Source organism: Aeromonas sp. ASNIH7, from assembly GCF_002903485.1.
Classification (GTDB): Bacteria; Pseudomonadota; Gammaproteobacteria; order Enterobacterales; family Aeromonadaceae; genus Aeromonas; species Aeromonas caviae.
The window spans coordinates 3324244-3436989 of sequence record NZ_CP026226.1 but is presented as its reverse complement, the minus strand read 5'-3'; the positions used below and the strand labels follow the sequence as shown (position 1 = coordinate 3436989).

General features: G+C 59.9%; 113 protein-coding genes, 8 tRNA genes and 2 pseudogenes (3 of these 123 running past the window's edge). 67 read left to right on the top strand and 56 right to left on the bottom strand.

Annotated elements, in window-relative coordinates:
* Positions 1-18: the beginning of an RNA-binding domain-containing protein gene (locus C2U47_RS16275; protein ID WP_103261719.1), read on the bottom strand. 1155 nt of this gene lie to the left of the window's left edge; 18 of the gene's 1173 nt are visible here — the first part of the coding sequence; it begins with the start codon at positions 16-18; its stop codon lies off the left edge, out of view.
* Positions 1-2642, bottom strand: the 5' portion of a protein-coding gene (locus C2U47_RS16270) for a TrlF family AAA-like ATPase (protein ID WP_103261718.1). Its footprint begins 1 nt before the window's first position; 2642 of the gene's 2643 nt are visible here — the first part of the coding sequence; it begins with the start codon at positions 2640-2642; only part of the stop codon is in view: it crosses the left edge, with 2 bases visible at positions 1-2. Before C2U47_RS16270 ends, C2U47_RS16275 begins: the two co-directional genes overlap by 19 nt.
* Positions 2639-5611 (bottom strand): type I restriction endonuclease subunit R, encoded by a 2973-nt coding sequence (locus C2U47_RS16265; RefSeq protein ID WP_103261717.1) that lies wholly within the window; start codon positions 5609-5611, stop codon positions 2639-2641. Before C2U47_RS16265 ends, C2U47_RS16270 begins: the two co-directional genes overlap by 4 nt.
* A gap of 66 nt (positions 5612-5677) precedes the next feature.
* Positions 5678-5887: a helix-turn-helix domain-containing protein gene (locus C2U47_RS16260; protein ID WP_103261716.1), complete on the bottom strand. Its 210-nt coding sequence runs from the start codon at positions 5885-5887 to the stop codon at positions 5678-5680.
* Between the two features lie 984 nt (positions 5888-6871).
* Between C2U47_RS16260 and C2U47_RS16255 the strand changes: the two genes are divergently transcribed.
* The 8 genes from C2U47_RS16255 to C2U47_RS16220 all read left to right on the top strand — a co-directional run bounded on the left by C2U47_RS16255 (position 6872) and on the right by C2U47_RS16220 (position 16186).
* Positions 6872-7480 carry a TetR/AcrR family transcriptional regulator gene (locus C2U47_RS16255; RefSeq protein WP_053012022.1) on the top strand — a complete coding sequence of 203 codons (609 nt, stop codon included), beginning with the start codon at positions 6872-6874 and terminating at the stop codon, positions 7478-7480.
* Entirely contained in the window at positions 7477-8628 is a 1152-nt protein-coding gene (locus tag C2U47_RS16250) for an efflux RND transporter periplasmic adaptor subunit (RefSeq protein ID WP_053012023.1), read from the top strand. Before C2U47_RS16255 ends, C2U47_RS16250 begins: the two co-directional genes overlap by 4 nt.
* The gene (locus C2U47_RS16245; protein WP_053012024.1) at positions 8625-9830 is read left to right on the top strand and encodes an ABC transporter permease; all 1206 of its coding nucleotides are present in this window, start codon (positions 8625-8627) and stop codon (positions 9828-9830) included. The genes C2U47_RS16250 and C2U47_RS16245 overlap by 4 nt, the downstream gene beginning before the upstream one ends.
* A 1-nt stretch (position 9831) precedes the next feature.
* Positions 9832-10542, top strand: coding sequence for an ABC transporter ATP-binding protein (locus C2U47_RS16240; protein WP_053012025.1), 711 nt, complete (start codon positions 9832-9834; stop codon positions 10540-10542).
* Positions 10543-10570: 28 nt separating this feature from the next.
* Complete coding sequence (locus C2U47_RS16235; RefSeq protein WP_053012026.1) at positions 10571-11044, top strand: cytochrome c; 474 nt, start codon at positions 10571-10573, stop codon at positions 11042-11044.
* Positions 11031-12518, top strand: coding sequence for an efflux transporter outer membrane subunit (locus tag C2U47_RS16230; RefSeq protein WP_053012027.1), 1488 nt, complete (start codon positions 11031-11033; stop codon positions 12516-12518). Before C2U47_RS16235 ends, C2U47_RS16230 begins: the two co-directional genes overlap by 14 nt.
* 176 nt (positions 12519-12694) lie before the next feature.
* Complete coding sequence (locus C2U47_RS16225) at positions 12695-13255, top strand: recombinase family protein (protein WP_001161490.1); 561 nt, start codon at positions 12695-12697, stop codon at positions 13253-13255.
* Between the two features lie 3 nt (positions 13256-13258).
* A complete protein-coding gene (locus C2U47_RS16220) occupies positions 13259-16186 on the top strand; it encodes a Tn3-like element TnAs1 family transposase (RefSeq protein ID WP_060415506.1) in 2928 nt (975 codons plus the stop codon).
* Here C2U47_RS16220 and C2U47_RS16215 read toward each other — a convergent pair.
* Positions 16167-17441, bottom strand: coding sequence for an IS4-like element ISApu2 family transposase (locus C2U47_RS16215; RefSeq protein ID WP_011191341.1), 1275 nt, complete (start codon positions 17439-17441; stop codon positions 16167-16169). The two genes, C2U47_RS16220 and C2U47_RS16215, sit on opposite strands and share 20 nt — an antisense overlap.
* 156 nt (positions 17442-17597) lie before the next feature.
* Here C2U47_RS16215 and C2U47_RS16210 point away from each other — a divergent pair, with 156 nt between their 5' ends.
* From C2U47_RS16210 to C2U47_RS16175, 8 genes are all read left to right on the top strand, one after another.
* Positions 17598-17969 carry a hypothetical protein gene (locus tag C2U47_RS16210; protein WP_004099020.1) on the top strand — a complete coding sequence of 124 codons (372 nt, stop codon included), beginning with the start codon at positions 17598-17600 and terminating at the stop codon, positions 17967-17969.
* Positions 17970-18286: 317 nt separating this feature from the next.
* Positions 18287-19555, top strand: a complete 1269-nt coding sequence (locus C2U47_RS16205; RefSeq protein ID WP_011191342.1) for an IS4-like element ISApu1 family transposase — start codon at positions 18287-18289, stop codon at positions 19553-19555.
* A 609-nt stretch (positions 19556-20164) separates the two neighbouring features.
* Complete coding sequence (locus C2U47_RS16200) at positions 20165-21175, top strand: zinc-binding alcohol dehydrogenase family protein (RefSeq protein WP_011191343.1); 1011 nt, start codon at positions 20165-20167, stop codon at positions 21173-21175.
* Between the two features lie 73 nt (positions 21176-21248).
* Positions 21249-21680: a GlcG/HbpS family heme-binding protein gene (locus C2U47_RS16195; RefSeq protein ID WP_004357630.1), complete on the top strand. Its 432-nt coding sequence runs from the start codon at positions 21249-21251 to the stop codon at positions 21678-21680.
* A 62-nt stretch (positions 21681-21742) separates the two neighbouring features.
* On the top strand, positions 21743-22033 hold the full coding sequence (locus C2U47_RS16190) for a DUF1330 domain-containing protein (protein WP_011191344.1): 291 nt from the start codon (positions 21743-21745) through the stop codon (positions 22031-22033).
* A gap of 151 nt (positions 22034-22184) precedes the next feature.
* Positions 22185-22655 carry a TlpA family protein disulfide reductase gene (locus tag C2U47_RS16185; protein WP_011191345.1) on the top strand — a complete coding sequence of 157 codons (471 nt, stop codon included), beginning with the start codon at positions 22185-22187 and terminating at the stop codon, positions 22653-22655.
* Positions 22656-22658: 3 nt separating this feature from the next.
* Positions 22659-23171: a DM13 domain-containing protein gene (locus C2U47_RS16180; RefSeq protein WP_004357637.1), complete on the top strand. Its 513-nt coding sequence runs from the start codon at positions 22659-22661 to the stop codon at positions 23169-23171.
* Entirely contained in the window at positions 23159-24430 is a 1272-nt protein-coding gene (locus C2U47_RS16175) for an MFS transporter (protein ID WP_004357638.1), read from the top strand. Before C2U47_RS16180 ends, C2U47_RS16175 begins: the two co-directional genes overlap by 13 nt.
* A gap of 30 nt (positions 24431-24460) precedes the next feature.
* On the opposite strand, the gene C2U47_RS16170 is transcribed toward C2U47_RS16175, so the two are convergent.
* The 8 genes from C2U47_RS16170 to C2U47_RS16135 form a co-directional block, all read right to left on the bottom strand.
* On the bottom strand, positions 24461-24889 hold the full coding sequence (locus tag C2U47_RS16170; RefSeq protein ID WP_018429625.1) for a RidA family protein: 429 nt from the start codon (positions 24887-24889) through the stop codon (positions 24461-24463).
* Between the two features lie 79 nt (positions 24890-24968).
* Entirely contained in the window at positions 24969-25418 is a 450-nt protein-coding gene (locus C2U47_RS16165) for a hypothetical protein (protein WP_004099042.1), read from the bottom strand.
* A gap of 87 nt (positions 25419-25505) precedes the next feature.
* Positions 25506-26078 carry a hypothetical protein gene (locus C2U47_RS16160; RefSeq protein ID WP_004099040.1) on the bottom strand — a complete coding sequence of 191 codons (573 nt, stop codon included), beginning with the start codon at positions 26076-26078 and terminating at the stop codon, positions 25506-25508.
* A gap of 91 nt (positions 26079-26169) precedes the next feature.
* A complete protein-coding gene (locus C2U47_RS16155; RefSeq protein WP_011191347.1) occupies positions 26170-27138 on the bottom strand; it encodes a magnesium and cobalt transport protein CorA in 969 nt (322 codons plus the stop codon).
* Positions 27135-27839, bottom strand: coding sequence for a glutathione S-transferase N-terminal domain-containing protein (locus C2U47_RS16150; protein ID WP_004099038.1), 705 nt, complete (start codon positions 27837-27839; stop codon positions 27135-27137). Before C2U47_RS16150 ends, C2U47_RS16155 begins: the two co-directional genes overlap by 4 nt.
* A gap of 132 nt (positions 27840-27971) precedes the next feature.
* Positions 27972-28511: a peptide-methionine (S)-S-oxide reductase MsrA gene (gene msrA, locus C2U47_RS16145; protein WP_004099036.1), complete on the bottom strand. Its 540-nt coding sequence runs from the start codon at positions 28509-28511 to the stop codon at positions 27972-27974.
* Between the two features lies 1 nt (position 28512).
* Entirely contained in the window at positions 28513-28956 is a 444-nt protein-coding gene (gene msrB, locus C2U47_RS16140) for a peptide-methionine (R)-S-oxide reductase MsrB (protein ID WP_004099035.1), read from the bottom strand.
* Between the two features lie 146 nt (positions 28957-29102).
* A complete protein-coding gene (locus tag C2U47_RS16135; RefSeq protein ID WP_011191349.1) occupies positions 29103-29978 on the bottom strand; it encodes a LysR family transcriptional regulator in 876 nt (291 codons plus the stop codon).
* A gap of 228 nt (positions 29979-30206) precedes the next feature.
* On the opposite strand from C2U47_RS16135, the gene C2U47_RS16130 reads away from it, so the two are divergent.
* Genes C2U47_RS16130 through C2U47_RS16120 form a run of 3 tightly spaced genes read left to right on the top strand, consistent with a single transcriptional unit; the run spans position 30207 to position 33060 of the window.
* Positions 30207-31439 (top strand): bifunctional alpha/beta hydrolase/OsmC family protein, encoded by a 1233-nt coding sequence (locus C2U47_RS16130; protein ID WP_004357650.1) that lies wholly within the window; start codon positions 30207-30209, stop codon positions 31437-31439.
* Positions 31346-32035 carry a peptide-methionine (S)-S-oxide reductase MsrA gene (msrA, locus tag C2U47_RS16125; protein WP_425267728.1) on the top strand — a complete coding sequence of 230 codons (690 nt, stop codon included), beginning with the start codon at positions 31346-31348 and terminating at the stop codon, positions 32033-32035. Before C2U47_RS16130 ends, msrA (C2U47_RS16125) begins: the two co-directional genes overlap by 94 nt.
* Complete coding sequence (locus C2U47_RS16120; RefSeq protein ID WP_004357654.1) at positions 32035-33060, top strand: zinc-binding alcohol dehydrogenase family protein; 1026 nt, start codon at positions 32035-32037, stop codon at positions 33058-33060. Before msrA (C2U47_RS16125) ends, C2U47_RS16120 begins: the two co-directional genes overlap by 1 nt.
* Positions 33061-33456: 396 nt before the next feature.
* Here the strand turns inward: C2U47_RS16120 and C2U47_RS16115 are convergent, their stop codons facing one another.
* Together C2U47_RS16115 and C2U47_RS16105 are read right to left on the bottom strand one after the other, a co-directional pair.
* Complete coding sequence (locus tag C2U47_RS16115; RefSeq protein ID WP_004099028.1) at positions 33457-33951, bottom strand: MarR family winged helix-turn-helix transcriptional regulator; 495 nt, start codon at positions 33949-33951, stop codon at positions 33457-33459.
* Between the two features lie 557 nt (positions 33952-34508).
* Positions 34509-34997 carry a YkgB family protein gene (locus C2U47_RS16105; RefSeq protein WP_004099027.1) on the bottom strand — a complete coding sequence of 163 codons (489 nt, stop codon included), beginning with the start codon at positions 34995-34997 and terminating at the stop codon, positions 34509-34511.
* Between the two features lie 599 nt (positions 34998-35596).
* Here C2U47_RS16105 and C2U47_RS23790 point away from each other — a divergent pair.
* The 10 genes from C2U47_RS23790 (at position 35597) to C2U47_RS16050 (ending at position 40687) form a co-directional block, all read left to right on the top strand.
* Positions 35597-36025, top strand: a complete 429-nt coding sequence (locus tag C2U47_RS23790) for a type II toxin-antitoxin system YafQ family toxin (protein ID WP_021140470.1) — start codon at positions 35597-35599, stop codon at positions 36023-36025.
* Positions 36026-36151: 126 nt separating this feature from the next.
* On the top strand, positions 36152-36727 hold the full coding sequence (locus C2U47_RS16090; RefSeq protein ID WP_001173919.1) for a recombinase family protein: 576 nt from the start codon (positions 36152-36154) through the stop codon (positions 36725-36727).
* Positions 36728-36885: 158 nt separating this feature from the next.
* On the top strand, positions 36886-37152 hold the full coding sequence (locus C2U47_RS16085; RefSeq protein WP_016487057.1) for a nucleotidyltransferase family protein: 267 nt from the start codon (positions 36886-36888) through the stop codon (positions 37150-37152).
* Entirely contained in the window at positions 37149-37535 is a 387-nt protein-coding gene (locus C2U47_RS16080) for a HepT-like ribonuclease domain-containing protein (RefSeq protein ID WP_003100872.1), read from the top strand. Before C2U47_RS16085 ends, C2U47_RS16080 begins: the two co-directional genes overlap by 4 nt.
* A 236-nt stretch (positions 37536-37771) precedes the next feature.
* Positions 37772-38128, top strand: a complete 357-nt coding sequence (locus C2U47_RS16075) for a cupin domain-containing protein (RefSeq protein ID WP_003465043.1) — start codon at positions 37772-37774, stop codon at positions 38126-38128.
* A 254-nt stretch (positions 38129-38382) separates the two neighbouring features.
* Positions 38383-38709, top strand: coding sequence for a hypothetical protein (locus C2U47_RS16070; protein WP_003100858.1), 327 nt, complete (start codon positions 38383-38385; stop codon positions 38707-38709).
* Positions 38706-39206, top strand: coding sequence for a hypothetical protein (locus C2U47_RS16065; protein ID WP_003100856.1), 501 nt, complete (start codon positions 38706-38708; stop codon positions 39204-39206). The genes C2U47_RS16070 and C2U47_RS16065 overlap by 4 nt, the downstream gene beginning before the upstream one ends.
* Positions 39203-39574 (top strand): hypothetical protein, encoded by a 372-nt coding sequence (locus C2U47_RS16060; protein ID WP_003100853.1) that lies wholly within the window; start codon positions 39203-39205, stop codon positions 39572-39574. The genes C2U47_RS16065 and C2U47_RS16060 overlap by 4 nt, the downstream gene beginning before the upstream one ends.
* Positions 39568-40125, top strand: a complete 558-nt coding sequence (locus C2U47_RS16055) for a recombinase family protein (RefSeq protein WP_003100847.1) — start codon at positions 39568-39570, stop codon at positions 40123-40125. The genes C2U47_RS16060 and C2U47_RS16055 overlap by 7 nt, the downstream gene beginning before the upstream one ends.
* A 121-nt stretch (positions 40126-40246) precedes the next feature.
* On the top strand, positions 40247-40687 hold the full coding sequence (locus tag C2U47_RS16050) for a hypothetical protein (RefSeq protein WP_103261715.1): 441 nt from the start codon (positions 40247-40249) through the stop codon (positions 40685-40687).
* 25 nt (positions 40688-40712) lie between these two features.
* On the opposite strand, the gene C2U47_RS16045 is transcribed toward C2U47_RS16050, so the two are convergent.
* From C2U47_RS16045 to C2U47_RS16030, 4 genes are read right to left on the bottom strand one after another with little or no spacing between them, the layout of a single operon-like run.
* Complete coding sequence (locus C2U47_RS16045; protein WP_103261714.1) at positions 40713-40997, bottom strand: hypothetical protein; 285 nt, start codon at positions 40995-40997, stop codon at positions 40713-40715.
* Complete coding sequence (locus tag C2U47_RS16040) at positions 40984-41463, bottom strand: putative molybdenum carrier protein (protein WP_199766815.1); 480 nt, start codon at positions 41461-41463, stop codon at positions 40984-40986. Before C2U47_RS16040 ends, C2U47_RS16045 begins: the two co-directional genes overlap by 14 nt.
* Before the next feature lie 34 nt (positions 41464-41497).
* Positions 41498-42142, bottom strand: a complete 645-nt coding sequence (locus C2U47_RS16035) for a hypothetical protein (RefSeq protein ID WP_103261712.1) — start codon at positions 42140-42142, stop codon at positions 41498-41500.
* Positions 42143-42161: 19 nt separating this feature from the next.
* Positions 42162-42662, bottom strand: a complete 501-nt coding sequence (locus tag C2U47_RS16030) for a hypothetical protein (RefSeq protein WP_199766814.1) — start codon at positions 42660-42662, stop codon at positions 42162-42164.
* Positions 42663-43070: 408 nt separating this feature from the next.
* Between C2U47_RS16030 and C2U47_RS16025 the strand changes: the two genes are divergently transcribed.
* On the top strand, positions 43071-43301 hold the full coding sequence (locus tag C2U47_RS16025) for a helix-turn-helix domain-containing protein (protein WP_077095972.1): 231 nt from the start codon (positions 43071-43073) through the stop codon (positions 43299-43301).
* Between the two features lie 460 nt (positions 43302-43761).
* Here C2U47_RS16025 and C2U47_RS16020 read toward each other — a convergent pair whose 3' ends face one another.
* Positions 43762-44607, bottom strand: coding sequence for a replication protein RepA (locus tag C2U47_RS16020; protein WP_199766813.1), 846 nt, complete (start codon positions 44605-44607; stop codon positions 43762-43764).
* A gap of 199 nt (positions 44608-44806) precedes the next feature.
* On the bottom strand, positions 44807-45019 hold the full coding sequence (locus C2U47_RS16015; protein ID WP_103261710.1) for a helix-turn-helix transcriptional regulator: 213 nt from the start codon (positions 45017-45019) through the stop codon (positions 44807-44809).
* A gap of 223 nt (positions 45020-45242) precedes the next feature.
* Here C2U47_RS16015 and C2U47_RS16010 point away from each other — a divergent pair, with 223 nt between their 5' ends.
* The 12 genes from C2U47_RS16010 (at position 45243) to C2U47_RS15945 (ending at position 51097) form a co-directional block, all read left to right on the top strand.
* Entirely contained in the window at positions 45243-45971 is a 729-nt protein-coding gene (locus C2U47_RS16010) for a hypothetical protein (protein WP_233735821.1), read from the top strand.
* 83 nt (positions 45972-46054) lie between these two features.
* A complete protein-coding gene (locus C2U47_RS16005) occupies positions 46055-47329 on the top strand; it encodes an IS4-like element ISApu2 family transposase (RefSeq protein ID WP_011191341.1) in 1275 nt (424 codons plus the stop codon).
* A gap of 32 nt (positions 47330-47361) precedes the next feature.
* Positions 47362-47745 (top strand): DUF3289 family protein, encoded by a 384-nt coding sequence (locus C2U47_RS16000; RefSeq protein WP_233735820.1) that lies wholly within the window; start codon positions 47362-47364, stop codon positions 47743-47745.
* Between the two features lie 717 nt (positions 47746-48462).
* The gene (locus C2U47_RS15985) at positions 48463-49884 is read left to right on the top strand and encodes an IS66-like element ISKpn15 family transposase (protein ID WP_032495448.1); all 1422 of its coding nucleotides are present in this window, start codon (positions 48463-48465) and stop codon (positions 49882-49884) included.
* 377 nt (positions 49885-50261) lie between these two features.
* A tRNA-Met gene (locus tag C2U47_RS15980) sits at positions 50262-50338 on the top strand.
* 8 nt (positions 50339-50346) lie between these two features.
* Positions 50347-50421 (top strand) — tRNA-Gln (locus C2U47_RS15975).
* 42 nt (positions 50422-50463) lie between these two features.
* Positions 50464-50538 (top strand) — tRNA-Gln (locus tag C2U47_RS15970).
* 42 nt (positions 50539-50580) lie between these two features.
* A tRNA-Gln gene (locus C2U47_RS15965) sits at positions 50581-50655 on the top strand.
* A 39-nt stretch (positions 50656-50694) separates the two neighbouring features.
* Positions 50695-50771: transfer RNA gene (locus C2U47_RS15960), tRNA-Met, on the top strand.
* Between the two features lie 46 nt (positions 50772-50817).
* Positions 50818-50892 (top strand) — tRNA-Gln (locus C2U47_RS15955).
* 36 nt (positions 50893-50928) lie between these two features.
* A tRNA-Met gene (locus C2U47_RS15950) sits at positions 50929-51005 on the top strand.
* Positions 51006-51013: 8 nt separating this feature from the next.
* Positions 51014-51097: transfer RNA gene (locus C2U47_RS15945), tRNA-Leu, on the top strand.
* Between the two features lie 244 nt (positions 51098-51341).
* On the opposite strand, the gene C2U47_RS15940 is transcribed toward C2U47_RS15945, so the two are convergent.
* Positions 51342-53174: an SLC13 family permease gene (locus C2U47_RS15940; RefSeq protein WP_029314126.1), complete on the bottom strand. Its 1833-nt coding sequence runs from the start codon at positions 53172-53174 to the stop codon at positions 51342-51344.
* Positions 53175-53444: 270 nt separating this feature from the next.
* On the opposite strand from C2U47_RS15940, the gene yqfB reads away from it, so the two are divergent.
* The 3 genes from yqfB (at position 53445) to C2U47_RS15925 (ending at position 55233) form a co-directional block, all read left to right on the top strand.
* A complete protein-coding gene (gene yqfB, locus C2U47_RS15935) occupies positions 53445-53777 on the top strand; it encodes a N(4)-acetylcytidine aminohydrolase (protein ID WP_010673841.1) in 333 nt (110 codons plus the stop codon).
* 87 nt (positions 53778-53864) lie between these two features.
* Positions 53865-54785 carry an alpha/beta hydrolase gene (locus C2U47_RS15930; RefSeq protein ID WP_010673840.1) on the top strand — a complete coding sequence of 307 codons (921 nt, stop codon included), beginning with the start codon at positions 53865-53867 and terminating at the stop codon, positions 54783-54785.
* A gap of 61 nt (positions 54786-54846) precedes the next feature.
* Positions 54847-55233, top strand: coding sequence for a DUF1622 domain-containing protein (locus tag C2U47_RS15925; protein ID WP_010673839.1), 387 nt, complete (start codon positions 54847-54849; stop codon positions 55231-55233).
* Positions 55234-55337: 104 nt separating this feature from the next.
* Here the strand turns inward: C2U47_RS15925 and C2U47_RS15920 are convergent.
* Positions 55338-56701: pseudogene (locus C2U47_RS15920) on the bottom strand (MDR family MFS transporter).
* 163 nt (positions 56702-56864) lie between these two features.
* Between C2U47_RS15920 and C2U47_RS15915 the strand changes: the two are divergent.
* Positions 56865-57491 (top strand): HAD family hydrolase, encoded by a 627-nt coding sequence (locus C2U47_RS15915; RefSeq protein ID WP_010673838.1) that lies wholly within the window; start codon positions 56865-56867, stop codon positions 57489-57491.
* A gap of 39 nt (positions 57492-57530) precedes the next feature.
* Here the strand turns inward: C2U47_RS15915 and C2U47_RS15910 are convergent, their stop codons facing one another.
* The 19 genes from C2U47_RS15910 to tapM all read right to left on the bottom strand — a co-directional run bounded on the left by C2U47_RS15910 (position 57531) and on the right by tapM (position 76038).
* Positions 57531-57782 (bottom strand): hypothetical protein, encoded by a 252-nt coding sequence (locus tag C2U47_RS15910; protein WP_010673837.1) that lies wholly within the window; start codon positions 57780-57782, stop codon positions 57531-57533.
* A gap of 180 nt (positions 57783-57962) precedes the next feature.
* On the bottom strand, positions 57963-58760 hold the full coding sequence (locus C2U47_RS15905) for a DUF1338 domain-containing protein (RefSeq protein WP_010673836.1): 798 nt from the start codon (positions 58758-58760) through the stop codon (positions 57963-57965).
* Between the two features lie 69 nt (positions 58761-58829).
* Positions 58830-60299, bottom strand: a complete 1470-nt coding sequence (gene astD / locus C2U47_RS15900) for a succinylglutamate-semialdehyde dehydrogenase (RefSeq protein ID WP_010673835.1) — start codon at positions 60297-60299, stop codon at positions 58830-58832.
* Between the two features lie 67 nt (positions 60300-60366).
* A complete protein-coding gene (gene astA, locus C2U47_RS15895; RefSeq protein WP_010673834.1) occupies positions 60367-61386 on the bottom strand; it encodes an arginine N-succinyltransferase in 1020 nt (339 codons plus the stop codon).
* A 75-nt stretch (positions 61387-61461) separates the two neighbouring features.
* Complete coding sequence (locus tag C2U47_RS15890) at positions 61462-62679, bottom strand: aspartate aminotransferase family protein (RefSeq protein ID WP_010673833.1); 1218 nt, start codon at positions 62677-62679, stop codon at positions 61462-61464.
* A gap of 277 nt (positions 62680-62956) precedes the next feature.
* The gene (locus tag C2U47_RS15885; RefSeq protein ID WP_010673832.1) at positions 62957-63538 is read right to left on the bottom strand and encodes an aminodeoxychorismate synthase component II; all 582 of its coding nucleotides are present in this window, start codon (positions 63536-63538) and stop codon (positions 62957-62959) included.
* A 321-nt stretch (positions 63539-63859) separates the two neighbouring features.
* Positions 63860-64075: a hypothetical protein gene (locus tag C2U47_RS15880; RefSeq protein ID WP_010673831.1), complete on the bottom strand. Its 216-nt coding sequence runs from the start codon at positions 64073-64075 to the stop codon at positions 63860-63862.
* A 119-nt stretch (positions 64076-64194) separates the two neighbouring features.
* The gene (gene trpS / locus C2U47_RS15875; RefSeq protein ID WP_010673830.1) at positions 64195-65199 is read right to left on the bottom strand and encodes a tryptophan--tRNA ligase; all 1005 of its coding nucleotides are present in this window, start codon (positions 65197-65199) and stop codon (positions 64195-64197) included.
* Positions 65200-65238: 39 nt separating this feature from the next.
* Entirely contained in the window at positions 65239-65904 is a 666-nt protein-coding gene (locus tag C2U47_RS15870; RefSeq protein WP_010673829.1) for a phosphoglycolate phosphatase, read from the bottom strand.
* A complete protein-coding gene (rpe, locus tag C2U47_RS15865) occupies positions 65891-66565 on the bottom strand; it encodes a ribulose-phosphate 3-epimerase (RefSeq protein WP_010673828.1) in 675 nt (224 codons plus the stop codon). Before rpe ends, C2U47_RS15870 begins: the two co-directional genes overlap by 14 nt.
* A 190-nt stretch (positions 66566-66755) precedes the next feature.
* Positions 66756-67628: a Dam family site-specific DNA-(adenine-N6)-methyltransferase gene (locus tag C2U47_RS15860; protein WP_029314124.1), complete on the bottom strand. Its 873-nt coding sequence runs from the start codon at positions 67626-67628 to the stop codon at positions 66756-66758.
* Between the two features lie 70 nt (positions 67629-67698).
* Positions 67699-69255: an SPOR domain-containing protein gene (locus C2U47_RS15855; RefSeq protein WP_041201489.1), complete on the bottom strand. Its 1557-nt coding sequence runs from the start codon at positions 69253-69255 to the stop codon at positions 67699-67701.
* Positions 69245-70327: a 3-dehydroquinate synthase gene (gene aroB, locus C2U47_RS15850; protein ID WP_010673825.1), complete on the bottom strand. Its 1083-nt coding sequence runs from the start codon at positions 70325-70327 to the stop codon at positions 69245-69247. Before aroB ends, C2U47_RS15855 begins: the two co-directional genes overlap by 11 nt.
* Positions 70328-70344: 17 nt before the next feature.
* Positions 70345-70863, bottom strand: a complete 519-nt coding sequence (gene aroK / locus C2U47_RS15845; RefSeq protein WP_010673824.1) for a shikimate kinase AroK — start codon at positions 70861-70863, stop codon at positions 70345-70347.
* Between the two features lie 191 nt (positions 70864-71054).
* The gene (locus C2U47_RS15840) at positions 71055-73280 is read right to left on the bottom strand and encodes a type IV pilus secretin PilQ (protein WP_029314121.1); all 2226 of its coding nucleotides are present in this window, start codon (positions 73278-73280) and stop codon (positions 71055-71057) included.
* Positions 73281-73296: 16 nt separating this feature from the next.
* Positions 73297-73824: a pilus assembly protein PilP gene (locus tag C2U47_RS15835; protein ID WP_029314119.1), complete on the bottom strand. Its 528-nt coding sequence runs from the start codon at positions 73822-73824 to the stop codon at positions 73297-73299.
* Between the two features lie 2 nt (positions 73825-73826).
* On the bottom strand, positions 73827-74423 hold the full coding sequence (tapO, locus tag C2U47_RS15830; RefSeq protein WP_010673821.1) for a PilO family type IV pilus biogenesis protein TapO: 597 nt from the start codon (positions 74421-74423) through the stop codon (positions 73827-73829).
* A complete protein-coding gene (gene tapN, locus C2U47_RS15825) occupies positions 74420-74989 on the bottom strand; it encodes a PilN family type IV pilus biogenesis protein TapN (RefSeq protein ID WP_010673820.1) in 570 nt (189 codons plus the stop codon). Before tapN ends, tapO begins: the two co-directional genes overlap by 4 nt.
* The gene (gene tapM / locus C2U47_RS15820; protein ID WP_029314117.1) at positions 74977-76038 is read right to left on the bottom strand and encodes a PilM family type IVa pilus assembly protein TapM; all 1062 of its coding nucleotides are present in this window, start codon (positions 76036-76038) and stop codon (positions 74977-74979) included. The genes tapN and tapM overlap by 13 nt, the downstream gene beginning before the upstream one ends.
* 298 nt (positions 76039-76336) lie before the next feature.
* On the opposite strand from tapM, the gene C2U47_RS15815 reads away from it, so the two are divergent.
* On the top strand, positions 76337-78826 hold the full coding sequence (locus tag C2U47_RS15815; RefSeq protein WP_010673818.1) for a penicillin-binding protein 1A: 2490 nt from the start codon (positions 76337-76339) through the stop codon (positions 78824-78826).
* 70 nt (positions 78827-78896) lie between these two features.
* Here the strand turns inward: C2U47_RS15815 and oxyR are convergent, their stop codons facing one another.
* The 3 genes from oxyR to C2U47_RS15800 all read right to left on the bottom strand — a co-directional run bounded on the left by oxyR (position 78897) and on the right by C2U47_RS15800 (position 81499).
* Entirely contained in the window at positions 78897-79793 is an 897-nt protein-coding gene (oxyR, locus tag C2U47_RS15810) for a DNA-binding transcriptional regulator OxyR (RefSeq protein WP_010673817.1), read from the bottom strand.
* Between the two features lie 129 nt (positions 79794-79922).
* Positions 79923-80567 carry a DsbA family protein gene (locus C2U47_RS15805; RefSeq protein ID WP_010673816.1) on the bottom strand — a complete coding sequence of 215 codons (645 nt, stop codon included), beginning with the start codon at positions 80565-80567 and terminating at the stop codon, positions 79923-79925.
* 74 nt (positions 80568-80641) lie between these two features.
* Complete coding sequence (locus C2U47_RS15800; RefSeq protein ID WP_010673815.1) at positions 80642-81499, bottom strand: Vmh family MBL fold metallo-hydrolase; 858 nt, start codon at positions 81497-81499, stop codon at positions 80642-80644.
* Positions 81500-81619: 120 nt separating this feature from the next.
* Here C2U47_RS15800 and C2U47_RS15795 point away from each other — a divergent pair, with 120 nt between their 5' ends.
* Entirely contained in the window at positions 81620-82534 is a 915-nt protein-coding gene (locus C2U47_RS15795) for a LysR family transcriptional regulator (RefSeq protein WP_029314115.1), read from the top strand.
* Positions 82535-82594: 60 nt separating this feature from the next.
* Here C2U47_RS15795 and C2U47_RS15790 read toward each other — a convergent pair whose 3' ends face one another.
* On the bottom strand, positions 82595-83377 hold the full coding sequence (locus C2U47_RS15790; RefSeq protein WP_010673813.1) for a BPSS1780 family membrane protein: 783 nt from the start codon (positions 83375-83377) through the stop codon (positions 82595-82597).
* A 40-nt stretch (positions 83378-83417) separates the two neighbouring features.
* Positions 83418-83738 (bottom strand): hypothetical protein, encoded by a 321-nt coding sequence (locus C2U47_RS15785; RefSeq protein WP_010673812.1) that lies wholly within the window; start codon positions 83736-83738, stop codon positions 83418-83420.
* Positions 83739-83875: 137 nt separating this feature from the next.
* On the opposite strand from C2U47_RS15785, the pseudogene C2U47_RS15780 reads away from it, so the two are divergent.
* Positions 83876-84702: pseudogene (locus tag C2U47_RS15780) on the top strand (peptidoglycan DD-metalloendopeptidase family protein).
* 79 nt (positions 84703-84781) lie between these two features.
* On the opposite strand, the gene C2U47_RS15775 reads toward C2U47_RS15780, so the two are convergent.
* The gene (locus C2U47_RS15775) at positions 84782-86116 is read right to left on the bottom strand and encodes an MATE family efflux transporter (RefSeq protein WP_010673810.1); all 1335 of its coding nucleotides are present in this window, start codon (positions 86114-86116) and stop codon (positions 84782-84784) included.
* 153 nt (positions 86117-86269) lie between these two features.
* Between C2U47_RS15775 and mscM the strand changes: the two genes are divergently transcribed.
* The 7 genes from mscM (at position 86270) to frdD (ending at position 96198) form a co-directional block, all read left to right on the top strand.
* Positions 86270-89545 carry a miniconductance mechanosensitive channel MscM gene (gene mscM / locus C2U47_RS15770; RefSeq protein WP_010673809.1) on the top strand — a complete coding sequence of 1092 codons (3276 nt, stop codon included), beginning with the start codon at positions 86270-86272 and terminating at the stop codon, positions 89543-89545.
* Positions 89546-89574: 29 nt separating this feature from the next.
* Positions 89575-90252, top strand: coding sequence for a glycerophosphodiester phosphodiesterase (locus C2U47_RS15765; RefSeq protein WP_010673808.1), 678 nt, complete (start codon positions 89575-89577; stop codon positions 90250-90252).
* Between the two features lie 156 nt (positions 90253-90408).
* Positions 90409-92286 (top strand): methyl-accepting chemotaxis protein, encoded by a 1878-nt coding sequence (locus C2U47_RS15760; protein WP_010673807.1) that lies wholly within the window; start codon positions 90409-90411, stop codon positions 92284-92286.
* Between the two features lie 516 nt (positions 92287-92802).
* The gene (gene frdA, locus C2U47_RS15755; RefSeq protein ID WP_010673806.1) at positions 92803-94587 is read left to right on the top strand and encodes a fumarate reductase (quinol) flavoprotein subunit; all 1785 of its coding nucleotides are present in this window, start codon (positions 92803-92805) and stop codon (positions 94585-94587) included.
* Entirely contained in the window at positions 94580-95314 is a 735-nt protein-coding gene (locus tag C2U47_RS15750; protein ID WP_010673805.1) for a succinate dehydrogenase/fumarate reductase iron-sulfur subunit, read from the top strand. The genes frdA and C2U47_RS15750 overlap by 8 nt, the downstream gene beginning before the upstream one ends.
* Before the next feature lie 16 nt (positions 95315-95330).
* Positions 95331-95729 (top strand): hypothetical protein, encoded by a 399-nt coding sequence (locus tag C2U47_RS15745; protein ID WP_010673804.1) that lies wholly within the window; start codon positions 95331-95333, stop codon positions 95727-95729.
* 112 nt (positions 95730-95841) lie between these two features.
* Complete coding sequence (frdD, locus tag C2U47_RS15740; RefSeq protein ID WP_010673803.1) at positions 95842-96198, top strand: fumarate reductase subunit FrdD; 357 nt, start codon at positions 95842-95844, stop codon at positions 96196-96198.
* 146 nt (positions 96199-96344) lie between these two features.
* On the opposite strand, the gene C2U47_RS15735 is transcribed toward frdD, so the two are convergent.
* Positions 96345-97043, bottom strand: coding sequence for a DAPG hydrolase family protein (locus tag C2U47_RS15735; RefSeq protein ID WP_010673802.1), 699 nt, complete (start codon positions 97041-97043; stop codon positions 96345-96347).
* Positions 97044-97136: 93 nt separating this feature from the next.
* On the opposite strand from C2U47_RS15735, the gene C2U47_RS15730 reads away from it, so the two are divergent.
* The gene (locus tag C2U47_RS15730; RefSeq protein ID WP_010673801.1) at positions 97137-97778 is read left to right on the top strand and encodes a TetR/AcrR family transcriptional regulator; all 642 of its coding nucleotides are present in this window, start codon (positions 97137-97139) and stop codon (positions 97776-97778) included.
* A 10-nt stretch (positions 97779-97788) separates the two neighbouring features.
* On the opposite strand, the gene C2U47_RS15725 is transcribed toward C2U47_RS15730, so the two are convergent.
* Positions 97789-99009, bottom strand: a complete 1221-nt coding sequence (locus C2U47_RS15725; RefSeq protein WP_010673800.1) for a winged helix-turn-helix domain-containing protein — start codon at positions 99007-99009, stop codon at positions 97789-97791.
* A 74-nt stretch (positions 99010-99083) separates the two neighbouring features.
* Positions 99084-99725, bottom strand: coding sequence for a class I SAM-dependent methyltransferase (locus C2U47_RS15720; protein WP_010673799.1), 642 nt, complete (start codon positions 99723-99725; stop codon positions 99084-99086).
* Positions 99726-99912: 187 nt separating this feature from the next.
* Here C2U47_RS15720 and C2U47_RS15715 point away from each other — a divergent pair, with 187 nt between their 5' ends.
* From C2U47_RS15715 to C2U47_RS15685, 7 genes are all read left to right on the top strand, one after another.
* Positions 99913-100578 (top strand): thermostable hemolysin, encoded by a 666-nt coding sequence (locus C2U47_RS15715; protein WP_010673798.1) that lies wholly within the window; start codon positions 99913-99915, stop codon positions 100576-100578.
* Positions 100575-102056 carry an AMP-binding protein gene (locus C2U47_RS15710; RefSeq protein WP_010673797.1) on the top strand — a complete coding sequence of 494 codons (1482 nt, stop codon included), beginning with the start codon at positions 100575-100577 and terminating at the stop codon, positions 102054-102056. The genes C2U47_RS15715 and C2U47_RS15710 overlap by 4 nt, the downstream gene beginning before the upstream one ends.
* Complete coding sequence (locus C2U47_RS15705; RefSeq protein ID WP_010673796.1) at positions 102053-102709, top strand: TenA family transcriptional regulator; 657 nt, start codon at positions 102053-102055, stop codon at positions 102707-102709. Before C2U47_RS15710 ends, C2U47_RS15705 begins: the two co-directional genes overlap by 4 nt.
* On the top strand, positions 102706-103554 hold the full coding sequence (locus C2U47_RS15700; RefSeq protein WP_010673795.1) for an SDR family oxidoreductase: 849 nt from the start codon (positions 102706-102708) through the stop codon (positions 103552-103554). The genes C2U47_RS15705 and C2U47_RS15700 overlap by 4 nt, the downstream gene beginning before the upstream one ends.
* Before the next feature lies 1 nt (position 103555).
* Positions 103556-104203 (top strand): tetratricopeptide repeat protein, encoded by a 648-nt coding sequence (locus tag C2U47_RS15695; protein WP_010673794.1) that lies wholly within the window; start codon positions 103556-103558, stop codon positions 104201-104203.
* A gap of 81 nt (positions 104204-104284) precedes the next feature.
* Positions 104285-104977 (top strand): response regulator, encoded by a 693-nt coding sequence (locus tag C2U47_RS15690; protein WP_041215642.1) that lies wholly within the window; start codon positions 104285-104287, stop codon positions 104975-104977.
* Entirely contained in the window at positions 104974-106413 is a 1440-nt protein-coding gene (locus C2U47_RS15685) for an ATP-binding protein (protein ID WP_103261708.1), read from the top strand. The genes C2U47_RS15690 and C2U47_RS15685 overlap by 4 nt, the downstream gene beginning before the upstream one ends.
* Positions 106414-106480: 67 nt before the next feature.
* Here the strand turns inward: C2U47_RS15685 and rloA3 are convergent, their stop codons facing one another.
* Positions 106481-106975, bottom strand: a complete 495-nt coding sequence (gene rloA3, locus C2U47_RS15680) for a retropepsin-like aspartic peptidase RloA3 (protein ID WP_010673791.1) — start codon at positions 106973-106975, stop codon at positions 106481-106483.
* Between the two features lie 376 nt (positions 106976-107351).
* On the opposite strand from rloA3, the gene C2U47_RS15675 reads away from it, so the two are divergent.
* The 3 genes from C2U47_RS15675 to efp all read left to right on the top strand — a co-directional run bounded on the left by C2U47_RS15675 (position 107352) and on the right by efp (position 110299).
* On the top strand, positions 107352-108395 hold the full coding sequence (locus C2U47_RS15675) for a GMP reductase (RefSeq protein ID WP_010673790.1): 1044 nt from the start codon (positions 107352-107354) through the stop codon (positions 108393-108395).
* A 95-nt stretch (positions 108396-108490) separates the two neighbouring features.
* Complete coding sequence (gene earP, locus C2U47_RS15670) at positions 108491-109687, top strand: elongation factor P maturation arginine rhamnosyltransferase EarP (RefSeq protein WP_010673789.1); 1197 nt, start codon at positions 108491-108493, stop codon at positions 109685-109687.
* 45 nt (positions 109688-109732) lie between these two features.
* Positions 109733-110299: an elongation factor P gene (gene efp / locus C2U47_RS15665; RefSeq protein ID WP_010673788.1), complete on the top strand. Its 567-nt coding sequence runs from the start codon at positions 109733-109735 to the stop codon at positions 110297-110299.
* A gap of 94 nt (positions 110300-110393) precedes the next feature.
* On the opposite strand, the gene C2U47_RS15660 is transcribed toward efp, so the two are convergent.
* The 4 genes in view from C2U47_RS15660 to C2U47_RS15645 are tightly spaced (at most 21 nt apart) and all read right to left on the bottom strand, a layout consistent with a single transcriptional unit that may run on beyond the window.
* A complete protein-coding gene (locus C2U47_RS15660; RefSeq protein WP_010673787.1) occupies positions 110394-111065 on the bottom strand; it encodes a methionine ABC transporter permease in 672 nt (223 codons plus the stop codon).
* Complete coding sequence (locus tag C2U47_RS15655) at positions 111050-111844, bottom strand: methionine ABC transporter ATP-binding protein (protein WP_010673786.1); 795 nt, start codon at positions 111842-111844, stop codon at positions 111050-111052. The genes C2U47_RS15660 and C2U47_RS15655 overlap by 16 nt, the downstream gene beginning before the upstream one ends.
* On the bottom strand, positions 111841-112653 hold the full coding sequence (locus C2U47_RS15650) for a MetQ/NlpA family ABC transporter substrate-binding protein (protein WP_010673785.1): 813 nt from the start codon (positions 112651-112653) through the stop codon (positions 111841-111843). The genes C2U47_RS15655 and C2U47_RS15650 overlap by 4 nt, the downstream gene beginning before the upstream one ends.
* Before the next feature lie 21 nt (positions 112654-112674).
* A protein-coding gene (locus tag C2U47_RS15645) for an isopenicillin N synthase family dioxygenase (RefSeq protein ID WP_010673784.1) crosses the window boundary here: on the bottom strand, positions 112675-112746 show its 3' portion. 969 nt of this gene lie beyond the right edge of the window; only the last 72 of its 1041 coding nucleotides appear in the window; the start codon falls outside the window, past its right edge; the stop codon is at positions 112675-112677.

The window sequence follows — 112746 nt, the reverse complement described above, 5'->3', positions numbered from 1 at the left end:
CAGCTCTGTGACTTCCATAGGTTGTAAACCTCTTTGCGTCGGTTGAAGGCTTCCTGGCCTCCTTCCATGATGTTAATGATGGCGTCCTGCACCGGGCGAGCGTCGATGCTGCCGCTTTGTACGGCGACTTGCTCGTCTTGATAGAGGCAGGCGTGCACTTGCTCCGCATCACCCAGCACCGGAAAGTTGGCGTTGTGGGTGGCGAAGATAAATTGGGCATGAGGCTTCATCTCGCGCAGTAACTTGATCACGTCGTCGTAGATAGTCTGATTGTCCAGATCATCTTCCGGCTGATCAATGATGATCACATCGTTCTGGCGCTGGCTGAGCACGTACAGCAGCAGCGCGGAAGCACGCTGCCCGAGCGAGTGGTGCTTGAGCTCCTTGCCGCGATAGCGGATGACAAATCGGTTGGGCACCTGCCAGGTGACAAACTCGGTCAAGTTCTGCATGAAGGTCTTTTCGAAAACCTCCGGTGTACTGCCCGCTTTTTTCAAGGCGTTTGGTAAATCACGCAGCAGGCCCCCGAAATCGGCGTAATCCTCCATAACAGCACGCAAGGTGGTTTCGCGGATATTACTGCCCTTGAAGAGCTGCTGCATAACGCTGATGGCAGCTTCCTTGTCGCCCTTGAAGTCTGCTTCGATCTGCAAGGCGGTGTGGCCAGCATTCACGCGGTCCAGTTCAGCCTTGATGGCGTTGAATTCGCGCAGCCACAGCCCGTTGAGCTTGTCGAGCTCGGTAAACAGCGCATCGCGGATGCTACTTTGCTGGGTTTCTTGCTTTGCCAGCGCCTCCAGCATTTGCTCCGCCTTGGTTTTGCGCTGCTGCTGGGTCAAGAAGTCATCCGGCTGGATAGCCGTCATGCCGGTCTGCTTGAGTTCCTGAGCCAGTTGGCGCTCGACCTGGGCAAACTCTTCCTGAAGATTCAGGCGCGCGCCGTCGAACTCGCCTTGTTTGGCTTGAAGCCGGGCGGAAATGGCGCGAGCATCCTGCACAATTTTCTTGAGCTGATCGATCTTGGCAACGAGGTTGGCAAATTCGGCGTAATAAGCCGTGAAAAAGTCGGGGTTCTGCTTGGAGACGTAGCTCGTGGCGTTACGCAGATCGTCCTCGTGTTCGGCAATCAATTGCCCGAGGGCGAGCACGAAGCTGTCTGCCCGCTCCTTCATACGGGTCAGCGCAGTAGCATCCTGCTGGAAGCCAAGGCGCTTTTGCAGTTTGTCGGCAACCCCGAACTCTTCAAACTTCTTCAGCCGGAAGTTGGCATCGGTGAGCTGGGACTCGTAATCGTGCCTGAGGTCGGCGGTATTGCTGAGCTTGATCCAGCGGCTTGCTGCATCGCGCACATGCTGGCGTTGAGTTTCGATTTCGTCTCGCAGTGCGCGGAGCTTTTCTCCCACCAACTTTTCCACCAGATCGGTCTCAAAACCTTCACCGGTGCTGGAAAGGTCTTTCTGCCCGAAGTAGATCGGGCGGCGCAACACGGTTTCTCGGATCGACACACCGGGCTGCAACTTGCCGTCCAAGTAGACGTTCGGGGCTTCGCGGTAGATGCGGGAGATGGTGAATTCTTGTCCGTATACGTCGCATGCCGTCAGTGTCACCTTGCCACCGCTGCCAAGAGTGTGGCGGATCAGTTCATCCTTGTATCTGGTGTCCTGCGACTTCTCGCCACGAGGGATGTCGAGGGCGTAGCGTACTGCCTCAAGAACGGATGACTTGCCGCTGCCGCGGATGCCAATCAGAGAGTTCAACTCGGGAGAGAAATGCAGCGTCTGCCCATCAAGGATGCCACCGTCGAAATGAATATTGCGGATGTACGATGCCTGATGCTTGGGTGGCTCAATGACGACCCGGCCAGCAGGATCGCTCAAGGCGAACTTGGCCGCATCAAAGGACAGCTCACCCAACTTGAGATAGCAGGCTTTACCTTGACCAATATCCGCTATGCATTTGGCGTCACAACCTTCGAGTTCTGCGGGGTACCAGTCACCTAGATGCTGCTGCACTTTAGTTCGGCAGGGTTTATTTTTCTCTTGCTGCTTGTCGTAGGTTCGTACCTTCTGGAAGCCAAGGGTGCGCCGACGAAAGAATTCGTTTTGACCCAGTTCAGCGAGACGCCCTCCATCCAGCTCGACCCAAAGCCCACTCGGCGCTTCGACATGGGCAAAAACAAGGAAAAAGTCGCGGTGGTAACTCTCAAGCTTCTTGATGGTTTCCAGCAACGGCAGCGAAGATCGACCATTTTCTTGCTCATACTGGGCAGGGACTTTCCCCTCAAATACAACGCCCAAGAAGGGATTGATATGGTCATGACCATCAGCTAACCAATCGTCGGAAAAGACAACCAGAGTATGAATGCCATTGGCCCCATCATTAACTGACAGCTCGACGCCAGGCAGCAGCGCGATACCTTTTTTGAGGGCTGTTTTGCGTAGCGCCTTGAACTCTCCGAAGTCAAACTTGTTGTGATTGGTGATGACGCCCAGACGGATGCCCGCTTTCTCCAGCGCGTCCACATAACTGCTGTTGTAGAAATCATCATCACCTGTGTATTTGAACTCACGGTCCGCACGGGTGTGTAAATGAAAGTCCGCTCGAACCCACTGTGCCCCTTGTGCAAAAACGGTTTCCATCATCGCCCCTCCTCATAGACAGCCAAGCCCGCAATCTCTCGGCCTTGGGCGAGTTTGAGCAGCAATGGTGTCAATTCCTCCATTAGCGCCAACTCCTTTATACGTCGAACCTTCCAGTTAAGCCCGAGCGGCTCTAGAAAATCAGTGAGTTTTTCTCCGTCGAAGATACGGCGACGCAGGATGTCATCGACAAAGAGTTGCAAGGCTTCAGGTGCAAGTTCGTGGCGACTGGCTATCTCGGCGAGTTCCCGTGTTTTTTTCTCTGCTTTGAAGCGATCAAATCCACTACGAATTTGCTTTTCGTCCAATGCTTCATTGACCGGCAAGCCCCGGATATACTCGGCAATGTCATCGCGATCGTCGATGAACTTTGCATCAGACTGGATCAGGCCAATCAGCTGCTCGCGATTCATGGTAAGTTTGCCGGGTTTCTGCTGCGTCAGTTTCGAAATGAGGCCCATGATGTAGTCGTAGTCGATCACGCTTGAAGCAAAGAGCACGAACTCGAAATCAAGCTGCTGCACTTCGGGCGCAGCCTGATCACGATCCTGTTGTTCCTTCAGCCGTTTGGCAGTTTCCAGATACACCCCTTTAAACCCTTGTAGCTGATCAGGCGGCACAATTTCAGTGATCTGAGTCTTCTGTTCATCGGACAAATCGGTGTACTGATCGAGCTGAGTCTTTAGACGCTGTACTTCCTTGAACAGATTGACAAACTGCGCCCGCGCAACATCCCCCTTCAGGTTAACCACCTCTTCCGGTGTATTAGCTACCCCTTGTGACTGCATGAAGTTGGCCAGTTTCTGGGTAGCGATCTGCAGGTTGTCGATGACCTTAGGTGCTGGATCTACCAGCCATATTTCACGAGGATTATCGATATTTTCGCCAGAAAAAAGCGCAATCGCCTCTTCAACGGGCTTTTGTTGCTGGCGGAAATCGAGGATATTGCCATAAGGCTTGCTGTCGTTCAGTACACGGTTGGTGCGTGAAAACGCCTGGATTAAGCCGTGATACTTAAGGTTCTTGTCCACATACAGAGTATTAAGGTACTTGGAGTCAAAACCGGTAAGTAGCATATCCACCACGATGGTAATGTCTATTTTTTGCGTTGCGGAAAGGTCGGTATTGGGATACTGCTGATCCTTGATGCGCTTTTGCACGTCCTGATAGTAAAGATCAAACTCGCTAATGCGATGGTTCGTCCCAAAGCGAGCGTTGTAGTCAGCAACGATGCGGATGAGTGCCGCCTTTTTGCCTTCAGGGTCTTGCTGGTTGTCTTCCTTCTCTTGTGGCAGGTCTTCCTGAATTTGCTGAACATCCTTGTTGCCCTCGGCGGGCGGGGAGAATACGCAGGCGACATTCAGTGGGCGGAATTCTGGATCTTGCTCTTCTTTTTGCCTTTGAATGACGGCAAAAAGCTCGAAGTATTCAATGGCATCATTAATGCTGGCGGTAGCCAGCACCGCATTGAATTTGCGACTATTGGTCGCAGCATCATGCTTTGCGAGAATGGTTTCGATAACTTTAGCTTTGGCTACACCTTCGCCTGGTTTTGGTGGATTTTTGCCTTCCGGTTTGAAGTAGTCCACATGGAAACGCAGGACATTGCGATCCTCAATGGCATGGGTGATGGTGTATGGGTGTAAACAACGCTGGAACAGGTCATCAGTAGTTCGATAGCTGGCCTGCTGGCCTTCGATTTGCTGATAGCTGGAGTTTTTCTCGAAGATAGGAGTACCGGTAAAGCCAAAAAGCTGTGCGTTGGGGAAGAACTCCTTGATCGCTTTGTGGTTATCGCCAAATTGCGAACGGTGGCATTCATCAAAGATAAACACCATGCGCTGATTGCGTAACGGCTCCAACCGCTCCTTGTAATTACGCTTGTTGGCTCCATCCAGCGCAAGACCCAATTTTTGAATGGTAGTGACAATCACCTTATCGGCGTAGTCATCCGAAAGTAGGCGTCGCACCAGGGTTTCAGTGTTGGTATTTTCTTCGACACAGCCCTCTTGGAAGCGGTTGAATTCCTCGCGGGTCTGGCGATCCAGATCTTTGCGATCTACCACGAACAGGCATTTATCAATATCTGGGTTGTCCTTGAGCAGGGTGGAAGCCTTGAAGGAAGTCAGAGTCTTCCCCGAGCCTGTGGTGTGCCAGATATAGCCGTTGCCGCAGTTCTGATGGATAGACTCAACAATAGCTTTGACGGCATAGATTTGGTACGGGCGCATCATCAACAACTTCTGCTCGCTGGCCACCAGTACCATGTAGCGGCTGATCATCTGGCCTAAGGTGCACTTTGCTAGAAACTTCTCAGCAAAACTCTCAAGAAGAGTGATCTTTTTGTTGTCTTCACTAGCGAACTGATAAATTGGTAAAAAGCGCTCATCAGTGTTGAAATTGAAGTGCCGTGGGTTGTTGTTGGCAAAGTACCATGTATCACGCCGGTTACTGACGATAAAGAGCTGAAGGAAGCACAACAGCGTCTTGCTATAACCATTACCAGGATCGGTCTTGTAATCAATAATCTGCTGCATGGCCCGGCGTGGGCTGACTGCCAAGGTCTTCAGCTCGATTTGCACTACTGGCACGCCATTGATAAGCAACAGCACGTCGTAGCGATGATGGCTGTTATCGGTGTTCACTCGCAACTGGTTGACAACTTCGAAGTCGTTCTTGCACCAGTCCCGAATGTTCACCAATGTGTAGTTCAATGGCGTGCCATCGTCACGTTCAAAGCTGTTGATGTTGCGAAGTAGCAGGGCGGCATTGTAGACATCGGGCGTGATGATGCTGTCGAGCAAGCGATTGAATTCACTGTCGGTCAAATGAACGCGATTTAGCGCCTCGAACTTAGCTCGGAAGTTGGCCTCGAGAGCAGCCCTATCGCGGATGTCGGACCGATAGGTGTACTTGAGGTCACCGAGCTTGGCCAGCAGATCGGATTCGATTTGTTGTTCTGATGTCATCATGAATCTTGCCTCAAAAGCCCAAACGATTTGCTAATGTCATTGCATCTGCAGAAAAAGTATCTTCCTTCATGCGTGCAGGCTGCCTGACTCACCACCATCTTCATCAGCGCCGCCAGCGCGAACCCAGTCATCCACTTCAGAAAGTTGGAACTTCCACAGTCTTCCTACGCGATGCGCAGGCAATCCCTTGCGCTCTCGCCAGCGATAAACAGTGTCTTTGGCGACACCAAGATGCTGGGCGACAAGTTCAGCGGTAACCCATGGTTCTGTTGTCATATCGGTGTCACTCGAAATTGATACACAAAAGTCGTTTTAAGTCGTTTTAAGTCTATCATTTGAAGGCAGAAGAAGCATCCAAATCGCTATGTTGCTCCCCTGATGGGAGAAAGTGTGACAACAGTTAGCACAATGCCACACTGCTGCCACAATGCAGCCAACCTGTAACCACATTATCACCACCATCCTTGCCACAATCCCAACACTCTATGACCACAAACCTGCCACACTGTTACCACCGTTGTACCACAGTGTTCACACAGTAGATGCCGTACTAATTTGATCGCATTGACAAATTTTCTGGTCACAAATAGCCCATTCCCCGTTACTCCCTACTCTGGGCGCATGATAGGCAATAACAATCAAACGGGTTGGAATGTACGTAATCAGAAACGAGTTTTTTGGTATCTCACTTTGCGCCCGAACAACAACAGTCGCGGGATGAACGTACCGCGACTAACGGAAAGCACGTGCGCTTCTGTAGGGAGTAACGGAGCATGTGACCAGTGCACGGCTATTGCGATCAGTGTGAATCCGGTTGGAAACTGTGGTGATTGAGATCAGCACCTCGTTGTCCACTAATTTTGGCGGCATGGCCGCACTGTATTCCGAATGCAGTCAAGCGCACTGGAAACAATCCAGGCATTTGTGAATATGAACACATCAAAAAACACCCATATGAGTACAATAAACAGCCTCATTGTGTTATTCCATTTATAAACAATGAGTTAATGCGGTTTTTGCATCATAAATTCAATTTTCTATCGGGATAACTGAAGACATGGATATGAAGTTGACACCCTTCCTTTTGGCTTGTATCGGTATCACTGGTCTAACTGGTTGGGGGCGTCTCAGAAAACGGAAAATAAAGCACGTTAAGCCCATTGCAGACGCTAGATATTGACGAGTACGTCGGGTTTTCTCTTGTTTGAGTTGCTTCTTGTGCTAAGATAGTAATCAATTACTATCTTACAAGGAGTGCTCGTGGACATCCATCCAAAGCATCTGCCGGCCGATGAACGTCGTGCCGTAACTGTCGAGTCCGTCGTGGCGCTTGCCGGTTCACAAAACCCAAGCGAGATAACCACTGCGGCTATCGCTAAACACATGAACTTGACCCAGGGTGCGCTGTTTCGGCACTTCCCGAACAAGGAAGCCATTTGGCAGGCGGTCATGGAGTGGGTAGCAGAGCGCTTATTAGCCAGAATCGATCGATCCGCACAAGGAATCGAGTCGCCCTTGGCAGCCATGGAGGCGATGTTCATGAGTCATATCGAATTCGTTGCTGAGCACCCAGGCGTGCCAAGAATGATGTTTGGTGAGCTTCAGCGTGCCGAATCGACACCGGCCAAGCGCATGGTGCAAACCTTGATTCAGCGCTACGGCGAACGTTTGGATCGTCTCATCGAGAAAGGCAAGGCCAGCGGCGAGTTGTCTCCCTCGCTTGACAACGAGGCGGCGGCAACGCTGTTCATTGGCACGATCCAGGGCTTGGTCATGCAATCGCTGTTGGCGGGTGATGTGGGACGTATGCACCGCGATGCGCCGCGCGTCTTTGCAATTTATCGGCGTGGCATAAGGAGTGCGCAATGAAAAAGTTACCCTTGCAAGGCCGCACTCTGGCGCTGCTTGCCGTCATCATTCCTTTGCTGGTGCTTTTTATTTATGTCGGTCTGCGATCAGGGCCGCTCGCCCCGGTCGCTGTGACGGTGGCAAGCGTGGAATCACGGGCTATCACACCGGCGCTGTTCGGCATCGGCACGGTGGAGGCGCGCTACACCTACAAGATCGGGCCGACGTTTGCCGGGCGCGTCAAACGCCTGGAGGTGCATGTAGGCGACCAGGTCAAGGCCGGACAGGTGCTCGGCGAGATGGAGCCGGTCGACCTCGATGATCGGGTGCGCTCACAGGAGTCGGCATTCAAGCGTGCGGAAGCGGCTTTGCGCGAGGCAGAAGCCCGGCAAGCCTACGCGCAAACCCAGGCGCGCCGCTACGAGCAATTGTTTGCGGTGCGCTCGACCAGCGAGGAAATCGTCACCACCAAGCGGCAGGAACTGCAGATCGCCGATGCCGCCTTATCTGCTGCTCGGGAAGATATTGTCCGGGCACGCTCCGACCGCGAAGGACTCGTGGCGCAGCGGAGCAATCTGCGCCTGATCGCGCCGGTCGACGGTGTAGTCGCCGTGCGCGATGCCGATCCCGGCACGACCATCGTCGCGGGCCAGGCCGTGGTGGAAGTGATCGACCCCAAGAGTTTGTGGATCAATGTGCGCTTCGACCAGATCAGCGCATCGGGGCTGGCTGGGGGGCTGCCGACCCGTATCGTCCTGCGTTCGCGCAGCGGCCAGACGTTGAAAGGTCGCGTGCTGCGCGTGGAACCCAAGGCCGATGCGGTCACCGAGGAAATGATTGCCAAGGTGACATTCGATAGCCAACCAGAAACTTTGCCACCTGTGGGTGAACTGGCCGAAGTCACGGTTGATTTGCCGGCCCTCCAGGCCGCTCCACTGATCCCCAACGCAGCCGTCCAGCGCATGGGCGACAAAATCGGTGTCTGGCAAGTCGTCGATGGTGATCTGCGTTTCTCCCCGGTCAAACTCGGTGCTTCCGACCTCAATGGTTACGTGCAGGTGCGCGAAGGGCTCAAGAATCGCGACCAGGTTGTGACCTATAGCGAAAAGGCACTGACGCCGCGCAGCCGTATCCATGTGGTCGACCACATCCCAGGAGTGTCACGATGATCAGCCTGGCCGGCCGCGACATTCTCCATGCCTGGGGAAAGTTCGTCTTCACTGGCATCGGTCTGGGTCTGCTGATCGGCGTCACCCTGGTCATGGCCGGGGTGTACCGGGGCATGGTGGACGACGGCAAAGCGCTGCTCGACAACAGTGGCGCCGACCTTTGGGTGGTGCAAAAGGACACGCTGGGTCCTTATGCGGAGTCGTCCAGCCTCAACGATGACGCGTATCGCGCCATCCTCGCCATGCCGGGCGTCGCCCAGGCAGCGAACGTGACCTACCTGACCATGCAGGTACGCAAGGGCGAGAGCGACGTACGCAGCATGGTGGTCGGCATCGCGCCCGGCGAGTTGGGGGCCACAACTGGATGGCCTCCTTATCTCGTCGCTGGACGCCAGATCACACGCGGTCACTACGAGGCGGTGGCCGACATCGCCACCGGCTTCAAACTGGGAGATCGCCTTGCCATTCGCCGCAATCATTACACCGTGGTGGGACTGACACGGCGCATGGTGTCGTCCAGCGGCGACCCGATGGTATTCATTCCGCTCAAGGATGCCCAGGAGGCCCAGTTCCTCAAGGACAACGATGCCATCTGGCAAAGCCGGCGTCGCACCGAAGCCAACCCGGCCTTCAATCAGCCCGGCGTTCCGGGTTTGCTGGATGCCGTGATTGCTTCACAGAGCAGCAACGCGTTCGTCAATGCCGTGCTGGTTACGCTAAAACCCGGCCATGCGCCGGACGAGGTGGCCGAATCCATCCAGCGCTGGAAGCGTTTGACGGTCTACACCCGGGCACAGATGGAAGACATCCTCGTCGGCAAGCTGATCGCCACCTCGGCCAAGCAGATCGGCATGTTCCTGGTGATTCTGGCCATCGTTAGCGCGGCCATCGTTGCCTTCATCATCTATTCGCTGACGATGGACAAAATCCGTGAGATCGCAGTGTTGAAGCTCATCGGCACACGCAACCGAACCATCGCCGCGATGATCATGCAGCAGGCGCTCGCCCTGGGCGTGATTGGCTTCGTGGTCGGCAAGATCACAGCCACCTTTTCAGCACCGGCTTTTCCAAAATATGTCCTGCTCACGCCAATGGATTCGGTCGCCGGTTTTTTTGCCGTGCTCGTGATCTGCGTTCTAGCTAGCCTCGTCGCCATTCGCATGGCACTCAAGGTCGATCCGGCCGAAGCCATTGGAGGTTGAGATGAGTGGCAAAGGGATCCACATCGAAAGTTTAAGCAAGCGGTATGGCGATGGTGACACCGCTGTCTTTGCCTTGAGAGACGTGAATATGCATGTTGCGCCTGGTGAAGTGGTGGGACTGATCGGCCCTTCCGGGTCCGGCAAGAGCACGCTGCTCAAGTGTCTGGGTGCGGTGATCGAACCGACCGCCGGTCGCATGACGCTGGGCGATGAAGTGATCTACGACGATGGCTGGAAAGTCCGCGACTTGCGCGCCTTGCGGCGCGACAAGATCGGTTTCGTTTTCCAAGCACCATACCTGATTCCGTTTCTCGATGTCACCGACAACGTGGCGCTGCTGCCGATGCTTGCAGGCGTCGCGAATGGAGAGTCGCGCGCGAAGGCACTGGAACTACTCACGGCGCTTGATGTGCAACACCGGGCTCGCGCAATGCCCTCGCAACTCTCCGGTGGCGAGCAGCAACGGGTTGCCATCGCGCGCGGATTGGTCAATCGTCCGCCGGTGATCCTGGCCGATGAACCCACTGCGCCGCTGGATTCCGAGCGCGCCATGGCTGTGGTCCGCATCCTCAACGACATGGCCCGCAAGTTCGAGACCGCCATCATCGTCGTCACCCATGACGAAAAAATTATCCCGACCTTCAAGCGTATCTACCACATTCGCGACGGCGTGACCCATGAGGAAGCTGGCGAAGGGCGGGAGTTCGAATGAGAGAACGATTGAATTACAGGAGAATTTCATGACCCACCGCAAACACAGCCACGCATTTGGAACTATTACCCTGACCGTTACGGCCTGCCTGCTTTTATGGGGTTTTCAGTTGCCAGCTTGGGCTGGTGACGCTACCCAGGCTGAACCACTGGCGCTACGCAAGATCATGCAGGAACTCGGGCGCAACATGCAGGCTATTACCGGTGCGATTTCGCAGGAGGAATGGGTTAAGGTCGTTCAGCTCGCCCCAAAAGTTGCGGCACACCCCGAGCCACCGCTTACTGAAAAAATGCGCATCCTTGCTTACCTCGGCGCTGATGCGACCAAGTTCAGAAACTTTGACGCGCAGACTCACGAGGCGGCGCTGGCCATGAAGCTGGCTGCTGCGAGCAGCGACGGCAAGGCGGTGATCCAATCATTCGCCCACGTGCAGGAAAGCTGCTTGGGCTGCCACCAAGCTTTCCGTAAACCTTTCGTGGAGCATTTTTATGGAGCACGCTAAAACATGCCAGCGCCCCATCAGCCTCGAAAGACGGCTTGCGGCAACTTACCTGGTAGCTGGTCTGATCACCGCCGGTCTGGCCGGCTGCGCCGCTGGCCCTGATTTTAAGCGTCCCACCGCACCCGATGTGGCTCGCTACACTGCAATACCAGTGGCTGATAGAACCGCGTCCGCTCCCACGCAGTTCGGCGAAACACAACGTCTAGTCGAAGGGCTTCCGATCGAAACGCAATGGTGGCAAAGCTTGGGTTCATCCGCACTCGACGGACTGATAAACGAAGCTTTCCATGTCAGCCCGACGCTGGCGAGCATCAGCGCCAATTTGCGACAGGCGCAGGAGCTTCTTGCCGCACAGGCGGGCTCGACGCAATATCCACAGGTAGATGTCGCACTGGGATCTCAGCGCCAGCAAATGAGTCCCAGTAGCCAAGGGTTGAGCGGAGACGCACGTCAATTCAGCCTCTACAACGCCAGCGTTGGCGTGCATTACAACCTCGATCTGGCTGGCGGCAACCGGCGCGCACTCGAAGCCTTGGCTGCTCGCGCCGACTACCGTCGCTTCGAACTGAATGCTGCGCGCCTGGCCCTTGCCGGCAACATGGCAACCGCTGCCATTACCCGAGCACGCCTCGCCGCGCAACTAGAAGCCACTACTGCCATTTTGCGCGTGCAGGATGAGCAACTGCGCCTAGCCCATGAACGCGTGCGTATCGGTCAGGCCTCACCTGATGAAGCGTTGAGCCTACAAGCTCAGGCGGAGCAAACGCGGGCAGAACTGCCTGCGCTGCGTAAACAACTGCAACAAACCGAACATCTACTGGCGGTGCTAGCCGGTCGTGCCCCAGGCACGGGTGGCATCCCGGCCTTCACTCTGGCCGATTTCACTCTGCCCGTCGAAATGCCGCTCGTCGTGCCCTCAGAACTGGTGCGCCGCCGACCGGATATCCAGGCGTCAGAGGCGCTGTTGCATGCGGCCAATGCAGACTATGGTGTGGCTGTCGCCAAGCTCTACCCACAGATCAACTTGAGCGCCAACCTTGGCTCTCAAGCGCTGACCACCGGTGCCCTGTTCGGTGGTGGTTCGGCAGTGTGGGGCCTGGTTGCGCAGCTCACCCAGCCTCTTTTTAATCCAGGGCTACCCGCTGAAAAAAGAGCGGCGCTCGCCGCTTTTGATGCCGCCGCAGCCAATTACCAGAGCGTCGTATTGGAGTCTTTGCGTAACGTCGCCGACACCCTGCGCGCGGTGGAAAGCGATGCACAAACTTTGACTGCTCTCGCTGCCGCTGATATGGCTGCACAGGCCTCTTTGCAGTCGGTCGAGCGGCAATACCGGCTGGGCGCGGCCAGCTACCTGCAACTGCTCATCGCGCAGCAACAGGCACAGTCAATCCGGATCAATATGGTTGCGGCCCAGGCACAACGCCTAGTCGATAGTGTTGCTTTATATCAGGCCCTGGGAGGTGGTGTCAGTTAAGGCTATACCCTAACTTGATGTCAGGCAGGGCCGCGCCGCTTCGTCAGAATAGAGTCTGCTTTCCCATTTTTTGACACATGCCCGCGAAGGTTATAGATTTCAGCCTGACAGAAATGGGCTTTGAGGCACAACGGAACAGAAAGTGCACTTAAGCCGCCTTCAACCAAGGAGACATCGTGCAGGGGCACCGCATCGGCTACGTCCGGGTCAGCAGCTTTGACCAGAACCCGGAACGCCAGCTGGAACAAACCCAGGTGAGCAAGGTGTTCACCGACAAGGCATCGGGCAAGGACACCCAGCGCCCCCAGCTCGAAGCGCTGCTGAGCTTCGTCCGCGAAGGCGATACAGTGGTGGTGCACAGCATGGATCGGCTGGCCCGCAACCTCGATGACCTGCGTCGCTTGGTACAGAAGCTGACTCAGCGCGGCGTGCGCATCGAGTTCCTGAAGGAGGGCCTGGTGTTCACTGGCGAGGACTCGCCGATGGCCAACCTGATGCTGTCGGTGATGGGGGCCTTCGCTGAGTTCGAGCGCGCCCTGATCCGCGAGCGGCAGCGTGAGGGCATCGCCTTGGCCAAGCAGCGTGGCGCGTACCGGGGCCGCAAGAAAGCCCTGTCCGATGAGCAGGCTGCTACCCTGCGGCAGCGAGCGACGGCCGGCGAGCCCAAGGCGCAGCTTGCCCGCGAGTTCAACATCAGCCGGGAAACCCTCTACCAGTACCTCCGCACGGACGACTGACACATGCCGCGTCGCTTGATCCTCTCGGCCACGGAGCGGGACACCCTGCTTGCGCTGCCGGAAAGCCAGGATGACCTGATCCGCTACTACACCTTCAACGACTCCGACCTGTCGCTGATCCGCCAGCGACGCGGCGACGCCAACCGCCTCGGCTTCGCCGTGCAGCTCTGCCTGCTGCGCTACCCCGGTTACGCGCTGGGAACCGACAGCGAGCTGCCCGAGCCGGTCATCCTGTGGGTGGCGAAGCAAGTCCAGGCCGAGCCGGCGAGCTGGGCAAAGTACGGCGAGCGCGACGTGACCCGTCGCGAGCATGCCCAGGAACTGCGCACCTACCTGCAACTGGCCCCGTTCGGCCTGTCCGACTTCCGCGCCCTGGTGCGCGAGCTAACCGAGCTGGCCCAGCAGACCGACAAAGGCTTGCTGCTGGCCGGTCAGGCCCTGGAGAGCCTACGGCAGAAACGACGCATCCTGCCGGCGCTGAGCGTGATTGACCGGGCCTGCTCGGAAGCCATTGCGCGAGCCAATCGGCGGGTCTACCGCGCCCTGGTCGAACCACTCACGGACTCGCATCGGGCCAAGCTGGACGAGCTGTTGAAGCTCAAGGCCGGCAGCAGCATCACCTGGTTGACCTGGCTGCGCCAGGCACCGCTGAAACCCAACTCTCGGCACATGCTGGAACACATCGAGCGGCTGAAGACATTTCAGTTGGTGGACTTGCCCGAAGGCCTGGGCCGGCACATCCACCAGAACCGCCTGCTCAAGCTGGCCCGCGAGGGTGGGCAGATGACGCCCAAAGACCTCGGTAAGTTCGAGCCGCAGCGCCGCTACGCGACCCTGGCCGCCGTGGTGCTGGAGAGCACCGCGACCGTGATCGATGAGCTGGTCGATCTGCATGACCGCATCCTGGTCAAGCTGTTCAGCGGCGCGAAGCACAAGCATCAGCAGCAGTTCCAGAAGCAGGGCAAGGCGATCAACGACAAGGTGCGCCTGTACTCCAGGATCGGCCAGGCGCTGCTGGAAGCGAAGGAAAGCGGCAGCGACCCCTATGCCGCCATCGAGGCGGTGATTCCCTGGGACGAGTTCACCGAGAGCGTCAGCGAGGCCGAGCTGCTGGCCCGGCCGGAAGGCTTCGACCACCTGCACCTGGTCGGCGAGAACTTCGCCACCCTGCGCCGTTACACGCCGGCCTTGCTGGAGGTGCTGGAACTGCGCGCCGCGCCGGCCGCGCAAGGCGTGCTGGCAGCCGTGCAGACCCTGCGTGAGATGAACGCCGACAACCTGCGCAAGGTGCCGGCCGATGCACCCACGGCCTTCATCAAGCCGCGCTGGAAGCCGCTGGTGATCACCCCGGAAGGCCTCGACCGGAAATTCTACGAAATCTGCGCCCTGTCCGAGCTGAAGAACGCCCTGCGCTCCGGCGACATCTGGGTCAAGGGCTCGCGGCAGTTCCGCGACTTCGACGACTACCTGCTGCCGGCCGAGAAGTTCGCCGCACTCAAGCGCGAGCAGGCCCTGCCCCTGGCGATCAACCCGAACAGCGACCAGTACCTGGAAGAGCGTTTGCAGCTGCTGGACGAGCAGTTGGCCACCGTCACCCGCCTGGCCAAGGACAACGAGCTGCCCGATGCCATCCTCACCGAGTCAGGGCTGAAAATCACCCCGCTGGATGCGGCGGTGCCGGATCGGGCGCAGGCGCTGATCGACCAAACCAGCCAGTTACTGCCGCGCATCAAGATCACCGAACTGCTGATGGACGTGGACGACTGGACGGGCTTCAGCCGCCACTTCACCCACTTGAAGGACGGGGCCGAGGCCAAAGACAGGACGTTGCTGCTGTCCGCAATCCTCGGTGATGCGATCAACCTCGGGCTGACCAAGATGGCCGAGTCGAGCCCCGGCCTGACCTACGCCAAGCTGTCCTGGCTGCAAGCCTGGCACATCCGCGACGAAACCTATTCGGCGGCCTTGGCCGAGCTGGTCAACCACCAGTATCGCCACGCCTTTGCCGCCCACTGGGGCGACGGCACGACCTCATCCTCCGATGGCCAGCGCTTCCGCGCGGGTGGCCGGGGCGAGAGCACCGGGCACGTCAACCCGAAGTACGGTAGCGAGCCGGGACGGCTGTTCTATACCCATATCTCCGACCAGTACGCGCCGTTCAGCACCCGCGTGGTGAATGTCGGCGTCCGCGATTCCACCTATGTGCTCGACGGCCTGCTGTACCACGAGTCCGACCTGCGGATCGAGGAGCACTACACCGACACGGCCGGCTTCACCGATCACGTCTTTGCCCTGATGCACCTGCTAGGCTTCCGCTTCGCGCCGCGCATCCGCGACCTCGGCGAAACCAAGCTGTACGTGCCGCAGGGCGTGCAAGCCTACCCGACGTTGCGCCCGCTGATCGGCGGCACCCTGAACATCAAGCACGTGCGTGCCCACTGGGACGACATCCTGCGCCTGGCCAGCTCGATCAAGCAGGGCACCGTCACCGCCTCGCTGATGCTGCGCAAGCTCGGCAGCTACCCGCGCCAGAACGGACTGGCCGTGGCCCTGCGCGAGCTGGGCCGGATCGAGCGTACGCTGTTCATCCTGGACTGGCTGCAAAGTGTTGAACTGCGCCGCCGCGTGCATGCCGGCCTGAACAAAGGTGAGGCGCGCAACTCGCTGGCCAGGGCGGTGTTCTTCAACCGCCTTGGGGAAATCAGGGATCGGAGCTTCGAGCAGCAGCGCTACCGGGCCAGCGGCCTCAACCTGGTGACGGCGGCTATCGTGCTGTGGAACACGGTGTACCTGGAACGCGCCACCCAGGGGTTGGTCGAGGCCGGCAAGCCGGTGGACGGCGAGCTGCTGCAATTCCTGTCGCCGCTGGGCTGGGAGCACATCAACCTAACCGGCGATCATGTACAGAACCTTAAGCGGCAAGCGAATTAATAATACCGTCTAACGTGTTGTTTTGCTTGGATTTTCTCTGCCTACTCTTTTTGCCGTTTTTGGATAAATACACCATTGCCCACTCCAACTTCTCTGTTATTTCCTGCCACGCACCATGGATGATGCTCGCCAATATCGGCATTAACCAAAGCGCGCTGTTTTTGGCAATCTTCAACATCGATAACTCCGCGCTGCCAATCAGCGTCAGCGCCAGCCGACGTTTGACCAGCAAGGCCAGCAAACTAGCCCAGATCAAGCCTTCCGCTATCGCTTTTTGTCGTGTCGCGAACGCCTTCAACCGGTTATGTGATTTCAGCTCTTTGAACAACAGTTCGATCTGCCAACGGCAACGATACAATGCCATCACCTTCTCGGCTGGCCATCGCTCACGCGGAAGATTGGTCATCCATATACAGAACCGTTTTTCCTCTGCAAACCAACGTCTTATGAGTCGATATTTATACTTTCCCGAACTCACATCCAGATCCAGAACCTCGGCTCTGCAGCTTCTCCGATCGATATCCTTGAGCTTTTTTCCGAGTAACTTGGGCATTTCCCTGCCGTCCTGTCGGTAAGCTGCCTGTACTTTGGGATTGAGATTTTGACTCCCTCTGACCAGATAGCTTCCTTTGGCTTTGGTCACATCAGCAAAGTACTCGCGGCTGATGTAACCGGCATCCGCCAATAACAGTTTGTTATTTAACGAATTTGCGGCCGGAAGATGCTTGCGCTCCGATTCGGTATCCGCCGTGATACTCATCGATATCGGCGACTGGTCCAGCAAGGACATGGTCATATGACACTCTACCGCAGCGGGGCTGTGCTTATTGAATCGGCCCGGGAAATGTTCTGCCAATTGCGGATGTAACGCGAATGACGACCCGTCCTGCAGCAGTACCTGCTCAAAGCCTGCCAGTCCGTGGGCGTCCGGTAGACACTCCTTGAGGCGTAAGGCGATGGCTCGTTCAACCAGTGCGCGCATGAACAAGGGAAAACCCTGCTTGCGTAACTGGTTGTGAAAGGGTTTATACGCTATTTGGTCAGTATCATGGAGCTGCAACGCATTGAAATGGCGATGCAAACCAGCAATACCATCCACCTTGTCGCAACCAAGCCCTGAGAGCAGAGCCGGGAGTAGTCTCGCAGGCTGGATATCCCGGAGTCGCTGACAAAAACCGGTAAATTTACCGATCCGGTTGAGTTCAGAAGAGCTAAGAAGTTGCTTGAGGTACTGGGTTGCATTGATAATAGTCATGGCTTCGGGCGTGTCGGTTTTTTTTTGCGATTAAATCAGATCACAAACGAAGCCTTTTTTCTATCTATTTCAATTGGTTGTAGCTAAAGATCCTGTACATGACAGGTCACTGCAGCGGCCAAACTGTTGCCACATCTCAGTTCAGGAGGAAACGCAATGACTCAGGAAAGGATCCAGACCCGCTACCCACTCGGCGGCCCCTTCGCCACCCAGGCTGAGCTGGAGCAGGCCATCACCCAGGCCATAACGACCCACAGACAAGATTTCTTCCCTCTGCTGGAACGGCTGGTGGACGTGGGGGACACCCGGGTCAACCTCAGTCAGGAGAACCCGCTGCGGGTGCTCAGCATCGAACTCGCTGACGGCCGTGAAGGAGTGGCCCATATCAACTACGAGTCCAACTTCGCCGAGAGCTGCCTGATTATCAACGAATACGACCAGCACCAGACCAGCCTGGCCTTTCGCCTCGACGGGGATGCACTTATCTTCGACGTCGAACTGCCGATCGCGTGGAATTTCAATAACTGAAGATTCAGCGGTGTAATGCCGCCTGGTTGCTACACCCGGTCAGCCAGCTCCCCTCACCCTAACCCTCTCCCAAAGGGAGAGGGGATCAGCCCGTGCCAACCTCCAGCCGTGGTAGTCACTCCATACTCTGCTGTTATTTCAGGCGCCTGTAATCTTCCCCATATGGCTGTCATCTGAATAGCAATATCCAGCATATAGCCACCATAACCCTCACTCATGTACAGGATCTTTAGCGGCAACCAATTGAAATAGATATAAAAAAGGCTTCGTTTGTGATCTGATTTTATCGCCAAACAAAATCAACACGCGCGAAGCCTATGACTATTATCAACGCTAATTACTATCTGGAGCAACTCTTGGCTCCCGCCGCACTCGAGCGCATTGCTCGGCTCTGCAAGTTTTGTCTGCGTCAGCGTGCCATTACCCCAGCCATGCTCGTACCTGCACTGCTGCGGGCCATGGGAGGCGACCAGGTCAATGACATTGCCGGTTTACACCGCCATTTCAATGCCTTGCAACTGGTAAACACCCATCAGGTTTCTTACAAACCGTTTCACAATCAGCTGCGCAAAGAGAGCTTTGCCCTGTTTATGAAAGCCCTGGTCGAGCGGGCCATCGCCTTGCGTATCGACCATCAACTCAAAGCAGCCTCCCTCGGCGCGTTCAAGCAGGTGTTACTGCACGATGGCACCTCCTTTGCGGTGCATCGGCGCCTTGCTGCTGATTTTCCCGGCCGGTTCAAGACCATCAGTCCGGCAGCTATCGAGTGCCATATGACCATGTCACTGTCGGAGCAGAGCCCGTTGTGCATGAGTGTGTCTGCCGATACCGCAGGGGAACGGCAATTTCTGCCTGAAGCCCACACGCTGACCAACTGCCTGCTGCTGGCTGACGCAGGTTACATTGACAGGGCTTGGTTTGAGCAGGTGAACGACGCTGGCGGATTTTATCTGGTGCGCGGCACGAAAAGCCTGAACCCCAAGATAATCCAAGCCTGGCGCGGTGATGGACGGGAAGTACCCAAGCTGGCGGGACTATCTCTGAGAGAGGCCGGACGGCGACGCTGTCGGGCCGAGGTACTGGATATGGTGGTGAAGTCCGGCCAGGTCGAGTACCGGTTGATCCGGCGCTGGTTTGCTGAGGAAAAGCGGTTCTGTCTGTGGATGACGAACCTACCGCGAGCAGCATGGTCAGCAGAGCAGGTGATGAGCCTGTATCGCTGCCGTTGGCAGGTGGAGTTGTTATTTAAAGAGTGGAAATCGCACAACCGGCTCAAGGGGTTTGTGACGGGCGAGAAAGCGATTGCCGAGGGGTTGGTGTGGACGAGCCTGCTGTCGCTGGTGATGAAGAGACGGGTCGCGCAGAGTGTGATGAGTGGGGCGCTATCGATGCTGAAAGCGTCGAAGAACAGTGCGACGTGGTGGCTACCGCTATTGGAAGCAGTGGCCCATAGGGCGCTGACAGAAATAAGGGAAAGATTGGAATGGGCTGCCGATTATTTGGCCAAGAACGCCTGCCGAACCAAGCAGAGAAAGTCGATACAGAACAGGACCTTGGAAGGCGTTTTAAATGGACTCGCCGCTTAAGGTCCTGTACATGAACCGGCGATTACGTCTGGCGGCAGAGCCGCAGACTGGAAGACGGGAAGTTTCGGCCCTTACGGATGCCCGGAAAACCTTAGCGTACGATTTTTTCCGAATTCTGCGGGCTCCCCTATTAGCGTAGAGAAAAGTGTTGGACCATTTTGAGTCGTGGTTATGCGTGAAGACTATAGCGTCAGTCCAGTATGATTTCCCAATACCCTGTAGCTATAGTTTCGATAGCTTCGAATCGGCATTGCAGGCGTATCCCCGTCAGCGGATTTCGAGCGGACGCCGTCGCTTGCCAACGTTGGTGTGAGACCGGCGGGCGAGATCGCCCCTGCCAACGCGACCGCTGAGAGGTCGACTCCTCAACCGCTTGGGCGCTTATCGCCTCCATCCGGATGCTCACCCGCCGAACAGCAATAAACCGCTATTTTCGATAAACTTCTGAATCCGGCTCCGAGGTATGGAAACTATGTCGTACCGCTATTGGATATGTTGCGCGCATACCTTCATAGTCTGACACGCGAAATCTTTAAATCCTGAGTATATTTCGGAAGAAATTTCGATCTGATCGATAAGACTTCAGGATACAGCAAGCTGGAGACACCGATGAAAGCCGTTGGTTACAAGGTTCCGGGACCCATCGCCGAGGACGCCTCTCTGGTCGACATTGATCTGCCTCGGCCTGTCGCTGAAGGAGGCGATATCCTGGTTGAGGTGAAGGCTGTCTCGGTCAACCCGGTCGACTACAAAATCCGCAGCAGCACGCCGCCCGCTGATGGCGATTGGAAAGTGCTGGGATGGGATGCGGCCGGGATCGTGCAAGAGGTCGGCCCCGACGTGACGCAGTTCGCGGTAGGCGACGAGGTCTATTATGCCGGATCGCTCATAAGGCCTGGCACCAATGCGGAGTTCCATCTCGTCGACGCCCGGATCGTCGGTCGTAAACCCGCGTCGCTCGACTGGGCGGAAGCGGCGGCGCTGCCACTCACGACGTTGACGGCCTGGGAAGCCATGTTCGATCGCCTGGACGTGACGAAGCCCGTTCCCGGGGCGGCGGCGATCCTCATCATCGGTGGTGCGGGTGGGGTCGGGTCGATCGCCATCCAGATCGCTCGACAGCGCACGGATCTCATCGTCATCTCCACCGCCTCTCGGCCGGAAACCCAGGAGTGGGTTAAAGGGCTTGGGGCTCATCATGTCATCGACCACTCTCGGCCGCTCGCGCCACAGATTGCCGAGCTCAACATCGGCGCTCCCGCTTTCGTGTTCTCGACCACGCATACCGAGCAGCATGCATCCGACATCGCCGAACTGATCGCCCCGCAAGGACGGTTCGGATTCATCGACGATCCCAAGGCGCTCGACGTCATGCTGTTCAAGCGCAAGGCAGTGTCGATCCACCACGAGCTGATGTTCACACGGTCGCTCTACGGCACGCCCGACATGGATGAGCAGGGCAAGATCCTCAATTCGCTGGCGGTGCTGGTGGACGACGGCAAAATTCGCACGACGCTAACCGAAAAATTGTCGCCAATTAATGCCGCCAATCTGAAGACGGTGCACGCACTGATCGAAAGTGGCGCGGCAAGAGGCAAGATTGTCCTCGAAGGCTTCTGATGACTGCCACCGCCGAACGTCTTTTCTAACCTCAAGAACGCCGGACGGATTACGCCACGGCGAAGGAAATTTCATGACGAAATCCATTGCCACCGCCTCGATCAACCGCGAAACCGCCGTCGCCCTCATCGACGCGGCGATCGCCGCGGCACGTACAATCGGCATCCCGGCTGCGGTCGCCGTCGTCGACGCCACCGGTAACCTGCGCGCGTTCGAGCGCACTGATGACGCGCCGTTTCTCACCGTCGATGTTGCCATCGACAAGGCTTGGAGTTCCGCCTCGTTTGGGTACCCCACCCATGTCTGGAACGACTATGTTTCGAACGATCCAAAAGTGGCGCCGCTGGCCTATCGCCCCCGGATGGTCGCTGTCGGCGGAGGCTATCCGATCCTGGAAGACGGGAAGTTGATCGGCGGGATCGGCATCTCCGGAGGCAACTATCAGCAGGATCAGGATGCGTGCGTCGAGGCACTCACGAAAATCGGGTTCGAGCTGCCAGCCTGACGACTTTAAGGCCATCGTCAGCGGCGGTGGCCTGCAGATGCGACCTTATGAAAGACTTTAAGATGGAAGCGTTCGTCGTCTTCACCCGCGAAGAAACCACCGATCCGGAAGAACTCGCAACCTATTCTGCAGGCGTCGGCCCATCGTTCGATGGCCACGACGTAACCTTTCTCGCCGCTTATGGCGCGATGGAGCATTTGGAGGGGCCGCCCGTCGAAGGGGCCGTAATTTTGCGGTTCCCGACGATGCAGGCCGCCCGTGATTGGTATCATAGCCCCGCCTACCAAACCATCGCTGCGCACCGTTTTGCCGGTTCCCGCTATCGCGCCTTTGTCATTGAGGGGCGGCGGTGACACACCGACGGAAGAACGGCGGGGCTGGCCACGAGGTATCGGTCGGCGAACTCGCATCCTACAACCTGTAGGGGATCAAGGCGGTGAGGTTCGCGTGCCATCGCCACACGCGACCACTCATCGGACTTCTGCATCGGAATTGGAGGATCAGATGAGCGTCGACGAACGACAAGCCCCCGAGCTGCGGGTGCAGAGATGGATTGGCGCGGATGGAGAAAGCATCGCGCCGCTCAAGCTGTCGGATCTCGGCACCGGCCCGAAAGTCCTCTTCGCCTTCCAGCACTGGTGCCGTGGCTGCCATTTGCATGGATTTCCGACGCTACAAAGGTTGCATGGTGCATTGAGCGCCAAGGGCGTGGGCTTCGCGGTGATCCAGACCGTCTTCGAAGGAGCGGATGAGAACACCTTCGAGAAGCTGCGCGTGAACCAGCTCAAGTATGCGCTTCCTGTCGCGTTCGGTCAGGACGAGCCACCTGCCGGCGCGACGCTTCCCACCTTCATGGAGGACTACCGCACGCGGGGAACGCCCTGGTTCTCCGTGATGGACGCTGGCGGCCGCATCGTATTCTCGGACTTCCATCTCGACGCCGATCAGCTCGTGAAGGGACTGGAGCTGGTGTAACCGATGCGGCGCTGGGTCATCCTGATTGCCACCCATCTCGCGATGCTCGCCATGGGCTTCGCGGGCGGTGTCTACACGCTGCCGATCCTGACCGCCCCCCAGGCCCCGGACGCGGCGGCCTTGCGGACCATCTCAGCCGAGACGCTCTACGCAGGGCGTCTGGCCCGCGATCTCAAAGGCAGCGACCTGCTTCACTGGGGGGAAGGCGAGATCCGGGTCTCGCGCGACCGTATCGCCCATATCGGGCGCCTCGCCCCTGGTCCCGACTACAAGCTCTACCTCGCACCACGTTTCGTCGACACGAAGGAGGCCTTTCTCCTAATCAAGGACAGATCAGTCCGCGTGGGCGATGTGAAGACGTTCAACGGCTTCATCGTCGAGGTGCCTGCCGGCATCGATGTCCGTGACTACAACACGGTCGTCATCTGGTGCGAAGCATTCGACCAGTTCATCAGTGCGGCAGAGTATCAACCCTCAAGTCAGGCCCGAGAACGAGCCCGGCGATGGATACCATGAGGTCGGCGGGCAAGCGCGGCCTCGTTCTCGCGCCGGTGGCGGCGCTGCTGCTGAGCGTCGCCGCTCTGCTGCTGGGCAATGGCCTGCTGAGCACGCTCCTGATCGTGAGAGCCGGCCATAAGGGGTTCTCGACCGGCGCGATCAGCGCGATGATGTCCTTCTATTTCGCGGGTTTCACGATCGGCGCGCTCGTGTTGCCACCGATCATCGTCTCCGTGGGACATGTCAGAACCTTCGCCGGCTTCGCGGCCATTGCCTCGATGACCGCCCTTCTCCATGTGGCGTTCGTGGAGCCGATCGCCTGGATGCCGCTTCGCCTGATTACCGGCTTCGCCTACGCGGGCATGATCCTCGCAACGGAGAGTTGGCTCAACGCCCACGCATTGCCATCCACACGCGGGCAGCTCCTGTCGATATTCGGAGTTGTCTCTATGGGCTCATGGGCAATCGGGCAGGCGTTACTCAACATCGCACCGCCCGCCGACGTGACATTGTTCCTCATCGTGTCGCTGCTGATATCAGCGGCGGTGGTTCCGATCACCTTGCTGCCCAGTCATCCGCCGGCCCAGGTGGAACAGGAATGGGTCGCGTTCAGGGACCTCGTCCTCGTATCACCTCTCGCTGCGGCTGGCGCTTTCCTGGCCGGCCTGGCTATCGGTGGTTTCTGGGGCATGGGCGCGAACTTCGCCCAGAGCATCGGCCTCGATGTGGGCGGTATCTCCGCCTTCATGGCTGCGGTTCTTGGTGGAACGCTCGCCTTCCATTGGCCACTCGGTTGGCTTTCGGATCGAGTGCCCCGGAATCTTGTCATCGCCGGTGCGGCGCTGGCGTCCGCAGCGTCTGCCATCGGCGTAGCGTTGGCGGTGGAAGCGCCTCTGCCGCTGCTCCTTGCGGCAGGTGCGCTGTTCGGCGGCTTTGGCATCCCGATTTATTCGTTGTGTCTCGCCGTCGCAAACGACGATCTTCCGGCCGGTCGGCTACTCGGCACCGCGCGCGGGCTTCTGTTGCTCAACGGGATCGGGACAGCCGCTGGCCCCCTAATAGGAGCAGCTGCAATGAATATCGTCGGCCCTGGCGGCCTGTTCCTTTATGCGGCGGCGTTGCTCACGCTCCTGGCAGTGCTGGCCATCGCCCGCAGGCAGCCGAGGCGCGCCAACCAGGCCAAGGCGGCCCCCCGTTCTCCGAGCACGCCGATGATAACCGGATCTCTCGATACGATGATATGCATGGAGAAGCGGGCGCAGGGCGTGCGGGATTAGCGCGGCACGGCGCCTGCACGAACCGCGGGGTCAGGCGATGATAGCTGTTACGCGAATTTCGATACGCATGGTTGGAAGCCCCAGCGCTTCGATTCCCAACTGCGTCCAGATTGGAGCGCGGTCGGGCATGTAGTGGCGATACAGCTTGGCCATTGTTTCGTTGATCACGGGAGGGAATCCACCGACGTGATAGGAATTGACGTGGACCACATGCGGCCAGCGTGCTCCGGCGGTCGCGAGCGTCCGTTCCACGTTCTTGAACGCCTGCTCGATCTCTTCCTCAATCGACTCCGGAATGACGAGATCGTCGTTCCATCCGCCCTGTCCGGAGATCTCCACGCGGTCACCAATGCGCATTGCCTGAGAATAATGAAGCGCGTCATGCAGGCGCGTCCCGTATCCGGGGGTGATGAAGAATGAAGGTGTTGTCATGAGTTTGCCTTTGATGAGCCAGGTCAACGCGGCTGCAAGTGACCGTATGCATGCAGAAAGAGATGCAGGGCGTTCGGCACTAGCGCGCCGGCTGCGGTGGAGGGCTTTATTCCACGTCTTCTACGGTGAGGTCCCGGCCGTTGAACTGCACGGTCTCCCCGGCTCGGGCACCCTCGATCGCTTCGAAGATCGGCGCCATCGTGGAAATGCCCATGAGCTCACGCCCCTGACAGGTAAACTTGCTCGTTGACACCGCGATCACAAAGTGGCGGCCGGACAGCTTGACGACAGCGCCTTCGTTGACGGCCAACTTGGGGCCGAAATCGATCGTCCTGAGCTTTTCGAGTTTATTGGCGTAGTCATGGAGCGTGTCATCGAGCGCTTCAGCGAAGTCGCTCGCGACCTCGGCCTGAGCTAGTTCGTCGTTTTCGATCGGTTCGCTCCGATCGAGCCGAGCGGTAGAGACATAGTCCAGGTAGTTTTCGCGAGCGCTGTGCAACGCTGCTGTCTCCAGCAAGAGCATAGTTTCTCGTATGTGGTCCTTGTTCCAGTCCATAATCACCTCCTAATTTTCGATGTTCTTAAAGTTCAGCCTGCAGATGTGTGGGCCAGGAAGGCCAGCCTTTCCGGCTAAGCGACACCGCTATTCGTCGCTGATGACGTCTTCGCCCTGGTATGGAACCCTGATCAGCCGAGGATCTCGAATGATGCTCGTGACGAGCCAGACATATTCCTGCTCGGCGGTATCGAAGCCGAGGATGCTGAAGGATTGGCCGAAAGGGCATGGCGGGAAGTCTGGAAAGCCCTCGCGCAGAACGTAACGCTCGGGATCGCTGTGAAACTCGCTCTTGTAGACTTTCCGTAGTCCGTGCTTGCTCGGCGCGTCCTGGTCACCTGCCGGTGCTGTTTCCCGATGCGCCACAAGGCGCTCGGACAAGTCGCGGGGGCAGATTTCGTGGAACACGTCGAAGGCGTCGATCAACAGGCCTTTATGCTCTGTCGCCGGATCGGTGATCGCGTAGATGTTGGAGGCATCTTCGCCGTCGTCCCCGCTCTCGAGGCGCAACGCCGCATCGACGCGAATGCTGCATGCATCGAGGGTTGACCCTAGTTCGAGATCGACGAGATTGCCGTCCTTGACGCGGTATTCGCGGTCATAGCCTTTGGCGATGAATGACTGGACTGCTTCTAGAACGTCGGTCACCTGGGAGGTCATGGAAGCACCTTCATCTTGAACTGGATTGGACACGCTCGCGCACAAAGCGCGCTGTGACTCGGCGGACGGAGAAGCTCGCGAAGTGCGTTACTCATAGCCACTTGGCCTTCTTGAAGCGCATGAATAGGAGAAGGCAGAACACCGCTATCACTCCGAGCACGACGAAGTAGCCATATGGCGTGTCCAGTTCCGGCATGTGCTTGAAGTTCATGCCATATATTCCGGCGATCGCCGTCGGGACCGCCAAGATCGCCGCCCAGGCCGCGAGCTGGCGAGTGACCACACCGATCCTTTGCGCTTCCAGAAGGCTGCTGGCCTCGAAGACCGTGGACAGGATAAGCAGGAGGCCGTCGACCATGGACTGCACGCGGTGGACATGGTCCGCGACGTCGTGGAAATATGGTGTCATTTCGGCGCTGATGCAGGGAAAGTGGCCGCGAACGAGCTTTCGCACCAGCTCGGCCATAGCCCCGAGCGTGCGCTGGAACCGCGTGAGTTCGGACCTTAGTTCGAAGATTCGCGCCACCTCTTCTGGCCCGAGGAAATCGTGCAGCGACCGTCGCTCCATCGCCAGGACGTCGTCCTCGATCATTTCGAAGATGGGCAGATACTGGTCGACCACTCGGTGCAAGATCGCGTGCAGCACATAGTCGACACCCTTGCCGAACTGCGTCGGCGATGCCTCGAGTTGCTCCCGAAGTTTGCCCAGCGCTCCGGCATTGCCGTGCCGCACGGTGATAAGGTGATTGTGACCGGTGAAGATCGCCATCTTGCCGTAGCTGATCCGGTCGCCGACCAGCTCGGCGGTCTGGGCGACGACGTACAACTCATCGTTGTAGACCTCGAGCTTGGGCGGGCACAGCGGGTGCATGGCGTTGTCGATCGCCAAAGGATGGAGGTTATACGTCGTCTGGATCGCGCTGAGTTCGTCTGCGGTGGGCTCGCTAAGCGCGATCCAGCAGAAGCCCGAGCGATTCTCGTTTAGTTCGACGTGCTCATCGAGCCTGATTTCACGGACTCGCTTACCTTCGTTGTAATAATATGCGGCGATAATGGTCATGCAGGCCTCGCAGGAATTCGCAGGCCACGCTGTACAGCCGGTCGCGCCAGCCCGCGTTCGAGCCATGCCTGCACGTTCGAATAGCTGCTTAGGCCGAGGATGTCGCCCGCTGCGTAGAATTCGACCAGCGCATTCACCCAGCCAAACGTCGCAATGTCCGCGATCGAGTAATCATCGACAATCCATTCGCGGCCCTCCAGCCGGTGATCCAGGACCCCGAGAAGACGCCTGGATTCATCAACAAAGCGCTGCCGAGGTCGCTTGTCCTCATAGTCCTTGCCGGCAAATCGCAGGAAAAAGCCTAGCTGTCCGAAGGTCGGCCCAACGCCCGACACCTGAAAGAACACCCAGGCCAGAGTCTCGTACCGCTGGGCGGGTGTTGTTGAGATGAGCTGCCCCGTCTTGTCGGCCAGATAGATGAGGATCGCACCGGTTTCCCATATGCCAATGGGCTGGCCGTCAGGGCCAGCCGGATCGATGATCGCGGGTATGCGGCCGTTGGGATTCAACGACACGAACGCTGGATCCTTCGACTCGTTGTTCGAGATGTCGACGAAGTGGGGCTCATACGGCAGGCCAGTCTCCTCCAGCATCATCGAGACCTTGACGCCGTTGGGCGTGGGGGCCGCGTATAGTTGCAAGCGATCCGGATAAGATGCTGGCCAGCGCTGCGTGATGGGAAAGGAGGAGAGGTCTGTCATATCTGGATCCTGGCACTGCGACGGCGGCTGAATGGAATGATCTGCTTCAAGGCCGGGTTCGACGACCGCGTCGATTGACGCGGTCGTCGGAGGTTGCGAACCGGATCGGCGCGGCACTAACGGCAGCGAAGCCTATTCCGCTGCAGCCCCGGCCGCAGGGCTCACATCGCCGGCCTCATGCCGCTTTGGAAGAACCCAGTCGGGACGGACGAAGTGGCAGGTGTAGCCGCCCGGCCGCTTCTCCAGATAATCCTGGTGATCGGGCTCGGCCTCCCAGAACTCGCCGACCGGCTGGACCTCGGTCACCACTTTGCCATCCCACAGCCCCGAGGCATCCACATCGGCGATCGTATCCTCGGCGACGCGCTTCTGCTCCTCGTCGACATAATAGATGCCCGACCGGTAGGAGAGCCCACGATCATTGCCCTGGCGGTTCAGCGTCGTCGGATCGTGGATCTGGAAGAAGAATTCCAGGATGTGCCGGTAGCTCGTCACTGTCGGGTCGAAGACAATCTCGATCCCCTCGGCATGCGTGCCGTGATTACGATACGTGGCGTTCGGAATATCGCCGCCCGTGTAACCCACACGGGTCGAGATGATGCCGGGCCGCTTGCGGATCAGATCCTGCATGCCCCAGAAACATCCTCCTGCGAGAACAGCGCGCTGATGCATGTTAAGCCTCCTCTACTTGATCGAGATATTCACCGTATCCCTCGGACTCCATCTCGTCGCGCGGGATGAAGCGAAGGGACGCAGAGTTGATGCAGTAGCGCAGACCGCCGCGGTCGGAAGGACCGTCCGGGAAAACGTGGCCCAGATGGCTGTCGGCGTGTACCGACCTGACCTCCGTCCGGACCATGCCGTGTGCACTGTCCCGCACCTCGTTCACGTTTGCCGGAACGATCGGCTTGGTGAAGCTGGGCCAGCCAGTACCCGAATCGAACTTGTCCGTTGAAGCGAACAGCGGCTCTCCCGACACTATGTCGACGTAGATGCCAGGCTCCTTGTTGTCGTTGTGCTCACCCGTGAAGGGCCTTTCGGTCCCCGAATCCTGGGTAATCCGGCGTTGCTCGGGGGTCAGGCGGTCAACTGCTGCCTGTGACTTCTCAAACTTCATGATAGTCTCCAATAATTAATCTAGAGAGCTCGACACACTGTCATTTATCTTTGCAGTCATTGCGCCGACTATAGCAGTGCGCCCCAGATTTATCCAATACGCTGCGCGTATAGTTTCCATAGCGCCGAAGCTCTTCACGTCGTGATTCAGTTCCACTCATACCGGGCTGCCAGCTGCGCGATGTTCCGTATCTCGACCGTTGCCGTGGAGCCGGATACTGTCGCGATCACGACTTCGCGCTCCAAGACAAATCCGTCGATCGGCCGAGTGACGAGGCCTTGCACGGTCGGCGATCGTTCCGGAAGAATGCATATGGCGTGGCCGTCAGCGACGACCCGTTGCACCCAGTCCTCGCGATCTGATCGAAAGCGAGGTCGCATGAGCAAGTCCCGTCGCGCGAAGTGATCGAGGATCCGATCGCGAAACTCGCATTTCAGGCGATCGACGAAAGGAAACTCGAGCAGGTCTTCGCCGCGCACGATCTCGTTGGCAGCCAAGGGATGGTTTGCAGAACAGCCGAGCACGAAGCGCTCCCGAAATAGAGGATGCACATCCAGCTTGCGTTCCGGTCTTGTTTCACGCGGCATGATGCACGCGTGGTATTTTCCTGAAAGCACCTCCGATGTGTCCTCGTTCGACTGGAGCGAGTGCAGCTTGATTTCGATGGATGGCATCTCCGCCAATGCGCTCTCGAAGAATGCCGTAAATTCCTTTGGTCCGACGGTGGGCGCGACGGCGACATCCAGCACGCGGTGCCCCCCCATCGCCCAGTGCTCCGAGTGATTGCGAACGCTCTTCATCGCGACCACCATGCGCCGGAATTCTGCCTCGACGTCATGGCCAAGGCCAGTCAGGCGGCTGTTCTTCCCGTCGCGATAGATCAGCGGCCCGCCAAGCTCATCTTCCAAGCGGCGGATCGCGCGGGTCAGACTTGGCTGTGACACACCGCTCAAGCGAGCGGCCGCTGTGAAATTCAGCGTCTCGGCCAAGTTGATGAAATAGCTGACTTGATTGAGTTCCATAGTCCTTTGGCCCACGCGCCTGACTGATACCTCTTCCGTGAGACCGCCTTTGGAAAGCAGGTCGCAGAAGTATGCTTGGCGCATATAATCATGGTATAGGGGCTTGTCTATATGCGCCAGACATATAAATGATAGCCTGAGATGGCGATTACCGGTTGGCGGTGCGCTCCGCTCAGCTCCGTCGAAGGTTCTGAGAGCGCAACCGCCAAGCCGCGTGCTGGAGGTTTGATGGACATGGCAGGAAGATCATTTACGTTTGTCAGTGGGGCTGGCTCTCCGCTGTCCGGGCACCTCGAACCGCCGGAAGGGACGCCGCGGGGCTGGGCGATCTTCGCCCACTGCTTCACGTGCGGGAAAGACAGTCGCGCCGCTGTTCACATCTCGCGCGCGCTGTCGCGTGCGGGCATCGGGGTCTTGAGGTTCGATTTCGCCGGGACCGGGATCGGCGGTGGGACGGGAGAACCTGTGAACTTCGCGTCGGACGTCGAGGACCTTCGGGCCGCCGCAAATGCGATGGCGGCGGCGGGCATGTCACCGTCCCTCCTCGTCGGGCACAGCCTGGGTGGCACCGCTGCGATCGTAGCCGCCGCCGACATGCCTGATATTGCGGCGGTAGCGACGATTGGTGCGCCGGCCGACCTTCAGCATATCTTGCGCCTCTTCGGACCGAATGATCTGGACACCATCGCGAGCGAGGGCGAGGCCTCGGTGGAGATTGCCGGTAGGCCCTTCCTCATTCGCCGAGGGTTCCTTGAGGCGGTTGAGGGGATCGACGTCGAGAAGGCCATTGCCTCCCTGCGACGGCCGGTGCTGGTCATGCACTCTCCGCTGGATCAGGTGGTCGGCATCGACCACGCGTCGCGCATCTTCGTCGCGTCCAGGCACCCTAAAAGCTTCATCTCGCTCGACAACGCGGATCACCTTCTCACCGACGTCGCGGACGCGAACTACGCCGCGGCCATGGTGGCGGTTTGGGCGAGCCGCTTTCTCCCACCACTCAGCGCGGATCTTCCGCAGGTCGAGGTTGCGGAGGGCGTCGTCTCCACCGAAACTCTTGCAGGGACGTTCCAGCTCAAGGTCCGCAGCGGCGAGCACACTCTGTTCGCCGACGAGCCAGCATCGGTCGGTGGCCTCGGGACCGGACTATCTCCCTACGAACTCGTATCTGCCGGCCTCGCAGCCTGCACGGTGATGACGATGCGTCTCTATGCGAACCGCAAGGGCTTTCCGCTCGAACGGGCGAGCACGACCGTGCAGCACGAGAAGGTGCCGGACATGATGCCACCCGACCGGTTCACCCGCACCATTGTCCTCGATGGGCCGCTGAGTGATGATCAGCGCGCTCGGATCCTCGCGATCGCTGATCGGTGTCCCGTCGATCTGAGTCTCATCCGGGGTTCGGACGTGCAGACCGAGCTCTTGAGCGCCAGTCAGGCTGCGGATCCCGCGAGGCTGGCTTGACCGTGGCGCACACGGAGGAGGGCGAACGGACTGTGAGCCAATCGCCTACCGGCAATAGGGCGGCCGCGACAGAGCGAGCAATTCTCGCAGGCGGCTGCTTCTGGGGCATGGAGGATTTGCTGCGCCGAGCCAGGGGAGTCATTTCGACGCGTGTCGGTTACACAGGCGGAGAAATGCCTGATCCGACCTACGCGAGACATTACGGCCATGCGGAAGCAGTGGAAGTGACCTTCGACCCTTCCGTTCTCGCCTATCGCTCGCTCTTGGAACTCTTCTTCCAGATACATGACCCCACGACCTACGAGCAACAAGGCAGCGATGTCGGTCCGAGCTATCGATCGGCGATTTTCTACACCACCGAAGTGCAGAAGGAAGTCGCCCTCACAACCATCGCGGAAATCGAGGCATCAGGAAGCTGGCCAGGCCCGGTCGTGTCGGAGATCAACCCAGAAGAACCCTTTTGGGAGGCGGAGCCAGAGCACCAAGAATACCTGGTGCGCTATCCTGGGGGCTATAGCTGCCACTTCGTGCGCCCGACCTGGCGGTTGGACCGCTCAGACGAACGCCCAGCTGTAATACTTGACAGAAAGAGTTGATGATGACCGAAACCGTGACTAATCAGGCCGCCTGGCAGAAAGCGCCGGGGCAGCCACTGAGGATCGGTGTCACCGCTCTGCCGCATCTGGCGGCGAACGAGATATTGATCCGCAACGCGGCCATCGCGATCAACCCACTCGACTGGATTCTGCAGGACGTCGCGCTTTTGCCATGGCTCGACTATCCCGCGATTCTCGGCAGCGACGTCTCCGGTGAGGTCGCGGCGGTCGGTGGCGCGGTCGAGCGGTTCAAGGTCGGCGATCGAGTCATCGGACAGGCGGTCGGGACAACCGTAAATCAACCTGCGCAGGGTGCGTTCCAGCACCACACGATCGTGCTGGACCACATGGCGGCGCCGATCCCCAACAACATTGCCTTCGCTGATGCGGCAGTCCTCCCGCTTGGCCTTGGCACCGCCGCAAGCGGGCTCTACGGACGGACACAGTTGGCTCTCGCGCCACCGTTACACTCGCCGACCGCGCGTCCAGAGGTCGTTCTGGTCTGGGGTGGATCGTCGAGCGTTGGCTGCAACGCCATCCAGCTCGCGGTGGCGTCGGGCTACAGGTGCGTCGCCACCGCTTCGGCGCGCAACGTCGGCCTGTTGAAGGAGCTGGGTGCAAGCGAGGTTCTTGACCACTCGAGTCCAGCCATCGTGGAAGACGTGATTGAGGCAATGCGCGGGCGCAGTCTCGCTGGAACGCTTCACGCGACCGGTCACATGAAAGACTGTTTTGCCGTAGTTGCGAGATGCGAGGGCTCGCGCCGGGTGGCAGCGACGCTGGCCCCGCCCGACGAGCGTTCATTTGGAGTCGAGGCGACGCACATCTCCGGGACGAGCCTCAAGGATGACGAGGTTGGTCCAATGATCTACCGCGAATTCCTGCCGCAGGCTCTCGCGGCGCGCACGTTCGTCCCCGCCCCTCCGGCGAAGATCGTGGGCCAGGGCCTTGAAATGCTCCAGGCTGCCTTGGAAGCCCTGAAGGCGGGTGTATCCGCAGCGAAAATCGTCGTTACCCTGCCTTGAGTGACCAGCCAGGCGGTTTTTCGCGTTCGCAGTCTGAGGTGGCCCGCACTTTGCCGATTGGGAAGCTCTACCGGGAAAACGCGTTTGGGACGCGCGCTGCGCTCCTGCCGGAGCATGCGTTCCCGAAACCTGTTCCCGACTGCTTTTCCCCGAAACTACCTATCGGACATAGAGAAATGGGAATGCAGCGAGTGGTTTGAACGGCCGCTTCCGAAACCGCGTTCCGATCAATTGAGCGGCTAAAAGTGGGGCGATCACCGACATATTAGAATGAGACCGCCATGCCCGATCGGCCGGCTTGACGCGTAGCCAAAAGAATGCGGCTGATGGTAGGCTCGCTGACATTATGAAGCCCCGCCATCTGAGCAGCGTTGAGCTGCCGCAATTGCGAGTCTCCTACGCGTCGTCGTTCTTCTCGCGGTCCACACCTCGCTCATGCAATTCGGCATCGACGGGGCAGTTCGTGCAGCCCTCGTAGCAGCACAAGCGGCAGATGCGGTATGACTGCTCGAGGTTTTCCAAGCGATTTCGGAGAACGCGTTCAGCGATGTCCGATAAGGTTTTCAGTTCGTCTGGATTAAGGATCGATAGCCCTTCGGCAATCACTTGATCGCGCGAGGCCAGGACCTCGTCGCTCGCGACCTTGCCAGTTGGAGTAAGATAGAGGGATCGCGCGCGCCCGTCTGTCGAATGCTCCCTACGCTCGATCAATCCCTCGCTTACCAATCTATCCACCAGGCGAACAGTTCCAGCATGTGAAAGGCCCACCCCGATCGCAAGCATACGGATCGAGAGCCCGGGCTTGTGCGCGAGCAACGCCAGCGCTGAGGCGGCGGGTCCAGCTTCCGGCGCCCGCGATGAACTAGCGCGAACGATGTCGTCGCTGATCATGAGTGCGAACGCCCCGAAAATGTTTCGATCTCGAGGTCCATCCATTGCCACATCTATATGTGCGCGGAGCATAGACAGCAAGCCATACCGTGGTCCTCTTCCTCCGCGCGGCTTGTGGAAAATGTCCTGTTTTAGAAGGGTTTCGGAGGATTTCGACTGATCGAGCGCGCCGAAAAAAACGGGTCCGGCTCGTTAAGGCCGCGGAACCGTTGATACCTGGCGGCTATAGGGCAAGCCTTTTCGCTCGGAATCGCCGTAGGTCGCGCCCGAGAATCACTCCGCGTCAGCGCTGTCATCCAGGCCGCGCAGGTGCAGATCAGCGAGACCTAGCTTGCCCCCGGCGTCGCACTTCCATCGTGTCACCGCGCGCGATCACGATTGTATCAATCCCATTGAGGAACAGTCCGTGCTCCACGACGTCGGGGATTGCGGCGAAACGGGCGAAGACCGCGTCGCCATGCAGCTGAGCGCCTCCGGGCTCGATATCGCGACGGAGCATCCATGCCCCGCGGAGGTTCTGCAGGATTTGCACGCCCGCCGTCACGAGAGGACCACAGTCACGAGAGCACAAGCGCCCCTCTGTGGCGGACCGAAGCACGCAGCAGCACGAGGGACGCCGCTAGCAGAACTGCGTCCTTCAGTAGAAACTGCCCTGGTGCAGCCGAAATCGCAGGAAAGCCGCCGGCAGTCTGCTCCGCGACACCTGGAGTGGTGATGAAAAAGGTCAGCGTGATCAGATAGGTCGCTGCTGACATTAGTGCGCCTAGCGCAGAGAAGAGTGGACGAAATGCACCAAGGATCAGAACGAGACCGGTCGATAACTCGATAACGCCGATGAAATAGCTTTGCCCCTGCGTCCCGAACATGCCGAGCCAATTCATGATCGGGCTGTGTTCGATAAACGGGGCGATACCATAGGCCTCGTACGCTGTGAACTTCATCGCGCCGAACCACAGAAATACGATCACGAGAGCCCATCTAAGCAGGCCAAGATCCCTCCGACCGTGCTCGGGGACAAGAAATTCATAACGGTCGAAAATGCTCATCTAAAATTCCTCAACAGTGGTCCCGTGGGAACGTCACGAACGTCGTCTACGTGCTTCGGGCAGGCGTTGCAGTATATGCGCGACGCATATACTAATAAGCGAGATATGTCGAGCGGCTGGCTCGCGCTTCGCTGCCTCACTCGATCAATCGCACCGTCCCGGCATGAGAAAGCCCGATCGAGGTAGCCAAAACGCTGATCGGCAGTCCGGGCTCCATGCTGAGTAACACCATCACGGCGGTCCCCGGGCCGCTTGGTGAAAACGAGGCCGAGACACTGGCGATGCTGTCTGCAACGGCCAACGCGAGTGCACCTAAATGGTACTTGGCGACCTCAGGCTCCATACCGCAAGAATATATGCTTCGCGCATAGACTTCAAGCGTGTGAAAATGTATGACCGCCGCATGCATCTATGACAGATTCGGACATGGTCATGCTCATTGAGGGGCTCAGCTCGGATTCCACATCTGAGATCAACGGACGTGCTCGTTCCCCAGGCGCTAGCGGGGGTGGGCTCGATGAAAGTGGACGTGCATGGGTGCCGCTCACCGGGCGCAGGCGGTTCGCCGATGAGACCGCCGGTATGATCGGACGGGTCTCATGCCCGACCTGACTCTTGATCTCCGATACCTGAAGTACGCCGTTCAGGTCGCCGAGGCCGGCAGCTTCCGCCGAGCGGCGGAGCGCCTATCGATATCGCAATCCACCGTCAGCCGACGTGTGCAGCTGTTGTCATTTTCAGAAGACGACTGCACCAGACAACGCGGTTTGAAGGCTGTTGTGCAGTCGTCTATTGAACGAACAGTATCAGGAGTCCGCTGCACGAATGATGACCTCAAGCCGGTTCTGGTCGCGCTGGCGACCGATCAGCCCCTGGATGTGCGATACCGCGACCACGATCTTTCCGGCGATTGGGCGGGCTACCGCGAATGCCACATCAAGCCCGACCTGCTGCTGATCTACCGCAAGTCCGACGCCGACACCCTGCGACTGGCGCGGCTTGGCTCCCATAGCGAGCTGTTCGGCTGATGCCAGTCGCCTTGTCCGCCAAACGATCATTAGGCGGCCAAACCGGACGCCTGTCCGAAAACATCTTGCGCAACGGGATGACGGACAATAAGATAGGCGGACGGTATAACGGACAAATTGGCGGAAATGGCACTCATCGGCTATGCGCGGGTATCGACGGCGGAACAGGACACCGCCTTGCAGACGGATGCGCTGCGCAATGCAGGCTGCGAACGGGTTTTCGAGGACACGGCATCCGGGGCCAAGGCAGACCGGCCCGGCTTGGCCGATGCGCTGGCTTATCTGCGCGATGGCGATGTGCTGGTCGTCTGGCGGCTGGATCGGCTTGGCCGCTCCCTGCCGCACCTGATTGAGACGGTCGGCAAGCTGGAAGCACGGGGCGTCGGCTTCCGCTCGTTGACTGAAAACATCGACACCACCACGCCGGGCGGACGGCTCATCTTCCATGTGTTCGGTGCGCTGGGCCAGTTCGAGCGCGACCTGATCCGCGAGCGCACCAAGGCCGGGTTGACCGCTGCCGCCGCACGCGGGCGCAAAGGCGGACGCAAGCCGGTTGTCACTGCCGACAAGTTGCAACGAGCGCGGGAGCTTGTCGCCAACGGCTTGAATGTCCGCGAGGCCGCCGCACGCCTCAAGGTAGGAAAAACAGCTCTCTACGCTGCCTTGCAGGCGGCCAGTTCTGGCAGTGCAGCCGACTCCTGATATTTCGTGCAGTCGCCTTCTGAAAACGACAGCGCGGCACGGGAATCAAGGCATTGCGATTCTCGAAAATAGTTCTTGAAATTCTATTCTTGATTGCATATCATCTCAACGAGTTTCGATAAGAAAGGATGCGCATGCGACCGTCTGTTGTGCTTGACATGAAGCGAAGCGCAGTGCGTGAAGCGGTAGGCCGCTTTCGCGCCGCGAACCCGCGCGTCTTCGGCTCGGTGCTGCATGGCACCGACCGGGATGGCAGCGACCTCGACCTGTTGGTCGATGCGCTGCCCGGTGCCACGTTGTTGGACTTGGGCGATTTGGAAGAAGAACTGAAATCGCTGCTCGGCGTTGACGTCGATCTGCTGACTCCCGGCGACCTGCCGCCGAAGTTCCGGGCCAAGGTGCTCGCGGAGGCGCAACCGATATGAGCGAGAACCGCCTGCCCGATTACCTCGACCACATTCAGCAGGCCGCAACCGATGCGCGCAGCTTCGTGGAAGGGATGGCCAAGGACGACTTCTTGGCCGACAAGCGCACCCAGCAGGCCGTCATCATGAGCCTGATCGTCATCGGCGAGGCGGCCACAAAGGTGATGGATGGCTACGTCGAGTTCACCCAGGCGCATGCCGACGTGCCGTGGCGCAGCATGCGCAATATGCGTAATCGCATGGCTCACGGCTATTTCGACATCAACCTCGATGTGGTGTGGGAGACGGTACAGGAATGGCTGCCGGCGTTGCTCCAGCAATTGCCCGCCGTGCGTCAGGATGCCGACGATGAAGACCGTAACGACAAAGGCATGGAGCCATGACCAATCAAGCCGCCGATGTTCGGCCCCTCTGGCGTGTTCGATCCCGCGACCTATGAGCCGCGCTCGGGCAAGACCTTCTGGATGGCCGCAACGGACGTGAGTTCGCTGGTGGGCAAGGAGGCAGCAGCCGACACGCTCATCGGCAACTGCACGACCGCACGACCAGCCTCCCGTTCAAATTCGAGTTAGAACTCATATCCAGCCTGTCTGGGGGCACTGTGAAAGAGGGATCTCCGATGACTGTTGAATCGAGAATATTTTCTGTAGCCGAGTATGTTCAGCCGTCCGAAGGCGAGCCTATTCGTTCCGTTGTGCTTGAAACCCGAGACTCAATTATCGTGGTTTGGCATGTCCATCCCGGGCAGGAAATTGCGGCTCACATTCATCCTCACGGCCAAGACACGTGGACTGTTTTGTCGGGAATGGCTGATTACTTTCAGGGCAATGGGATTGTTCGTGCCCTCAGGGAAGGTGAGATAGCCGTGGCAAGACCGGGCCAAGTGCACGGGGCGCGAAATACAGGTACCGAGCCATTTGTGTTCGTCTCGGTTGTGGCATCAGCCAATGCCGGTTTCGTATTGGCTGAGCGATAGAGCCCAATCTCTGGAGTTGGTCCAATGAGCGGTCGGGGAGATAGGTAACAGACATGCAGCGGACACGGCTGCTAAACCAGGTCGCAAACCTCCTTGCGTCGCAGCGTGCCGCAAGCGACGCGATCAATCGAATGGGGTCGGCATGAGACTGAACACCATCCAGTTCCCGACCGCGTAGCCGCCTGTCCTGCCGATCAGGTCTTGACCATCGACGCCTGGGATCAGTCCTGAATGTTCTTGGAGACCACTACGTTATGAGCCGCAGCCGCCGCAAAACACCCATCGTCGGGCACACGACCTGCGGCAGCGAGCGCGAGGACAAGAAGCTCTGGCATCAGCGCTGGCGCACCCGTGAGCGCACGGCGCTGACCAGCGCGTCGCCCGAAGCCCTGAGCGCCCATCTGCCCCTGCTGGAAAACCAGGCCAGCAGCGTCTGGTCGATGGGCAAGGATGGCCGCTCCTACTGGCCCGTCAAGCGCCAGGCCGCCACGGCGGATCGCATCGCCAATCACAAGGGACGCAACCCGCAAGAACGCGCCTCCCTGAAAAAGCGCCTGCTGCGCAAGTGGATGAGCAAATGAAGCTCTCCTTCCATCAGCACATTGCGCTGTTCTGGATGATCGGTGCTCCGGGCGTCTTCGCGCCCGTGATCGAGAACGCCAAGCGGCCCGATGCCGGCGCCGTCATGGCGTGGGGTGTCGCGATCGTGGCGGTGATGATCCTCTTCACCCCTTTGCTGCTGCGCTGTCCACCATTCCGGCGCTGGTATGGCCGGACGGATGCGCTGTCGGAGCGGCAGCGCCAGGCGCTTGCCGAGCGCGGCCTGCGCCGCTACTACCAGACCGCTTTCGATGACGGCTACGTGCCCCGCGTGATGCCCTACGTGTGGCGCATCATCTGGACGGTCGGCGGGTTGATGGCTGTGACCGCCGTACTGCCTACCAACACCGGACGGCCAGCCTTCGATGCCTTGGTGGTCTTCTCGACCTGGTATCCGATAGGCGTGATGCTGCTGGTTTTCGCGTCGAGGCCCCTTGGCCGGTTGATTCGCCAAAGAGCACAGGAGCGGCGGAAATGAGCACGTCAACCATCGAGGCGCTGGCCAGCGCCTGGGCAAGGATTGCCGAGGAAGCGGAATTCCCCGCTGACTACGAGGGGACTGCCACACCACAAGCGCATCGGGCTAGCGAAGCTATTCAGGAGCAGATTCGGGAGCGCATCGTCGCCACCAACGACATGCGGCTGTTCAGCCTGCTGCACCTGCTGGGTCAGGCGTCGCTGCGCATGGAGCAAGCGCTGTGGCCGGAGGATTACGAGCGGATGACGCGCGAGGTTGAGGAAGCCCTGCGGCAAGCCACCGACGCCAACGCCAGATCGTACACCCACGAAGAAGTGATGCAGGCGATGCAGGAACGCATCGACCGGGCGCGAGACAAGCCATGTTGATTGGCTATGCGCGCGTCTCGACGCAGGATCAGAACCTGGAGCTGCAACGCGAAGCCTTGAGCAAGGCCGGATGTAAAAAGGTCTTCGAGGACAAGGTGAGTGGCACGCGGGCAGACCGGCCTGGCTTGGCCAAGACGCTCGAAATGCTGCGCGAAGGCGATACTTTGGTCGTCTGGAAGCTCGACCGGCTGGGCCGGTCGGTCAAGCAACTGGTCGATCTGGTCGGCGATCTGCACAAGCACGGTGTCCAGTTCAGGAGCCTCACCGACTCCATCGACACCGGCACACCATCCGGGCGGTTCTTCTTCCACGTCATGGCGAGCCTTGCCGAAATGGAGCGCGAGCTGACCGTCGAGCGCACCCGCGCCGGGCTGGAAGTCGCCAAGCAGCTCGGCCGCAAAGGCGGCCGCAAGCCGAAGATGACCGACAGCAAGATCGAGTCGGCCAAGAAGCTGCTGGCCAGCGGGGTGCCGCCCAAGGACGTGGCCAAGAACCTCGGCGTGTCCATTCCGACGCTGTACCGCTGGGTGCCAGCCTCCACGCACGCTTAGCGTGCTTTATTTTCCGTTTTCTGAGACGACCCCTGGTTGTGCAAATGAATTAAAAAAGGTCAACGATACCTTGGCGGGCGTAAACCAGGTATTGGCAGCTCCAGCTCAAGGAGCAAATGCGGTGAGCAATAGCAATACCCTATCCGGCGCACCAACTGCTCAACCTACTGCAGCTCAGATCCAAGCGTTGGACATGCAACTCAAGACCGCTACAACAGACAAAAATCTTTTGGCGGCAAGAGCTGAGGCTGAACCAACTATCAAGAAGGTTATTGGCACATTAGCCTGCTTCCCTGACACCAACCCGGGTAAATACCTAGGCCCCTATCTGATGGAGGGGGTGTCTTATAGTGTATTGGCACCGATGAGTGGTATGCACTATCACCCGCAAGAGCAGTGTCTGAATGTTGCGCGGCTTGATAATTGGTCTATGCCTGCGAAAAATGCCATTGCATTCCGCGGGGTCTATGTGTCTGGCGCAAGCGATGAAAGCAAAGAGTATCGCTACGAACTGGTCAAACAGTCAGATGGGGCCTGGCTTTTCAAACGCGCAGGATTCTAACTGTTCGGGGGGCGACGCCCCCTGATTAACGAGATGTTTTGTCGACCATTTTATCTTTTTGCCAGGAAGCTCCGGCGGCTAACGCCTCTTCTTGACTTGCATAGGTTTTGTTCATTCCACAAATAGTTCGATGCGACGAGTCGCCACCATAAGCAACCCATAACTCCCAGGCTCCTTCTTGATCCTGACTGGGTATTGCAGCGTAAGGTTGATGACCTAGAACCCTTATCGCCACATCCAGCTCAGGCCTTATCGTCAGCTCCCCTGAATAAACCGATAAGGTTCCACACCGAATGTCATTGTTCTTCATTCATATTGCTCCAGATCTCTTGCAGCAGAACCCTGCTATCACGATAAATATCTTTGGCTCTAGCTTCGCTTGGCCCTGCGATATTAAGGATCTCAATCTGGTGTTGTTGCAACCAAACGCAAAATCCGGGGTACTGTTCATTAAAAGGACGATCTAACGCCCACTCGAAACAAGGTTTACTCAATTGAAGTGCGAACCTCTTCGTGAGCAGACTGCCGCCAATCAGCATATCTCGGTAGACAATCAGGGTGCCCGAGCTATCTTGCACATTGCGTTTAGTTCGCTGACTGTACCCCGGCGATTCTGTTTCTTGCAGAACATATTTAGGATCAAGCACGCCGTCCGCAGCTTTGCGCCCTTGGGGACACCAACCACCATGCTTGATCCTATTGGCGATGGCAAAATCCAACGCCGCACGATCTACTCCAGTTTGCCCACCTGATATCACCTGTCTTATCGGCTTCACTTGCAACTCTCCAGAGCAGATTGCTAACGCGAACCTATTGTGTTGCCAAATTACGTATCCAGAATCGACGATCATCAACCGTGAAGTTAGGATCATACCCGACCAGCGTCAGCAAGGATCCAACATAATAAAGTCCAAACTGGTTCATCAACCACTGCTCCATAACAGGATCACTTGGCAGCTTACTGTAGGGTGGCACAGGCCCCTCGCCGCGAACTTGGCCAGTGGTATCTCCAGATATAGAGAAACTTTTCCAAGTCAATACAAAGTTATTCGATTGCTTGGGCAACTCTGATGCGCAGAGCGATACCTTGTCAAATCGCTCGGAACGCTTGGCATCATGCCAAAGTACAGCATCGAATTGGATACAGTCGCTCGCCTTGAGTTTTAGACTGCGGGTTAAGGTCATTTGATCGGCAGGGATCTGCAGATTGTTGATCACCACCTTGGGCCATTCTAGCGCACGACCATCTGCTGAAAGGTTTTGTCGCAATGCATTGTGGAGTGGTGTTCGCAATATGCTATTACCTACAGAGGCTGTTATGGGTGCCATTTCACTCTGACTTGAACCAGTGGTTTTGCCGAGTCTGTTCAACGAATTGAACGCACCTTGCATATCAGTTGCAGCGCAGCCAGCTAACAAAAATGGTAAAAGCAGTACACTTGAATGTATTTTCATCGCAATCCCTCGCAAGAGTTTAATTGTTGAAGATGGCACTAAGCCGCGCACACCAGCTTTCAGCTGCTCGACGACTCATCGGAAAATAGAGCCGTGGCTGCAGAGGATCAGCCACTTGCAGTTCAATAGCGAAATTCTTTGCTCGCACAGTACGCTGGAAAGTTGGGACGCTCATGCCGCTAGCATTGACCTGACGACTCCCCCCATTCATCTCCATGCGCTCAACTTCACGCCAAGTCATTTGCCATCCGAGCAACCAAGAAAAGTCATAGATGCGCCAGGTTTCGTCGACAACCGAACAGACAGCAAGCTTGCGATGGGAGCAGTCGAAAACCACGAAACCAGGAGCGGGGTAACCAAGAAGATGGCCGGCATCGAATAGAAGACCCAGTTCAGCGTTGATTTTGGCGACCAGCGCTTGGCAGCGCGATCGAAGGTAGGCCAGAAAGCAAAAAGATAACGTAAAGATCGCAAGCGAAACCAACAAATAGAACATGGACTCACTGGTCAGCAGCCCCAAAATCGATTCCTGCGACGAGCGCGCGGGACCGAAGCCAAACGCAGCCAGCAAAAGAATCAATGTAAGACCAACACTAGCAAGACCAGAAAGCCCTGCGACAGGAACAGCTAGGGAAGGTGCGAATAAGTCATATGGCACGAGAGCATTTACTGGTAACTCATTGATATTAAATGACTAAAATTTTCATTTTTTGTTCGTGGGATACTTGTTCGCACTTTCCCTAGAGCTGCAGCAACGCCCAATCCAGCCGTTTTCCAAACACTCGCCATATCTGCTCCCGCATTGCTACTCATATGGCTCATTCTATGTCGAGAGAAAAGAAATGTCACTCATAGCGGGTGCACTTATAGAGCGTGGCCTTATAGCGAGGGTACTCATAGAGTCAATTCTCTTTAAAAAGAGAGAAATATGGCCCTCGATCCCAGAGTACGTTTCGGCTTGAAGCTGATTGAAATAAGAAAGACCAGAGGTTGGTCACAGGAGCGTTTGGCGCTAGAAAGTGGTCTTGCCCGCAGCTATCTGGGCGAAGTCGAGCGCGGCAAGCGCAACATTGCGCTGCTCAATATATTCAAACTGGCCGAGACACTGGAGGTTGAACCATCAGTGTTGTTCGAGGCTCCAGCTGTCGAGCAGCATTAATCTCGACCGTAACATCGTTACGTTATCGTAACGTAACGATGCTGACCGCTCCTGATAACTTGTCTTTTCTACTCCCCTACATAATTGATGCTGCGCGTCATCCAACTGCTACTGACTTGAAGTAGAGCTCAATAGCGAAAGGGAATAACGAAACCTCGACAGGATTTCCACAGCAGCACAGGTTCAACTACTAGTTTTTAATAGATACTAGAAAAGCCTAAAAGCAGAGCTACTAGGAGCCGTTCCCCCATATCGCTGAATCCCAAACCCAGCGGGGCTTGCAGACGATTTTGCAACATATGAAGCGGGAGCGATGTCACGCGAAAGCGGGAGTGATGTCACGTAAGAGCGGGAACGGTGTCACGTGAATAAGTTCGGTAATCTTGCTCTAGCCCAGTACTGGCGGGGCTTTCAGTGAGCGGGAGTGATGTCACGTGGATAACCAAGAGAACCTACAGGCTTATCGCCTCTTTTTGGTGGCTGCGATATGCAGACGGGCTGGAGTGAGGATCAGATGATCCTTGGTTTCCTGAATGTGCCGGGCTGCCTCGGGATAGAACAACAGAGCCTCTTTCAGTCGTTTTCGGAATGACTTTTTGAAGTCTCGCATCCCTTGTAGCGTATCGGCATAACCAGAACCAAACTGCATCATTAAGCCAGCCCATGGCACCTGAGTAAACCGCTTGCCGCCTCTGGATTCCGCCACGTTCAGGCAGAACATGCGGTAAACCAGCCATGTGTAGATATCCATTGCCAGAGGCGATTTCTTGAGTGCTTGCAACGCCTCCATCCTGATCGGTACGGGAGCGCTAATCAGCCGTTTGAAAAAATCCGAGCTTAAGGTAATCGAGCTTTCCCATCCGCGCTGTTCCGCATTGCAAACGTTCCAGAAGACGAACGCCTCTTCATTTCTGACGCGCCCATCTATGCTGTTGACGGAGATCGTTGAATGAACTAGACGCAAGCTCTGATCACGCACTCGAGCAATGTACCGACCATCATTGTGCAGATCGAGTTTTTGCAGGAACTCAGCCTGCGAGCGCCCCAATGATAACTCTGGACTGTCGGTTCGGACAGCTTCTGTACACATCCACGCTAGCAGAAGACGCGACAGCCCACCGTACGGCATCCCATACTCGGGATTGGCTATGATTGAAAGGGTCAGCTTACCCGTGCCACGTTTAAAAAAGTTGGTCTTGGGGTCTGTATGAGGAAGCGTGGCCTGCGCCAGAAAGTGCGCAATATAGCCTGTCGCACCTGCGCTGCGGGCCTGCTCTAGCTCAAGCGCCAGAGATTCATCTATCAAGTGACGAGCCCGTGGAGTCAAAACACAGGTATCTTCGCTCCGTTCCCAATCAGAGAGCCCCCCACCCCAGAGGGAGTCGGCCCCGCCACTTCGAGTTCACCCTGCTTAGCTACGCAATCCGCAGCTCTTGCATCCAGCAAATAGTCTAGGCTGTACACCAATGCAGCTCCCCAAACCTTGGCCTGCGTAATTGCAGTACTCAGGGGGAAACTAGGGTTTTGCTAGTGGTGCGAGTAGCAGAAGCCTTCTGTCCAAGCCATGCATCAAGCTCATGCTCCAACCATCCCACAACCCGCTTGTTTATTTGAATAGATTTAGGGAACGTCGGATCATCACGGGTGATTCGCCAGAGCGTTACATCATTGATGCCGCCAAGCTTTTCACAGACAGCCTTGCGGCGTAAAATTTTCATAGCCTTTCCCTTCCTACATATTGAAAGTCGATGCAGGAAGTTTCAGATGGCAGACCAGTAGTGGTCACGGATTCCTAACTGCTAATTTTTGCAGCCAAAAATCCGAATCGGGTCATACTACAGACGTCACATACTGCCATTTTCAGAAAAAACACCCATATAGCCTCGATTGACACACCGATGATAAAGTGTTCGCTTCAATACTCTTTATCGAGCCCCATTCATGCAGAAACCTGACCTCAGAGACATCCATCAGCTCACCAAGGACGAGTTCAAGCGTATTCTAGGCCCTATAGCAGGAAGCCTTGATGACGGTTCGAAGGTCGTATTGGGCATGCAATCTGATGTGTTTGCTTGCTGCACTATCCAGGGAGATCAAATATTGGTGAGAGGAACCCCCAAGTTTGAGCAAGCCATCAAGTCGGCATATGTCCAGGCCAAGCCAACAATGTGGTTTGGTTCGGCAGAGAAGGGACGTCCGAAGCTAGATACCATTCCTCCAGCTCTCAAACCAAAAACCGATACAACGTCAGCCACAACCTATCGTGTGCCTGTACTCATCTACAAGTCGAAGCGCGAGCCAGGTAAGAACGTTGATGGCAGCACAGCTGAAGATATGACCTATGGCACGATGACGGCAGAGCAGATCAAGGCCATCCCAATGTTCGTGGGGAAAATGGGGGATGATGGCTTTATTGGTGACCTCGAAAAGACTGACTCCAAGGTATTCTTTAGCAGCTTCCGAAACATGGCAACGTTGTTTGCTACAGGCGACTTGAAGATGAACATTCTGGCCATGATTGCCAAGTTCGAGAAATCAGAGGGTGGCGAATACCGAAACCAAGCCATGACGCGAGCGGTGCGAGGCCATCCCACCACGATCAAGTTCTCAGATACCCTCATCAAAGAAGTTAAGGCAAAACTAGCCGAGCTTCATGTACAGGATCTTTAGCTACAACCAATTGAAATAGATAGAAAAAAGGCTTCGTTTGTGATCTGATTTAATCGCAAAAAAAAACCGACACGCCCGAAGCCATGACTATTATCAATGCAACCCAGTACCTCAAGCAACTTCTTAGCTCTTCTGAACTCAACCGGATCGGTAAATTTACCGGTTTTTGTCAGCGACTCCGGGATATCCAGCCTGCGAGACTACTCCCGGCTCTGCTCTCAGGGCTTGGTTGCGACAAGGTGGATGGTATTGCTGGTTTGCATCGCCATTTCAATGCGTTGCAGCTCCATGATACTGACCAAATAGCGTATAAACCCTTTCACAACCAGTTACGCAAGCAGGGTTTTCCCTTGTTCATGCGCGCACTGGTTGAACGAGCCATCGCCTTACGCCTCAAGGAGTGTCTACCGGACGCCCACGGACTGGCAGGCTTTGAGCAGGTACTGCTGCAGGACGGGTCGTCATTCGCGTTACATCCGCAATTGGCAGAACATTTCCCGGGCCGATTCAATAAGCACAGCCCCGCTGCGGTAGAGTGTCATATGACCATGTCCTTGCTGGACCAGTCGCCGATATCGATGAGTATCACGGCGGATACCGAATCGGAGCGCAAGCATCTTCCGGCCGCAAATTCGTTAAATAACAAACTGTTATTGGCGGATGCCGGTTACATCAGCCGCGAGTACTTTGCTGATGTGACCAAAGCCAAAGGAAGCTATCTGGTCAGAGGGAGTCAAAATCTCAATCCCAAAGTACAGGCAGCTTACCGACAGGACGGCAGGGAAATGCCCAAGTTACTCGGAAAAAAGCTCAAGGATATCGATCGGAGAAGCTGCAGAGCCGAGGTTCTGGATCTGGATGTGAGTTCGGGAAAGTATAAATATCGACTCATAAGACGTTGGTTTGCAGAGGAAAAACGGTTCTGTATATGGATGACCAATCTTCCGCGTGAGCGATGGCCAGCCGAGAAGGTGATGGCATTGTATCGTTGCCGTTGGCAGATCGAACTGTTGTTCAAAGAGCTGAAATCACATAACCGGTTGAAGGCGTTCGCGACACGACAAAAAGCGATAGCGGAAGGCTTGATCTGGGCTAGTTTGCTGGCCTTGCTGGTCAAACGTCGGCTGGCGCTGACGCTGATTGGCAGCGCGGAGTTATCGATGTTGAAGATTGCCAAAAACAGCGCGCTTTGGTTAATGCCGATATTGGCGAGCATCATCCATGGTGCGTGGCAGGAAATAACAGAGAAGTTGGAGTGGGCAATGGTGTATTTATCCAAAAACGGCAAAAAGAGTAGGCAGAGAAAATCCAAGCAAAACAACACGTTAGACGGTATTATTAATTCGCTTGCCGCTTAAGGTTCTGTACATGAGCCGAGCTTGATGGTGATGTGAACAAGCTTGTTCTGAATGACCTGATGCAGCAATACAACAATAACTCCGGCTTTCGGTTACCCATTTTCAACTCAGCGGCTGATAAGGTGCAGGGCCTGACGATTGCGGTTAACGATGTCTGGGCCGGAAAGGCTGAAATCACGACATATGAAAAGTATGGAGACTTCTACAAGGGGACGATCAAAGTAACGTTATATGACCACTTCGGTCTCGATTATCCCGATATTGGCCCTGACCCCACGACCGGAAGAGTCAAATTCTACGGCCTTGCGTCCGGTTTCAGAAGCTGGTTTGTTCTTCAACACTACGAGCGCTTTGCCTACAAGCCTTTTTTGACCGTCATTGAGCTCAACTATCCATTCCAAGGGGAACTAAAGTGAGCGCCGCAGTGAAGAGAGAGAGAACATGGGTATTCGTGTTATTCATGCTCTATCACCTCTTGAACACATCCATCCTGTTTGTTCAGCCTGTCTATGATTGGTTCAATGATGAATACTCACTGACTGGACTATATGCTCTGCTCATGCCCTATCTCTGGGGCTTAATAACGCTATTTGGTACAATTTTGTTCTTGGCTGATCACTCTTGGAAATACCTGGCTGGTAATCTACTTGGTGGATCTGTCCTTCTCTTCTGGTGGCTTAGATTGGTGTACCAATATTAATATTGACGTCATGATGCGTACCATCTGGCATACGGATGAATAGACTCAGCCGACAGTCATGATTCTCAACCGACCTTTTAAGCGATGACAAACTGTCGAGAACATCGGCATCAATCTCAGGAACATCATCTCGCCCCAAGCTTAGAAAGCAGTTTGGTCACACTGATACAAACCAGCTGCCCTTCGGCAAGCTCCTTGGTTCTCTGGGCAACCTCGGGTGATCACAGGTGCGGGATGGGTCAGACAACTGCCCAGTAGTGGTCGCAGATTCCCAACCGCTAATTATTGCAGCCCAAAATCCGAATCGGGTCATACATGGGATTCAGCACGTAAGTATTCACCGGAACAGTATTGACACAGGAAAAATGAGACGATCGTCTCTTGATCCCACTTTCCTGCTTGCTTGATCCTGCTCCTTAGATACGCTCCCCCCATGAGCAAAAACACCATGCATTCCGCGGGAATGCCCACCACTCTGGAGCAGGCCAACGAGCTGATTTATAAGCTCCTCGACCGCATCGCCGAGCTGGAGGACCGCCTCAATCAGCACAGCGGCAACTCCTCCAAGCCGCCTTCCAGCGACGGCCCCGGTGCACCGCCGCCGGCCCGCAAGCGTCCGGCGTCCGGCAAGCAACGGGGGGCGCAGCCCGGTCACAAGGGACATCGCCGCGAGCGGCATCCGCTTGATGCCCGCCTGACCCTGGTCCCGCATTACCCTGCCGCCGATTGCGCTTGCTGTGGCGGGGACATGGTGGCCCATGCCAAACCCTATCAGGTTCATCAGGTGTTCGAGCTGCCCGAGGTGAGCTATCTCGTCACCGAACACCAACTGTATCGTGCGACCTGCTCACGGTGTATCGGCACGACCCAGGCCGCACTGCCAGACAACGTCAGCAGCAGCCAGATGGGGGCCAATCTGCTCAGCTACATCGCGCTGCAAAGCGGCCAGTTTCACCAGAGCGTCAGCCAGATACAGCAGCAGCTCAAACAGCATTTCGGCCTGAGTTTTAGCCGGGGCGCCATCAGTGAGGCGCAGGGGCGGGTGAGTGCCATGCTCACCCCGACCTACCAGGCCATCAAGCAGCAGGTGCAGACGGCCACCCACGTTCATGCCGATGAGACCCGGCATCAGCGGGGTGGAGAGCGCCGCTGGATGTGGCTGGCGCTGAGCAAGATAGCCGTCTGCTTCATGACGGCCTATGGCCGTGGTCAGGAGGCGGCCAAGCGGCTGCTGGGCGCCGAGTTTGACGGGGTGCTGGTGACCGACCAGTACGCCGGCTACCGGTTTATCGACGCCGACCAGCGGCAACTGTGCTGGGCCCACGTGGCCCGCAATCTCGTGGCCATCGCCGAGAGTAGCGAGCAGTGCAACCAGCCCATCGGTGCCCGGTTGGTCTTGCTGGCGGATGCGGTGTTTCGTACCCGGCACCGTTGGGAAAGCGGTGCGTTGAGCAAGCAGAAATACCTGCGCAGGCTCGCGCGTTACCGGCAAAGCTGGCGAAGCCAGTTGGAGCGCGGCGCCCTGTTGTGCAGCAAACGCTACCGTGGACGATGCCAGTTGCTGCTGCGGGATGACGAGATGCTGTGGCGGTTTATGACTGACGACGAAATAGCGCTGACCAACAACGAGGCGGAGCGGGCGCTGCGTGGCTATGTGCTCTGGCGCAAGGGTAGCTACGGCGTGTGGTCTCACCGGGGCGAGCTGTTTCGCCAGCGCATCCTGTCGTTGGTGGAGACCGGCAAGCGATTGGGCCGCTGCCCACAGGAGTGGTTGAGGGCCGTGGTCAGGGCGTGCATCGAGAAGACAGATTATCCCATCCCGGCAGAACTGATGCCGTCAACCCCGTCCTGGTGAATAGATACTTCAGCACTGCTTTAATCATCGACTAAAGCAGTAGCCACAAAAGTGTATATAAAAGTGACTACAAACCAACAATAATGATGACAACCCCTTTTATCATAAGACTCCTGCGCCATATTTACCGTTCAACGTCTAACCCCATGAGAGGCCAGCATTTGCTGGCCTCTTTTTTATCTGGCCAGAGGCGCGATCTGGGTGCGAATGTCGTAAAAAAAACCAGATTGTTGGGCTTTTGCACGACAGCGGCCAATAACTCGCCAAACGCACCCAAATTCGTTTTTTCAAACAAAAAAAGGGTTGACGCCCCAGAGCCAGATACGCATAATTCCGGCCGCACAGTGACGAGGCAACGACTCACTGGAAGCACGGTTGGCTATGTAGCTCAGTTGGTTAGAGCATCGCACTCATAATGCGGGGGTCACAGGTTCGAATCCCGTCATAGCCACCATCTCTAGTTGGGGTATCGCCAAGCGGTAAGGCAGCGGGTTTTGATCTCGCCATCCCTAGGTTCGAATCCTAGTACCCCAGCCATTTTTTGAATGATGTTTGATGGTCTCTGTCAGGCATCACTGTTGGGGTATCGCCAAGCGGTAAGGCAGCGGGTTTTGATCTCGCCATCCCTAGGTTCGAATCCTAGTACCCCAGCCATTTTTTGAATGATGTTTGATGGTCTCTGTCAGGCATCGCTGTTGGGGTATCGCCAAGCGGTAAGGCAGCGGGTTTTGATCTCGCCATCCCTAGGTTCGAATCCTAGTACCCCAGCCATTTTTCTGTTCTCTTCCACGTTTGTGGTTGACAACAAACGGCTATGTAGCTCAGTTGGTTAGAGCATCGCACTCATAATGCGGGGGTCACAGGTTCGAATCCCGTCATAGCCACCATGTTTGAAAAACGTTCCTTCAATCATCCGATTGCAAAGAACACTGTTGGGGCATCGCCAAGCGGTAAGGCAGCGGGTTTTGATCTCGCCATACCTAGGTTCGAATCCTAGTGCCCCAGCCATTTTTGCTTGTATTCGACGCAAGTCGTGCACAAGACGGCTATGTAGCTCAGTTGGTTAGAGCATCGCACTCATAATGCGGGGGTCACAGGTTCGAATCCCGTCATAGCCACCATTATTCTTGCGGAAGTGGCGAAATTGGTAGACGCACCAGATTTAGGTTCTGGCGCCCTAGGCGTGAGAGTTCGAGTCTCTCCTTCCGCACCATCGAAAGCAGTACCAAACAGACCAGCTCAGGCTGGTTTTTTTGTATCCGGCGTTTGCCGCTCTTCTTCCCCTCTCCACGCCATCGCACGCCTGCAACGCCACCTCATGTCTCAACGGCTGAGCCTTGTGCTCTCCTCTGCGACGGCGCTATGTCCTGCTCCGGCGTGATGCCGCCCTTTTCATCTCGCAGAGCGCTGCGGGCAATAAAAAGGCGGCCCGCAGGCCGCCATATCGTTTGCTGTCGTCAGAACGGGAAGAACCAGGGGATGGCGATGACGCTGACCACCATCACCAGCAAGGTGAAGGGCACGCCGATGCGCACGAAATCCATGAACTTGTAGTTGCCCGGGCCCAGCACCAGGGTGTTGACCGGCGACGAGACCGGCGTCATGAAGGCTGCCGAGGCGGCGATGGCGATGGTCATGGCAAAGGGATAAGGCGAGACCCCCATCTGATGGGCCGTCCCCAGCGCGATGGGCGCCATCAGCACCGCCGTCGCCGTGTTGGAGATGAAGAGCCCGATGACGGCACAGAGCGCGAAGAGGCTGGCCAGCATCACCCTGGGGCCCATCTCCCCCACTGCCGAGATGAGCGCGCCGACGATGAGATCCACCCCGCCGGTCTGCTGCAATGCAAGGGCAAAGGGCAACATGCCCACGATGAGGATCAGGGTCGGCCAGTGGATGGACTTGTAGGCACTCTCCAGATCGATGCAGCGGAACTTGCCCATCAGCAGGCAGGCGATGAGCGCCGCGATGACGTTGGGCACGGGATCCGTCACCATCAGCACTATCATGACCCCGAGGGCAATCAGGGCGTGGATGGCCTGGCTGCGGGCCGGCGCCATCTCGTCCACTTCCGCAGGCAGGCCCAGCAGCAGAAAATCGCGATGATGGGTCTGCAACTGACGAATGAGGCTCCAGTTCCCCACCACCAGCAGGGTATCCCCCATCTGCAGCGCCTCGTCCACCAGCTTGCCGGTCAGCGCCTCTCCATCCCGGCGGATCCCCACCACACTCAGACCGTAACGGGAACGGAAGGTCACCTCGCGGATGCTCTTGCCGAGCAGCCGGGAGCCGGGGATGAGGGAGACCTCCGCCATGCCCACCTCCCGCGCCTGATCGGAGAAATACTCCCCGCGCAATATCATGGGCTCGAGCCGCGCCTCGCTGCAAAACTCCCGCACATCCACCTCGGGATCCGACATGTCGATGAGCAGCACGTCCTTGGCCTGGAACTCGGTCACCCCGGTGACACTGACCATCACCCGCCTGAACTTGCGCCAGCGCTCCATCCCGATGACGTTGGCCCCGAAGCGGGCACGCAATTGCAGCTCGTCCAGGGTCTGGCCGATCAGGGGGGAGTCGGGCCGGATCGCCAGTCGGCGTGCTCGCCCGGCCAGCCGGTAGTCACGGATGAGATCTCGCATGGTGCTGCGTCCCATCTGCTTGCCCTTGCCCTCTTCCCCTTCACGCACCAGACGGTTGCGCATCAGCAGCATGTAGAGGATCCCCATCCCCAGAATGATGACACCCATGGGAGTGAAGCCGAAGAAGCCGAACCCCTGGATGTCGTGGCGCATCAGTTCACTGTTCACCACCATGTTGGGAGGGGTTGCCACCAGCGTTATCATGCCGCTGATAAGGCCGGCAAAGCCGAGCGGCATCATCAGTCTGCCCGCCGGGATCCCCATCCGGTTCGCCACGCTCAGCACCACGGGGATGAAGATGGCCACCACCCCGGTCGAACTCATCACGGCCCCCAGGGTCGCCACCGCCACCATCAGCAGCACCAGCATGCGGGTTTCGCTGCTGCCGGCCACCTTCACCAGGGCATCTCCCACCTGATAGGCGATGCCGGTACGCACCAGCCCCTCCCCCACCACGAACAGGGCGGCAATCAGAATGACGTTGGGATCGCTGAATCCTGCCAGCGCCTGCGGCAGGGTCAGGGTGCCGCTCAACACGAACAGGATGATGATCAACAAGGCGACCACGTCCATGCGTACCTTGTTGGTAATAAACAGGAGAATGGCACCCACCAGCATGCTGAGCACCCAGATCAACTCGGAATTCACACTTGCTCCTTTTGTTCAACGTCAACCACGGCCGGCCCCGGACGCCATCAGACCACAGAGCCCGTCCCCTTGATTTGTTACATATCAAGAAAGAGGAGGCCGCATCATCTCACATCCAGGTTCAGTTGCGGCCATTTTACCGGTCCGTGAACGCAGTCGGTCGCCCTTCACATGTCGGGGTAAAAAGTGCTGCACGCTCCCCCCGCCCCTCCTAAAATGGGCCCGCCGCGGCCTGAGCCGCCCTCTCACCCCTTGCCCTTCGGAGACGACATGGCCCAGCACACCCCGGCCTACCCGGCATTCACCTTCTTCAGCCGCTTTGTCGCCGACATCCAGGCTGGCCGAAAGACCATCACCATCCGCGACGAGAGCGAGGCAAACTGGCAGCCCGGCCAGCGCCTGGCCCTGTTCACCAACCCGGAACACCAGCCTTTTGGCACCATTGAGGTCATCTCGGTCAAGGCGGTCGCCTTCGAGGCGCTGAGCGACGAGCACGCCCGTCAGGAGAACATGACCCTCCCCGAGCTTAAAGATGTGATCCGCGATATCTACCCCGCACTGCCGCCCCTCTATGTGATTGAATTCGTGCTGATTGAAGCCTGATTTTGTGAGCTGCCTCAGCTAACGCCGGTTGCGCTCACGGGCCAAAAGCGCACAATGACTGTTTTTATATACAGTCATTGGTGTCTTATGGAAAAACAACTCGAACCGGCCATCGCAGCCATGGTGGCAGACTTCATCGCCGCAGGTCGTCCCAAGGCGAGCCAGCTGAGCTGGCAGGCGCGCCGTGACGGCTACCTAGCCTCTGCCCTGTTGGGCGGTGAGCGGGAAGAGGTGGGCGCCATCGAAGAGTGGCAGGCCGATCACCACGCCATCCGCTGCTATCGGCCCGCAGACAAACCGGACCCCGCGTATCCGGTGCTGATCTATTTTCACGGCGGCTGTTTTGTCAGCGGGGATTTCGAGACCCACGATCGCCAGATGCGGATGCTGTGCAACCGGGCCAGCACCCTGATCTTCGCCGTACACACCCGCCTCGCCCCGGAACACACCTATCCTGCGGCTCACGACGATGCGCTGGCCGCCACACGGGCCATCATGGCCGAGGTGGAGAAATGGCATGGGGATCCGGCACGTCTCGCCATTGCCGGCGACAGCGCAGGGGGTCATCTCGCCCTGGTCACCACCTTGCGGCTCAAGGCTGCCAGCGCCCCCTTGCCCAAGGCCCTGCTGCTTCTCTATCCCATGCTGGATGCCCTCTGCGAGAGCCAAAGCTACCGCGATCTCGGTGACGACTACCTCATCACCCGGGACATGCTCGAAAGCGGTTTTCACGCCTACCTGGGCAGCCTGCCCCCCAGCCATCCCGAAGCCAGCCCGCTCCACCATCCCGCCCTGTCAGGATTACCGCCGACCCATATCGTCACGGCGGAATATGATCCGCTGCGCGACGAAGGGGAAGCCCTGTATGGCAAGCTGGTGCAGGCTGGCGTCGATGCCACTTGCCAGCGGCAGCATGGCGTCATTCATGGCTACTTCCAACTGGCGGCCATCAGCCCTGCCGCTCGTCAGCTCATCGACCAGATAGCCATGATGCTCAGAAGACTCTGAGTTGGAACCGGCCCCCAAGCCGTGTTAAAAGTGTCTCTTTTGAATCAGGGAGGTAACCCGAGTGTTCGAGATAGCGAGCCTGAAAGAGGGCATGATGCACGGGGTGGAGCTGTTCCAGCTGCTGCTGGAGATCATCTCCATCGCATGCGTGGTCATCGGCCTTGGCAAGACCCTCTGGCTGGCGGCCAGAGTGCGGGATCACGAGCCCGGCTTTCCCCGCATCCGCCTCTGCTTCGGCAGCTGGCTCATCCTGGCGCTGGAATTCCAGCTCGCTGCCGACATCCTGGCCACCACGGTGGCCCCCAGCAAGGAGGAGCTGGTGCGCCTCGCCATCATCGCGGTCATCCGCACCTTCCTGAACTACTTCCTCGGCAAGGAACTCGATGCCCAGGCCGAGCGCCAGCAACCCGAGCCTGTCAGGTCACCTTCCCGCCCCGACGCCCGATGAGTGGGCTGAGTGGCACAAGGCCACGACACGGAAGGAAAGGCACCTGCCTGATCCCATGAAGAGGGCTCCCCGCGGGGAGCCCTCTTTGTATCCGATAGCAACCATCAGACGTGCTTGCTGGCCAGCTCGTGGCGCTTCAATGCCAGCAAGGTGACCAGCAGGGCGGCGGTGGCGATCAGCGCCATGCCGATATAGGTGGCGCTGAAACCGGGTGCCAGTTCGGCCGGGCTCAGGCTGGCCAGATTGGGGCTGCTGCCTGCCGGCAGGGCGGCATGGAACAACACGGCGCAGATGGCGACACCGACCGCCCCACCCAGCTCCCGGCCGAAGTTGAACAGGGACATGCCGATGCCGCGATCTTCCCGCGGCAGGGCATTTTGCACCACCACCGACAGCGCCGGCAGCACCAGACCCAGCCCCAATCCGGCAAACCCCAGTCCCAGTCTGGCCCAGACGTCGAAGTGGATCTGCCACAGGGCCAGCGCTGCCAGGGCAAAACCTGCCACCACGAAACGCTTGTAGTGACCGGTGCGACCGATGAGCTTGCCGCCGACGAAGGCCCCGCCGTGATGCAGACCATGAAGATCACCATGATCTCGCCACTGTCACTGGCGCTCATCCCCTTTTGCCACTGCATCTGCAACGGCAGGTAGACCAGCACGGCAAACATCAGCAACTGCGAAGCCAGCGCCAGCAGCACGCTCACCAGATAACCCGGCAGGCGCACCAGGTGGGCCGGCAGTATGGGGTCGTGCGCCCGCCGCTCAGCCAGGACGAGCAGCAACAAGGCCGCCCCCAGCGCAGCCGCGAGCCAGACGGCGGGCAAGGCCGCTTCCGGCGAGAGCAGCAACAGGGTGAGGGTGGTGACCGTAATGAGCAGTGCCGCTCCCTTCCAGTCGAAGCGGCTGTGGCGACGCACATTGAGGTGACCCAGATTGCGGTTCACCAGCCAGAGGGCGATGGCACCGAGAGGCAGATTGATCCAGAAGATCCAGCGCCAGCTGAGCTGCTCGGTAAAATAGCCACCGAGCAGCGGGCCTGCGATGCTGGAGACCGCATAGACCGCCGAGATATACCCCTGATACTTGCCCACCTCCCGTGGCGGAATACAGTCGGCGATCACGGTAAAGGCGAGCGCGATCAGCCCTCCGCCCCCCAATCCTTGCAGCACGCGGGCGGCCAGCAGGGTTGGCAGATCCTGGGCCAGGGCGCAGGCCACTGATCCAGCCAGAAACAGGCCGATACCGATGTTGAGCATGCGTACCCGGCCGAACATGTCGCTCAACTTGCCATAGATGGGCAGGGCCGCAGTGGCCGCCAGCAGATAGGCGGTCACTACCCAGGTGAGGGCGGCACCGGCGTTCAGCTCAACCCCTATGATGGGCAAGGGCGTGGTGACGATGCTCTTTTCCAGTGAGCCCAGGGCGATCACCAGGGCCACGCTCGAGAAGACGGTTTTGGGGGACATAGGCAGGCTCGCTCATGTGAGATATCGGCACAGGGGGTGCAAGGCACATTATTGTCTCATAAATCATTAGCCGATGGTCAAAACCACTGCCAACCATGATGAAGGTCGCGACATCTGCGCGCTGGATCTGCTAGGGTGAGTCTTTGCCGAAGAGGACGCCCCCATGCCCCAGTCATCCCCCTGCGATCATCACCAGAGTGAACAGCCCCGATTCGACGAGTACGACGCCCTGATCTTCGACATGGATGGCACCCTGGTGGACTCCATGCCTCTGCACCTGGATGCCTGGGAAATCACCAGTGCCGAGTTCGGCCTGCCGTTTGATCGGGCACAGCTCAACGAGTACGGCGGCATCCCCACCCGCAAGATAGTGACCATGCTGGCAGAGCGGCACGGGATGACCATCGACGTGGAAGCCTTTGCCCGGCGCAAGGTCGCCCTCTACCTGGCACGGATCGACGACGTCCGGGTGTTTCCCGCCATGTGGGAGCTGGTCAGGCAGTACCACGACAAGGTGCCCATGGGCATAGGTACCGGCTCAACCCGGGAACATGCGGCGCACATCCTGCGTCAGACCGGGCTCGATGCCTTCATCTCCGTGCTGGTGAGTGCCGATGATGTGGTCAATCACAAGCCCCACCCGGACACCTTCCTGAAAGTGGCCGAGCAGCTCGGCGCCAACCCGGCCAACTGCCTGGTGTTTGAAGACACCCGGATAGGCATTCAGGCGGGCAAGGCCGCCGGCATGACCACCTTGCTGGCCACCGAAGGGACGCTGCAACGGGTGTGAGCGGTGCGGGACCATCCTAACCGACGGGCCCGCACCAGCTTACTCGGCCTCATTCTCCCCCTCCTTCCCACCTGCCGGTACCGGGCCGTCCGGCCGCTCAAATCCCAGATCTGACATGCAGTTGTCAAATTCCGACTCCCCCGGTTTGCCATGCTCCTTGCAGTTCTCAAACGCCGCTTTCATCTCGACCGACAGCTCGTGCGGAGGCTTGGGCGGGGTACGGCTGCCCTGATCGCCCGCTGCGGCGGTCAGAGTAGTGAGGGAAAACAGCAAAGGCAGAACAATCTTCATGGCATGACTCCAAAACGGGTGGCATACACCGGCACGGTGCGGCGATGGCCCACGGCAGCGGGCGGTATCATGCTAGCGAATCGCCGCGAACTGATGGGTTAAGGGGAGGTAAAGAGGTGTCAGGTCGGCGTAAATCCATAAAAAAACGCCCCAGGCGGGGCGTTGTTTTCATGGCGGCCATTACATGGCGTTGGTGGATTCGAAGATCTTGTCGGCCGACGCTTCGACGAAGCCAGGGTAGAGCACGCCGTCGGCCTGCGGGTAGCGCAGGGCAAACTCGTAAAAGCAGCTCGGGATGGTGCGCACGCCGTCGCTGAAGGGCACCTCGGCCTTGTCTGCCATGGTGGAGGATTGCTCCAGCATCACCTCGGGATCGCCCTTCACCTCGCTGCCAACGGTGTTGAGCACGAAGCCTGCCGCCTTGAGCGCCGCATTCACCTGCTGGATGGTGTCGAAGTCCTTCAGGCGGTTGATGTTGACGGTGAAGTGGTTGGCACGATAACCCCAGGCGGCCATCCAGGCGGCATACTCGCTCTCTGCCAGCAGGGTCTGGTAGTCGGTGTGGGAGACCTGCCAGGGCGCGCCGGCGTAGAGGAAGGCCGAGGTGTCGGTGAGGTGATCGGGTACCTGATCCACCAGCTTGTGGATGATGGCCTGGGCACCTTCGGAGAGCTCTTCCACCTTCAGCTCGCTGATGAACACCTTGGGCGCATCAGGATCTTTATGCTCGAAGTGTTTGGCATAGAGCTTCTTGGCCTTGAATACATACTCGCCCTTCTCTTCATACCCCAGGGCGCGGAAGTGGGCCGCCAGTTTCTCGAGACCGAGCTTGGGCAGGTTGTAGGTCCGAAACGCCACGTGATCGTTGATGATGGGGGCACCGCCGCCCAGCAGTTGATGAACCTTGTGAGCACTGGGGGTGACCTGAATGTAGTTGTCCCACAGATGGCCAAACAGGGTGTCGATATCCTTTTGCATCTCTCTTTCCTTTGATTGCGGGTACAGACAGGGGCACCTGTTCAGTGCCCCTCTTTTATTTTCTTGTTATCAGAAGGTCAGACCGGGAGACAGCTGATCCGGCATAGCAGCCTTGCTGTCTTCGACGGAGGCGACCGGGTAAGCACAGTAGTCGGCGGCATAGTAGGCGCTCGCTCTGTGGTTGCCGGAGGCACCGATGCCGCCGAAGGGGGCGGCACTGGAGGCGCCGGTGATGGGCTTGTTCCAGTTGACGATACCGGCACGGATGCGCTTGAAGAAGTGGTTCCAGTCCGCTTCGTTGTCACCGAGCAGGCCGGCCGAGAGACCGAAACTGGTGGCGTTCGCCTTCTCGATGGCCGCATCGAAGTCGTCGTAGCGAATGAGCTGCAGCAGCGGGCCGAAGTACTCTTCATCCGGCAGCGCGCTGACCGCGGTCACGTCGATGATGCCCGGGGAGACAAAGCCGGTGCCCGCTTCCAGGTGCTTGAGGGCAAGCAGGCTTTCACCACCGAGGCGCTGCAGGTTGGCTTGCGCCTCGACCATGCCGAGTGCGGCCTTCTCGCTGATCATGGCGCCCATGAACGGCTGCTCGGCGGCGTCATAGAGGCCGACCTTGATCTGGCCGACCACCTCCACCAGGCGCTTGACCAGGGCATCGCCCCGCTCGCCGCGCTCGACAAACAGACGGCGCGAGCAGGTGCAACGCTGGCCGGAGGTAATGAAGGCGGACTGCACGATGGCATGGACGGCGCCGTCGACGTCGCTCACATCTTTCACTATCAGCGGGTTGTTGCCCCCCATCTCCAGTGCCAGGATCTTGCCCGGCTGGCCGGCAAACTGCTGATGCAGGAAGTGGCCGGTACGGGAGGAGCCGGTGAAGAAGAGGCCGTCGATGTCCGGGTTGCCGGCCAGCGCCTTGCCGGTGTCGACCTCCCCCTGCACCAGGTTGAGCACCCCCTTGGGCAGCCCCGCCTCCTGCCAGATCTTCAGCATGGCCTCGGCCACCATGGGGGTCAGCTCTGAAGGCTTGAACACCACTGCGTTACCCGCGATAAGCGCAGGCACTATGTGACCGTTGGGCAGGTGGCCCGGGAAGTTGTAGGGGCCGAACACGGCCACGACGCCATGGGGCTTGTGGCGCACGAACGCCTTGGCGCCCGGCATGGGGTTTTCCACCGTACCGGTACGCTCCTCATGGGCGCGGATGGAGATGGCAATCTTGCCCTGCATGGCCGCCACTTCAGTGCGGGTCTCCCACAGGGGCTTGCCGGTTTCACGGGCGATGGTCAGGGCCAGCGCCTCCTTGTGCTCGCCGAGCAGGTCGGCATAGCGGCGCACGATGGCAAGGCGCTCTTCAAGGGCCAGATCGGACCAATGGTAGAAGGCCGTGCGGGCCGCCTTGACGGCCGCATCCACCTGGGACTGGCTTGCCGCCTCACCCCGCCAGATCACCTCGTTTTTGGCCGGGTCGATGGATTCGAACGGCTTGCCTTCACCGGCCAGCCACTGGCCATCGATAAACTGGACTAAAGACATCATCAATTCACTCCCTGTGGGTACGCAGGCCGCCTCGGCAGCCTGTCTCAATGCTGTGCTGCGGGGTGGGTCAATCCAGATCGACGACGCGCACCATGTCGCCATTTTCCACCTTGAGGGCGGCCGCCATCTTGGGCGGAATGATGGCTTCGTGCTTGTCCAGATCGACCCGGATGTTGCCGTAGCAGGCGCGGTATTGCTCGAACCTGGCGTTGCAGATGAGGTAGGTATGGCCGCCGATGGGTTCACCCACCAGCACCGCCAACTTCTGGCTGCGGCGCACGCTGCGAATGTTCTTCACCTCGCATTCGACGGTGGGGCCTGCGTCGAAGATATCGACATAACCGCGATTCACGAACCCCTCATCCTGCAGCATCTTGAGGGCAGGCCGGGTCTTTTCGTGGGTCTTGCCGATGACGGCGCGCGCCTCGTTGCTCAGCAGATTGACATAGATGGGGTACTTGGGCATCAGCTCGGCGATGAAGCGCTTCTTGCCGATGCCGGTGAGATAGTCGACGGTGGGAAAATCCATCGAGAAGAAATGTTTTTGCAGCCACTCGTAGAAGGGGCTGTGGCCGTTGCCATCGGAGACACCACGCATCTCGGCAAAGACGGTACTGTCAAACAGCTCGGGGTGTTCGGCCATGAACAGGAAACGGTGCTTGGAGAGCAGACGGCCGTTGAGCCCCTCGCGGGCGCATTCACGCAGAAACAGGGTGCAGAGCTCGGAATTGCCGGTGTAGTCGTTGGAGAGGGTGAGGGTTTCCACGACATTGTAGATGCCGAGCTTGGGGGAGGAGTGCACCACCTTGCCGATGTGATAGTTGTAGAACGCCTGGGACAGGCCGACCGCCGCGTCGATGGCGCAGGTACCGACCATCTCCCCGGTCTCCAGATCCTCGGCCACGAAGAAATAGAGGCACTCGCCCTTGCCGGCGGGCTTGTCCAGGAAGGTCTGGGTCGAGGCATCGATCTTGCGTTGCAGCAGCTCGTCGTTGACCGGCAAGGATGTCATGCCGGTGCCGGATTCGATGGCACAGGTCTTGAGGCCGGCGAAGTCGCGCTGCTCGATAGGACGGATAACCAACATAAATGACAACTCCCTTTCATTGACGACAGGTGGGGTCCCGGCTCCTGCCGGGAGGGCTCCCCACCTCAATTTGGATCAGGCGTTGACCACCTGAGCGACCGCTTTCTCGAACCGTGCCAGCCCTTCCTTGATGTCCGCTTCCGGGATCACCAGGGAGGGGGCAAAACGCACAACGTTGGTACCGGCAACCAGCGCCATCAGGCCCTGATCGATGGAGGCCAGCAGGAAGTCGCGGGAGCGGCCCTTGAAGTCATCGTTGAGCACGGCGCCCAGCAGCAGGCCCTTGCCGCGCACTTCGCTGAAGCAGTGGTACTTGGCGTTGATGGCTTCCAGCCCTTCGCGGAACAGCTGCTCGCGCTGCTTGATACCGCTCAGCACTTCCGGGGTGTTGACCACGTCGATCACCGCCTCTGCCACCGCGCAGGCCAGCGGGTTGCCGCCGTAGGTGGAGCCGTGAGTGCCCACTTTCAGGTGGGAGGCGATTTCGGTGGTGGTCAGCATGGCCCCGATGGGGAAGCCACCGCCCAGCGCCTTGGCGCTGGTGAGGATGTCCGGCGTGACGCCCAGACCCATATAGGCAAACAGCTCGCCGGTACGACCGACACCGGATTGCACCTCGTCATAAACCAGCAGGGCGTTGTGCTTGTCGCACAACTCGCGCACCCCCTTGGCAAACTCGTCGGTGGGGCTGATGATGCCACCCTCGCCCTGCAGCGGCTCCATCACCACGGCGCAGGTGTTGTCGGAGATGACGGCAGCCAGCTCCTCCAGGTTGTTGTAGGCGACGTGGGTGATGTCGGCAGGCTTGGGACCGAAGCCATCGGAGTAGGCAGCCTGGCCGCCGACGCTGACGGTAAAGAAGGTACGGCCGTGGAAGCCCTGGTGGAAGGCGATGATCTGGGTCTTGTGGGCCCCGAACTTCTCGATGGCGTAGCGGCGGGCCAGCTTGAGGGCCGCTTCGTTCGCTTCGGCACCGGAGTTGCAGAAATAGACCTTCTCGGCGAAGGTGGCGGCGACCAGTTTCTTGGCCAGGCGCAGGGCCGGCTCGTTGGTCATCACGTTGGAGAGGTGCCACAGCTTCTCACCCTGGGATTTCAGGGCCTCGACCAGTTTGGGATGGCAATGGCCCAGGCCATTGACCGCGATCCCGCCCGCGAAATCCACATACTCGCGGCCTTCCTGATCCCAGACACGTGACCCCTCGCCGCGCACCGGGATGATTTTGGCCGGCGCATAGTTGGGAACCATCACTTCATCAAACACTTCACGTGTCACTGCCAACAACTCTGACATATTGCTCTCCTGCTATCTCGCGGCAGAATAATCCACCGCCCAAAAGTTAAATCCGTGTAAACGTGGCGGAATTATCACAGAAAAAAAGTAAAAAGTCTGTAACTTAACCGCCTATAAGGAACAATGTTCGATTGCCTTTGAGATTTTAGGCAACCGCATTGCATAACGGCTCAGGGGTGTTGGCAAGAGATAATTTGGACAGGGAGGAGGGTGAATAAAGTCTCAGGGAAATTTTTTTTTGCCTCATGACGGTTTTGAGACAGACATCGCAATTTTTTCAGGAAACGGCCAAAAAGTTGGCCAGCAACTGGTGCCCCTGTTCGCTCAGAATACTCTCCGGATGGAACTGCACTCCCTCCAGCGCCAGCGTTTTATGCCGCAGCCCCATGATCTCGTCCAGGCTGCCGTCGGCATGTTCGCTCCAGGCAGTGACCTCGAAACAGTCGGGCAGCGACGCCGCCTCCACCACCAGAGAATTATAGCGGGTCACCCGCAGCGGGTTGTTGAGCCCCTTGAACACCCCCTCCCCTTTGTGACGGATGAGAGATGTCTTGCCGTGCATCACCTGACGGGCACGCACCACCCGGGCACCAAAGGCCTGTGCCAGGGACTGATGGCCGAGACAGACGCCGAGGATGGGGATCTCGCCGGCAAAACGGGAGATGGCGGCCAAAGAGATGCCCGCCTCGTTTGGCGTGCAGGGGCCGGGAGAGATCACCAGATTGCGGGGGGCAAGCCGGGCTATCTCCTCCAGGCTCAGCTCATCGTTGCGCCTGACCACCACCTCTTGCCCCAGGGCGCCGAAGTATTGCACCAGGTTCCAGGTAAAGGAGTCGTAGTTGTCGATGAGTAGCAGCATGCAAACACCATGGGAATAAGACAGAGACGGTGATCGGACAGCCCGTTACGAGCGCGGGCAGACAAACGCCGCGCATTCTGGCATGTCTCTTTGCGTTAATAAACCGGCGATCACCTCACCTGCTGTGCAGTCTGTCCACTCTTCAATGACGATCCGGGCCTGTCGACCCCACCCGGCGGTGGGCCTGTCCCCGACCGGGCAGCATCAGCCGCTCCATGTCAGGATGGCAAGGTAAAAGAGACGGGAGGCGACTGGGAAAAGGGCAAAGGTCGTGACAGGCAGATGGGAAGGAGTCACCTTGGCAAGGGCTGACAACGGACCTCAGCGGTCCAGATAGCGGCCCTGTTCCAGTTCCCGTTCCCGCTGGCACTCGGCCAGATAGATGGCAGCCGCGATGGCCGGGGTCTTGTGGTGCTTGTCGATGGCGTTGGAGACCATCAACTGCAAGGTATTGAGGCTCTTGGCCTTGCGAAACTTGCGCAGCCAGTGACCCTTGTCACCCAACTCTTCACTCAGGGTTTGTGATTCGACAGACATGCTTTCTCTTGGGGCAAAGCCCGTGTTTGACATTGGGGAGGTTGCGACAAACCGGAAGGTGTAAAACAAAGAAAGCCAGGCATCCACCCAGCTCTCTTCTACTACACCTTCCCAGTATGTCAGGCTCGAGGAACGAAGCCGACGACATCATATACGCTGATCAGGGTTTTTTCAGCCCTTTCACGCGCCTTTTGTGCGCCAGCCGCCAAAATGGCCTGCAGATGGGCCTCATCCTGACGTAGCTCGCGGAAGCGCGCCTGGATGGGTTCCAGCAAGGCGACCACGGCATCGGCCGTTTCACTCTTGAGGTGGCCGTACATCTTGCCTTCGAAGTGTTGCTCCAGCTCCGGGATGGAGCGGCCGGTCACACCGGACATCAGGGTCAGCAGATTGGAGACCCCCGGCTTGTTTTCGGGATCGAAACGCACCACGGCCGGCTCGTCGGAGTCGGTCATCGCCCGCTTGATCTTCTTGACGATCTGCTTGGGATCTTCCAGCAAGCCGATGAAGTTGGCCTCGTTGTCGTCGGACTTGGACATCTTCTTGGTCGGGTCCTGCAGGCTCATCACCCGGGCCCCTTCGGTCGGAATGAAGGGTTCCGGCAGGGTGAAGACTTCGCCATAGAGGTTGTTGAAGCGGGTGCAGATGTCGCGGGTCAGCTCCAGATGCTGCTTCTGGTCATTACCAACCGGCACCTGATTGGCCTGATAAAGCAGAATGTCGGCCGCCATCAGCACCGGATAACCGAACAGGCCGACGTTGACGTTGTTCTCGAAACGAGCGGACTTGTCCTTGAACTGGGTCATGCGCGACAGCTCGCCCATCTGGGTGTAGCAGTTCAGGATCCAGCCGAGCTCGGCGTGCTGGGGCACGTGGGACTGGATGAAGACGGTGCTCTTGGCCGGGTCGATGCCCACCGCCAGATAGAGGGCGGCTGCGTCGAGGCACGCCTTGCGCAAGGCGGCCGGATCCTGGCGAGTGGTGATGGCGTGCAGATCGACGATGCAATAGAGGCAGTCGAAATCATCCTGCATGCTGACCCACTGACGCAGGGCCCCCATGTAGTTGCCGATGGTCAGCTGGCCCGAGGGTTGGGCACCGCTCAATACGATTGGTTTAGTCATCAGAGTAGTAATCCTTGTTATCCGCCAGCCCGGTCTGGATCAGACCAGCAGGGCATCGAGTTCGGCAAACTGCTCGCAAACCCAGTCGGGGCGGGAGTCTGCGATAGGGCGGCCATAGTTGTAGCCATAGGTGAGCCCCACCACCTTCATGCCGGCGGCCTGGGCGGCCAGCACGTCATTTTCGGAATCCCCCACCATCAGGGTGCGGGACGGGCTGACACCCAGCTCGTGGCAGGCGTGCAACAGCGGCTCCGGGCTCGGTTTCTTGACGGGTACGCAGTTGCCCCCTAGCCAGAGTGCGAAACAGTCGCTGATGCCGAGGGCCTCCAGAATGGGCTGCACGAAGTGACTCGGTTTGTTGGTCACCACGGCCTGCTGGTAACCCAGCCCCTGCAGACGGCGCAGGCTCCGGGCCACTCCGTCATACATGGCCAGACCTTCCAGAAGACAGGCCTGATAGTGACGGTCGAACAGGGGGCGGGCCTTGGCAAACTGCTCCGGGGCGTCGCGGTAATCGAGAGCCCGCTGGATCAGCTTGTCGGCGCCGTTGCCGACCCAGGTACGCACCACGGACTCGTCGGCCTCGGCCAACCCCAGCTCCGCCAGGGTACGGTTGACCGCCAGCGCCAGTTGCGGGGCGCTGTCAATCAGGGTGCCATCCAGATCGAACAGCACCAGGTCAAAGGGGCGATCAGCGACGGACATGGGCAAGCTCCGCGCGCATCTGGTCGATCACTGCCTTGTAATCCGGCTTGCCGAAGATGGCAGAGCCCGCCACGAACATGTCGGCACCCGCCTCGGCAATCTCGCGAATGTTGTCGACCTTGACCCCGCCATCGATTTCCAGGCGAATGTCGCGGCCGCTCTCGTCGATCAGGCGGCGCACCTGGCGCAGCTTGTCGAGGGTGCCGGGGATGAAGCTTTGACCGCCAAAGCCCGGGTTGACCGACATCAGCAGGATCACGTCCAGCTTGTCCATCACGTACTCCAGGCAGGTGAGCGGGGTCGCGGGGTTCAGCACCAGACCAGCCTGGCAACCCTGCTCCTTGATGAGGCCCAGGGTGCGATCCACGTGATCGGAGGCTTCCGGGTGGAAGGTGATCAGGCTGGCACCGGCCTTGGCAAAATCAGGCACGATGCGATCCACCGGCTTGACCATCAGGTGCACGTCGATGAGCGCTTCGATGCCGTAATCGCGCAGCGCCTGACAGACCATGGGGCCTATGGTCAGGTTGGGGACATAATGGTTGTCCATTACATCGAAATGGACCACGTCGGCCCCGGCGGCCAGCACCTTGGCCACATCCTCACCCAGACGGGCAAAGTCGGCGGAGAGGATAGAGGGGGCAATCAGAAAGTCTTTCATCAGCGTCATCCATTGGCAGCGTGGCAGAAAAAACGGCGCAATTTTATCGCAAAAGGGCGATGAAAACGACCCGCATCTACAGAACACGCCGCTCCGGCACCATGGCTGGCACACGATGCCAAGCGCGGCTCACGGAATGCCAGCGGCAGCATCAGAAATGACAACGGCCCCCTCAGGGACCGTTGTTCACTCAGCCGACGGCAACCAGCTCCGCCTCACCGGGATAATAGCCCTGTTCGGGCTCGATGCCGGGGGGATAGAGCGCCAGCAGCTCGGCCACCTTGTTGCGACCACCGCCGTTGCGGCTGATGGTGCGCTTGACCAGGATCTCGTCGAGCCGGGCGCCACGATAGAGCTCGCGGGTCAACTCGATGTCATGGTTGCTGATGAGCACGGGCACCCCTTTATGGGCGGCGGTGTGGCGAGCCAGCCTGGCCAGCAGCGCCTGATCGTCCAGGGTGAAACCGCCTGCCGAATAGGTGGTGAAACTTGCCGTGGTGGAGAGGGGGGCATAGGGCGGATCGCAGTAGATCACCCAGTCTTCCTCTGCACGGGCCATGGCGTCGGCATAGCTTTCGCAGATGAACGTCGCCTTCTGCGCCTTCTCGGCAAACGCCCACAGCTCTTTCTCCGGGAAGTAGGGTTTCTTGTAGGAACCGAAGGGAACGTTGAACCCCCCCTTCTTGTTGTAACGGCACAAGCCGTTGAAACCATGGCGATTCAAAAACAGGAACAACTGAGCCCGTTCAAACCCGGCCGCGGTCTGGTTGAACTGGGTACGCAGCCGATAATAGGCGGTCTTGTGGTTGTGCTCGGCCACGAACAGCTTGCGGGCCTCGCTGATGAAGCTGTCCGGCTGCTGCTTGAGGTGGTTGTAGAGGCCAATGAGATCCGGATTGATGTCGTTGAGCACATAGGCGTCGTAATCCGTGTTGAGAAACACGGATCCCGCCCCGACGAAGGGCTCCAGCAACACACGCCCGGCCGGCAAACGCTCGGCGATCTCTTCGACCAGGGAGTATTTTCCCCCGGCCCATTTTAAAAACGCGCGTGTTTTTTTCATGGAAGTCCGGTGTTGACAAGGCTATGCCCAAAAAAGGGGGGTGATTCTACCCCCTTCTTCGGGTGGCTGGCTATTGCTTCAATTCTTTTTGTATCTGGGCGAATGACTTGGGCCAGGGTTGTCCCTTGAGCAAGGCAGGTGACAGCTTGCGAATGGCCGCCTTGGCCTGGGCACTGCTGGCGTAGTCTCCCTGCACCACTACATACCAGGGACTGCCACGGAAACGGGTCTTGTAAACCCACACCTTGCCCGCCAAGCCATGCTCGGCCACAAAGCTGTCTACCGCCTTGGTGTTGCTCGCCCCCATCAACTGGATGCTGTAGTGATTCTTCGGCTTCTTGTTGAGAGTCGCCACCGGCGTCAACGCCACCTTGGCCGCTGGGGCCGCGACCGGCGCTGTCTGCGCGCCACTGGCCGGTTGAGCCTCTGTCCGGGCCGGGACACTGCTCGGGGCCGGATTCTTGACCTGGGCCGTCGTTCCGGTCGGGACCGCACGGGAACCGCTCCCCACCAGCTCATCCACCACGGCCGTGGGCAAGGCGCCGCTGACGTTCGGCTGGTTCATCAATTTCTCGACCACTTCGTCGGAGATGACGACCCGGCGCCCCTCATAGTTGGTTGACTCCGTGGTGACCGTCTCGCTCTCGACCTTCTTGGGCAAGGGCTTGGCATCGGACTGCCAATCGCGGGCAACCTGATTCCCTGACGGGATGGCAGCGGCGCCACTGCTCGTCTGAGTACTCAGAGCCCCGCTCGCCGCACCGACGTTCACAGGATCGCTTGAGACGGGATCGGGCAACGCCGTCCCCTGGGACGGTGCCTGGGCGGGGTCCTGGCCTGCACTGTCGAACAGGGGCAGATAGCTCAGGGCCAGCAACCCGCCCGCCAACAGGGCAAGCACGATCGCTATCTTCTTGACGGGCAACTCGGCCTGACGTTTCTTGGGCCTTCTGTCGGTCATGGTATCCTCCAGTAACTGCATGATGGCTGACGGATGTCCGCCCGCCCCATTCAGGATCTCTTCCACTTTCGGCTTGGGCAAGAGGGCAGTCGGGATCTTGAGCTCTTTGGCCTTCTCATACAAGAAGATACGTTGCTCAGGAGCGCTCAGTGGCGCGACCTCCAGCTCGAGGGCTGGCATGGCCCGTCCCTTGAGGAGCGCCTTCTGGTTGCGACACCAGGCGTCATCACCCGAGAGCAGGATGGCCAGTTTATGAGGAGATGCCAGGGTATCGTTGTGACGACAGAGCGCCCACAACTCCCCCACCAGCTCGGCAGGCAAGGTATCGGCACGTTCGATGATGAGCAGCAGTCTGGCAGGCTTGTCACCCACCATGCGAAAGAAGCTGTCCGCCAGGGCATCCTGCGCGTTGAACAGGGGACGTGCCACCACCTGCTGCAGCAGCAACTGACGCACATCCGCCATCTTCATGGACGGGCTGCCGATGAGGCTGGCCACCCGCACCGCATCGGGCAGTTGGGCAAGCAGCGACTCGCACAGTGTGCCACGGCCACTGCCTGGCTTGCCGGAGAGAAAAACAAAGGGGTGGTTGAACTCGATCAGGTGCAGCAGCCGGTCAACCAACTGCCGCTGAGAAGGCAGCTTGAGCAATTTATTAGTGGTCACGACCAGACTCGATCACCGCCATCAATTGTTCGTCTGTCACATCGGCCACGACCTGGGCCTGTCCGATCCCGATCGGCAGCACCAGCCTCAGTTTGCCTTCCAGCACCTTCTTGTCACGGCGCATATGGCGAATGAAGGCGGCAAAATCCATATCGGACGGTGCCTTGACCGGCAAATCGGCGGCCAACAGCAGATCGCGGACTCGTGCCACCTCTTGCACCGTCATGTCGCCACGGGCCAGGGCCGTCTCGGCCGCCAGCATGGTTCCCGCCGCCACGGCTTCACCGTGCAGCCAGTTGCCGTAACCCTTCTCCGCCTCGATGGCATGGCCGAAGGTATGTCCCAGGTTCAGCAAGGCGCGCACGCCGTGCTCGGTCTCGTCCTGACCGACCACATCGGCCTTGATCTCGCAGCAGCGGCGAATGGCATAGGAGAGTGCATCACCGTCGAGGCGCTGCAGGCGGGTCATGTTGGTTTCAAGCCAGGAGAAGAAGGCGGCATCCCAGATGATGCCGTATTTGATCACCTCGGCCATGCCGGCGGCAAATTCCCGGGCAGGCAGGGTCTTGAGGCAGTCGGTATCGATGATCACATGCTTGGGCTGATAGAAGGCACCCACCATGTTCTTGCCGAGGGGATGGTTGACGGCGGTCTTGCCGCCAACGGAAGAGTCAACCTGGGAGAGCAGCGTGGTAGGCACCTGAATAAACGGAATGCCTCGCTGGTAGCTTGCCGCAGCAAAGCCGACAACATCGCCTATCACACCGCCCCCCAGAGCGATCAGAGTAGTATCACGACCATGGCTGGTTTCCAGCAGAGCAGACATGATCCGCTCGAAGGTCGCCAGGGTTTTGTAGGCCTCGCCATCGGGCAGGATCAGGTGTTCCACCTGAAAACCGGACAGCAACTGAATGATCTGTTCAAGATACAAGGGCGCGACCACGGTATTGGTCACTATCATGACCCGCTTGCCCTTGATCGTCTGCGCCAGTACCTCGGGGCGTTGCAGCAGACCGGCAGCTATCTCTATCGGGTAGCTGCGTTCACCCAGTTCGACCTTCAACCTTTCCATGGACGTCCTCTAATGAATTACATACCAATCAACTTGACGATTTGATTAGCGACAACTTTGGCACTCTGGTCATCCGTCTGGATGACAAAATCGGCAACCTCTTCGTACAGGGCGTTGCGCTCTTGCGCAAGACGCTCAAGCACTTCACGGGGCGGCTCTTCGGTTTGCAGCAAGGGACGACGCTTGTCTCTCTGGGTTCGCGCCAATTGCTTTTCAATAGTGGTTTCGAGATAGACCACGATGCCGCGTGCGGAGAGTTTGTTGCGGGTTTCACGGCTCTTGATGGCACCGCCACCCGTTGCCAGCACGATACCCTGCTGTTCGGCGAGCTCACCGATCACCTTCTCTTCGCGGATCCGGAAGCCTTCTTCGCCTTCAACATCGAACACCCAACCGATATCGGCACCACTGCGGCGCTCAATCTCATGATCTGAGTCGAAAAACTCCATGTGCAGTTGTTCTGCCAGATGTCTACCTATGGTGCTCTTGCCCGCACCCATGGGACCTATCAGGAAAATATTGCGTTTCTCAGCCATGTCTTTTCGTTAGTAATTACAAACTGTATGGCCCCGGTAAACACTCGACCGGGGTACCTATGAACCTTATCTTGCGTTGGATCAGGAGGGGGATTATCTCAGTAGAAACCAGGACTGGCAACCGCAGCCCTTACGCCCCAGCCTCATCGGGGCGTAAGGTTATATGTGTTTTACTCTCACAAGTAAAGTTTTCAGAGGGCGTCGGTCACTATCCTCGGGGTCACGAAGATCAGCAGTTCACGCTTCTTGTTTTCACTGGTGGTTTTCTTGAACAGATAGCCCAACCCGGGGATATCCCCCAGCAGCGGCACCTTGCTGACATCGCTCTTGATGGTCTGTTGATAGATGCCGCCAAGCACCAGAGTTTCACCGTTGTTGACCAACACCTGGGTGGTGATGGACTGGGCGTTGATGGACACCGCATCCCCGGTCCCGGTCGGCACGGTTTCACCCTTGGTATCCTGAGTCACGGTCAAGTCCAGGATCACCCTGTTGTCCGGGGTGATCTGCGGTGTGACCTTGAGGCTCAGCACTGCCTTCTTGAAGGTGACCGAGGTCGCCCCGCTCGAAGAGGACTCCACATAGGGGATCTCGGTCCCCTGCTCGATCAGGGCCGGCTTCTGGTTGGCCGTGGTGACACGCGGACTGGCGATGATCTCGGCCTTGCTCTCCTTTTCCAGAGCCGAGAGCTCAAGATCCAAAAGGGTGCCATTGGCAAGACGGGCAACTTGGAACGCCAGCGTGCCGGCCGCGTTGGTCACCGGCAGGTTGACGTTGAGTCTGTCTTCTACGTTGGGGCGAGTGATGGTGGAACTGCCATCATTGTTTCCGGCGCCATCATTACCCTCTATGGTGCCCGAGGTGCCGTTGCCATGACCGTCTGTCTTGGTCACCCCCCAGCGCACCCCCAGAGCCTCATCGAAACCATCATCAATGGTCACCATGCGCGCCTCGATCACCACCTGCTTGACCGGGATATCGAGGATATCCAGCATCCGCTTGACGTTGCTGATGACATCCGCCGTGTCCTTGACCACCAGCACGTTGGTACGTTCATCCACGCTGACCGCGCCTCTGGGGGAGAGCAGCTTGGTACTCTCGGAGGAGAGCAGGGCCGCCACTTCCGATGCCTTGGCATAGTTGATCTGCAGATACTCGGTGTAGAGGGGAGCAAGATCCGCCACCTGGTTGCGGCTCTCCATCTGCTGTTTCTCGCGAGCGGCAATCTCGTCCGCCGGCGCCACCAGCAGGATGTTGTTGTCCAGCCGTTTGTCCAGCCCTCTGACCTTGAGGATGATGTCCAGCGCCTGCTCCCAGGGCACGCCATCGAGACGCAGCGTGATGTTGCCGGAGACCGAGTCCGTGGTCACCAGGTTCAGATTGTTGAAATCGGCGATGATCTGCAACACGGTACGAACAGGAATATCCTGGAAGTTCAATGAGATGGGTTTTCCTTGGTACTGCTTCGCCGCCGTGGTGGCCACCCGTTTTTTCACCTCGATGATGAACATCTTGTCGGCCTGATCGTAACGGTAGTCAAACTGGCCGTTCACCGAGAGCTCGAACAGGGTGTCATTGCCCTGGCGGAACACCTCCACTTGGGAGACCGGGGTAGCAAAGTCCTGCACATTGATGAGGTTGAGCTGATCATCAGTCACCCGGGTACCATGGAACTTGGCCAGCACTTTCTGACCACGGCTGCTGACATCCACCGCCGCCGAACTGTTGTCCAGCGTCACAAGGAACTCCCCCTGCCCCTCCTTGCCACGACGAAAATCCACGCCCTTGACCGAGTTGAAGTAGGCGCCACCCATGTTTGCCTGAGACACGGACAACACCGGCTTGCCGAGGGCAACGGGCGAAGGAGCCACGGTAGGCGTGGCAGCCACGGCAGGCTGAGCCTGATACTGGGACTGGTTCTGGGCAACCCGCTGGGTGTCAATCAGCGCAGACTGGGTCACTGGCTGGCTTCTGACGAGCGCAGACTGACCGGCTGCAACAGGCGCCGCCGAAGAGGCGACCGGCTGCCCGGCCTTATCTCCCAGCGCCACCAGCAATTTATTGCCCTGCTGATGGACCTGATAGGGGGTGAGCTGATCGAGGGCGATCTTGATGTCGAGCCCCTGCCCCTTCCCCTCCACCAGGAGATTGTTCACCCCTTGCTGCTTGATGGGCAGGGGATTGACCGTCAGGGCACCGATGGCCCCGGGTACGTGCAGCAGAAGCTGATTGGGTTCATAGGTCAACCTGTCCGTAAAACCGCTGACCGGTTCGCTGAAGCTGAGCTCCAGCAGGAGTTGATCGGCCAGCAGGGGATTCACCTTGACCTCCTGCAACGCGGGTACTGCCCACACCTGAGTGCATCCGCCCAGCCACAGCAGCGCCACACCGATCATCCTTCTTATTGTTGTTCTCATCTCTGCTCATCCCTGATCATAGTTTTGCGTCGAGATTGGCCATGGCCAGCTGGGTTTCTCGGGTGACCCAGCATCCTTTGCCATCCGGTACCGTCTCCATCAAGTCAACATGCGTGTTCGTTATCTTGATGACCCTGCCCTGATCCAGCCCCATGTGCTGGTTGAGCCCGACGCGCACGGCTTGCCCGTCCGGGGTTTTGATCAATGCCCACAACTGCCCCTGCTTGCCGATGGAGCCTTTCATGCTCAGGCTGGCAAGCGAGTAGCGTTCCAGCACCTCCTTTTCCCGATTGGCCACTATCTGGGCACAGTCCGGCTTGGCCTTGGCATCCAGCCTGGAACTGGTTTCCGGCTGGGGTGCAATGAACGGACTACGCTGATCGCTGCGTTGATAGACCATGGGCGAGAAGGGCTTTATCTCCGGCAAAGATTCGATCGGTACCGGCTTTCTGGCCTTGGTCTGTTTGACATACTCATCCATGTCCTCCTGTCCCCCACAGGCCGTCAACAGCAGCGCCGACAAGAGAAGTACGCCCGCTCTCATGCTCATGGCTTTTTCTCCACGGTTTTGCCGTTGTACTTGTAGGTCTTGGCCTGCATGGACATACCGATCAGCTCACCCCCCTTCCCCTGGCTGAGCTGGAAAGAATCCAGGATCACGATGCGCGGCAAAGCAGCCATGTCCGCCGTGAACTTGCCAAGTTCGTGATAAGTGCCCACGACCTCGATGCGCATGGGCAGCTCGGTGGAGAACTCGTGTTTCACCTCTGGCTCCCAGTTGATCCTGTTCAATGTCAAACCGTTGTCGGTGGCAATGAAGCTGATGTCATCCAGCAAACCGGCGACTTCGTGGGTGTTGGGCAGCTGTTTGAGCTGAGTGTCGACCAGATGTTCCAGCTGGACCATCTGCTTTCTGTATGCTTCCAGGTTCGCGGCCAGCATGGCCTTGCTCTCGAATTGTCCCTTGAGCTCGCTCTCTTTTGCAGCTTCACGACCCAGAGCGGCCAGGGAATTGGCAATCACGTAGTAATAGAGTGCCCCGCCAAGCAGAGCACAGCAGAAGAAGACAAAGATGCCCTTGGCGATCGGCGGCCAGCGGGCAATGTCATTGAGATCCAGGTCGTTAAGTTGTTGCAGGTTCATTTTTGCCCCTTAGCCGCGTTGGGTAGCGCCGTGGCAATCTGGAACATCATGGAGAACTGGCTCAGGGCGATGGGGGCCACCTCGGCCGTGAAAATGGTGCTGAGCTGGGATTGTGTCAGCCAGCCGGAACCGTCGATTCGGCGCATCATGCTGGCTACCCTGCCATAGGCTTCGGTCTTTCCCTTCACGTCTATCTTGTTGTTTTGCAGAGCAAGGCTATCAAGATACACCCCATTGGGGACCAGCACCGGTAGCTGATTGAACAGACGCACAGGGATGTTGCGGCGCATCTGCAACTGCTCGATGAGTTGCATGCGGTCAATCAACTCCTTGCGCCGCTCCTTGAGAAGCCTGATCTCCCCAAGCTGGGTGTCCAGGGTTGCCATCTCCTGCTGCAACCGCTGATTGCGCTGCTGCTGGTAACCGATCTGCTGCTGCACCAGCCAGTCTGCGGCAAAGGCGATGGCTGCCGTCCCCGCCAGGAACAGACCGAACAGGATGCCGAATTGTTTCTTCTGACGCTGCGCCCGAGCCTGCCGCCAGGGCAGAAGGTTTATATTTGACATGGTGTGAAGCTCCTCAGTGCCAGCCCGAGCGCCGTCATGTACTTGGCCCCATGAGTCAGCCCCCCCTCTCCCTGCGGCTTGCCAAAGAGTGCAAAGGGATCAGGATGCAGCACCTCGCAGTTGAGCTCGCTGCCGATTTGTCCGGCCAGCCCCGGCAGCAGGCTCCCCCCTCCGGTCAGCACCAGCCTGGAGAGCTCCTTGTTCCCCGAGGAGCTGCAAAACAGCTGCACGTTGCGCCGTATCTGCAACACCAGAGTGCTGAGGTGAGGCAACAGGACATCCACCTCATGATCCGCAGGCAAGGAGCCCTGGAGCTTGGCCAGTTCCGCTTCTTCCATACTCATGCTGTAAAAAGAGGCCAATGCCTGGCTGTATTGATCACCACCAAAATTCTGCAACCGGGAATAGATGATCTGGCCCCGTAGCAGGGCGGCGAAAGTCAGGGCGCTGGCACCGATGTCGACGATGCCAACCGGTTTCTCCGAGGTTTGCAGGTCGGGCAGGCAAGCCAGCACGGCGCGTCCGAGCGCATGGGCCCCCACATCCACCACCATGGTCGTCATGCCTGCCTCCGTCAGGGCACTGACCCGGCCACTGACGCTCTCGGTCCGCGCGGCACTGAGCAGGACCTCCTGACGCCCGTTGTCGCCCGCCATGCCGAGGATTTCAAAATCCAGGCTCACTTCATCGAGGGGAAAGGGGATGAGCTGCTCTGCCTCCAGGTGAACCTGGTTCTCCAGCTCGCTCTCGTTGATGTTGGTATCGACCTGAATGATCTTGGTGATGACATTGGAACCGGTCACGGCCGTGGCCACGTTCTGGCAATCCCCTTGCACGAGCCGCTTGAGCGACTTGAGGGACTGACTGACCCGTTCAATGTCCTGAAGTTGATAGTCGACCAGCGTCCCCCTTGGCATGGGGATCTCGGCAACCGAACCGAGGTGCACCTTGCCGGGACGTCCGCTGATGGTGACGGCCTTGATGGTTTGACTGCCAAAATCAATGCCCGCCAAGGAGACGAGGGATCCCTTACTTAATAGCCCAAACATATACACATCCATGCGTTATTGGGTTTTCGGACTTATTGTAGGACAGCGCGTCATGATGTGACGGCTTAACTCAATATAATGCTCTATCTATCAATGTCATAAAGTTTGTGTCAAAAGTTGACGCCCCTCTCCTTTCGGCCTTGATTGCGGCCCCCTTGGTAATTGTGCCCTGGAGTGCTACCCTCCCGCCTCTTCTCGGGGTCGCCTGTTTGCGGAGAGGAAAACCTCGAATCCGCGAGGGTAAAAAGGCTATACTCTGCGCCCGTTGGCTAATTTTAAGACGATTGGTAGTTCTTCCATGCTGAAATGGCTCGTTCGCCTGTTTATTGTCATGATGCTGGGTGCTGTGCTGGGCGTTGCCAGCCTCATCGGCATCTACTTCTACATCAAGCCCCAGTTGCCGGACGTCAGCGCTCTGCGCGATGTCAAACTGGCTACCCCCATGAAGGTCTACAGCCGGGACGGGGAATTGATCTCCCAGTTTGGCGAAATTCGTCGCATCCCTCTGCGGCTGGACGAAATTCCCCAGTCCATGATCGATGCCGTACTCGCCACCGAAGATGCCCGCTTCTATGAGCACCCGGGCATAGATCCCATCGGCATCATCCGTGCCGCCACCGTCTGGGCCGTCTCCGGCCAGGCGCGCCAGGGCGCCAGTACCATTACCCAGCAGGTGGCTCGCAACTTCTTCCTGAGCAACGAGAAGACTCTTGTACGCAAGATCAAGGAAGTGTTCCTCGCCTGGCGCATCGAGCAGAACCTCTCCAAGGACGAGATCCTCACCCTCTATCTCAACAAGATCCCCCTCGGCTACCGGGCATTCGGGGTCGGCGCGGCCGCCCAGGTCTACTTCGGCAAGGAGGTCAAAGATCTGACCCTGGACGAGATCGCCATCATCGCGGGTCTCCCCAAGGCCCCCTCCATGCTGAACCCGATCCGTTCCCCGGAGCGCGCCTTCGCCCGCCGCAACGTGGTACTGGGTCGCATGCTGGAAACCGGCAAGATCACCCAGGCCCAGTATGACGAAGCCTCCAAGATGCCGGTCAAGGCCCGTTTTCACGGTGCCGAAACTACGCTGAACGCCCCCTATCTGAGCGAGATGGTACGCCAGAAGATGGTGGAGCAGTTTGGTGAAGATGCCTACACCATGGGGCTGCACGTCTACACCACCGTCACCGCCAAGCGTCAGCGCGCCGCCCATCAGGCGCTGCTGGACGGTGTCTTCGACTACGACACCCGCCACGGCTACCGTGGCCCGACCGCCTTGCTGTGGAAAGCCGGTGAAACGGCCTGGGACTACGAGCAGATCATGGCCCATCTGGCCAAGCAGCCGACCTATCAGCCCCTGATGGCCGCCGTGGTCACCCAGCTCGGCGACAAGAGCGCCACCCTGGTGCTCAAGAATGGCAAACAGGCCGAACTGGGCTGGAATGGCATCAAGTGGGCGCGTGCCTTCATCACCGACGATCGCCAGGGCTTTGCCCCGAAATCGGCGCGGGATGTACTGAAAGTCGGCGCCCAGATCTGGGTCAGGGAGAAGGGGGAAGAGTTGCTGCTCTCCCAGATCCCCGACGTCAACGCCGCCCTGGTGGCCATGAACCCGCAAGACGGCGCCATCGAGGCCCTGGTCGGCGGCTTCAGCTTCGAGCTCTCCAAGTTCAACCGGGTCGATCAGGCCCGTCGTCAGGTCGGCTCCAACATCAAGCCTTTCCTCTATGCCACCGCGCTGGAGCAGGGCTATACCCTGGCGTCCCTCATCAACGATGCACCGATCAACCAGTGGGATCCTGCCAAGGGCCCCATGTGGCAGCCCAAGAACTCGCCCGCCATCTATGAAGGGCCGACCACATTGCGCCTCGGCCTTGCCAAGTCCAAGAACGTGATGTCGGTCCGCCTGATGCGCGCCATCGGGCTGGATACCTATATCGACGGCCTGACCCGCTTCGGCTTCGCCCGTGATCACATTTCCGCCAACGAATCCCTGGCGCTGGGTGCGGCGGAGTTCACCCCGCTGGAAGTGGTGCGCGGCTACTCGGTGCTGGCCAATGGCGGCTTCCAGGTCACCCCCTACTTCATTACCGAAGTGACTGACAGCTTCGGCACCCCCCTGTTCGAGGCCAACCCGGCCGCCGCCTGCCGCGACTGCGGCGTGCTGGCCGCCGCCGGTCTCGACAGCGCGGATGCCTATGCCAATACCACGGCAGACTGGAAGGCCCAGTGCCCCATCGATCCTGTCGTGCCCAACAACATGGCACCGCAGACCATCAGCGCCCAGAGCGCCTTCCTCATCACCGACACCCTGACCACCGCCATCTGGGGTGGCAATGGCTGGCGTGGTACCGGCTGGCGGGCAGCCCGTGACCTCAAGCGTCACGACATCTCGGGCAAGACGGGGACCACCAACGAATCCCGGGATGCCTGGTTCTCCGGCTATACCCCGAATCTGGTGGCCACCTCCTGGATCGGTTTTGACAACCACCAGCGCGGTCTGGGCCGGGCCGAGTTTGGCGGTGGTGCCGCCCAGCCCATCTGGATTGACTTCATGAAGACGGCTCTGCAACAGGTGCCCGAGCGCAAGATGCCGGTCCCCGAAGGGATCATGCAGGTCCGCATCGATCGTGAAACCGGTCTGCTGACCAATCGCGCCGATGGCAGTACTACGGAGGAGTTCTTCAAGGAGGGCACAGAGCCCACCCGCTACGCGAGCCAGATCTCCGATGGCAACCAGGTGTATGGCGGTGACGATGCGACCACAGACGGTCCCGTCTCCACCGACGACATCTTCTAGGTCCCCCTGGAAACAACAAAAACCGGCGCCCAGGCGCCGGTTTTTGTTTCGGGATGACGAGCGGGCTGCGTCAGCCCAGCAGGGCTTTCATCAGACTCGAGATGCGGGCCGCCAGCTCATTGAAGCAGGGGCGGCGCACCGAGTAGTGACGATAGAGCAGGGAGATGGTGCGCCCCGGCACGGGGTTGATTACCGGGCGATAGCTGACACCCCCCTCCTCCGGGTTGGCGGGCACGGCGAGCCTGGGCACCAGCGTCATGCCGCTGCCAGCGGCGACCATGTTGCGCAAGGTCTCCAGACTGGTGCCCTTGAAGCGCTGATCCTCACCGATGCCTGCGGCAAAACAGAAACCCATCGCCTGATCCCGCAGGCAGTGACCGTCGGCCAGCATCAGCAATTTCTTGCCCTTGAGATTGTGCAGGGGCACCGCCTTGGCGCTCGCCTCCGGGTGATGCTGAGGCACGGCCAGCCACATGGGCTCCTGATAGAGGGGGATGGCGCCAAACCCCTCCATCCCTTCCAGCTCCGCCAGCACGAGGCAATCCAGCTCCCCCTCCTCCAGCCGCTTGAGCAGCACCTGGGTCTGATCTTCGTAGAGGTAGAACTCCAGCTTGGGGAAGTGTTCACGCAGATCCTGGATGATGTGGGGCAGCAGGTAGGGGCCCACGGTGGGAATGAAACCGATGTGGATCTCGCCGGACATGGGCTCGGCGAAGTGCTGGCCTATGCTCTTGAGCTCTCGCGCCTCTTTGAGCACCTTGCGCGCCTGACGGGCCATGGCATCGCCGGCGGGCGTGAACAGCACCTTGCGGGAGGTGCGCTCGATGAGGATCACTCCCAGTTCATCTTCCAGCTTGCGCAGCTGACCACTCAGGGTCGGCTGGCTGACAAAGCAGCGCTCCGCTGCCTTGCGAAAGTGTTTCTCCTCTTCCAGCGCTACCAGATATTCGAGATCGCGAAGGTTCATAGGTACTGCATCCTGCCGTTCAATGAGGCCGATAGCATGCACAAGAACGGTGCGGGGGACAAGGGAGGCGCGCAGACGGGTCTGCCCTCTCCCTCTCCTTTGACAAGCCGCAGGCGATGGGCGAGAGACTCACCCCATCAGGGAGGTGATGTGATCCGCGAACGCCGCTGGCTCTCCCAGATAGGAGGAGACAGGCAGCACAACGACGCGCTCCCCTTGCATCAATCCCAGGGTCGGGAACCCCTGCCCGCCGAGCCGGCGCAGCCACGCCTGGCTTGTGGCCAGATGGCCCACAAGATCGACCCGACCAAAGGCCAGGGCGAATGCTTCCGGTGTCAGCCCCTGCTCCCGCGCGAGCGCCGCCAGCCGTGTCGGGGAACCGACCCATTCCCCATCCCGGTAGTGGGTTTCCTGGATGCGGTGCAACAAGGCAAGGCCGTCGCCGCCAAGCTCGCTCACCGCCAGAACGGCGCGTATGGGCGGCTCGGAGTCGAGGAGCAGTGACTCGTTGAGCAGAAGCTCGTTGAAGTAGCGCTCACCAAAGCGCTGTCCGGTGAGGGCATGGATGCGCTCGTCATGGGGGCGCACATAGTCCCGCAGGGGCTGTCCCATGGCCTGGCGCCTGGCGCCCATCCAGAGGCCCCCCCCATGCAGTTCGATGCGAAGGCCCGGGATCTCGGCAGCGGCTTTCAGCAGGGGGGCGGCGCCATAGCACCAGCCACAGAGGGGGTCATAGACATAATGGAGGGTTGTTTGCGCTTCGTTCATCATCATTCTCGCTTCAATGCTGGATAAAAAACCGGGCCCTCGGGCCCGGAAAAAAACACAGGGATGTAGGCGTCAGGGAGTTACCACTTCATCTCGCCGGTATTGACCTTGGCACCGATGGCCAGGCCATCATCGACCGGCAGGGAGGGGTAAGCCTTCTTCAGCGCTTCAATCAGCTGGCCGGAGTGCTTGGTCTTGGCCAGCTCTTGCTCAAAGCGCTGCACGTAGTCACGGGTGAAGGTCACGGCTTCGGTACCCTTGGGCGCAGTCCCCAGGAAGTGACCCGGCACCACGCGCTCAGGTTTCAGCGCCAGCAGATTGTTCAGCGCCTTGACCCAGTGGCTGCGAGCGGCCTTGGACTGGCTGTCCGCCATCCAGACGTGCACGCCGCTGTAGACCGGCACACCACCAAAGGCCGTCTTGATGGAAGGGGCCCAGAGGTAGGCATTCGGGGTGTTCATCTCTTTGATTTCAATCTTCTCGCCATCCAGCGTCAGGTGGCTGGCCGTCATCACTTGCGGCACGGTAAGGCTCTTGGGTGCATCCTTGCCCAGGATCGGGCCCCAGTAGCTCAGCTTGGCATCCTTGGTCTGCTTGATATGGTCGACCACATGCTGGTCGGCCAGCACCTTGACATCCGGGAACGCCGCCATGACGGGTTCCAGACCGAAGTAGAAGTCGGGGTCACCGGCACTGATATAGACAGTGGTCAGCTTCTTGCCGCTCTTCTTGATCATGTCCACCAGCGCCTGACCATGTTGCACATCGAACTGGGCATCGATCAGGATGGCCTCTTTGTCACCGGTTACCAGTGAGGAGGAGACGGGGAAGATGGCCTTCTCGCCGGGGTTGTAGACGGTCACGGTCAGGGGGGCCGCCAGGGCGGAACCCGTCATCAGGAGGCTGGTCAGGGTCAGGGTACGCAGTGTGTTGTTCATCAGATAACGCTCATCGGTGTGGATTAATGGAATGAGCGCAGTTTATTGCATCACCATCGATACAAATACCGCATAATGGGCGCATCACTGTTGCACAAATCGAGCATATAGGGGCACAAGATGGATAGGCTGACCGCATTGCGGGTCTTTGTCTGCGTAGTGGAACAGGGCAGCCTGAGCGGCGCCGGGGAGAAACTGGAGATGTCCCGCGCCATGGTGTCGCGCTACCTGGCCGAGCTGGAACGCTGGATGGGGGCCAGATTGCTGCACCGCACCACCCGCCGGCTGAGCCTGACCGGGCCGGGAGAAGAGGCGCTGAACCGGGCCAGAGCCATGCTGGCCCTGGGGGAAGAGATGGAACACCTGGCCATCCGCCATGACGAGGCCCCCAAGGGGCAACTGCGCATCACCTGCAGCTACTCTCTCTCCGAAGCCCTGCTGGTCGGGGCGGCGAACGACTACCTGGCCCGTTACCCCGGCACGGCGATCGACATCCTGCTGCTGGACCGGACGGTCAATCTGGTGGAGGAGCGAATCGATCTCGCCCTGCGCATCACCAATGACCTCGATCCCAACCTGGTGGCCCGCAGGCTCGGCACCTGCCACTCGGTGGTATGCGCCAGCCCCGCCTACCTGGCCCGCCATGCTCCGCCGCAGCAGGTGCAGGATCTGGCACTGCACAACTGCCTCACCTACACCTATTTCGGCAAGAGCCTGTGGGAGTTTCTGGGGCCCGATGGTCCCGAATCCGTCCCGGTGAGCGGCAACCTCAGCGCCAACATCTCCAACCTGCTGCTGGCCGCCACCCTGGACGGGGCGGGGATCAGTCTGCAACCCGCCTACTCGGTTCACCCCCATCTGGCAAGCGGCGCCCTGGTCCCCCTGCTCACCCCGTGGCAGCCCAAGCGCCTCGGCGTCTATGCCGTTTATGGCACCCGCAAACAGATGTCCCCCCTGCTGCGCAGCTTCCTCGACTTTCTCGTGGAGCGGATGGCGGACGATCCCCTGTGGCAGGAAGCCCCTCCCTCTCTCTGATCCCTGCGAGCCGCACAAAAAAGGGGCCTCGCGGCCCCTCTTTGCTCCATCCTGTGCCGGTCAGGCTTCGAAACCGAATGCCTTGACCGGGGTCTCTCCCTCCTCGGCCTCCTGATCCTCCAGATAGATGTCGTGATAGGCGGCATAGATGGAGTAGTTGATGGCAGGCAGCACCACCAGCAGGCCCACCAGCATCAGGAGTGCGCCAAAGAAGATCAGCACGGCCCCGAGCAGCCCCCACCAGAGGAAGGGCCACATGTTGCGCAGACATCCCTTGAAGCTGAGCCGGGCAGCCTGCCAGACCCCGACCTGATGGAAGAGGATAAGGGCGGGGGCGAAGGTGATGGCCATCAGCACGGGAACGAACAGTGCCAGTCCCACCAGGGCGCACACGAGGAAGCCCCGTGCCTGCTCCGGGGTCAGCGCCAGGGAGCCCGGATCCGCGGACAACAGGCCGGTGAGTCCCCACTGGTGCAGCAGGAACACGCAGATCATCAGGATCCCCATGATGAGGCCGAGCACCATCAGGCCCCCCAGCATCAAGGGGGTCAACCGATGGCGGAAACCGGCAAAGAAGTCGCCAAATTGCAGCGCCTCGCCTTGGTGACCTCGCCGCGCCACCGCCACCCAGCCAGCCCCCCACACCATGTAGAGCAACTGGGAGATCAAGCCCCCCGCCGGCAGTTGATCCAGCACGATGCCCACCACAAACCAGAGCACTATCATGGCCACGCTGGCACCCATCCCCTTGTTGAAGATGTCGAATCCGGTGCGGATCCAGATCCAGCCCTGTCCTATGCCATGGCGTTTGGGTTCGTGGCGCAGGGCCCTGTCACTGTTCATCATTGACCTCGTCGAAAAATAGGGGCGAAGCGGCGTCTCCTCAGGGCACGCTCACCGTGACCATGATGGTGCCGGTGTAGGGGCCGGTGCGTACTACCTGGCCCGGCAGCCGGGTCGGGTAGAGCCTCACCTTGTAGTCGGTGGCCTGGGTCGCCGCCGAGTAGGGTACCGCGATGGCGGTATCGAATGGAATAGGGGTCAGGGCCCCCTGCTCGACCATGCCCACCCCGACACCGGCCAGGCTGGTGGTAATGAAGCGGTTGTCGCTCGCGAGCACCCCCGAGAAGCTGTAGCGCAGCGGCCCCCTGATCAGGCTGGCAAGGTCGAAGGGAAGGCGGGCACCCGCAACCAGAGCATTCACCTCGCTGCAATGGCGTGTCCGTTGCGTCTTTCTGGGCCGCAGCCGACGAGTTTATCGGCCACGGTTGACGGACAGCACCGCCAGAATGTGGCATCATCTCCCCCCTCTTGCTTTCCCCCTGATCCGATGGAGCCATCATGCGCCGCCTCTTCTTTCTTCTCCTGCTGCTCGGCAGCCCTGCGCTTCACGCCGAACCGGGGTTTATCAGCCGCTTGCTCAACCACCCGGTGCCGGGGGCGTGGCCGTGGTACCACTGGGAAGCGGGGCCAAGGCGCCCGCAGTGCGCTATCAGGACAAGCCTGTGCTGGTGGTACAGGAAGACGGGAAGACGTGGATCGCCATCGTCGGCATCCCGCTCAAGAGCGCGCCCGGCCCCCATCAGGTGACCACCAGCGATGGCCGCACCTTGAGTTTCAAAGTCGGCACCAAGCACTACCGTGAGCAGCACATCAAGCTCAAGAACAGCCGCCAGGTCAATCCGCTGGCCGAAGACATGACCCGCATCAACCGGGAGCTTGCCGAACAGACCCGCGCCTACCAGACCTTCAGCCCGGCTCAGCCGAGCAACCTGCTGTTTGACAAGCCGGTCCAGGGCCCGCTCTCCAGTCCCTTCGGGCTGCGCCGCTTCTTCAACGGCGAGGAGCGCAACCCCCACTCCGGACTCGACTTCGCGGTCGGAGCCGGCACTCCCATCAAGGCACCAGCCGCTGGCAAGGTCATCCTCATCGGCAACTACTTCTTCAACGGCAATACGGTGTTCGTCGACCACGGCCAGGGCCTCATCAGCATGTTCTGTCACATGTCGAAGGTGGACGTGAAACTGGGCCAGAGCCTGCCCCGCGGCGGCATCGTCGGCCGGGTCGGCGCCACCGGCCGCGCCACCGGTCCCCACATGCACTGGAACGTCAGCCTCAACGACGCCCGCGTCGACCCCGCCATCTTTATCGGCGCCTTCAAGCCCTGAGGCCGGCGACCTGCCGCCCACAGGCAGGGAATGAAAAAGGCAGCCGAGGCTGCCTTTTTCATGGACGCATGACCACATCTCAGGCAGCGCTGTGCTGGCGCCCCTCCCTGTTCATCACCCGCCACATCACCAGGACCAGCAGAGTGCTGCAAGTAGGCAGCGCCAGCCAGACACCGGCCACTCCCCACAGGGAGGAGAAGCCCCACAGGAAACCGCCGATCAGCACCAACTTGCCGCCGGTGAGCAGGGAAGCGATGCGGGCCCGGTTGATGGCCTGGAAATAGGTGGCCCCCACCAGCAGCAAGCCTTCCATGGGCAGCCCCCAGAAGTAGAGCCAGATACCGAGGCTGGCTACCGGCAACAGGGCAGCATTGTCCCCCGCAAACAGATAAACCACTGCCTCCGGCCACAGATACAGCGGGATCATCCCGCACAGTGCCACCGCCATGGTCACTCCCAATGCCAGGTTGCGTACCCGCAGTACTCGCGACCAGTTGCCCGCCCCGGCATTGAAGCTGGCGATAGGCTGGATGCCCATGGCGATCCCCTCGAAGATGAGATAGAAGAAGGCCTCGCTGTAGCTGATGACCCCATAGGCGGCCACGTGCAGCGAAGTGCCCACCGAGAGCAGCGCCTTGTTGTGCAGCGCCAGCACCACCGAGAGGTAGAGGTACATCAGAAAACTCGACACCCCGAGTCGCAATGTCTCCCCCATCAGCCGCCAGTCGGGCACCAGGGTATCCCAGCGAATGCGCAACTGGCTGCGGGGGGTGAAGAAGTGCCACAGGCACAGGCCCCCGGTGACCGCCTGGGAGAGCATGGTCGCGATGGCGGCCCCCGCCAGCCCCCAGGGGATCACCGCCATCAGCAGGTAGTCGAGCAGCACGTTGAGCACGCCGCCCCCCACCAGGATCCAGGTGGTGAGGCCGGGTCGCCCGTCGTTGCGCAGCAGGGCGGTAAAGGCCATGGAGAGCACCGCGAACACCCCGAGCCAGGCGTACCACTGCAGATAGGCGAAGCCTGCGTCGAAGATGACCCCCTGCGCCCCCATCCAGACAAGCATGGCCTTGCCGTAACGAATGCCAATGAAGGCGAGCAGCGCGGAGGCGATGAGCACCATCACCAGGGCATTGCCGACGATGTGGCGCGCCCTAGCCTGCTCCCCCTTGCCCAGATAGAAGGAGGCCAGCGACGAGGATCCCATGCCGATCAGGGCACCCACCGCGTAGAGCACGGCGCAGATGGGGTACGCCAGCATCATGCCGGCCAGCCCGTCCTGGCCCAGGATATGGCCGACGAAGATGCCGTCAATGGTGACATAGATGCCGGTGACCAGCATGGCGGCCACCGTGGGGGTGACGTAACGCAAGAAGAGGCGGGAAAGGGGGGCCGTGCCCAGATCGACGGAGGACATAAATTGCTCAATGAAGGGGAACGGCCAGAATAATAGCCAAACAAGACCCGGATCACCCGTTATTTGTGCCGTGGATCATTCATCTTGAGGGCTTTACCCGCCCCGGCCCCTGCTTTAGGCTAGGGCGACTTCTCCTGAACGGAAACGTGCGCCATGTTGCAACGCTTGCTCTGTCTGATGCTCTGTCTCAGCCTGTTCCCCTTCTCCGCTGTCCAGGCCGATGATGCCATCACTCAGGTAGAGGAGCTGCTGCAAAGCGTCCCCAAGACGGATACCCCGGAAAACCAGCAACTGCGGGAGAGCTACCAGCAGGCGCTGCAATATGCCCGGGATGCCCAGCGCTACCGGGAACAGGGCAAGGCCTACCAGCAGATCCTCATCGACTACCCCAAGGAGTCCGCCCGTCTCAAGGAGGGGCTGCACAACTATCAGCCCCAGTCCCGCCCGTCCCTCTCCTCCCTCAAGGAGGATGCCCTTCGCCAGGCCATCAGCCTGAGCAGCAACCGCCAGCTCAACCTGCGCAAGGAGCGTCAGGCGGTGACCGACAGCCTCAACCAGCTTGAGAGCACGGGCCAGGAATATCACCTGCGGGTCGACGAGTTGCGCAAGCAGTTGCTCCAGACCCGCTCCCTGCTCGATCGCCTGAGCTTCAGCAACGAGTCGGACAGGTTGCAGGAGGCCCAGCAACTGGCCACCCGACTCAAAGAGCAGAGCCTCTCCGACCGGATCCAGATGCTGGAGCTGGAGCAGCTCTCCGCCCAGCAGCGCAACGATCTGGGCAAGCTCAAGCTGCAGGAGCTCAACCTCGCCATCACCGACGAGGATGAGTGGCAGACCAGTCTGCTTGCCCAGCAGAACCAGCTGCGCCGGGACAAGACCGAGCAGGCCCTGGCCGAGAGCGAACGCCTGCGCCGCCAGCTCACCTCTGACCTCCCCCTCTTGCAGGAGCAACAGCAGCAAAACCAGGCCCTCTCCCTCCAACTGGGGGCTCTCGAGGACCAGATTGAACGGGTGCAGGACGAGCAACGGGGGGTGGACACCTCCCTCTCCGGGCTCAACGAGCTGGTCAATTCGGTGCGCGAACAGCTGGAGTGGTTGCAGATAAGCAACGCCTACGGCGAGAACCTGCGCAGCAAGCTGGCCGATCTGCCCGCCTACTTCCCGCTGGAGCGGCTGGAGTCCGCCATCGTCAAGGCGCGCATGGCCAAATACCAGTACGAGACCGAGCAGGATGCCCTGAAGGATCCGGTGCAACTGCGCAACAGCCTGCTCAGTGGAGACGACATCACCCTGGACAGGGCCCAGCGCGCCGTGCTGGATAACCTGCTCAAGGCGAGGCGACAACTGCTGACCCGGCTCAACGATGCCTCCGACACCCTCATTCAGGAGCAGACCCGCCTCAAGCTGCTCTACAGCCGCCAGAACAGCAAGATCGACGAGATCCGCGAACTCAGCGCCAGCCATCTGTTCTGGATGCCGGACGTGCGCCCCCTGAGCCCGGCGGTGCTGCTCGGCGTCCCGGCCGCCCTCGGCCTTGCCTTCAACCCGGCCAACTGGCTGCAACTGCCCAGGGCCATCGCCGAGAACAACCCCCTGAGCCTGACCCTGGCTGGCCTCGGGCTGCTGGGGCTGGCCTGGTGCTGGTTGAAACTGGCCCGCCACCTCCTTCAATACAGCCACTACATTGCCCCGCGCATCGGCAAGGTAACCCAGGACAAGTTCAGCCTCACCAGCCGGTTGCTGGTGCGCTCCGTGCTCGCCGCCCTGCCGCTGCCCGCCATGGTGCTCATGGTGCACGGCCTGCTGGACGGCGCCTGGCAATATCCCTTCGCGGTGGCGGTGGCCCGGGGCCTGGGTGAAATCTGGTTCCTGCTGCTGGCCCTGCTGGTGGCGCGCCACCTCACCCTGGAGAAGGGGATCCTCATCCTCCACTTCCGCTGGCAGAAGGAGCGGGTGCAGCGAGTGTGGGGACAGTTTCGTACCCTGCTGCTGGTGCTGATCCCGAGCTTCTTCGTGCAGGGCATGGCGAGCAGCTATCAGGAGCACGCCTTCTACGACTCCCTGGGACGCCTCGCCTTCATCATCGGGGCCCTCTGGCTGCTGCTCTTCTTTGCCCGCCTCAACCGGGAAAAACTGCCCCTCACCTGGGGTCAGGCAGACATGACCAAGCCCCATCTGCTGCACCACTTCATCTGGAACAGCCTGATGCTGGCCCCGCTGCTGGCGGTGCTGGGCGCCCTGTTCGGCTACTTCTACACCTCCCGCACCCTGCTGCGCCAGCTGGAGCTGAGCCTGCTGGCGGGGCTCGGCTGCCTGCTCGTCTACTATCTGGCCCACCGCTGGATGCTGATCCAGCGCCGCCGACTCGCCTTCGATCGCGCCAAGCAGAAGCGGGCCGAGATCCTGGCGCAGCGGGAGCGGGAAGAGGACGATCTCAGCTCCGAGATCCCCGATGTGGTGGAGGAGCCCGAGCTGGATCTGGATACCATCAGCGCCCAGTCCCTCGGCCTGGTGCGCACCCTGCTGATGCTGGGCTTCACCATGCTGGTGGTGGTGCAATGGTCGGATCTCAACTCGGCATTCAGCTTCCTCAGCAGCATCGAGGTGTGGCAGGTGAGCAGCAAGGTGGCCGGCATCGAGCAGCTCTCCGCCATCACCCTGCAGGATCTGATGCTAACCGTCTTCGCCTTCATCCTGACGGTGGTCACCGCCCGCAACCTGCCAGGGTTGATGGAGCTCACCCTGCTCCAGCACCTGAGCCTCTCCCCAGGCACCGGCTTCGCCCTCACCACGGTGAGCAAGTACCTGGTACTGCTGATTGGCGCTCTCACCGGCTTCTCCATGCTCGGCATCGACTGGTCCAAGACCCAGTGGCTGGTGGCGGCACTCTCTGTGGGGCTGGGCTTCGGCTTGCAGGAGATCTTCGCCAACTTCGTCTCCGGCCTCATCATCCTGTTCGAAAAACCGATCCGCCTGGGTGACACCGTCACCATCCGTGATCTCACCGGCACCGTCACCAAGATCAAGACCCGCGCCACCACCATAGTGGACTGGGACAGGAAGGAGATCATCGTCCCCAACAAGGCCTTCATCACCGAGCAGTTCATCAACTGGTCCCTGTCCGATGCCATCACCCGGGTCCGCTTGCGCATTCGCATCGGCCTGACCCAGAATCCCAAGCAGGTACAGCAACTGCTGGAGCAGAGCGTGCGCGAATCCACCCTGGTGCTGGATACGCCCGCCCCGGAGGTGTTCCTCATCGAGTTCACCGACTCGGCCCTCATCTACGAGATCCGGCTCTACGTCAACAACATGGATCACCGGATGCCCATTACACATGAGGTACATTCCCTGATCCTGGAGAAACTCGGCCAGGTCGGCATGCATCTGCCACATCAGCAGATCGACATCCGGATGAGCCGGGGATGAAGCCCCCAAAGACGACAACAGGAGCCATCATGCAGATCATTGCCCATCGCGGTGCCAGCGACCTGGCCCCGGAGAATACCCTCAAGGCGATGAGCCTGGCGCTGGATCTGGGTGCCAAAGCCATCGAGCTGGACGTGCAGTGGGCCGACGGAGAGCTCTGGGTCTTCCACGACCGGCGGCTCGAGCGCTGTACCAACGGCCAGGGTGTGCTGACCGGGCAATCCCGGGAGTACCTGGCGAGCCTGGATGCGGGGGACGGGGAGCGGATCCCGACCCTGTGGCAAGTGATGGCACTGGTGGCGGGGCGCTGCGAACTGCACATCGAGCTCAAGGGCGCCCACACCGCCGAGCCGGTGGCCGCCCTGACCAGGCGGGCCGAGGCCGAGCTTGGCTTTACCCAGGCGCACTGGATCGTTTCCTCCTTTCATCATCCCGAGCTGTTACGCTTCAAGGGACTGCGACCGGAAATCAGGATCGGCGCCCTCATGGCCAGCCTGCCCCTCGACGGCGCCGCCTTCGCCGAAACGCTGGGGGCCTGGTCACTGAACTGCGACGTGGATTTCGTCGACGAGACCCTGGTGGCGGATGCCCATCGCCGGGGGCTCAAGATCCTGGTCTATACAGTCGACGAAGTGAGTGATGGGAGCGCCCTCGCCAGCATGGGTGTCGATGGCATCTTCACCAACCGGCCAGATCGATTCAGCTGAGTATCGGCGCGGCCTGGCAGGCCACAAGGAGGTGAAAAGAATTGAAAAAATGCGGTGCACCGGGATACATAAAGTCCATAGCCAGCCGATACAGAGTTGGCTCATAACAATAACAAACACCATGGATCTCTGACTGACGCTCACAAGGATGTAAACATGAACCTATCCATCAAGAACAAGCTGGTCCTCTCCATCGGGGCCATCATTCTGGTCATCACCGGCCTGCAGGTCTGGTACAACACCTCCCAGTTGCGCAGTGAAACCCAGCGGCTGATCTGGAGCTTCATCGACGACAGCTCGGTCGCCAACGTCAAGGGGATCTCCCGCTGGCTCGACGCCCGCATCAATCTCGTCACCGCCACCAAGGAAGCCTTCGCCAAGGAAGACGAGCCCCTCAGCCACCTGGCCCAGTCCATGAATGCGGGCAACTTCGATCTCGTCTACGTGGGCACCAAGGATGGCCGGATGATCCAGAGCAAGCCGACCGATCTGCCGGCCGGCTATGATCCGCGCCAGCGCCCCTGGTACAAGGACGCCATGGCCGCCGGCAAGCTCGCCATCACGGCCCCCTATGCCGACATCACCACCGGCCAGCTCATCATCACCATCGCCGAGCCCTTCAGTCGCGGCAACACCGACGGCGTCATCGCCGGTGACGTCTCCATCGACGGTCTGGTGAAAGACGTGCTTGCCATGAACTCGGAAGGCACCTATGCCATTCTGGTGGACAGCAACGGCACCATCATCGCCCATCCGGACAAGGATCTGACCCTCAAACCCGCCACCGCCATCTCCCCGGAACTGACGGCAGCCAAGGTCAACGAGCTGGCCCATGACAACACCATCTCCGAGATGGATATCAGCGGCAAGGCGAGCGTGTTCGACCTCACCGAGATCCCCAACACCAACTGGTATTTCGGCATCGTGGTGGACGAAGCGGTCGCCTACCAGTCCGTCTCCCGCATGGTCACCTCCGCCCTCATCCAGGGATTGCTGACCATCCTCATCGTGGCGGGCTTCTCCTATGTCGCCATCAACGGCTCCCTGGCGCCGCTGAAAACCCTGGGCGAGGCCATTGCCGATCTCTCCCGCGGCAACGGCGATCTCACCCGTCGCATCAAGATCGAGCGTGAAGACGAGGTCGGTACCGTCGCCAAGCACGTCAACACCTTCATCGAGCGCATCCACGTTATGGTGCAGGACATCTCCAACTCCTCCACCCAGCTCAACCAGCAGGCCAGGTCTTCCCACGACATGGCGGAGAAATCCAACCAGGGGCTGGCCCGCCAGCAAAACGAGATCTCCCAGATTGCGACCGCAGTGCACGAGATGTCCGCCACCGCCGTCGAAGTGGCCAGCAACGCCGAGCAGACCGCGGAAGCGGCCCGCAGCTCCTCCAGCAGTTGCGAGCACGGCAAGCAGGTGATTGCCCGCAACCAGCGCTCCATCACGGATCTCGCCACCCAGGTCAAGCAGGCCTCCGGCATCATTCAGGAACTGGAGAAGAACGCCCAGGAGATCAACACCATCCTCTCCACCATCCAGGGCATCGCCGAGCAGACCAACCTGCTGGCGCTCAACGCCGCCATCGAGGCCGCCCGGGCTGGCGAGCAGGGACGCGGCTTTGCCGTGGTGGCCGACGAGGTGCGGGTGCTTTCCCAGCGCACCCACAGCTCCACCGTCGAGATCCGCAGCATGATCGAGACCCTGCAGCGCAACACCCAGGGCGCCGTCAGTACCATGCACGAGGGTCAGCTGCTGGCCCAGAACAGCGTGGAAGATGCCAACGATGCGACCCAGGCGCTGGAGCAGATCACCACCTCCATCAACCAGATCTCCGACATGGCGACCCAGATCTCCAGCGCCGCAGAGGAACAGCGTGCCGTCACCGACGAGGTGAGCCGCAACATTCAGGCGGTCAAGGATGTCTCGGACGAGCTGGCAGTGGATGCGGACAGCTCCCGCAATCTGTCGGCCCAGCTTAAAAATATTTCAGGTGAATTGAATAATCAGGTCGGCATGTTCCGCATCTGATCGACCATGGGAAGAAAGGGGCCGTTCAGGCCCCTTTTTTTTATAAACCCTTTTTGTTTCAACGGTTATAATCCCCTTTCGAGACCCTCAACCCTGTGATCGACATCTCCTTTTGCCCATGTGTGGGAGACGGGCCCAGTCTGTCATGGCTATATTCGCATTACTTTTTTGATGCCTAACCTCGATATGTCATCGTGATAATAGTTATCATTAAACTGTTTTGATAAAAAACTTAAAAACTTTATGGGCAATACCCAAAAAGAGAGGCATTTCTCATTTTTTTGAAAGAAAACTACGTATAATCTTGGAGTTAAAATCACCAGAGTAACGAGTACGGCTGATCCAGATCACTGATGGATGGCGATAATGACGGCATTTTCATCCAAGGAATGGGGTGGTTGTAATAAAAATCACCGTTGCCAAGCACTAAAACAAAGCAGTTTGACTTGCATCAAGCCTGAATTTTTTTCATAGAGCAAAATCGTGCCCAGCAAATCTATCCCTAAGGAGGCAGATGTGGATATTATCAAGACCGATGTTGCCATCATCGGTGCCGGTGGCGGTGGCCTGCGTGCCGCAATCGCCATTGCAGAAGCCCACCCGGAGCTGGAAATCGCCCTGATTTCCAAGGTCTATCCGATGCGCAGCCACACCGTGGCCGCCGAAGGTGGCGCCGCAGGCGTCGTCCGTGATGACGATTCCCTGGAAAACCACTTCAACGACACCGTCTCCGGTGGTGACTGGCTGTGTGAGCAGGACGTAGTCGAGTACTTCGTCAACAACGCCACCAACGAGATGATCCAGCTGGAGCACTGGGGTTGCCCCTGGAGCCGCAAACCGGACGGCAAGGCCAACGTGCGCCGTTTCGGCGGGATGAAGATCCCCCGCACCTGGTTCGCCGCCGACAAGTCCGGCTTCCACATCCTGCACACCCTGTTCCAAACCTCCATCAAGTACCCGACCATCAAGCGCTTCGACGAGCACTTCTGTCTGGATCTCATCGTGGAAGATGGCCGCGTCCAGGGTGTCGTCACCTTTGACATCCAGAACGGCATCACCCGCTTCATCCAGGCCAAGTCCGTGGTGCTGGCCACCGGCGGCGCAGGTCGTGTCTATCGCTACAACACCAACGGCGGCATCGTCACCGGTGACGGCATGGCCCTGGCCTACCGCCACGGCGTACCGCTGCGGGACATGGAGTTCGTCCAGTATCACCCGACCGGTCTGCCGGGCACCGGCATCCTGATGACCGAAGGTTGTCGTGGTGAGGGTGGCATCCTGCTCAACAAGGATGGCTATCGCTACCTGCAAGATTACGGTCTGGGCCCGGAAACTCCGGTCGGCCAGCCAAAGAACAAGCACATGGAGCTGGGTCCGCGCGACCGTCTCTCCCAGGCCTTCTGGCAGGAGCAGCAAAAAGGCCGCGTGATCCAGGGCCCCATGGGCGACGTGGTTCACCTCGACCTGCGCCACCTTGGCGAGAAGTACCTGAAAGAGCGTCTGCCCTTCATCTGCGAACTGGCCAAGGCCTATGTGGGTGTGGATCCGGTAAAAGAGCCGATTCCGGTACGTCCGACCGCCCACTACACCATGGGTGGCATCGAAACCGACGGCAAGTGCGCCACTCGTCTGGCCGGTCTCTATGCCGCTGGCGAATGTGCCTCCGTCGGTCTGCACGGCGCCAACCGTCTGGGTTCCAACTCCCTGTCCGAGATCGTGGTCTTCGGCAAGGTGGCCGGTGAGCAGGCAGCCGAGTTTGCCGCCACCCAGCAACACGGCAACACCCAGGCGCTGGTCGCCAAGGCCGAGGCGCTCATCAAGCAGCACCTCTCCCTGCTGGACATCGACGGCACCGAAAACCCGGCGGATATCCGCAACGAACTGGGCATGTCCATGGAAGCCGGTGTCGGTATCTACCGTACCGAAGAGCTGATGCAGGGCACCATCGACAAGATCAACGAGCTGAAAGCCCGTTACAAGAAGATCAAGATCAACGACAAGTCCTCGGTCTTCAACACCGACCTGCTGTACGCCATCGAGCTGGGCTACATGCTGGACGTGGCGGAAGCCATGGCGCACTCCGCCATCAACCGCAAAGAGTCCCGCGGTTCCCACCAGCGTCTGGACGGTTACGAGGAGCGCGATGACGTCAACTTCCTCAAGCACACTCTCTCCTTCTACAACGGCGAAGGGGCCCCGACCATCGACTATTCCGATGTGAAGATCACTAAATCCCAACCGGCCAAGCGCGTGTACGGTTCCGAGGGTGAGAAACAAGACGAGGCTAAGAAGAATGGCTGAGATGATCGAAATTGAAATCCTGCGCTACCGTCCCGAGCAGGATAACGAGCCCTGGATGCAGACCTTCCAGGTGCCCTACCTCAAAGAGATGTCCCTGCTGGATGCGCTGCAATACATCAAGGATCATCTGGACTCCACCTTGAGCTTCCGCTGGTCCTGCCGGATGGCGATCTGCGGCTCCTGCGGCATGATGGTCAACGGCATTCCGAAACTCGGTTGCAAGACCTTCCTGCGGGATTACCTGCCGGGCAAGATGACTATCGAACCGCTCAACAACTTCCCCATCGAGCGCGATCTGGTGGTCGACATGTCCGACTTCATCGAGAAGCTGGAGAGCATCAAGCCCTACATCATCCCGTCCGAGCCGCGCAACCTGTGCGATGGCGAGTACACCCAGACCCCAGCTGACATGGCGAAGTATCACCAGTTCTCCATGTGCATCAACTGCGGTCTGTGCTACGCGGCCTGCCCGCAATATGGCATCAACAAGAAGTTCACCGGTCCGGCGGCCCTGGCACTGGCCTATCGCTACAACGCCGACAATCGCGACAGCGCGTCCAGGGAGCGGATGAAGATCATCAGCCAGGACGAGGGCGTCTGGGGCTGTACCTTCGTGGGCTACTGCTCCGAAGTGTGCCCGAAAGGCGTGGATCCGGCCGCCGCCATCCAGCTTGGCAAGGTCGAGAGCGCCAAGGACTACATGATCGCCATGTTCAAGCCGGATTGAGACCAGGAGTGAGACCATGAACAACACTGAGAGCAAACGTAAGCCTTACGTGCGCGAGATGAAAAAAGACTGGTGGCTGAAGAATGCCTTCTACACCGGTTACATGATCCGCGAAGGCACCAGCATCTTCGTCTCCATCTACGCCGTCGTGCTGATGTGGGGTCTGCTGCGGCTGGTACAGGGTCAGGAGGCATTCAATGGCTGGCTGGAATCCCTGCAGAGCCCCATTGCCATCCTGTTCCACGTCATCGCCCTGGCAGCCTGCCTGTTCCACGCCAAGACCTGGTTCGCCCTGGCCCCGAAAGCCATGCGCATCTTCCGTGGCGAAGACCTGGTGCCGGAGAAGCCGATCGTCATCGCCCAGTATGTGGCGCTGGCGGCGGTATCCCTGCTTGTCCTGATCATCGTGGCCTGAGGGGAAAACAATGAGACGTTCTGACGAACCCGGTTATTGGTGTCTGTTTGGTACCGGGCTCTCACTCAGAAACGTTGGCCACGATCACTCAATCATGATTTGAGGAAAAAATATGAGACGTTCTGACGAGCCAATTTACTGGGGTCTGTTTGGTGCGGGTGGCATGGTGGTTGCCATGCTGCTGCCGGTCATTGTCCTCATCACAGGTCTGCTGGTGCCCATGGGCATCATGGACGTGGAGACCATGAGCTACGAGCGCGTGCTGGCATTCGCCAGCTCCTGGTGGGGTGCCTGCATCCTGCTGGTGATCATCGCCCTGCCCGTCTGGCACGGCATGCACCGCATCTACCACGGCCTGCATGATCTGGGGATCCACACCACCAAGCTGCACCACTATGTGTTCTATGGCTTCGCCTTCCTGGTGTCCGCCATCACCGTCGGTCTGCTGATGGTGCTGGTGCTCCAGTAAGCACATCCTGACTGCATAACAAACCGGGCCCAGTGCCCGGTTTTTTTATGACCATCTTCCGCGGCTCACGCCACAGCCCGATAGCCGGCATTCCCACTGGATGTGTCAAGGCACTCAGCCACATTCAGCGCCAACTGTCAGCCCCGTCACCAGAGCGTCGGCGCCGGTTCACGACCGTTTTCCGCGTAGTAGAGCGACGGCAGAAACTGCGCCAGATAGCTGAATTCGCTGTAGCAGTGGCGCATCAGGTTGAAACCTACCTCGTCCGGCACCTCGTCAAACGGGTTGGCGCAGGCTTTGCCCAGCAGGAAGCGGCTGCGCAGCACACAGCCGTATGGGGTATCGCGCGCCAGGTGCAGCATCTCGCCATCCAGCGGCGCACCATTGCCATCCAGAGCTACCTCGTCGCCAAAGCCGATACGGGCGCAGATGGCGGCAGAGAGAGCCTGCGTCTCCCGCGCCTCCTGTAGCGATTGCGGGGCGAACACCTCTTCGGCGCCGTGGAACTTGAGGCGAGCTGCCACCGGCGGCAGCTCGGCAAGCCACTCCACAGCCTCTATGCTGGCTCCCACGAAGCGCTCCCCTTTTTTCCAGTGATGATCCCAGCCCCGGTGCTCGACATGATCGTGGGGGTGCCACCACCTGATGTGCTGGGTCGTCTCGAAGAAGGTGAACCACCAATCCAGCATGCGCCCCTTGCAGCCGTGCAGATCGGTGCGGATGGCGACCGTCAGCAGGCCGTCGGTGCTGCGGGTCAGACCCATTTCCAGGCGAAGGGGTTGCGGGCTGAGCAACTCGTTGATGTCATTGACGCCCCAAGGGGCAAACAGGGCAGAAGGATGCATGATATGACTCCCATAAATTTAGGAAACGAAGTTCGTTTCTTAAATTACGCTATGCCTGTATGCTGGGTCTGTCAATGCTTTCCAGGAGCCCATATGTCGCACCCGAACGATGAAGAAACACGCTCACGAGGCCGTCCGGTCACCCCGGAAGCCGACCTTCGCGCCGCCCTTGCCGAAGCGACGCTGACCTTGTTGCTCAAGGGGGGTTACGGCGCCGCGACCGTGGATGCGGTGGCCAAAGAGGCGGGGGTCGCCAAGAAGACCCTCTACCGCTTCGCCGCCAACCGTGACGAGCTGGTGGCGCAGGCGGTGCGCAGCTGGACCGATGCCTTTCAACCGGCCTTCGAGCAGGATGCCGCCCACCCAGGCGCGCTGGGGGAGATGCTGGAGCAGGGCTTGCAGGCCATAGCGGGACAGGTGCTGAGCGCACCGGCGGTGGGCATGTTCCGGCTGCTGCAGCATGAGTTCGCGGGGCGGGATGCCCTGCTGGCGGCCTATCAGGAGAACGGCATTGCCCGCGGCAGGGCGACGCTGGCGGCGTGGTTGCAGCGCCAGCAACAACTGGGCTGGCTGCGGGAGCTGGACGCCGCCCAGACCAGCGATCTGCTGCTGGCGATGACCATGGCGGAGCCCCTGCGCCAGATGGCGCTCGGCTTGCTGGCGCCGGGCAGCGACATCCGCGAGCGCATCACCGCGGCCGTTACGCTGGTGCTGCCCGGCTTGATGCGAGGGTAGGCGTCCTTCCTCAGCATGCCACCTCCTGCCATTGAGCCAGCAAGGGAGCAGGAACGTTGCCATAACGCAGCAGCGGGGTCTGGTGCCACTCCGCCAGCTTCTGGATGGCCTTGCCCAGATCCTGGGCCAGGCTCTGGGTGATCCTGACCCCTTGCTCCAGATAGAGGCTCTTGACCTCAAACACCCCCTCCTTGCGATGGGCCTTGGCGTCCATCCTGCCCACCAGCTTGCCGCGATGCAGCAACGGCAGCACGAAATAACCGTACTGGCGCTTGGGGGCCGGGGTATAGCACTCGATGCGATAGTCAAAGCCAAACAACTCGCTGGCCCGCTTGCGATCCCACACCAGCGGGTCAAAGGGCGAGAGCACGGCGGTGTGGCTCGCCTTGAGGGTGCCCGCCTGGGCCCGGACCAGCTCATCGTCCAGGGAGGCGTGAACGAAGGCTCCGTGCTGCCACCCCTCCACTCGTACCGGCAACAGCTCCCCCTCATCCGCCAGCTGGTGGAGCAGGGCGTCGTATTTCCCCCGTTTAAGGCGATAGTAATCCGCCACCCAGCCGGTCTTGACCAGCCCCAGCGCCCGGCAACTGGCTCGCACCATGTCCCGCCGGGCGAGATCAGGACTCGGCAGATCCCGCTCGTCATTCCACTCCGGCATGACCCGCTCGGCGAGATCGTAGACCCGCTGGAAATTGCGCCGTTCGCGCACCATCAGCTGGCCTGCGGTAAACAGCACCTCCAGGTGGCGCTTCTCCGGCTTCCAGTCCCACCAGCCGTTGCCCTTGTCCCCCTTGCGCTCGAAGTCTGCCGCCCGCACCGGGCCATCCTGGCGAATGCGCTCCACTATCTGCGCTATCTCGCCGCCGTGGGTCTTGAGCCACTGGGCGGAGAACTTCCAGCCCATGGCGGCGGGATCCAGCATGCGATGGCGCAGCAGCCGGTAATCTTCCCGGGGGACGAAACAGGCCTCGTGGGCCCAGTATTCGAAGAGGTCACCATCGGCCAGCAGTTGTTCCAGCCAGCGCGGATCGTAGTGGCCGAGACGGCTGAACAGCACCAGATAGGGGCTGCGGGCCACCACGGAGATGGTGTCTATCTGCAGCAACGCCATGCGGCGAATGCAGGCGAGCAGGTCGGCGGGGGTTGCTCTGGCGCGGCGCGGGGTCAGCAGCCCCTGGGCCGCCAGTTGCAGGTGGCGAGCGTCTTGCAATGAGAGGTGGGGGATCGACATGGAGATAGGGGCATCCGTTCCTGGGTATCAGGCCACCAGCATGCCCAACTCATGGCCAAATGAAAACGCCCGGCTCAGGGTTTGGTGAACACCGCCACATCCGCATGAGGAAACTCGACCGCTGCTTGCCAGCGGACCGCCAGGGCACGGAACGAGGCCTCGGCGAAGAAGACGATGTGGGTGGGATCGTGGCGATAGCGCCAGGTCTTGAAGCGCTCGTCCCCCAGCACCCGCTGGGTCTGCAACACCAGCACCCCGCCGGGCTTGAGGCAGCCCCAGAGCGTGTCCAGCACGGCGCGGGGGGTGGCGATGTGCTCTATCACCTCGGTGCTGGTGATGAAGTCGTATTGCCTTGTCAGGCACTCGGGGTCGTCGGCATAGAACTTGTCGTAGCCCGCCATCTCGAAGCCCGCCTCCCGCCCCATGGCGACCAGCGCCGGGCCCGGGCCGCAGCCAAAATCGAGGCCGCTGGCAGGAGGCGACACCCGGGCCAGCACCTCGCCAAAGGCACGCATCAGAAAGGCCCGGTAGCGGGGATCGTCCACCCGGTTGTCGTGCCCGTCATAGACCGCCTTCTCGGCCCCCTCGTCCAGGTGGTCCGCCTCGTCCATCCAGACCAGCTCGCACGCCAGGCAGCGGTAATAGCCCTTGCCCGCCACCGGCAGGGCATGGTGCCGAGGGGAGAGACACAGGGGACAGTGAACAGGGGATGACATGGCAGCTCCTCGGGTGGCGACAGCGGGGCAGATTGCCTGCCACGCCCGCTGCTGGCAACTGTTTTGTCTGGTGCCCCCATCGACCCCCGTTCACCCCCCGCCAGTTTTTTTCGTCTTTTTTTGCGCCTTAAGGGTTTCTTAAGTTTGCCCTTTTACTCTCATCCCATCGCAAGAGAAGGAGCCAACCATGACCATCGAGATCCAAGCCCCCTACCGGTTGATCCTGGCCGAATCCCCGCAGCAGGTCATGGCGCTGCAAACCTATATCCAGGCCGCCTATACCCTCGAGTTCAACGCCCGCATTCCCCATTTCCAGCCCTGCCTGCTCGGGCTCTACCGGGCAGATGGCGTGCTGGTCGGTGCCTGCGGCCTCAACCAGGCCTGCCATGGCGAGCACGAGCAACCGCTCTATCTGGAGCAATATCTGGAGCAGCCTGTCGAGGCCGCCATCGAGACCCGCCTCGGGGTCCGTCCGGCCCGCCACCGCATCATCGAAGTGGGCAATCTTGCCTGCAGCGAACCGGGTCACGCCCGCCTGATGTTTGCCGCGCTGTGCCGTCTGCTGTGTGACAACGCCCTGGACTACGTGGTGTTCACCGGCACCGCCAAGCTGCGCAACAGCTTTACCCGCCTGCGTCTCAACCCGGTGGAGCTGGCACTCGCAGAGGCCCATCAGGTGGGAGAGGATGCCAGCGCCTGGGGCGAATACTACCGCTGCCAGCCCAAGGTGATGGCAGGCGACATCAACCAGGGGCGCGAGGTGCTCGCACAGAGCAGCCTGCTGCTCAACCTGCTGGGGCCCATGCCCCGCCTTTTTAACCATGCCGACATCGACAGGAGGTGCGCGCAATGACGCTGTTCGACACCATCGCCCACCATGCCAGCCAGACCCCGCGCCAGCCTGCGCTGCTAGGCAGCCAGGGTGAGCTGGATTACCAGAGCCTGTGGCAGCAGATCCAGCAACTGGCTGGCGTGCTGCAAGGGGCCGGCATCCGCCGCCTGGCCCTGCAACTCGACAACGGCCTGCCCTGGGCGCTGATCGATCTCGCCTGCACCTGGGCCGGCATCGTGGTCATCCCGGTTCCCCACTTCTTCAGTCCGGCGCAGCAGACGTGGCTGCTGGAAAGCAGCGGAGCAGACGCCCTGGTCGGCCCGGAGCACCAGGGGTGGCAAGCCGCCTCACCCCTCGTGCTCATGGCAGGCAGGCCCGATGAGCAGGCCGTGCCCCTGTGGCGCCGCATCCCGGCACGCCTCCCCGAGCTGCCTGCGGGCACCGCCAAGATCACCTATACCTCGGGCACCACGGGGCAACCCAAGGGCGTCTGCCTGTCGCTGGAACAGATGACGGCGGTCTGCGGATCCCTTGCCCTGCGGGTGGCCCCTGCCCGGGTTGAGAAACACCTGACCCTGCTGCCCCTCACCACCTTGCTGGAGAACCTGACCGGCTTGTATGTACCGCTGCTGACCGGCGCCTGCAGCCGCATCCCTTCCCTGGGGGAACTCGGCTTCTCGGGCTCCAGCAAGCTGGATCCTGCGGCCCTGGCCCAGGCACTGCTGCGCTGGCCCAGCCACAGCCTGGTGCTAGTACCCGAGTTGCTGCGCCTGCTGCTGGCCCTGTGCCTCAATACCCCTGCCCTGGCGACACAGCTCGGCACCCTGCGCTTCGTCGCCGTGGGCGGCGGCAAGGTCGCCCCCGAACTCATCGCTCACGCCCGTGCGGCGGGGCTGCCGGTCTACGAGGGATACGGTCTCTCCGAATGCGGCTCCGTGGTCGCCCTGAACGGCCCCCACGGGGATCGTCCCGGCAGCGTCGGCCTGCCCCTGCCCCACTGCCAGGTGACGATCGCCGCAGACGGCGAAGTCATGGTCAGCGGCAGCGCCATGCTGGGCTACCTGGGGGAAGAGGGCGAGACGGGCAGCCAGATCGCCACAGGGGATCTGGGTCGGATCGACGAGGAGGGCTATCTCCATATCACGGGGCGCAAGAAGAACGTGCAGATCACCGCCTTTGGCCGCAACTTCTCCCCGGAGTGGGTGGAAGCCCAGGCCCAGCTCTGCCCGGCCATCGCCCGCATCGTCATCTTCGGTGATGGTCAGCCCGCCAACGTGGCCCTTATCCAGCCGCTGCCGGGCAGCCAGTCCCAATTGCCAGAGCAGATTGCCCGGCTCAACCAGCAGTTGCCCGATTACGCCCGCATCCATCACTGGTTGCCGGTCGCCCTGGATCAGCTCCCTGGCCTCCTGACGGCCAACGGGCGCCCCCGTCGCAACGAGATTTATCACCATTTTTCCCGGCAGATCAGCCAATGCCTCACAGGAGAGACCTCATGAGCTTCTACCAGACCCTGCAACAAGCCACCGCCTGCGAGCGCGAACGCCTGTTCAACGCCCCCATCATCGAGGCCTGCCGCCGCGGCGACATCAGCCGTGACACCTACCTCGCCTTCCTGGCACAGGCCTACTACCACGTGCGCCACACGGTGCCGCTCCTGATGGCCACCGGCGGCAAACTGGGGCAGGAGTACGAATGGGTGCGTGGCGCCATCAGGGAGTACATTGACGAGGAGTACGGCCATCAGGAGTGGATCCTGAACGACATCCGTGCCTGCGGCGGTGATGCCGAGGCGGTACGCCACGGCCAGCCGGGCCTGCCCATCGAGCTGATGGTGGCCTTCCTCTACGACCAGATCCAGCGCGGCAATCCCATGGGCTTCTTCGGCATGGTGCAGGTGCTGGAAGGCACCAGCGTCGCCATCGCCCTGACCATTGCCGACCAGCTCAAGAGCGGCCTCGGCCTGCCCCCCCAGGCCATGAGTTACCTGAGCTCCCACGGTGCCCTGGATCAGGAGCACCTCAAATTCTTCGAGTCCCTGATGGACCGGGTGGAGAACCCCGCCGATCAGGCCGCCATCATTCACGCCGCCAAGGTGGTCTACCGCCTCTATGGCGACATGCTCTATCAGCTCACGGGATCCTGCCAATGAAGCTTGAAGGCAAACGCATACTGCTGACTGGCGCCAGTGGCGGCATTGGTGAAGCCCTGGCCCATGAACTGGCGGCCCAGGGTGCCCATCTGCTGCTGCACGGTCGTCGGGCCAGCGCCCTGGAGCGCCTGCGCCGGGAGCTGCCTCATCCGGATCGCCACCAGACGGTGACGGCCGATCTTGGCTCTCCCCATGAGCGGGCGCAGCTGCTGCAACATCCGGCCCTGGACGAGGGGCTGGACGTGCTCATCAACAGTGCGGGCTGCAACCAGTTCGCCTGGCTGGAAGATCAGAGCAGCGAGCAGGTGACACGCCAGTTGCTGCTCAACGTCGAGGCGCCCATCCAGCTCACCCGAGCCCTGCTGCCCCGGCTGCGCAAGCCCGCCATCATCATGAACATCGGCTCCAGCCTCGGGGCCATCGGTTTTGCCGGCTACAGCGTCTATTGCGCCAGCAAGTTCGCCATGCGCGGCTTCAGCGAGTCTCTGGGGAGGGAGCTGGAGGGAACCGGCATCAAGGTGCTGCACTTTGCCCCCCGCGCCACCCGCACCCTGCTCAACTCCGAGGCGGCCTATGCCATGAATGCCGAGCTCGGCACCCGGACCGACAGCCCACAGGACGTGGCCGAGGAGGCCGTCATCGCCCTGTGCAACGAGACACGCCGCCGCTGGCTCGGCTGGCCGGAAAAGCTCTTTGTGCGGCTCAACGGCCTGCTGCCCGCCTTGGTGGACATGGCCCTGGCCAAGCAGCGCCCGATCATCGAGCGCCACGCCCGCCGCACCGCCTCCCCAGCCCCCGATCACAGGAGCGATCCCGCCTGTGCGACAAACGAGAAGGAACATTGAGATGAAGCACGCCACTTTCCGTCCCCGATTTGGTCACGGCCCCCTGTTGCTCGCCCTGGGAGGCCTGCTGGCAAGCGGTCTGGCCCAGGCCGCCGATGCCCTGCCCACCATTCAGCAGGAGTGGGCCCACTGCCAGTACCAGCAGACCGGAAAAGCCAAGGAGAGCTGCCTGGAGAGCCTGAGTGCCAAGGCCGATGAGGCGAGCGCCAAGGAGGCATTTCGCACCGATCTGCTGATCTGGTCCGCCATCGTCAAGAGCACCTGGGCGGGGGCCAAGGGTGGCCTCGGCGCCCTGAGCCTGGTAAAGGAGGCCAAGGCCAAGCTCGAGATCGCCATCAAGCAGGATCCCAAGGCGCTGGAAGGCTCGGCCTACACCAGCCTGGGCTCCCTCTACTACCAGGTGCCGGGCTGGCCGGTGGGCTTTGGAGACGACGAGAAGGCGGAGAAGCTGCTCAAGCAGGCGCTGGCCATCAATCCCACCGGCATCGACCCCAACTTCTTCTACGGCGACTTCCTGCTGGATCAGGGTGACAAGGCACAGGCGAAGGTCTATCTGGACAAGGCCCTGGCCGCCCCGGCGCGCCCTGGCCGCGAGGTGGCGGACGAGGGCCGCAGAAAGGAGATCCGCGAGCGTCTCGCCAAGCTGTAAACACAAGCAGCACAGTGCGCTATTTCAACTCTGCCCACCAGCTAGCATACTGGTGGGCAGTGTCGTTTGAGGGAGAGAACAATGCGGATCCTGTTGGTGGAAGATGATGTGATGCTGGGAGACGGCATGGTGGATGCCCTGCGCAGCAGCGGCTACACGGTGGACTGGCTCCAGCAGGGGATGCCGGCCCTCTCGGCGCTCAAGAGCGAGGAGTTTGCCGCCCTTGTCCTGGATCTCAACCTGCCGGACATCGACGGCATCAGCCTGCTGCGCAAGTTGCGCCGGGAAGGGCAGACCCTGCCCGTGCTCATCCTGACCGCCCGTGATGCCCTGGACGACCGGGTACTGGGGCTGGATGCAGGCTCCGACGACTACATGGTCAAACCCTTCGCCCTGCAGGAGCTCAACGCCCGGCTGCGCGCCCTGGTGCGGCGCAGCAAGGGGCAGGCCCAGGCGGTGCTGGAGTACGGGGAGCTGCAGCTCTTCCCCGCGTCACAACAGGTCACCTATCGGGGCGAGCCGGTCAAGCTCACCCCCCACGAGTACAAGCTGTTGCAGGAGCTCATCACCCAGAGCGGCCGGGTATTGAGCCGGGATCAACTGCAACAGAGCCTCTACGGCTGGGACGAGGGGGCAGAGAGCAACGCGGTGGAGGTGCACATTCACCACCTGCGCAAGAAATTCTTCCCCGAGCTCATCCGCAACATTCGCGGCGTCGGTTACATCGTGCCCCAGCTCGACGTCCAGGGCGCAAGAGGAGCCTCCGCCCCATGAGCCGTGTCCGTTCCATCCGCCGTTTCCTGCTCTCCGGCATCCTGGCCCTGGTCAGCCTCAGCCTCGCCATCAGCGGCCTTATCGGCTACCTGCAGGCCAACCACGAAATGGAAGAGCTGTTTGATGCCCGTCTCGCCCAGTCCGGCCGCATCACCAACCAGTTGCTCAGCCGCTATCTCAAGCAGAGCGGCGAGCTGCCGCGCAACGGCACCGTGTACCAGGAGTGGGTGCAGGCCGTCCCCGAGACGCCCCACATCGAGAAGGGCGGCTTCTTCCAGTTCGGCCAGGACAACGAGTTCACCCCCTATGGCCATGAATTCGAGCACAACCTCTACTTCCAGTTGCTGAGCGAGCAGGGCGCCGTGCTGCTGCGCTCGCCCAATGCCCCGGCCCAACCGTTGACCACCCTGGAGCGGGGCTTCAACAGCGAGACCAAGGATCACCACGAGTGGCGCACCTTTACCCTCTACAACGAAGGTGAACAGACCTGGCTCATCGTGGCGGAGCGGGATGACGAACGCAGCGAGCTGGCCAGCAAGATGGCCACCCTCACCATGCTGCCCCTCTTCATCACCCTGCCCTTCCTGCTCGGTCTGCTGTGGTGGCTGATCACCCGGGGGCTGTCACCGCTGCACCAGCTGGCGCAAGCCATCGGCGAGCGTCATCCCGCCAACCTGAGCCCCCTCAATCTCGCCATCAAGGCCGAGGAGCTGACGCCGCTGGTGGGGGAGATCAACCGGCTGATGCACGCCCTCGCTGACACTCTGGATCGGGAGAAACAGTTCACCAACGAGGCCGCCCACGAGCTGCGCACCCCCCTCGCGGTGCTGCGCATCCACAGCGAGAACGCCATGACAGCCGAGGATGATCAGAGCCGGGAGCAGGCCCTGCGCAAGATGCTCTTGGCCCTCGATCGCAGCGATCGGCTGATCCGCCAGTTGCTGACCCAGGCCCGCATCGACAACCAGCAGAGCCCGGCCCTCACCGCCCTCCCCCTGTTCCCCCTGTTGCAGGGCACCCTGGCGACCCTGGCCCCCATCGCCCTGAAAAAGGATCAGCAGCTGTCCCTGGAGGGCGCCGAACAGGTGCAGGTAATGGGACAGGCGATGTTGCTGGAGCTGATGTTCGGCAACCTCATCGACAATGCGCTGCGCTACACCCAGGTGGGCGGCGAGGTCGCCGTGGTGGTGAGCCAGGTGGGCAACCGGATCCGGGTGGATGTGCGGGACAACGGCCCCGGCATCCCCACCGCCGCCCTCTCCCGGTTGTGCGAGCGCTTCTTCCGGGTCAATCCCCAGCAGGGGGATGGCGTGGGCCTTGGCATGGCTATCGTCTCGCGCATCGCCCAGCTTCACGGAGCGGATCTCGACATCCACAACCGGCCCGAAGGGGGGCTCGAAGTGAGCGTGCTGCTGCCCACCTCGCGCCAGGCATGAGGGGTCAGCCTTTGCGCACGCCATGAAAAACGGGGGCCAGGCCCCCGTTTTTCATGGCTGCACCACCCTAGTCGCAGGTGGGCTGTACCGTGAAGGTCCGGCTCGAATCCACCGGTCCCAGCTCCGCCAGCAGACGGCGCCCCAGCAGCACCGGGTAGATCATCTTGCTGCGATCCCGCAGGGTGAACCACTCCTTGTAGACCTGGTCCCCGACGCAGACGGACATGGTCACCGTCGGGCGCTGCTCCATGCCGCCCGCCCCGCGCACCGTCACGCTGCGCTCCACAGGTCGCTCCACGCTCCGGCGCACCACCTTGTCGGTATTGGCATCGGTCAGCACCAGGTTGAAGCGCACCCAGGGCTTGCCATCCTTCTTGAAATGCTTCAGGTCGCGGGCATCCAGCGACGAAGTGAGGGCACCGGTATCGAGCTTCATCTTGACCGCCACCCCGTAGGGCATCAGCACCCCCTTCTCGATCCAGCCATAGCTGGTCTGGGCCGCCATCGCGCTGCCGCACAGCGCCCACATCATGGCCGCCGCCACCATTCTCTTGCCCATCATGCTCTCTCGCCTTGTCAGTCTTGCGCCCAGATGTATCACAGCCAACTGCCGGGTCAACCGGATTCTGGCGCGCAGGGGAGCTGGCTCTGGACGCGGTGCCAACAGGCGACAATCCATGCCGGGCACGGCGCGTGAGTGGGGAATGCAGCAGGAAAACGAGGGGAGAACAGGGTGCTGGATGACGCTGGCGGCCATCCTCAGGTTGTGACGCCAAAGGCTACCACAGCGGTGCGTGAATTATCAGTCTTGTTCTGACGGGATTTTTGCCTACACTGCTGTAAACCGGAGGGCCTGAAAACCACCGGTTTTTTTGCGCCTGCCGAAAAGTTGCCACTGCAAAGTGACCTCTCACACAAGGCTCAATAAGGAATTCGCAATGCGTATCGAAGAAGACTTGAAGCTCGGTTTCAAGGATGTCCTGTTTCGCCCCAAGCGCTCTACTCTCAAGAGCCGTTCCCAAGTCAGCCTGACCCGCCAGTTCACCTTCAAGCACACCCAGACCCGATGGCAGGGCGTGCCCGTCATCGCCGCCAACATGGATACCGTCGGCAGCTTCGCCATGGCGCGTACCCTGGCCAGCTTCGAGATGATGACGGCGGTGCACAAGCACTACAGCCTTGCGCAGTGGCAAACCTTCGTCAATGAGACCGACCCGGCCCTGCTGGGCCACGTAATGGTCTCCACCGGCACCTCGGAGGAGGACTTCACCAAGACCCGCCAGATCCTCGCGATGTCCAGCGCCCTGCGCTTCATCTGCGTGGACGTGGCCAACGGCTACTCCCAGCACTTCGTCGAGTTTCTGCGCAAGATCCGCGAGGCCTGCCCGAACCACGTCATCCTGGCAGGCAACGTGGTGACCGGCGAGATGGTGGAGGAGCTGATCCTCTCCGGCGCCGACATCGTCAAGGTGGGCATAGGCCCGGGCTCGGTCTGCACCACCCGGGTCAAGACCGGGGTCGGCTACCCGCAGCTCTCCGCCATCATCGAGTGTGCCGATGCGGCCCACGGCCTGGGTGGCCAGATCGTCGGCGACGGCGGCTGCACCTGCCCGGGGGATGTGGCCAAGGCGTTCGGCGGCGGCGCCGACTTCGTGATGCTGGGGGGCATGCTGGCCGCTCACGAAGAGTGCGGCGGTGAAATCGTCGAGGTCGATGGCGAGCCCTTCATGAAGTTCTACGGCATGAGCTCGGCCAGCGCCATGGACAAGCACGCCGGCGGCGTCGCCGAGTATCGCGCCTCCGAAGGCAAAACCGTGCTGCTGCCCTACCGCGGCCCGGTGGAGAACACGGTGCGCGACATCCTGGGCGGGGTGCGATCCACCTGCACCTATGTGGGGGCCAGCCAGCTGAAAGAGCTCACCAAACGCACCACCTTCATCCGGGTGCGCGAGCAGGAGAACAACGTCTACGGCAAGGAGTAACCTGCCACAGACCCCGTCACGCGCTGACGGTTAGAAGCCGACCAACCGGTGTGCTACCCTGCGCACCGGCTTTTTTGCATCTGGGATCCCGCGCCATGACAAGCCCTCTCCCCCCCTTCGACTGGGACATCTTCTGCTGCGTCGTCGACAACTTCGGTGACATCGGCGTCACCTGGCGACTCGCCCGCCAGCTCAAACAGGAAGGCGCGCTCCCGGCGCAGAAGAGTGAGGTGCAGGTGCGGCTCTGGGTGGACGATCTGGCTAGCTTCGCCCGCATCTGCCCGGCGCTCGACCCCGCACAGGACGGTCAGTGGGTCGATGGCATCTATGTCCAGCACTGGCACGAGCGCCTCCCCGCCGACATGACCCCGGCCAGGGTCGTCATCGAGGCGTTTGCCTGCGAGCTGCCCGCCCCCTTTATCGAACGCATGACCGAGCAGACCACGCCCCCCTGCTGGATCAACCTCGAATACCTCTCGGCCGAGAGCTGGGTCGAGGATTGCCATGGCCTCACCTCGCCCCAGCAGGTCGGCAGCCGGCGCCTCGACAAGTACTTCTTCTTCCCGGGTTTCACCGCCAGAACCGGCGGCCTCTTGTGCGAGCACGGCCTCATCGTCGAGCGCGAGCGCTGGCAGCAGGATGAAGCGGGACTGACTGCCTACTGGGCCAGCCTCGGCCTGCCACCCCAACGAGAAGACGAGCTGCGGGTCAGCCTCTTTACCTACGAGAGCGAGGCGCTCAGGAGCCTGGTCGAGGGCTGGCGCCAGAGCGTCACCCCCGTCACCCTGCTGCTGCCGCTGGGGCGCTCCCTCGACGACGTGCTCATCGGTGCAGGGCTGGCAGAGGCCATTCCCGGTGCCCGGGCCGGAGATCTGCTCCAGGCGGGCAACCTCACCATCAAGCTGCTGCCGATGACCGATCAGAGGGGTTACGATCGCCTGCTGTGGAGCTGCGATCTCAACCTGGTGCGCGGGGAGGACTCCTTCGTGCGGGCCCAGTGGGCGGGGCGCCCCTTCCTCTGGCACATCTACCAGCAGGAAGAGGATGCCCACATGGTCAAGCTGGACGGTTTTCTCGACCACTACCTCTCCCCCTTGCCAGCGTCGGCCGGTCAGTGGCTGCGCCGCTTCAACCATGCCCTAAACCGGGGGGAACACACCGGTGAACTCTGGGCACAATGGCCGCAATACGCGGCCATATGGCAGCAACATGGGCACACCTGGCCACAGAGGCTGCTGGCGGACGGGGATCTCGTCACGAGGTTGGTGAAATTTTTAGAAAGCCGTATATAATCTGGCAGTTTTTATCCGTCCGTTTCACGAACAGGAATTTTTTACATGAAAACCGCACAGGAAATCCGCGCTGGTAACGTAGTCATGATCGGCACCGAGCCGATGGTGGTCCAGAAGGCTGAATTCAACAAATCCGGCCGTAACTCCGCCGTGGTCAAGATGAAGCTGAAGGGTCTGCTGAACGGCAGCGCCACCGAGACCGTCTTCAAGGCCGACGACAAGCTGGAAGTCGTTCAGCTGGAGCGTAAAGAGTGCACCTACTCCTACTACTCCGACCCGCTGTATGTCTTCATGGACACCGAGTACAACCAGTACGACGTCGAGAAAGACAACCTGGGTGATGCCCTGAACTACCTGGTAGACGGCATGGAAGACCTCTGCGAAGTGACTTTCTACAACGAGAAAGCCATCTCCGTAGAACTGCCGACCACCATCGTGCGTGAAGTCGAGTACACCGAGCCGGCCGCCCGTGGCGACACCTCCGGTAAAGTGACCAAGCCTGCCCGCCTGAAGGGCACCTCCTACGAGCTGGCCGTTGCCGCCTTCGTGGAGATCGGTGACAAGATCGAAATCGACACCCGTACCGGTGAATTCAAGCGTCGCGTCAACTAAGTTGACCCCTTGATGTGATTGCAAAAAAAGCGAGCCCAGGCTCGCTTTTTTATTGGCTGGCACCTCACGGCCGGCCTGATGAGAAGCCGTGCCCCTAGCGGCGATGGGCCAGTGCCCGCACCAGCCTGTCCCCCACCCCCTGTACCAGTTGCACCAGCAGCAGCAACATGACCACTGTCCCTGCCATCACCTTGTCGTCAAAGCGCTGGTAGCCGTAGCGGATCGCCAGATCCCCGAGCCCGCCACCACCGACCACCCCCGCCATGGAGGAGAAGCCAATGAGCATCACCACCGTCAGGGTGAGTCCGGCCAGCAGCGCCGGCAAGGCCTCGGGCAGCAGCGCCTTGACGACCACGTGCCAGCCGCTGCCCCCCATGGCGAGCACGGCTTCGACGCGCCCCTTGTCCACCTCATCGAGGGCGCTCTCCACCACCCGGGCAAAGAAGGGGAAGGCCCCCAGGGTAATGGGAACGATGGCGGCGGTGCTGCCCAGTGAGGTGCCGACCACCAGCCGGGTCAGGGGGATCAGGGCGATCAGGAGCACCACGAAGGGGAGCGACCGCCCGATGTTGATACCGATCCCCAGCACCATGTTGAGACGGGGCAAGGGCAGCACGCCCCCGGGACGGGTCACCACCAGCAGCACCCCGGTCGGCAACCCCAGCAACAGGGTGAACACGGCCGCCACTCCCACCATGTAGAGCGTTTCGAGCGACCCCTGATACATCAGTTCGAGCAAGGCATCGACACTCAGGCGACTCTGCATAAACGCACCTCCTCTGTGACTCCGTGACGCGCCATGAAACGCCGCAGGATCTCGGGATCCGGCAACAAGGCCTGCCGCACGCGGGAGTCGGGGTTGGCCAGCAGGGTGCCCAGAGCGCCGCTTTCCACCAGCTGACCCCGTTCAAGCAATGCTGCGTGATCGCAGATGGCCCTGACCACCTCCAGCTCGTGGGTGATGAGCACTATGGTGATCCCGAGGCGGCGGTTGATGTCGGCAAGCAGCGCCAGCACCGACTCCGTGGTCTCCGGATCCAGGGCACTGGTCGCCTCGTCACAGAGCAAGTGGCGCGGATTGGCGGCCAGGGCGCGGGCGATGCCCACTCGTTGCTTCTGTCCCCCCGACAACTGGGAGGGAAAGGCGCGACGGTGCTCGCCAAGCCCCACCAGTTCCAGCAGCTCGCTGACCCGGGCCGCCCGCTCCCGGCGCGCCACTCCGGCGATTTCCAGCGGGACTGCCACGTTCTCCTCCACGCTGCGGGCGTGCAGCAGATTGAAGTGCTGGAAAATCATGCCGGTCCCCTGACGGTGGCGGCGCAAGGCCGCCCCCTCCAGGGCCGTGATGTCGCGGCCATCGAACAGGATGCGGCCCCGGCTTGGCCGCTCCAGCAGATTGAGGCAACGAATGAGCGTGCTCTTGCCCGCGCCGCTGCGCCCGAGAATGCCGTAGATGGCCCCATCCGGGATCTCGAGCGACACCCCCTCCAGAGCGGGTTGCCCGTGCCCCGGGTACTGCTTGCCGAGCCCCTCCAGCACTATCATGACTGCCGCCCGGCCACCGGGATCACCGACCCCTTGTAGCTCTTGCGAATGAAGTCGGCGATCGCCCTGGACTCCAGGTCCCGCGCCAACTGGCGGATCCGCGGATCATCCTTGAGCGCCGGGGTGGTCACCAGGATGTTGGCGTAGGGATTGTTCTGGGCGCTCTCCAGCCCCAGGGCATCGCGAGCAGGCTCCAGCCCCGCCTCCAGGGCATAGTTGCCATTGATCACCGCCAGATCCACGTCGTCGAGGGAGCGCGGCAGCTGCGGCGCCTCGATCTCCAGGATCTTGAGCGCCTTGGGGTTGGTGGCGATGTCGTGCACCGTCGCCAGATCCCGCGCCGGATCTTCATGGCCGGCCTTGAGGGTGATGAGCCCCTCGTGCTGCAACAGATAGAGGGCCCGGCTCAGGTTGGTGACATTGTTGGGCAGGGCTATCACCGCCTTTTCCGGTACCTCCCTCAGGTGCTTGAACTTCTTCGAATAGATGCCAAGAGGCTCCACGTGTACGGTCGCGGCCACCACCAGCTCGGTGCCGAGCGCCTTCTCCTGATCCCGCAGGTAAGGGACGTGCTGGAAATAGTTGGCATCCACATCACCCGCCACCAGCAGGGCATTGGCATTGATGCCGCCGCTGAGCTCGATCACCTGCAGATCCAGCGAAGGGTCCTGGCGTTTCACCTCGCCGAGGATATCCGCATGGGGCAGTGGATCCGCGGCAACCCGCAGCGCCTGGGCTGCCTGGGCGGAGAGAGAGAGTCCGAGGGCCAATACCAGGCCGCTCAGGGAAAACAGTCCGTGCTTGTTCATCTTGTGCTCCTTGCCATGCAATCAATGGGTGGTTTCGCCGACCGCCAGCGCCCGGGGCGCCGGCAACAGATCGGCATGGTGGCGCAATGCCAC

Bases quoted from the DNA above. Each gene is read 5' to 3' on its own strand.
- C2U47_RS16265 (WP_103261717.1), bottom strand. From the start codon at position 5,611: ATGATGACATCAGAACAACAAATCGAATCCGATCTGCTGGCCAAGCTC.
- C2U47_RS16260 (WP_103261716.1), bottom strand. From the start codon at position 5,887: ATGACAACAGAACCATGGGTTACCGCTGAACTTGTCGCCCAGCATCTT.
- C2U47_RS16250 (WP_053012023.1), top strand. From the start codon at position 7,477: ATGAAAAAGTTACCCTTGCAAGGCCGCACTCTGGCGCTGCTTGCCGTC.
- C2U47_RS16245 (WP_053012024.1), top strand. From the start codon at position 8,625: ATGATCAGCCTGGCCGGCCGCGACATTCTCCATGCCTGGGGAAAGTTC.
- C2U47_RS16240 (WP_053012025.1), top strand. From the start codon at position 9,832: ATGAGTGGCAAAGGGATCCACATCGAAAGTTTAAGCAAGCGGTATGGC.
- C2U47_RS16235 (WP_053012026.1), top strand. From the start codon at position 10,571: ATGACCCACCGCAAACACAGCCACGCATTTGGAACTATTACCCTGACC.
- C2U47_RS16230 (WP_053012027.1), top strand. From the start codon at position 11,031: ATGGAGCACGCTAAAACATGCCAGCGCCCCATCAGCCTCGAAAGACGG.
- C2U47_RS16220 (WP_060415506.1), top strand. From the start codon at position 13,259: ATGCCGCGTCGCTTGATCCTCTCGGCCACGGAGCGGGACACCCTGCTT.
- C2U47_RS16215 (WP_011191341.1), bottom strand. From the start codon at position 17,441: ATGACTATTATCAATGCAACCCAGTACCTCAAGCAACTTCTTAGCTCT.
- C2U47_RS16210 (WP_004099020.1), top strand. From the start codon at position 17,598: ATGACTCAGGAAAGGATCCAGACCCGCTACCCACTCGGCGGCCCCTTC.
- C2U47_RS16205 (WP_011191342.1), top strand. From the start codon at position 18,287: ATGACTATTATCAACGCTAATTACTATCTGGAGCAACTCTTGGCTCCC.
- C2U47_RS16200 (WP_011191343.1), top strand. From the start codon at position 20,165: ATGAAAGCCGTTGGTTACAAGGTTCCGGGACCCATCGCCGAGGACGCC.
- C2U47_RS16195 (WP_004357630.1), top strand. From the start codon at position 21,249: ATGACGAAATCCATTGCCACCGCCTCGATCAACCGCGAAACCGCCGTC.
- C2U47_RS16190 (WP_011191344.1), top strand. From the start codon at position 21,743: ATGGAAGCGTTCGTCGTCTTCACCCGCGAAGAAACCACCGATCCGGAA.
- C2U47_RS16185 (WP_011191345.1), top strand. From the start codon at position 22,185: ATGAGCGTCGACGAACGACAAGCCCCCGAGCTGCGGGTGCAGAGATGG.
- C2U47_RS16180 (WP_004357637.1), top strand. From the start codon at position 22,659: ATGCGGCGCTGGGTCATCCTGATTGCCACCCATCTCGCGATGCTCGCC.
- C2U47_RS16175 (WP_004357638.1), top strand. From the start codon at position 23,159: ATGGATACCATGAGGTCGGCGGGCAAGCGCGGCCTCGTTCTCGCGCCG.
- C2U47_RS16165 (WP_004099042.1), bottom strand. From the start codon at position 25,418: ATGGACTGGAACAAGGACCACATACGAGAAACTATGCTCTTGCTGGAG.
- C2U47_RS16160 (WP_004099040.1), bottom strand. From the start codon at position 26,078: ATGACCTCCCAGGTGACCGACGTTCTAGAAGCAGTCCAGTCATTCATC.
- C2U47_RS16155 (WP_011191347.1), bottom strand. From the start codon at position 27,138: ATGACCATTATCGCCGCATATTATTACAACGAAGGTAAGCGAGTCCGT.
- C2U47_RS16150 (WP_004099038.1), bottom strand. From the start codon at position 27,839: ATGACAGACCTCTCCTCCTTTCCCATCACGCAGCGCTGGCCAGCATCT.
- msrA (WP_004099036.1), bottom strand. From the start codon at position 28,511: ATGCATCAGCGCGCTGTTCTCGCAGGAGGATGTTTCTGGGGCATGCAG.
- msrB (WP_004099035.1), bottom strand. From the start codon at position 28,956: ATGAAGTTTGAGAAGTCACAGGCAGCAGTTGACCGCCTGACCCCCGAG.
- C2U47_RS16135 (WP_011191349.1), bottom strand. From the start codon at position 29,978: ATGGAACTCAATCAAGTCAGCTATTTCATCAACTTGGCCGAGACGCTG.
- C2U47_RS16130 (WP_004357650.1), top strand. From the start codon at position 30,207: ATGGACATGGCAGGAAGATCATTTACGTTTGTCAGTGGGGCTGGCTCT.
- C2U47_RS16120 (WP_004357654.1), top strand. From the start codon at position 32,035: ATGATGACCGAAACCGTGACTAATCAGGCCGCCTGGCAGAAAGCGCCG.
- C2U47_RS16115 (WP_004099028.1), bottom strand. From the start codon at position 33,951: ATGATCAGCGACGACATCGTTCGCGCTAGTTCATCGCGGGCGCCGGAA.
- C2U47_RS16105 (WP_004099027.1), bottom strand. From the start codon at position 34,997: ATGAGCATTTTCGACCGTTATGAATTTCTTGTCCCCGAGCACGGTCGG.
- C2U47_RS23790 (WP_021140470.1), top strand. From the start codon at position 35,597: ATGCCCGACCTGACTCTTGATCTCCGATACCTGAAGTACGCCGTTCAG.
- C2U47_RS16090 (WP_001173919.1), top strand. From the start codon at position 36,152: ATGGCACTCATCGGCTATGCGCGGGTATCGACGGCGGAACAGGACACC.
- C2U47_RS16085 (WP_016487057.1), top strand. From the start codon at position 36,886: ATGAAGCGAAGCGCAGTGCGTGAAGCGGTAGGCCGCTTTCGCGCCGCG.
- C2U47_RS16080 (WP_003100872.1), top strand. From the start codon at position 37,149: ATGAGCGAGAACCGCCTGCCCGATTACCTCGACCACATTCAGCAGGCC.
- C2U47_RS16075 (WP_003465043.1), top strand. From the start codon at position 37,772: ATGACTGTTGAATCGAGAATATTTTCTGTAGCCGAGTATGTTCAGCCG.
- C2U47_RS16070 (WP_003100858.1), top strand. From the start codon at position 38,383: ATGAGCCGCAGCCGCCGCAAAACACCCATCGTCGGGCACACGACCTGC.
- C2U47_RS16065 (WP_003100856.1), top strand. From the start codon at position 38,706: ATGAAGCTCTCCTTCCATCAGCACATTGCGCTGTTCTGGATGATCGGT.
- C2U47_RS16060 (WP_003100853.1), top strand. From the start codon at position 39,203: ATGAGCACGTCAACCATCGAGGCGCTGGCCAGCGCCTGGGCAAGGATT.
- C2U47_RS16055 (WP_003100847.1), top strand. From the start codon at position 39,568: ATGTTGATTGGCTATGCGCGCGTCTCGACGCAGGATCAGAACCTGGAG.
- C2U47_RS16045 (WP_103261714.1), bottom strand. From the start codon at position 40,997: ATGAAGAACAATGACATTCGGTGTGGAACCTTATCGGTTTATTCAGGG.
- C2U47_RS16035 (WP_103261712.1), bottom strand. From the start codon at position 42,142: ATGAAAATACATTCAAGTGTACTGCTTTTACCATTTTTGTTAGCTGGC.
- C2U47_RS16025 (WP_077095972.1), top strand. From the start codon at position 43,071: ATGGCCCTCGATCCCAGAGTACGTTTCGGCTTGAAGCTGATTGAAATA.
- C2U47_RS16015 (WP_103261710.1), bottom strand. From the start codon at position 45,019: ATGAAAATTTTACGCCGCAAGGCTGTCTGTGAAAAGCTTGGCGGCATC.
- C2U47_RS16010 (WP_233735821.1), top strand. From the start codon at position 45,243: ATGCAGAAACCTGACCTCAGAGACATCCATCAGCTCACCAAGGACGAG.
- C2U47_RS16005 (WP_011191341.1), top strand. From the start codon at position 46,055: ATGACTATTATCAATGCAACCCAGTACCTCAAGCAACTTCTTAGCTCT.
- C2U47_RS15985 (WP_032495448.1), top strand. From the start codon at position 48,463: ATGAGCAAAAACACCATGCATTCCGCGGGAATGCCCACCACTCTGGAG.
- yqfB (WP_010673841.1), top strand. From the start codon at position 53,445: ATGGCCCAGCACACCCCGGCCTACCCGGCATTCACCTTCTTCAGCCGC.
- C2U47_RS15930 (WP_010673840.1), top strand. From the start codon at position 53,865: ATGGAAAAACAACTCGAACCGGCCATCGCAGCCATGGTGGCAGACTTC.
- C2U47_RS15915 (WP_010673838.1), top strand. From the start codon at position 56,865: ATGCCCCAGTCATCCCCCTGCGATCATCACCAGAGTGAACAGCCCCGA.
- C2U47_RS15910 (WP_010673837.1), bottom strand. From the start codon at position 57,782: ATGAAGATTGTTCTGCCTTTGCTGTTTTCCCTCACTACTCTGACCGCC.
- C2U47_RS15905 (WP_010673836.1), bottom strand. From the start codon at position 58,760: ATGCAAAAGGATATCGACACCCTGTTTGGCCATCTGTGGGACAACTAC.
- astD (WP_010673835.1), bottom strand. From the start codon at position 60,299: ATGATGTCTTTAGTCCAGTTTATCGATGGCCAGTGGCTGGCCGGTGAA.
- astA (WP_010673834.1), bottom strand. From the start codon at position 61,386: ATGTTGGTTATCCGTCCTATCGAGCAGCGCGACTTCGCCGGCCTCAAG.
- C2U47_RS15890 (WP_010673833.1), bottom strand. From the start codon at position 62,679: ATGTCAGAGTTGTTGGCAGTGACACGTGAAGTGTTTGATGAAGTGATG.
- C2U47_RS15885 (WP_010673832.1), bottom strand. From the start codon at position 63,538: ATGCTGCTACTCATCGACAACTACGACTCCTTTACCTGGAACCTGGTG.
- C2U47_RS15880 (WP_010673831.1), bottom strand. From the start codon at position 64,075: ATGTCTGTCGAATCACAAACCCTGAGTGAAGAGTTGGGTGACAAGGGT.
- trpS (WP_010673830.1), bottom strand. From the start codon at position 65,199: ATGACTAAACCAATCGTATTGAGCGGTGCCCAACCCTCGGGCCAGCTG.
- C2U47_RS15870 (WP_010673829.1), bottom strand. From the start codon at position 65,904: ATGTCCGTCGCTGATCGCCCCTTTGACCTGGTGCTGTTCGATCTGGAT.
- rpe (WP_010673828.1), bottom strand. From the start codon at position 66,565: ATGAAAGACTTTCTGATTGCCCCCTCTATCCTCTCCGCCGACTTTGCC.
- C2U47_RS15860 (WP_029314124.1), bottom strand. From the start codon at position 67,628: ATGAAAAAAACACGCGCGTTTTTAAAATGGGCCGGGGGAAAATACTCC.
- aroB (WP_010673825.1), bottom strand. From the start codon at position 70,327: ATGGAAAGGTTGAAGGTCGAACTGGGTGAACGCAGCTACCCGATAGAG.
- aroK (WP_010673824.1), bottom strand. From the start codon at position 70,863: ATGGCTGAGAAACGCAATATTTTCCTGATAGGTCCCATGGGTGCGGGC.
- C2U47_RS15840 (WP_029314121.1), bottom strand. From the start codon at position 73,280: ATGAGAACAACAATAAGAAGGATGATCGGTGTGGCGCTGCTGTGGCTG.
- C2U47_RS15835 (WP_029314119.1), bottom strand. From the start codon at position 73,824: ATGAGAGCGGGCGTACTTCTCTTGTCGGCGCTGCTGTTGACGGCCTGT.
- tapO (WP_010673821.1), bottom strand. From the start codon at position 74,423: ATGAACCTGCAACAACTTAACGACCTGGATCTCAATGACATTGCCCGC.
- tapN (WP_010673820.1), bottom strand. From the start codon at position 74,989: ATGTCAAATATAAACCTTCTGCCCTGGCGGCAGGCTCGGGCGCAGCGT.
- tapM (WP_029314117.1), bottom strand. From the start codon at position 76,038: ATGTTTGGGCTATTAAGTAAGGGATCCCTCGTCTCCTTGGCGGGCATT.
- C2U47_RS15815 (WP_010673818.1), top strand. From the start codon at position 76,337: ATGCTGAAATGGCTCGTTCGCCTGTTTATTGTCATGATGCTGGGTGCT.
- oxyR (WP_010673817.1), bottom strand. From the start codon at position 79,793: ATGAACCTTCGCGATCTCGAATATCTGGTAGCGCTGGAAGAGGAGAAA.
- C2U47_RS15805 (WP_010673816.1), bottom strand. From the start codon at position 80,567: ATGATGATGAACGAAGCGCAAACAACCCTCCATTATGTCTATGACCCC.
- C2U47_RS15800 (WP_010673815.1), bottom strand. From the start codon at position 81,499: ATGAACAACACACTGCGTACCCTGACCCTGACCAGCCTCCTGATGACG.
- C2U47_RS15795 (WP_029314115.1), top strand. From the start codon at position 81,620: ATGGATAGGCTGACCGCATTGCGGGTCTTTGTCTGCGTAGTGGAACAG.
- C2U47_RS15790 (WP_010673813.1), bottom strand. From the start codon at position 83,377: ATGAACAGTGACAGGGCCCTGCGCCACGAACCCAAACGCCATGGCATA.
- C2U47_RS15775 (WP_010673810.1), bottom strand. From the start codon at position 86,116: ATGTCCTCCGTCGATCTGGGCACGGCCCCCCTTTCCCGCCTCTTCTTG.
- mscM (WP_010673809.1), top strand. From the start codon at position 86,270: ATGTTGCAACGCTTGCTCTGTCTGATGCTCTGTCTCAGCCTGTTCCCC.
- C2U47_RS15765 (WP_010673808.1), top strand. From the start codon at position 89,575: ATGCAGATCATTGCCCATCGCGGTGCCAGCGACCTGGCCCCGGAGAAT.
- C2U47_RS15760 (WP_010673807.1), top strand. From the start codon at position 90,409: ATGAACCTATCCATCAAGAACAAGCTGGTCCTCTCCATCGGGGCCATC.
- C2U47_RS15750 (WP_010673805.1), top strand. From the start codon at position 94,580: ATGGCTGAGATGATCGAAATTGAAATCCTGCGCTACCGTCCCGAGCAG.
- C2U47_RS15745 (WP_010673804.1), top strand. From the start codon at position 95,331: ATGAACAACACTGAGAGCAAACGTAAGCCTTACGTGCGCGAGATGAAA.
- frdD (WP_010673803.1), top strand. From the start codon at position 95,842: ATGAGACGTTCTGACGAGCCAATTTACTGGGGTCTGTTTGGTGCGGGT.
- C2U47_RS15735 (WP_010673802.1), bottom strand. From the start codon at position 97,043: ATGCATCCTTCTGCCCTGTTTGCCCCTTGGGGCGTCAATGACATCAAC.
- C2U47_RS15730 (WP_010673801.1), top strand. From the start codon at position 97,137: ATGTCGCACCCGAACGATGAAGAAACACGCTCACGAGGCCGTCCGGTC.
- C2U47_RS15725 (WP_010673800.1), bottom strand. From the start codon at position 99,009: ATGTCGATCCCCCACCTCTCATTGCAAGACGCTCGCCACCTGCAACTG.
- C2U47_RS15720 (WP_010673799.1), bottom strand. From the start codon at position 99,725: ATGTCATCCCCTGTTCACTGTCCCCTGTGTCTCTCCCCTCGGCACCAT.
- C2U47_RS15715 (WP_010673798.1), top strand. From the start codon at position 99,913: ATGACCATCGAGATCCAAGCCCCCTACCGGTTGATCCTGGCCGAATCC.
- C2U47_RS15710 (WP_010673797.1), top strand. From the start codon at position 100,575: ATGACGCTGTTCGACACCATCGCCCACCATGCCAGCCAGACCCCGCGC.
- C2U47_RS15705 (WP_010673796.1), top strand. From the start codon at position 102,053: ATGAGCTTCTACCAGACCCTGCAACAAGCCACCGCCTGCGAGCGCGAA.
- C2U47_RS15700 (WP_010673795.1), top strand. From the start codon at position 102,706: ATGAAGCTTGAAGGCAAACGCATACTGCTGACTGGCGCCAGTGGCGGC.
- C2U47_RS15695 (WP_010673794.1), top strand. From the start codon at position 103,556: ATGAAGCACGCCACTTTCCGTCCCCGATTTGGTCACGGCCCCCTGTTG.
- C2U47_RS15690 (WP_041215642.1), top strand. From the start codon at position 104,285: ATGCGGATCCTGTTGGTGGAAGATGATGTGATGCTGGGAGACGGCATG.
- C2U47_RS15685 (WP_103261708.1), top strand. From the start codon at position 104,974: ATGAGCCGTGTCCGTTCCATCCGCCGTTTCCTGCTCTCCGGCATCCTG.
- rloA3 (WP_010673791.1), bottom strand. From the start codon at position 106,975: ATGATGGGCAAGAGAATGGTGGCGGCGGCCATGATGTGGGCGCTGTGC.
- C2U47_RS15675 (WP_010673790.1), top strand. From the start codon at position 107,352: ATGCGTATCGAAGAAGACTTGAAGCTCGGTTTCAAGGATGTCCTGTTT.
- earP (WP_010673789.1), top strand. From the start codon at position 108,491: ATGACAAGCCCTCTCCCCCCCTTCGACTGGGACATCTTCTGCTGCGTC.
- efp (WP_010673788.1), top strand. From the start codon at position 109,733: ATGAAAACCGCACAGGAAATCCGCGCTGGTAACGTAGTCATGATCGGC.
- C2U47_RS15660 (WP_010673787.1), bottom strand. From the start codon at position 111,065: ATGCAGAGTCGCCTGAGTGTCGATGCCTTGCTCGAACTGATGTATCAG.
- C2U47_RS15655 (WP_010673786.1), bottom strand. From the start codon at position 111,844: ATGATAGTGCTGGAGGGGCTCGGCAAGCAGTACCCGGGGCACGGGCAA.
- C2U47_RS15650 (WP_010673785.1), bottom strand. From the start codon at position 112,653: ATGAACAAGCACGGACTGTTTTCCCTGAGCGGCCTGGTATTGGCCCTC.